This is a genomic window from Paenibacillus sp. FSL H8-0282 (genome assembly GCF_037963825.1).
Taxonomy (GTDB): Bacteria; Bacillota; Bacilli; order Paenibacillales; family Paenibacillaceae; genus Paenibacillus_AQ; species Paenibacillus_AQ odorifer.
The window spans coordinates 2595213-2710555 of sequence record NZ_CP150146.1 but is presented as its reverse complement, the minus strand read 5'-3'; the positions used below and the strand labels follow the sequence as shown (position 1 = coordinate 2710555).

Annotated in this window: 113 protein-coding genes, 1 tRNA gene and 1 pseudogene (2 of these 115 cut by a window edge); 35 read left to right on the top strand and 80 right to left on the bottom strand. The window is 43.2% G+C overall.

The window, feature by feature from the left end:
• A protein-coding gene (locus tag NST94_RS11730) for a transglycosylase domain-containing protein (RefSeq protein WP_339173536.1) crosses the window boundary here: on the top strand, positions 1-1895 show its 3' portion. The gene continues 1021 nt to the left of window position 1, outside the view; only the last 1895 of its 2916 coding nucleotides appear in the window; its start codon lies off the left edge, out of view; its stop codon occupies positions 1893-1895.
• A gap of 83 nt (positions 1896-1978) precedes the next feature.
• Here the strand turns inward: NST94_RS11730 and acsA are convergent, their stop codons facing one another.
• The gene (gene acsA, locus NST94_RS11725; protein WP_076129125.1) at positions 1979-3703 is read right to left on the bottom strand and encodes an acetate--CoA ligase; all 1725 of its coding nucleotides are present in this window, start codon (positions 3701-3703) and stop codon (positions 1979-1981) included.
• 159 nt (positions 3704-3862) lie between these two features.
• On the opposite strand from acsA, the gene NST94_RS11720 reads away from it, so the two are divergent.
• Positions 3863-4495: a GNAT family N-acetyltransferase gene (locus NST94_RS11720; RefSeq protein WP_248548071.1), complete on the top strand. Its 633-nt coding sequence runs from the start codon at positions 3863-3865 to the stop codon at positions 4493-4495.
• 3 nt (positions 4496-4498) lie between these two features.
• Here the strand turns inward: NST94_RS11720 and NST94_RS11715 are convergent, their stop codons facing one another.
• The 3 genes from NST94_RS11715 to NST94_RS11705 all read right to left on the bottom strand — a co-directional run bounded on the left by NST94_RS11715 (position 4499) and on the right by NST94_RS11705 (position 7014).
• Entirely contained in the window at positions 4499-5194 is a 696-nt protein-coding gene (locus NST94_RS11715) for a 5'-methylthioadenosine/adenosylhomocysteine nucleosidase (protein WP_339282000.1), read from the bottom strand.
• A 92-nt stretch (positions 5195-5286) separates the two neighbouring features.
• Positions 5287-6297: a catabolite control protein A gene (gene ccpA, locus NST94_RS11710; protein WP_036686140.1), complete on the bottom strand. Its 1011-nt coding sequence runs from the start codon at positions 6295-6297 to the stop codon at positions 5287-5289.
• A gap of 252 nt (positions 6298-6549) precedes the next feature.
• A complete protein-coding gene (locus NST94_RS11705) occupies positions 6550-7014 on the bottom strand; it encodes a hypothetical protein (RefSeq protein ID WP_076129122.1) in 465 nt (154 codons plus the stop codon).
• A 209-nt stretch (positions 7015-7223) separates the two neighbouring features.
• Between NST94_RS11705 and NST94_RS11700 the strand changes: the two genes are divergently transcribed.
• Positions 7224-7748, top strand: coding sequence for a type 1 glutamine amidotransferase domain-containing protein (locus NST94_RS11700; protein ID WP_248548068.1), 525 nt, complete (start codon positions 7224-7226; stop codon positions 7746-7748).
• Positions 7749-7839: 91 nt separating this feature from the next.
• On the opposite strand, the gene NST94_RS11695 is transcribed toward NST94_RS11700, so the two are convergent.
• The 7 genes from NST94_RS11695 to aroA all read right to left on the bottom strand — a co-directional run bounded on the left by NST94_RS11695 (position 7840) and on the right by aroA (position 17653).
• Positions 7840-9240, bottom strand: coding sequence for a DUF4179 domain-containing protein (locus NST94_RS11695; protein ID WP_339281999.1), 1401 nt, complete (start codon positions 9238-9240; stop codon positions 7840-7842).
• Positions 9233-9763 carry a sigma-70 family RNA polymerase sigma factor gene (locus NST94_RS11690; protein WP_339281998.1) on the bottom strand — a complete coding sequence of 177 codons (531 nt, stop codon included), beginning with the start codon at positions 9761-9763 and terminating at the stop codon, positions 9233-9235. Before NST94_RS11690 ends, NST94_RS11695 begins: the two co-directional genes overlap by 8 nt.
• 176 nt (positions 9764-9939) lie before the next feature.
• Complete coding sequence (gene ptsP, locus NST94_RS11685) at positions 9940-11709, bottom strand: phosphoenolpyruvate--protein phosphotransferase (RefSeq protein WP_339281997.1); 1770 nt, start codon at positions 11707-11709, stop codon at positions 9940-9942.
• The gene (locus tag NST94_RS11680; RefSeq protein WP_036686132.1) at positions 11706-13592 is read right to left on the bottom strand and encodes a glucose PTS transporter subunit IIA; all 1887 of its coding nucleotides are present in this window, start codon (positions 13590-13592) and stop codon (positions 11706-11708) included. Before NST94_RS11680 ends, ptsP begins: the two co-directional genes overlap by 4 nt.
• Positions 13593-14497: 905 nt before the next feature.
• On the bottom strand, positions 14498-15166 hold the full coding sequence (locus NST94_RS11675) for a hypothetical protein (RefSeq protein WP_339281996.1): 669 nt from the start codon (positions 15164-15166) through the stop codon (positions 14498-14500).
• A 684-nt stretch (positions 15167-15850) separates the two neighbouring features.
• Positions 15851-16285 carry a CoA-binding protein gene (locus NST94_RS11670; protein WP_076129119.1) on the bottom strand — a complete coding sequence of 145 codons (435 nt, stop codon included), beginning with the start codon at positions 16283-16285 and terminating at the stop codon, positions 15851-15853.
• 75 nt (positions 16286-16360) lie between these two features.
• The gene (gene aroA, locus NST94_RS11665) at positions 16361-17653 is read right to left on the bottom strand and encodes a 3-phosphoshikimate 1-carboxyvinyltransferase (protein WP_076129118.1); all 1293 of its coding nucleotides are present in this window, start codon (positions 17651-17653) and stop codon (positions 16361-16363) included.
• A 110-nt stretch (positions 17654-17763) separates the two neighbouring features.
• Between aroA and NST94_RS11660 the strand changes: the two genes are divergently transcribed.
• Entirely contained in the window at positions 17764-18069 is a 306-nt protein-coding gene (locus NST94_RS11660; RefSeq protein WP_076183347.1) for a rhodanese-like domain-containing protein, read from the top strand.
• A gap of 4 nt (positions 18070-18073) precedes the next feature.
• On the opposite strand, the gene NST94_RS11655 is transcribed toward NST94_RS11660, so the two are convergent.
• The 4 genes from NST94_RS11655 to NST94_RS11640 all read right to left on the bottom strand — a co-directional run bounded on the left by NST94_RS11655 (position 18074) and on the right by NST94_RS11640 (position 22705).
• A complete protein-coding gene (locus NST94_RS11655) occupies positions 18074-18622 on the bottom strand; it encodes a shikimate kinase (RefSeq protein ID WP_254847616.1) in 549 nt (182 codons plus the stop codon).
• A 144-nt stretch (positions 18623-18766) separates the two neighbouring features.
• Positions 18767-20182 (bottom strand): NADP-dependent phosphogluconate dehydrogenase, encoded by a 1416-nt coding sequence (gndA, locus tag NST94_RS11650; protein WP_038570246.1) that lies wholly within the window; start codon positions 20180-20182, stop codon positions 18767-18769.
• Between the two features lie 259 nt (positions 20183-20441).
• Positions 20442-21038, bottom strand: coding sequence for a hypothetical protein (locus NST94_RS11645; RefSeq protein WP_036686566.1), 597 nt, complete (start codon positions 21036-21038; stop codon positions 20442-20444).
• 377 nt (positions 21039-21415) lie between these two features.
• Positions 21416-22705, bottom strand: coding sequence for an MFS transporter (locus tag NST94_RS11640; protein WP_076183344.1), 1290 nt, complete (start codon positions 22703-22705; stop codon positions 21416-21418).
• A gap of 97 nt (positions 22706-22802) precedes the next feature.
• Here NST94_RS11640 and NST94_RS11635 point away from each other — a divergent pair, with 97 nt between their 5' ends.
• Positions 22803-24278: an aminotransferase class I/II-fold pyridoxal phosphate-dependent enzyme gene (locus tag NST94_RS11635; protein WP_036686120.1), complete on the top strand. Its 1476-nt coding sequence runs from the start codon at positions 22803-22805 to the stop codon at positions 24276-24278.
• Between the two features lie 130 nt (positions 24279-24408).
• On the opposite strand, the gene NST94_RS11630 is transcribed toward NST94_RS11635, so the two are convergent.
• Together NST94_RS11630 and NST94_RS11625 are read right to left on the bottom strand one after the other, a co-directional pair.
• A complete protein-coding gene (locus NST94_RS11630; protein WP_036686118.1) occupies positions 24409-24720 on the bottom strand; it encodes a DUF1292 domain-containing protein in 312 nt (103 codons plus the stop codon).
• 80 nt (positions 24721-24800) lie between these two features.
• Positions 24801-25355, bottom strand: coding sequence for a copper amine oxidase (locus NST94_RS11625; protein WP_036686116.1), 555 nt, complete (start codon positions 25353-25355; stop codon positions 24801-24803).
• A 164-nt stretch (positions 25356-25519) separates the two neighbouring features.
• Between NST94_RS11625 and NST94_RS11620 the strand changes: the two genes are divergently transcribed.
• A complete protein-coding gene (locus tag NST94_RS11620) occupies positions 25520-26257 on the top strand; it encodes an MBL fold metallo-hydrolase (RefSeq protein ID WP_076129115.1) in 738 nt (245 codons plus the stop codon).
• A 62-nt stretch (positions 26258-26319) separates the two neighbouring features.
• Here NST94_RS11620 and NST94_RS11615 read toward each other — a convergent pair whose 3' ends face one another.
• The 4 genes from NST94_RS11615 to NST94_RS11600 all read right to left on the bottom strand — a co-directional run bounded on the left by NST94_RS11615 (position 26320) and on the right by NST94_RS11600 (position 28582).
• Complete coding sequence (locus NST94_RS11615) at positions 26320-26559, bottom strand: DUF3892 domain-containing protein (RefSeq protein WP_339281995.1); 240 nt, start codon at positions 26557-26559, stop codon at positions 26320-26322.
• An 86-nt stretch (positions 26560-26645) separates the two neighbouring features.
• Positions 26646-27089, bottom strand: coding sequence for a GNAT family N-acetyltransferase (locus NST94_RS11610; RefSeq protein ID WP_076129114.1), 444 nt, complete (start codon positions 27087-27089; stop codon positions 26646-26648).
• Positions 27090-27196: 107 nt separating this feature from the next.
• A complete protein-coding gene (locus tag NST94_RS11605; protein WP_076219148.1) occupies positions 27197-27409 on the bottom strand; it encodes a hypothetical protein in 213 nt (70 codons plus the stop codon).
• Positions 27410-27508: 99 nt separating this feature from the next.
• Positions 27509-28582, bottom strand: a complete 1074-nt coding sequence (locus tag NST94_RS11600; RefSeq protein WP_339191180.1) for a site-2 protease family protein — start codon at positions 28580-28582, stop codon at positions 27509-27511.
• Between the two features lie 160 nt (positions 28583-28742).
• Here NST94_RS11600 and NST94_RS11595 point away from each other — a divergent pair, with 160 nt between their 5' ends.
• The 3 genes from NST94_RS11595 to NST94_RS11585 all read left to right on the top strand — a co-directional run bounded on the left by NST94_RS11595 (position 28743) and on the right by NST94_RS11585 (position 30687).
• Entirely contained in the window at positions 28743-29999 is a 1257-nt protein-coding gene (locus tag NST94_RS11595) for a copper amine oxidase N-terminal domain-containing protein (protein ID WP_339281994.1), read from the top strand.
• Positions 30000-30161: 162 nt separating this feature from the next.
• The gene (locus NST94_RS11590; RefSeq protein WP_036686108.1) at positions 30162-30464 is read left to right on the top strand and encodes a hypothetical protein; all 303 of its coding nucleotides are present in this window, start codon (positions 30162-30164) and stop codon (positions 30462-30464) included.
• Positions 30465-30615: 151 nt separating this feature from the next.
• A tRNA-Val gene (locus NST94_RS11585) sits at positions 30616-30687 on the top strand.
• Positions 30688-30781: 94 nt separating this feature from the next.
• On the opposite strand, the gene NST94_RS11580 is transcribed toward NST94_RS11585, so the two are convergent.
• Positions 30782-31120 (bottom strand): ArpU family phage packaging/lysis transcriptional regulator, encoded by a 339-nt coding sequence (locus NST94_RS11580; RefSeq protein WP_339173504.1) that lies wholly within the window; start codon positions 31118-31120, stop codon positions 30782-30784.
• A 768-nt stretch (positions 31121-31888) separates the two neighbouring features.
• On the opposite strand from NST94_RS11580, the gene NST94_RS11575 reads away from it, so the two are divergent.
• The 7 genes and pseudogenes from NST94_RS11575 to NST94_RS11545 all read left to right on the top strand — a co-directional run bounded on the left by NST94_RS11575 (position 31889) and on the right by NST94_RS11545 (position 38716).
• Positions 31889-32056, top strand: a complete 168-nt coding sequence (locus NST94_RS11575; RefSeq protein WP_248548063.1) for a hypothetical protein — start codon at positions 31889-31891, stop codon at positions 32054-32056.
• Between the two features lie 440 nt (positions 32057-32496).
• Positions 32497-33244: pseudogene (locus NST94_RS11570) on the top strand (dihydrodipicolinate synthase family protein); the annotation flags it as partial.
• Between the two features lie 246 nt (positions 33245-33490).
• The gene (locus tag NST94_RS11565; protein WP_038570197.1) at positions 33491-33676 is read left to right on the top strand and encodes a hypothetical protein; all 186 of its coding nucleotides are present in this window, start codon (positions 33491-33493) and stop codon (positions 33674-33676) included.
• A 638-nt stretch (positions 33677-34314) separates the two neighbouring features.
• Positions 34315-35400: a hypothetical protein gene (locus tag NST94_RS11560; protein ID WP_081383511.1), complete on the top strand. Its 1086-nt coding sequence runs from the start codon at positions 34315-34317 to the stop codon at positions 35398-35400.
• A gap of 618 nt (positions 35401-36018) precedes the next feature.
• Positions 36019-36270: a DUF3951 domain-containing protein gene (locus NST94_RS11555; protein ID WP_036686019.1), complete on the top strand. Its 252-nt coding sequence runs from the start codon at positions 36019-36021 to the stop codon at positions 36268-36270.
• Between the two features lie 572 nt (positions 36271-36842).
• The gene (locus NST94_RS11550; protein ID WP_339173500.1) at positions 36843-37373 is read left to right on the top strand and encodes a GNAT family protein; all 531 of its coding nucleotides are present in this window, start codon (positions 36843-36845) and stop codon (positions 37371-37373) included.
• A gap of 515 nt (positions 37374-37888) precedes the next feature.
• Positions 37889-38716, top strand: coding sequence for a hypothetical protein (locus NST94_RS11545; protein WP_076189826.1), 828 nt, complete (start codon positions 37889-37891; stop codon positions 38714-38716).
• A 162-nt stretch (positions 38717-38878) separates the two neighbouring features.
• Here the strand turns inward: NST94_RS11545 and NST94_RS11540 are convergent, their stop codons facing one another.
• Together NST94_RS11540 and NST94_RS11535 are read right to left on the bottom strand one after the other, a co-directional pair.
• Positions 38879-39205, bottom strand: a complete 327-nt coding sequence (locus NST94_RS11540) for a YolD-like family protein (protein ID WP_076279830.1) — start codon at positions 39203-39205, stop codon at positions 38879-38881.
• A gap of 313 nt (positions 39206-39518) precedes the next feature.
• Positions 39519-39716, bottom strand: a complete 198-nt coding sequence (locus NST94_RS11535) for a hypothetical protein (RefSeq protein WP_305953709.1) — start codon at positions 39714-39716, stop codon at positions 39519-39521.
• A 220-nt stretch (positions 39717-39936) separates the two neighbouring features.
• On the opposite strand from NST94_RS11535, the gene NST94_RS11530 reads away from it, so the two are divergent.
• Positions 39937-40068: a hypothetical protein gene (locus tag NST94_RS11530; RefSeq protein WP_256717407.1), complete on the top strand. Its 132-nt coding sequence runs from the start codon at positions 39937-39939 to the stop codon at positions 40066-40068.
• 66 nt (positions 40069-40134) lie between these two features.
• Here NST94_RS11530 and NST94_RS11525 read toward each other — a convergent pair whose 3' ends face one another.
• Entirely contained in the window at positions 40135-40374 is a 240-nt protein-coding gene (locus tag NST94_RS11525) for a hypothetical protein (RefSeq protein ID WP_339281993.1), read from the bottom strand.
• A gap of 134 nt (positions 40375-40508) precedes the next feature.
• Between NST94_RS11525 and NST94_RS11520 the strand changes: the two genes are divergently transcribed.
• Positions 40509-41468: a hypothetical protein gene (locus NST94_RS11520; RefSeq protein WP_339281992.1), complete on the top strand. Its 960-nt coding sequence runs from the start codon at positions 40509-40511 to the stop codon at positions 41466-41468.
• A 33-nt stretch (positions 41469-41501) separates the two neighbouring features.
• Here the strand turns inward: NST94_RS11520 and NST94_RS11515 are convergent, their stop codons facing one another.
• From NST94_RS11515 to NST94_RS11495, 5 genes are all read right to left on the bottom strand, one after another.
• Positions 41502-41936: a hypothetical protein gene (locus NST94_RS11515; RefSeq protein WP_081386269.1), complete on the bottom strand. Its 435-nt coding sequence runs from the start codon at positions 41934-41936 to the stop codon at positions 41502-41504.
• A gap of 78 nt (positions 41937-42014) precedes the next feature.
• Positions 42015-42479, bottom strand: a complete 465-nt coding sequence (locus tag NST94_RS11510; RefSeq protein ID WP_076280848.1) for an NUDIX domain-containing protein — start codon at positions 42477-42479, stop codon at positions 42015-42017.
• Positions 42480-42527: 48 nt separating this feature from the next.
• Positions 42528-42971 (bottom strand): hypothetical protein, encoded by a 444-nt coding sequence (locus tag NST94_RS11505; RefSeq protein ID WP_076189821.1) that lies wholly within the window; start codon positions 42969-42971, stop codon positions 42528-42530.
• 140 nt (positions 42972-43111) lie between these two features.
• Positions 43112-43387: a hypothetical protein gene (locus NST94_RS11500; RefSeq protein ID WP_254857017.1), complete on the bottom strand. Its 276-nt coding sequence runs from the start codon at positions 43385-43387 to the stop codon at positions 43112-43114.
• Positions 43384-44175, bottom strand: coding sequence for an AraC family transcriptional regulator (locus NST94_RS11495; protein ID WP_076280849.1), 792 nt, complete (start codon positions 44173-44175; stop codon positions 43384-43386). The genes NST94_RS11500 and NST94_RS11495 overlap by 4 nt, the downstream gene beginning before the upstream one ends.
• A 266-nt stretch (positions 44176-44441) precedes the next feature.
• Here NST94_RS11495 and NST94_RS11490 point away from each other — a divergent pair, with 266 nt between their 5' ends.
• A complete protein-coding gene (locus NST94_RS11490) occupies positions 44442-46985 on the top strand; it encodes an Ig-like domain-containing protein (RefSeq protein ID WP_339281991.1) in 2544 nt (847 codons plus the stop codon).
• 118 nt (positions 46986-47103) lie between these two features.
• Here the strand turns inward: NST94_RS11490 and NST94_RS11485 are convergent, their stop codons facing one another.
• On the bottom strand, positions 47104-47529 hold the full coding sequence (locus NST94_RS11485) for a GNAT family N-acetyltransferase (RefSeq protein WP_076306220.1): 426 nt from the start codon (positions 47527-47529) through the stop codon (positions 47104-47106).
• Between the two features lie 12 nt (positions 47530-47541).
• The gene (locus tag NST94_RS11480) at positions 47542-48183 is read right to left on the bottom strand and encodes a phosphoribulokinase (protein ID WP_339281990.1); all 642 of its coding nucleotides are present in this window, start codon (positions 48181-48183) and stop codon (positions 47542-47544) included.
• Between the two features lie 118 nt (positions 48184-48301).
• Here NST94_RS11480 and NST94_RS11475 point away from each other — a divergent pair, with 118 nt between their 5' ends.
• Together NST94_RS11475 and NST94_RS11470 are read left to right on the top strand one after the other, a co-directional pair.
• Positions 48302-48550: a hypothetical protein gene (locus NST94_RS11475; protein WP_076136059.1), complete on the top strand. Its 249-nt coding sequence runs from the start codon at positions 48302-48304 to the stop codon at positions 48548-48550.
• A 132-nt stretch (positions 48551-48682) separates the two neighbouring features.
• Positions 48683-49360: a DUF1796 family putative cysteine peptidase gene (locus tag NST94_RS11470; protein WP_076189817.1), complete on the top strand. Its 678-nt coding sequence runs from the start codon at positions 48683-48685 to the stop codon at positions 49358-49360.
• Here NST94_RS11470 and NST94_RS11465 read toward each other — a convergent pair.
• From NST94_RS11465 to NST94_RS11450, 4 genes are all read right to left on the bottom strand, one after another.
• Positions 49350-49619 carry a hypothetical protein gene (locus NST94_RS11465; protein ID WP_339281989.1) on the bottom strand — a complete coding sequence of 90 codons (270 nt, stop codon included), beginning with the start codon at positions 49617-49619 and terminating at the stop codon, positions 49350-49352. The two genes, NST94_RS11470 and NST94_RS11465, sit on opposite strands and share 11 nt — an antisense overlap.
• 307 nt (positions 49620-49926) lie before the next feature.
• Positions 49927-50823: an SDR family oxidoreductase gene (locus NST94_RS11460; RefSeq protein WP_076141729.1), complete on the bottom strand. Its 897-nt coding sequence runs from the start codon at positions 50821-50823 to the stop codon at positions 49927-49929.
• Between the two features lie 449 nt (positions 50824-51272).
• A complete protein-coding gene (locus tag NST94_RS11455; protein ID WP_339281988.1) occupies positions 51273-52868 on the bottom strand; it encodes a helix-turn-helix domain-containing protein in 1596 nt (531 codons plus the stop codon).
• Between the two features lie 121 nt (positions 52869-52989).
• On the bottom strand, positions 52990-54012 hold the full coding sequence (locus NST94_RS11450; RefSeq protein ID WP_339281987.1) for an ABC transporter substrate-binding protein: 1023 nt from the start codon (positions 54010-54012) through the stop codon (positions 52990-52992).
• Positions 54013-54300: 288 nt separating this feature from the next.
• On the opposite strand from NST94_RS11450, the gene NST94_RS11445 reads away from it, so the two are divergent.
• The gene (locus tag NST94_RS11445) at positions 54301-55356 is read left to right on the top strand and encodes a LacI family DNA-binding transcriptional regulator (protein ID WP_076220152.1); all 1056 of its coding nucleotides are present in this window, start codon (positions 54301-54303) and stop codon (positions 55354-55356) included.
• A 176-nt stretch (positions 55357-55532) separates the two neighbouring features.
• Positions 55533-57968, top strand: coding sequence for a glycosyl transferase (locus NST94_RS11440; protein ID WP_036685988.1), 2436 nt, complete (start codon positions 55533-55535; stop codon positions 57966-57968).
• A 99-nt stretch (positions 57969-58067) separates the two neighbouring features.
• Here the strand turns inward: NST94_RS11440 and NST94_RS11435 are convergent, their stop codons facing one another.
• From NST94_RS11435 to NST94_RS11420, 4 genes are all read right to left on the bottom strand, one after another.
• Positions 58068-58376 carry a hypothetical protein gene (locus NST94_RS11435; protein ID WP_076130570.1) on the bottom strand — a complete coding sequence of 103 codons (309 nt, stop codon included), beginning with the start codon at positions 58374-58376 and terminating at the stop codon, positions 58068-58070.
• A 104-nt stretch (positions 58377-58480) separates the two neighbouring features.
• A complete protein-coding gene (locus tag NST94_RS11430; protein WP_339281986.1) occupies positions 58481-59116 on the bottom strand; it encodes a pyridoxamine 5'-phosphate oxidase family protein in 636 nt (211 codons plus the stop codon).
• Between the two features lie 18 nt (positions 59117-59134).
• The gene (locus NST94_RS11425) at positions 59135-59575 is read right to left on the bottom strand and encodes an HIT family protein (protein ID WP_339281985.1); all 441 of its coding nucleotides are present in this window, start codon (positions 59573-59575) and stop codon (positions 59135-59137) included.
• A gap of 218 nt (positions 59576-59793) precedes the next feature.
• Positions 59794-61761 (bottom strand): beta-L-arabinofuranosidase domain-containing protein, encoded by a 1968-nt coding sequence (locus NST94_RS11420; RefSeq protein WP_339282143.1) that lies wholly within the window; start codon positions 61759-61761, stop codon positions 59794-59796.
• 162 nt (positions 61762-61923) lie between these two features.
• Here NST94_RS11420 and NST94_RS11415 point away from each other — a divergent pair, with 162 nt between their 5' ends.
• The 5 genes from NST94_RS11415 (at position 61924) to NST94_RS11395 (ending at position 68959) form a co-directional block, all read left to right on the top strand.
• Positions 61924-62790: an AraC family transcriptional regulator gene (locus tag NST94_RS11415; protein ID WP_076280856.1), complete on the top strand. Its 867-nt coding sequence runs from the start codon at positions 61924-61926 to the stop codon at positions 62788-62790.
• 2842 nt (positions 62791-65632) lie between these two features.
• On the top strand, positions 65633-66235 hold the full coding sequence (locus tag NST94_RS11410; RefSeq protein WP_076218939.1) for a YitT family protein: 603 nt from the start codon (positions 65633-65635) through the stop codon (positions 66233-66235).
• Between the two features lie 82 nt (positions 66236-66317).
• Positions 66318-67580, top strand: coding sequence for a DNA polymerase IV (locus NST94_RS11405; protein ID WP_339281984.1), 1263 nt, complete (start codon positions 66318-66320; stop codon positions 67578-67580).
• Positions 67581-67737: 157 nt separating this feature from the next.
• Positions 67738-68502 carry a threonine/serine exporter family protein gene (locus NST94_RS11400; RefSeq protein ID WP_076129956.1) on the top strand — a complete coding sequence of 255 codons (765 nt, stop codon included), beginning with the start codon at positions 67738-67740 and terminating at the stop codon, positions 68500-68502.
• 28 nt (positions 68503-68530) lie between these two features.
• Positions 68531-68959: a threonine/serine exporter family protein gene (locus NST94_RS11395; RefSeq protein WP_036685970.1), complete on the top strand. Its 429-nt coding sequence runs from the start codon at positions 68531-68533 to the stop codon at positions 68957-68959.
• A gap of 109 nt (positions 68960-69068) precedes the next feature.
• Here NST94_RS11395 and NST94_RS11390 read toward each other — a convergent pair whose 3' ends face one another.
• From NST94_RS11390 to NST94_RS11375, 4 genes are all read right to left on the bottom strand, one after another.
• Entirely contained in the window at positions 69069-69953 is an 885-nt protein-coding gene (locus NST94_RS11390) for a DegV family protein (RefSeq protein WP_076129966.1), read from the bottom strand.
• Positions 69954-70481: 528 nt separating this feature from the next.
• On the bottom strand, positions 70482-70943 hold the full coding sequence (locus NST94_RS11385) for a DIP1984 family protein (RefSeq protein ID WP_339281983.1): 462 nt from the start codon (positions 70941-70943) through the stop codon (positions 70482-70484).
• Positions 70944-70945: 2 nt separating this feature from the next.
• On the bottom strand, positions 70946-71470 hold the full coding sequence (locus NST94_RS11380) for a GNAT family N-acetyltransferase (RefSeq protein WP_254847619.1): 525 nt from the start codon (positions 71468-71470) through the stop codon (positions 70946-70948).
• Between the two features lie 2 nt (positions 71471-71472).
• Entirely contained in the window at positions 71473-73491 is a 2019-nt protein-coding gene (locus NST94_RS11375; protein ID WP_076129954.1) for a Na+/H+ antiporter, read from the bottom strand.
• 250 nt (positions 73492-73741) lie between these two features.
• Between NST94_RS11375 and NST94_RS11370 the strand changes: the two genes are divergently transcribed.
• Entirely contained in the window at positions 73742-74503 is a 762-nt protein-coding gene (locus NST94_RS11370; RefSeq protein WP_339281982.1) for an MBL fold metallo-hydrolase, read from the top strand.
• A 77-nt stretch (positions 74504-74580) separates the two neighbouring features.
• Here NST94_RS11370 and NST94_RS11365 read toward each other — a convergent pair whose 3' ends face one another.
• From NST94_RS11365 to NST94_RS11280, 18 genes are all read right to left on the bottom strand, one after another.
• On the bottom strand, positions 74581-75216 hold the full coding sequence (locus NST94_RS11365; RefSeq protein ID WP_076129952.1) for an NAD(P)-dependent oxidoreductase: 636 nt from the start codon (positions 75214-75216) through the stop codon (positions 74581-74583).
• An 18-nt stretch (positions 75217-75234) separates the two neighbouring features.
• A complete protein-coding gene (locus NST94_RS11360) occupies positions 75235-76128 on the bottom strand; it encodes a beta-1,6-N-acetylglucosaminyltransferase (protein WP_139329833.1) in 894 nt (297 codons plus the stop codon).
• Between the two features lie 67 nt (positions 76129-76195).
• Positions 76196-77062 carry a VOC family protein gene (locus tag NST94_RS11355; protein ID WP_076202411.1) on the bottom strand — a complete coding sequence of 289 codons (867 nt, stop codon included), beginning with the start codon at positions 77060-77062 and terminating at the stop codon, positions 76196-76198.
• Positions 77063-77216: 154 nt separating this feature from the next.
• Complete coding sequence (locus NST94_RS11350; protein ID WP_339281980.1) at positions 77217-77525, bottom strand: N-acetyltransferase; 309 nt, start codon at positions 77523-77525, stop codon at positions 77217-77219.
• Positions 77526-77566: 41 nt separating this feature from the next.
• Positions 77567-77911 carry a protein tyrosine phosphatase gene (locus NST94_RS11345; RefSeq protein WP_339191179.1) on the bottom strand — a complete coding sequence of 115 codons (345 nt, stop codon included), beginning with the start codon at positions 77909-77911 and terminating at the stop codon, positions 77567-77569.
• Between the two features lie 36 nt (positions 77912-77947).
• A complete protein-coding gene (locus NST94_RS11340; RefSeq protein WP_339281979.1) occupies positions 77948-78499 on the bottom strand; it encodes a GNAT family N-acetyltransferase in 552 nt (183 codons plus the stop codon).
• The gene (locus NST94_RS11335) at positions 78496-79254 is read right to left on the bottom strand and encodes a peptidase E (RefSeq protein ID WP_081387708.1); all 759 of its coding nucleotides are present in this window, start codon (positions 79252-79254) and stop codon (positions 78496-78498) included. Before NST94_RS11335 ends, NST94_RS11340 begins: the two co-directional genes overlap by 4 nt.
• 5 nt (positions 79255-79259) lie before the next feature.
• A complete protein-coding gene (locus NST94_RS11330; protein WP_076183265.1) occupies positions 79260-79862 on the bottom strand; it encodes a GNAT family protein in 603 nt (200 codons plus the stop codon).
• A gap of 81 nt (positions 79863-79943) precedes the next feature.
• Complete coding sequence (locus NST94_RS11325) at positions 79944-80678, bottom strand: metallophosphoesterase family protein (protein ID WP_339281978.1); 735 nt, start codon at positions 80676-80678, stop codon at positions 79944-79946.
• Between the two features lie 649 nt (positions 80679-81327).
• Positions 81328-81852: a hypothetical protein gene (locus NST94_RS11320; RefSeq protein WP_339248026.1), complete on the bottom strand. Its 525-nt coding sequence runs from the start codon at positions 81850-81852 to the stop codon at positions 81328-81330.
• Between the two features lie 175 nt (positions 81853-82027).
• On the bottom strand, positions 82028-82450 hold the full coding sequence (locus tag NST94_RS11315; RefSeq protein ID WP_076100677.1) for an Rrf2 family transcriptional regulator: 423 nt from the start codon (positions 82448-82450) through the stop codon (positions 82028-82030).
• A gap of 348 nt (positions 82451-82798) precedes the next feature.
• On the bottom strand, positions 82799-83626 hold the full coding sequence (locus NST94_RS11310; protein ID WP_339281977.1) for a hypothetical protein: 828 nt from the start codon (positions 83624-83626) through the stop codon (positions 82799-82801).
• Positions 83627-83727: 101 nt separating this feature from the next.
• Positions 83728-84474 carry a type I methionyl aminopeptidase gene (gene map, locus NST94_RS11305; RefSeq protein ID WP_076218952.1) on the bottom strand — a complete coding sequence of 249 codons (747 nt, stop codon included), beginning with the start codon at positions 84472-84474 and terminating at the stop codon, positions 83728-83730.
• A 32-nt stretch (positions 84475-84506) separates the two neighbouring features.
• The gene (locus tag NST94_RS11300) at positions 84507-85493 is read right to left on the bottom strand and encodes a hypothetical protein (RefSeq protein ID WP_339281976.1); all 987 of its coding nucleotides are present in this window, start codon (positions 85491-85493) and stop codon (positions 84507-84509) included.
• Between the two features lie 168 nt (positions 85494-85661).
• Positions 85662-86288 (bottom strand): SGNH/GDSL hydrolase family protein, encoded by a 627-nt coding sequence (locus NST94_RS11295; protein ID WP_036685894.1) that lies wholly within the window; start codon positions 86286-86288, stop codon positions 85662-85664.
• A gap of 164 nt (positions 86289-86452) precedes the next feature.
• Positions 86453-87631 (bottom strand): NAD(P)/FAD-dependent oxidoreductase, encoded by a 1179-nt coding sequence (locus NST94_RS11290; protein WP_339281975.1) that lies wholly within the window; start codon positions 87629-87631, stop codon positions 86453-86455.
• Positions 87632-87671: 40 nt separating this feature from the next.
• Complete coding sequence (locus NST94_RS11285; protein WP_036685888.1) at positions 87672-88115, bottom strand: DUF1641 domain-containing protein; 444 nt, start codon at positions 88113-88115, stop codon at positions 87672-87674.
• 200 nt (positions 88116-88315) lie between these two features.
• On the bottom strand, positions 88316-89158 hold the full coding sequence (locus tag NST94_RS11280) for a DUF2785 domain-containing protein (RefSeq protein WP_339281974.1): 843 nt from the start codon (positions 89156-89158) through the stop codon (positions 88316-88318).
• A 221-nt stretch (positions 89159-89379) separates the two neighbouring features.
• Here NST94_RS11280 and NST94_RS11275 point away from each other — a divergent pair, with 221 nt between their 5' ends.
• Positions 89380-89997 (top strand): nitroreductase family protein, encoded by a 618-nt coding sequence (locus NST94_RS11275; protein ID WP_280752764.1) that lies wholly within the window; start codon positions 89380-89382, stop codon positions 89995-89997.
• A gap of 110 nt (positions 89998-90107) precedes the next feature.
• On the opposite strand, the gene NST94_RS11270 is transcribed toward NST94_RS11275, so the two are convergent.
• From NST94_RS11270 to NST94_RS11240, 7 genes are all read right to left on the bottom strand, one after another.
• Positions 90108-90728 carry a hypothetical protein gene (locus NST94_RS11270; protein WP_339281973.1) on the bottom strand — a complete coding sequence of 207 codons (621 nt, stop codon included), beginning with the start codon at positions 90726-90728 and terminating at the stop codon, positions 90108-90110.
• Positions 90729-90731: 3 nt separating this feature from the next.
• Entirely contained in the window at positions 90732-91616 is an 885-nt protein-coding gene (locus NST94_RS11265; RefSeq protein WP_339248011.1) for an EFR1 family ferrodoxin, read from the bottom strand.
• A gap of 1185 nt (positions 91617-92801) precedes the next feature.
• Positions 92802-93944, bottom strand: coding sequence for a DNA polymerase III subunit beta (dnaN, locus tag NST94_RS11260; RefSeq protein WP_339281972.1), 1143 nt, complete (start codon positions 93942-93944; stop codon positions 92802-92804).
• Entirely contained in the window at positions 93945-94280 is a 336-nt protein-coding gene (locus NST94_RS11255; protein WP_248548037.1) for a hypothetical protein, read from the bottom strand.
• Between the two features lie 738 nt (positions 94281-95018).
• Entirely contained in the window at positions 95019-95504 is a 486-nt protein-coding gene (locus NST94_RS11250; protein ID WP_076187648.1) for a DUF3888 domain-containing protein, read from the bottom strand.
• A 60-nt stretch (positions 95505-95564) separates the two neighbouring features.
• The gene (locus NST94_RS11245; RefSeq protein WP_339281971.1) at positions 95565-96527 is read right to left on the bottom strand and encodes a phosphotransferase; all 963 of its coding nucleotides are present in this window, start codon (positions 96525-96527) and stop codon (positions 95565-95567) included.
• Positions 96524-96685 (bottom strand): hypothetical protein, encoded by a 162-nt coding sequence (locus NST94_RS11240; RefSeq protein WP_179087399.1) that lies wholly within the window; start codon positions 96683-96685, stop codon positions 96524-96526. The genes NST94_RS11245 and NST94_RS11240 overlap by 4 nt, the downstream gene beginning before the upstream one ends.
• 173 nt (positions 96686-96858) lie before the next feature.
• Here NST94_RS11240 and NST94_RS11235 point away from each other — a divergent pair, with 173 nt between their 5' ends.
• Positions 96859-98073 (top strand): MFS transporter, encoded by a 1215-nt coding sequence (locus NST94_RS11235; protein ID WP_339281970.1) that lies wholly within the window; start codon positions 96859-96861, stop codon positions 98071-98073.
• Positions 98074-98149: 76 nt separating this feature from the next.
• Here the strand turns inward: NST94_RS11235 and NST94_RS11230 are convergent, their stop codons facing one another.
• The 3 genes from NST94_RS11230 to NST94_RS11220 are packed head-to-tail and all read right to left on the bottom strand — an operon-like array spanning position 98150 to position 100142.
• Positions 98150-98860: an SAM-dependent methyltransferase gene (locus tag NST94_RS11230; protein ID WP_339281969.1), complete on the bottom strand. Its 711-nt coding sequence runs from the start codon at positions 98858-98860 to the stop codon at positions 98150-98152.
• Between the two features lie 38 nt (positions 98861-98898).
• Positions 98899-99198, bottom strand: a complete 300-nt coding sequence (locus NST94_RS11225; RefSeq protein ID WP_076100716.1) for a hypothetical protein — start codon at positions 99196-99198, stop codon at positions 98899-98901.
• Positions 99199-99248: 50 nt separating this feature from the next.
• Positions 99249-100142: a LysR family transcriptional regulator gene (locus NST94_RS11220; RefSeq protein ID WP_076278074.1), complete on the bottom strand. Its 894-nt coding sequence runs from the start codon at positions 100140-100142 to the stop codon at positions 99249-99251.
• A 131-nt stretch (positions 100143-100273) separates the two neighbouring features.
• Between NST94_RS11220 and NST94_RS11215 the strand changes: the two genes are divergently transcribed.
• Entirely contained in the window at positions 100274-101014 is a 741-nt protein-coding gene (locus NST94_RS11215; protein WP_339281968.1) for an SDR family NAD(P)-dependent oxidoreductase, read from the top strand.
• 467 nt (positions 101015-101481) lie between these two features.
• Here NST94_RS11215 and NST94_RS11210 read toward each other — a convergent pair whose 3' ends face one another.
• The 3 genes from NST94_RS11210 to NST94_RS11200 all read right to left on the bottom strand — a co-directional run bounded on the left by NST94_RS11210 (position 101482) and on the right by NST94_RS11200 (position 107675).
• Positions 101482-105102 carry a X2-like carbohydrate binding domain-containing protein gene (locus tag NST94_RS11210; RefSeq protein WP_339282142.1) on the bottom strand — a complete coding sequence of 1207 codons (3621 nt, stop codon included), beginning with the start codon at positions 105100-105102 and terminating at the stop codon, positions 101482-101484.
• A 350-nt stretch (positions 105103-105452) separates the two neighbouring features.
• Entirely contained in the window at positions 105453-106211 is a 759-nt protein-coding gene (locus NST94_RS11205; RefSeq protein WP_339281967.1) for a DUF6612 family protein, read from the bottom strand.
• A 222-nt stretch (positions 106212-106433) separates the two neighbouring features.
• Entirely contained in the window at positions 106434-107675 is a 1242-nt protein-coding gene (locus NST94_RS11200) for a metallophosphoesterase family protein (RefSeq protein ID WP_339281966.1), read from the bottom strand.
• 226 nt (positions 107676-107901) lie between these two features.
• On the opposite strand from NST94_RS11200, the gene NST94_RS11195 reads away from it, so the two are divergent.
• Genes NST94_RS11195 through NST94_RS11185 form a run of 3 tightly spaced genes read left to right on the top strand, consistent with a single transcriptional unit; the run spans position 107902 to position 111373 of the window.
• Entirely contained in the window at positions 107902-108615 is a 714-nt protein-coding gene (locus NST94_RS11195) for a polyphosphate polymerase domain-containing protein (RefSeq protein ID WP_036683495.1), read from the top strand.
• A gap of 2 nt (positions 108616-108617) precedes the next feature.
• Positions 108618-109346: a DUF4956 domain-containing protein gene (locus tag NST94_RS11190; protein ID WP_036683492.1), complete on the top strand. Its 729-nt coding sequence runs from the start codon at positions 108618-108620 to the stop codon at positions 109344-109346.
• Between the two features lie 29 nt (positions 109347-109375).
• Positions 109376-111373, top strand: a complete 1998-nt coding sequence (locus tag NST94_RS11185; RefSeq protein WP_339281965.1) for a CotH kinase family protein — start codon at positions 109376-109378, stop codon at positions 111371-111373.
• A gap of 112 nt (positions 111374-111485) precedes the next feature.
• On the opposite strand, the gene NST94_RS11180 is transcribed toward NST94_RS11185, so the two are convergent.
• The 5 genes from NST94_RS11180 to cysK form a co-directional block, all read right to left on the bottom strand.
• Positions 111486-112127 carry a DUF1775 domain-containing protein gene (locus tag NST94_RS11180; protein WP_076130655.1) on the bottom strand — a complete coding sequence of 214 codons (642 nt, stop codon included), beginning with the start codon at positions 112125-112127 and terminating at the stop codon, positions 111486-111488.
• A gap of 63 nt (positions 112128-112190) precedes the next feature.
• A complete protein-coding gene (locus NST94_RS11175; protein WP_038570057.1) occupies positions 112191-112850 on the bottom strand; it encodes a response regulator transcription factor in 660 nt (219 codons plus the stop codon).
• Positions 112847-113665, bottom strand: a complete 819-nt coding sequence (locus tag NST94_RS11170) for a histidine kinase (RefSeq protein ID WP_076130653.1) — start codon at positions 113663-113665, stop codon at positions 112847-112849. The genes NST94_RS11175 and NST94_RS11170 overlap by 4 nt, the downstream gene beginning before the upstream one ends.
• Positions 113666-113907: 242 nt before the next feature.
• On the bottom strand, positions 113908-114801 hold the full coding sequence (locus NST94_RS11165) for a hypothetical protein (protein WP_339281964.1): 894 nt from the start codon (positions 114799-114801) through the stop codon (positions 113908-113910).
• A gap of 20 nt (positions 114802-114821) precedes the next feature.
• Positions 114822-115343 carry the 3' portion of a cysteine synthase A gene (gene cysK, locus NST94_RS11160; protein WP_076193883.1) on the bottom strand. It continues 399 nt past the right edge of the window, so 522 of the gene's 921 nt are visible here — the last part of the coding sequence; the start codon falls outside the window, past its right edge — the gene reads right to left on this strand; it ends in the stop codon at positions 114822-114824.

The window sequence follows — 115343 nt, the reverse complement described above, 5'->3', positions numbered from 1 at the left end:
TGTTACTTGAGGAAGCAAGACAGCAGCTCATGACCGGCGGTTATCGAGTCTACACAACCATTGATAAAAAAGTTTACAATGCAATGCATAGTGTCTCAGAAGACAGCAATAATTTTACTAAAGACAGCAAAACCAAAGGTATGGAACAAACGGCTGGCATGTTAATCGACAACAAAAGCGGAGCCATTCTCGGCATGATTGAGGGTCGCGACTTCAATATTGAGCAGATGAATTATGCTACCCAAATGATCCGTCAGCCCGGATCGACTATGAAGCCAATTTCAGCTTATTTACCAGCCTTAGATGCAGGGCTGATTCAGCCTGCCGGGATTGTGGATGACGCGCCAATTATTCTAAAAGACGGCGGAAAAGGATTCCACATTCCTAAGAATGCCAACAATCGCTATCAAGGTCTGGTCACTGCCCGTTACGCACTTAACAAATCGCTCAACTTGCCTGCGCTTAAGCTGTTTAATGAAAAGGTCGGAATAGAGAAATCTTGGGCCTTTACTAAAAAGCTGGGGATCACCACCCTCACAGATGATGATTACAGCGCGCAGACTGGGGTTATAGGCGGTCTGAAATACGGAGTATCCGTAGAAGAGTTAACCAATGCCTATTCCGCTATCGGTAACCAAGGAGCTTTTAATGATGCCTACATGATTGAGAAAATCGTCAATTCAGAGGGCAAAATTATCTATCAGCACAAGGTTAATCCTGAGCAAGTATTCTCTAAGCAAACAGCTTACCTAATGACAGATATGCTGCGAACTGTAATTACAGAGGGTACAGCCAGCACAGTAAAAAGAGAATATAAACACTCTAAAGAAATTCCGATTGTCGGTAAGACTGGATCTACCCAGAATTATGGAGACGTATGGTTTATGGGCTACACTCCTGATGTCACACTGGGAATGTGGGTCGGCTATAAAGAGCAAATCAACACTCTTACGGGAGATACACAAAAACGTCAAGCCCAAACATTATGGGCAAAAGTGTTGAATGCTGTCATTGATAAGCAGCCGGAACTATTCGTCACAGACAAATTTGCACAACCTGAGGGAATTATCAAAAAGACAGTTTCCGCATATAGCGGCAAATTGCCGACATCCCTGACTGATAAATTCACAACGGATATATTTAATACAAAATATGTGCCAAAAGAGAGCGACGACGGGATTTCCAAAGCCAAGTATATTACTTACAAAGGCGTCAATTATATCCCGTTGGAAGGCACTCCAGAGGAGTTCCTAAAGGAAAAAATCGTCGTTAAACGTGAGAAGCCGATACAGGAATTAGTCAAAGAACTCCTGGCTGCCTTCCCTAAGATGAAGGATCATAAATCACTGGAGTATTATATGCCAGCCGATGCCAAGACGGATTTTCCAACAGAAGTTGATCCACGTGTGGACGATGGGGCTTCCCCTGCTGCTCCCGGAAATGTTAACGTCTCTTATAGCACTGGTAAAGCGGTCATCAGCTTCTCCGCTAGCAGCTCGGCAGATGTTGTGGGATACCGCTTATATCGTTCATTAAACGGAGGTTCTTTCCAGAAGCAATCTATACTCATGGCAGATGAGAACAAGGTATTCACACCGGGTACACCTGCAAGTGCTAATGCAACCTTTTATGTAACCGCCGTGGATGTTGCAGGTAATGAGACGGCTTCTGGCAGCGTTGCTGGAGGGATTACACCAACACCAGAAGCAACTCCTACACCTGATCAACAACCTGGTACAGAGGCGCCTACAGAGCCTGAGACGACACCAGGAGACATTATTGAGGATCCAGGTAACATTCTCCCGCTACTACCGACGGAAACACCAGTCGGCGGAGGTAACAGTACTGGGGGCAGTAATAATACCACAGCAGGTAATAATGCAGGGACACGTTAACCCAAAGATCATTAAATAAATTTACACAGCAAAACACCGTTCCCATGAATTCATCCGGGAACGGTGTTTTTTTACAATTCATTCTAATCCTCAATCGTGGATAGATCTCCTGTCGGTAGATGCAGCTCCCATGCCTTCAGTACACGCCGCATAATTTTACCTGATCGTGTCTTCGGAAGTTTATCCTTAAACTCGATTTCTCGCGGGGCAGCATGTGCAGACAGACCCGCTTTGACAAAAGCGGCGATCTCCTCTTTCAAGGCAGCAGTTGGAGTATAACCTTCTCTAAGCGAGATAAAAGCCTTAATAATCTCCCCCCGCACAAGATCCGGTTTGCCGATTACACCCGCTTCTGCCACTGCCGGATGCTCCACTAATTTGCTTTCCACTTCAAATGGACCAATACGCTCACCAGAAGAGTTGATGACATCATCAATTCGTCCCTGAAACCAGAAGTATCCTTCGTCATCCATATAAGCTGAATCGCCAGAAATGTACCAGCCAGGAATCCGGAAATATTCCTCATACTTCGTCTGATTGTTCCAGATCGTTTTCATCATGGATGGCCACGGAGTTTTTATCGCAAGATTCCCCATAGAAAAAGGCGGGAGAACATTTCCCCGGTCATCCAGAATCGCTGCTTCAATCCCCGGTAACGGACGGCCCATCGAGCCTGGTTTGATATCCATTGACGGATAATTACAAATCAATTGTGCCCCTGTTTCAGTCATCCACCAAGTATCATGAATACGCTGATTGTAAAATTTATCTCCCCAACGTACCACTTCCGGATTTAACGGTTCACCAACCGATAGAACATGGCGCAAACTGCTTAAATCAATCCCCTGTAAAGAGTGCTCCCCTGCACCCATCAACATACGAAAAGCTGTAGGTGCGCTGTACCATACAGATACCTTATTCCGTTCGATTGTCTTATACCAATCCTGAGGACTAAAGCGGCCGCCTCTGACTACATTGGTCACCCCGTTTAACCAAGGGGCAAATATGCCGTATGAAGTTCCGGTCACCCAGCCAGGATCTGCCGTACACCAGTATATATCGTCTTGACGTAGATCTAGCACTACTCTACCTGTATAATAATGTTGAATCATTGCTCTATGCACATGATAAACGCCTTTGGGCTTACCTGTAGAACCAGAAGTATAATGCATAATAAGGCCATCGTCCAAATCAAGCCATTCTAAATTAAGATCAGCAGAAACGTTAGCCATCTCTTCTGCGAATCCTAAGTTTCCTTGCTCAATATCAGTTGCTCCACCTACTAGAAAAATATGACGCAGCTCAGGAAGCTCTTCTCGCTTGACCCGATGCAGCAATTCTGGCGTAGTTACCAGCGCAACAGCCCCACTATCCTCCAAACGATCCTTAACTGCTGTTTCCATAAAGGCTTCAAATAAGGGTCCTGCTATGGCTCCGATTTTGAGAATACCTAGCAGACTGAAATACAGTTCCGGTTGGCGAGGCATAAAAATAAATACCCTATCTCCTTTACCGATGCCATATTTACGCAATACATTTCCGAACCGGTTCGACCGCTCCTGCAGATCGGCAAATGTATAGGATTCTTCCCGTACAGTGTCACTGTAGAGTAGGGCCGTTGCCGCTCCCCGCCCTTCATCCACATGGCGATCAACGGCTTCATAGGCCATATTAACCTTGCCGGTTTCATACCATGAGAAATTACGTTCAACATCCTCCCACTCAAAATTGGCTACTGCCTCCGCATAATCAGACATATTGGAGCTCTGCACACGACCCGGCAAAATTTCGCTATGGACTTGACCCATCACTCTTGCCTCCCTCACTCGTTTGATTTAAGCTTTAAGGGTAAGACTCATGTTTTAAATAATGATGTCAATGCAATGAATGTGAATTTTTTATGTCTGAATTAGTATACCATAGCAAGCGTTTACATACCATTTTTTTGATCTGAAAGGAGCACTGTCATGGAGCATCGCAAAATCCCTATTTCCCATACTCTCTCCTATATGGGTAGAACGATAACTGTGAGCGGACCCCGATCTCCCGAGGACCTTGAAGTCCTGCATATGCATCAGGACCTTGATGCTTTCCGCAGGCCATTAGAGCAGCAAGAGGCGCTCGTAGAGATCGCCAGCTTGCCAGAGGGCCGTGTAATTACCGCAGTAGAGAATGACGTTATAGTAGGCTATGTGACCTTCCATTATCCAGATGAAATGGAGTTATGGTCACAGGGTGGGATGGAGGATCTTATTGAGCTTGGAGCGATAGAGGTGAGTAATGATTATAGAGGGGCCGGACTAGGCCGGCTGCTGATTTCTACTGCTTTTGAGCGGGAGCAATTGGAGAATTGTATTGTTTTTACAACAGAGTATTACTGGCACTGGGATTTAAAAGGCAGTGGGCTGGACGTATGGGCCTATCGCCAAATGATGGAACGGCTGATGAAGACGGTTAATATGGTTTGGTATGCTACGGATGATCCAGAAATTTGTTCACATCCCGCTAACTGCCTAATGGTTCGCATTGGACAAGAGGTGCCCATGTCCTCTCAGGAGACCTTTGACAGAGTACGTTTTAGACAACGCTTCATGTATTGAGCATTAAATATGCTGCAGCATAAATTCTAATATGGAATGCGAGCGTTGTGAAGATTGTACTGTAAATTCCCTGAAATTCACCTCAGCTGATCCATCAGACTTATCTGACATGGAGCGAATGATGACAAAGGGCGTGGCGTTCATATGACAGACTTGGGCAACCGCCGCCCCTTCCATTTCCACACAAGCCCCCTCCATTTGCTCTCTTAATTCAGCTACAATCTCCGCATTAGAAATGAATTGATCACCAGATAACACCTTGCCTATCAAGTACTTTTGACCTAGCTCATTGCATGCCTTCTCAGCAAGCTGTACTAGCTCAGGGTCTGCCTGGAAGACGGAAGTCTCCTGATAAGGAATTTCGCCTCTTGCGAACCCAAGCCTCGTAGCATCCATGTCATGTTGTATACATGTAGATGATATAACAATATCTCCAATATTCAATTCAGGATGTACTGCTCCAGCAACCCCCGTAAACAGCACACGGGATACGCCAAAATTATCAATTAGAATCTGAGTCGTAACTGCTGCATTTACTTTACCCACGCCAGATTTACAGAGCACTACGGATTTTCCTAATATGTTTCCTATGTAATATTGTATACCTGCTTTAACTTTTGTCCGCTTGTCCTCCATACCCTCTAGAAGCAGCTTGATTTCTTCATCCATCGCTCCGATTAATCCGATGATTTCACTCACAGTAAATACCTCCTTTGATGATTTATTTAGCAAATAAAAACATAAAAAGCTCCATAAGGAGCTTTTTACGGAATAACTGTTCAGTTCTTAAATTACTTATTCAGATGATTAACCGACAAGCGGAGAATCGTTTCATGAGGCAGGATAACCCGCGGATTCTCAACGGTTTCTTTCTTCATAAGCTTGGTCAAAAGTCTCATCGCAACTGCACCCAAATCGTACATAGGCTGAGCTACAGTTGTTAGCAAAGGACGAACCATCGAAGCCATACGAATATTATCCACACTAATGATGGAGAAATCATCCGGTACCTTCAGACCTTCATCTTGAATACTGTGAATGGCACCAATAGCCATTTCATCCGTTGCCGCAAAAATAGCGGTTGGTTTCTTCTTGAGTCCAAGGAAATACTTCATTGCTTCTACACCAGATTCATAGCGGTAGTTACCGATGCGTACCAAATCCTCTTGGTACTCGATTCCTGCCTGTTCCAATGCTTTCTTGTAACCATGGAAACGTGCATATCCATTTGCAGGATCCTGCAGTGTGCCACTGATCATAGCGATCTCACGATGACCGTGACGAATCAATGTGTTCACAGCATCAAAAGCAGCGGTTTCATGATCGATGTCAACGGAAGGATAAGTTCCTTTCTCATCCCGTGTAGCACATAGAACAATCGGAACTGCAGAAGTCTGGAAAGCTTGAATATGTTCGTCAGTTACTGTACCACCCATGAAGAGCAGACCATCGACCTGTTTCTCCAAAAGGGTATTAATGACACGAATTTCTTTCTCTTTACGCTTATCCGCGTTACACAATATGATATTGTAATGATACATGTTCGCGATATCTTCAATCCCGCGTGCAATTTCTGCAAAAATCGAGTTTGAAATATCAGGGATGACAACCCCAACGGTTGTCGTTTTCTTACTGGCAAGACCTCTTGCCACGGCATTGGGACGATATCCCAAACGTTCAATCGCTTCAAAAACTTTCTTCCGGGTCTGCGGTTTCACGTTAGGGTTATTATTCACAACCCGTGATACCGTAGCCATAGATACGCCTGCTTCTCGAGCTACATCGTAAATGGTTACCGTCAAATTACTCTCTCCATTGCGATAAATTTTATCGTTCGACTAATTAAAAATATGATACGACACTTTGTACATTTGTGCAATGATAACGCTTCATTTTCCTTTCAAAATTTCTTTCAAGGCTGAAAACGTCACCCTGGATTAAAATTGTGACCAGTGCTGGTTAACCTGTCCAAGAGCATCAATAATGTAACTTCTATCTATCGTAACAAAAAGTGAGTGAAAAATCCAACATTCCGTGAAAAATTTTCATTATTTTCACACAATTTTTTTATAATCTTCATTTTCAGTCATTTGGAAGGTTAATTGAGACAATCTTCGACTAGTTTCTTCCATCCAATGCTGGTCTGACAGCTTCTCAGCTAAACGATAGATATCGAGAAGCATATCGACTCGGGTCTGAATCCTCTCTCGGATTATCGTCTCTAGTTCTGATATTCCCCCTATTATAGTTTCTGACAAGGATTCTTTTAATACACTGGCCAATTCATTTCTCTCCGTAAACAAAAAATCTTTTCCCGGATCATCTCCACTGAGTTCTTTTACTAATTTGCCTAGATCTGCTTTAATAAACTGCAAAGGTTCATAACTAGCGCATTCTGGGCAGGTATAGACAGGAACATGAGTAATCTTCATCTTCGTATTAAAAATCAAAGAATGCATATGTAAGTTCATGAGGCCACCACAACTGCACAACTTCTCCATCAAATTATCTTTATACATCTTCTACACCTCTTGCACAAAATTAATAACGCACAAAGTTTGACTTTTTCAACTTCTATATTCGACTCCACTCGATTAAAACCCTCCTTTATTGCATATAATGATTAAATTGGCAATTTGTCTATAATTTACATCCCTAAAGATGACTTCTTATTTTAAATTTGATAGAATAATGAAAGAATCATGGGAATCGAAAGGAGCTTAACTAAATGAGACTAGCCGGTAAAAAGGTCATAGCACTCGTAGACGATGAATTTGAAGATTTGGAGCTCTGGTATCCCGTGTATCGGGTGAGAGAAGAAGGTGCCGAGGTTCACTTGGCAGGTCTGGAAAAAGATAAGACGTACATCGGTAAATATGGCGTACCTGCTAAAGCAGAATACTCCTGGGACGAGCTTAATGCCGCAGATTATGATGGGATTTTGGTTCCAGGCGGCTGGGCTCCTGATAAAATCCGTAGATACAGTGCCGTTCTAAAGCTCGTACAGGATTTTAATGCGGCTAAAAAACCAATTGGGCAGATCTGCCATGCAGGCTGGGTATTAATTTCCGCTAAAATTCTGAAAGGTGTAACCGTCACCTCCACGCCAGGTATCCGTGATGACATGGAGAATGCCGGAGCCATCTGGAAGGATGAAGCTGTAGTTACGGATGGACATATCATTTCTGCTCGCCGCCCGCCAGATCTTCCGCCATACGGCAAAGCCTTTTGCGATGCACTAGCTGGGGAATAAACAGTAGGAATATAGTTAAAATCAAACAAGCCCTGTTTCTCACAATTTGAGGAACAGGGCTTTTGATTTGAGGCGTTTAAAATCCAGATGGTTATCTAATCCGCATGGAATCCGTCTCCATGATCATATTTGGATAATTTGTAAACCTAAAAGTCAAAGGTTGAGGCAGCTTTTCTTTGCCTACGTTAAGATAATAAGTTATTGTAGTTCCCTTAGCGTCCTCACGGTATTCTCTATATCTAGAATAACCCTCAGAATCATGTACAAGCCAATGTCCGCTTCCAGCACTATCCACAAAATTATCGTCTATCCCAAAACCGGTTGCTTCATGCAACTCCTCAACTTTTTTGGGAATCAATAAATCCAATAATATAATCCCCTTCTCCTCATCCGCGGTCCGTTTAGAAATCGTGAGATAGTTATCCGGTGCCTTTAAAATCTGCTGTGTTTCCGTATTAATCACAAGTTCGACCTCCGATTGATCTAGAGCAGAGATTCCCTCAACTTCAAGTTTGATTGGATCATCGGGTCTCATATTGTCATTGTGGTAAATATTCGAACCACTTGCCCACATTAGTTCCTCTTGATGATCCCCTTTTCCGAGGACAAGCTTAGGTGAAAGCAAACTGAAAATCCTCATTGTATTCTCTCTGCCAAAGGTTTGTCGCATATAAATACCCGTAGGCCCAATATAAACCTGGTCCATTATAATTTTCTGTCCGCCGATAGACAGACTATCCTTCAGATCAACGAGTTCTCCTTCAAAATAATTGTTATCAGCTTCCAGTGGAATTTTGACACCCATTTCTTTTATATCCTTGTTATTAAAAACTTGACCAAGAGCATCTGGAAAAAGCGATAATGTGATATTCAACTCCTCTGGTATCTCATCCTGATATTTATCCCAGACGATTTGCTCATACATACGAGTCGTCCCAGGGGACCCAACCTCTTGTGCATTAGAAGTGCTAAACCCGCTGTATCCACTAAGGTGGTATTTATCCTCTGGAGTCTTTTTCAAAGACAAGCCAAAAAGACGCATCTTCTGATCCGTATTGTTCTGGATTGTATAAAGTACTGCAATGCCTCTCCGGTCTGCAATGATTCCATTAACAGTCCAAGTTATCCCATCCACCTCAGGAGAAGAGATATTTACCTCCTTCATCATCCCCGCATCAAGTGCTGATTTAATCGTCAGATTATTAGCAATAACGGGTCTAAACACTTCAAGCTGACCCCAGCTTTTTGGAGGTAATTGCGCACGTACGGGATTTATCATCTGATTTGCCCAAGGCACAATTATAAGTAAGGCGAATGCCAAGACTACCAATACAACAACAGCGTACTTTTTTCTAAAAGACAAACGTGAACGGTTCCCTTGCTGCATCCCCTTGCGGATCGCGGTGTCCAGTTTTACATCCAGAATTTCTTCTGCCTCCGCATCGATTTTCTGAAAATAATCTTTAAGCAGCTTCTCTTCAGACTCAGCCATAAAATAGCTCCCCCTTCCGCTTCATTTTGTCACGCAGTTGTTTTAATCCTTTATTCAGCCATGTCTTCACTGTGCCCTCGGGTTTATCCAGCACCTCTGCAATCTCGGCAAGGGTCATATCCTTGTAATATTTGAGCACCAGCACTTGGCGATATTTGGGTTTCACTCCATCCAGCGCTTGTTCCATGTCCAGTCTGCGGTCACTTTTCATCTCCATGATCCCCTCATCACTTCGAGCAGCTTCTGCGACTGTATTCCTCTTTCGGCGCTTCAGCTCATCATTACAGCAATTAATCAAAATACGTGTTAACCAAGGAGCGAAACGTTCCGCATCTTTTAAGCTTTTTCGTTTAATCCATGCACGGCAGGTGGCCTCCTGCAAAACCTCCAGCGAATCCACTTCATTTCGCAAATAGCTGTAAGCAATGCTATAAAGTTTTCTTTTCTGTCCAGCCACTTGCTCATAAAACAGCTCTTCGTCCGTAGCGGCCATTTCCATTTCGTCATTTATAATGTGATCCATTTTCGGCCTGCCTCCCCCCTTGCCTTTATATCTAAATCGGTTCTGTGTAACTCTCTATGTATTGACTGCGCCGCAGGGCAAACGGTTTTGTTTTTTTAAAATATGGCATAAATAAAGAAAAAGGCTCGGCAAAAATGCCGAACCTTGTTATGAATTGAATAAAAGTTACAGTAACTTTAGGATGAGGCTTTCTCCTGTAGTTCCCCGCTTGATCCAAGTGTAAGACCACTTTTTTGGGCAAACGCAGTTAACATTTCTTCCGTCTCTGAGCTTGTACGATGGTGGAAACACGCTTTGGCGATTCTTTTGGCATCCTTGGCCAGTGTGTTCAGTGTGCGGTGTTTAACCTTCAGCAGCGCCTGCGGCGACATGCTGAGATCTCTAATTCCCAGTTCCAGCCAAAGAGGCAAAGAACGCTCATCCGCCGCCATTTCACCACATACACTGATATCAATCTTGGCATTACGTGCCGCTTCTACCGTCATACGGATCATACGCAGAACCGCTGGATGGTACGGATGATACATATGAGCAATTTGTTCATTCATACGGTCTACCGCTAACACATATTGAACCAAATCATTAGTGCCGATACTGAAAAAGTCAACTTCCTCAGCCAGTAAATCAGCAATCATAACCGCCGCTGGAACTTCAATCATAATACCCACAGGAAGATTCCGGTTAAAAGGGATATCTCGTTGCTCCAGCTCTGCTTTCACTTCTTCTAAAACAAATTTTGCCGCCTGCACTTCCTCTACGGAAGAAATCATTGGAAACATTAACTTTACATTCCCGTATGCACTTGCCCGCAGAATGGCACTTAGCTGGGTTTTGAACATATCTAATCGATCCAAGCTGATGCGAATCGCCCGATAACCAAGGAAAGGATTCTGTTCTTCAGGCAGCTGAATATAATCCAACTGCTTGTCCCCGCCAATATCCAGCGTACGAATCACTACAGTGTTATTGCCCACCTTCTCGACGACCTGTTTATACACTTCAAATTGTTCATCCTCAGTTGGAAAAGATCTGCGGTCCATATAAAGAAACTCTGTGCGGAACAGACCCACACCTTCAGCTCCATACTTAAGCGCTATGTTGAGTTCTTTAACTGAACTGATATTACCGGCAAGTCGCAGGTTCACACCATCCTTGGTAACAGCCTCCACGGTGGCGAGCAGTTCCAGTTGCTCTTTCTTTTTATGCTGTTTATCCCGAATCGCTACGTATACATTTATCGTAAGTTCATCTGGATGGATTTGTACAGATCCGGTATCACCGTCGATCACAAGCATGTCCCCGGTCTGAATAGGATTAGACAGATTATTCTCCAAGCCTGCTACAAGAGGAATGCCTAGCGCACGAGCCATAATGGAGGAATGTGAGGTTTTACCGCCCATCATGGTGACAATACCTAGAACATAAGTTGGATTCAAGTGAGCTAGCTGGGAAGGAGACAACTCCTTCGCAACAAGAATATATGGCTGTGTATCCGATGGTAACGTAACCTCTGGAGCGCCTAAAAGATGTTTTAAAAGACGGTTTCCGACATCCTTGATATCCACCGCCCGCTCCTTCATGTACTCATCGTCTAGCAGATCAAACATCGCTACAAAATGATCAATCGCTTCTTTCACAGCTACTTCTGCCGCCTTGTACTGGCGCTCAATGATCCCGCGGATTTCACTCATGAACACAGGATCATCTAAGATCGCCAGATGAGCATCAAAAATACTCGATTCCTCCGGACCTACCACTTCTCTGAACTCTTTTTTGATGAATTCAATCTCGTCCTTAGAGGTACGGATACCTTCGTATAAACGCTCAAACTCCTTAGCTAGATCCACTGGGTTCACTTGTGTATCCGGTAAGCTCCATTCCCAGTTCGGCAAGACAAAGGCCTTCCCGATAGCTACACCTGCTGCTGCGCCTATGCCTTGTATCATCCTTCAATCCCTCCAACGTTACTTTCGTGTAAGACTACGGACATTACTGATGATTGCCCCTTTTTAACATTTTTAAATGGAGCATAGCTCCATGATTTGACTCGATCAGGATTCGTGATCACCATCGGTGTAGCCAATGAGGCCGCATGTTCACGCAAATAAGCGAGGTCGAATTTAACTAGCAATTGACCTGGCTCCACGCTGTCGCCTTCTTTTACAACCGCCTCAAAGGGTCCCTTGAGCTGTGAAGTGTCGATCCCTATATGCATGAGTACCTCCAACCCTTCCGGCGTCGAAATACCCACGGCATGCATTGTAGGATAGACGTGCATGACTTTCCCGAATACGGGTGAAGTAAGTTCCCCTTTTTCCGGCAAAAATGCAACACCATCGCCCACTAGCTTAGCCGCAAAAATGTGATCAGGCACTTCCTCAATGGGCATCATTCTACCCTGCATTGGCGAACTGAACAGCACCTGCGGTAAATCACGAAGCATAAGCTTATTAATCTCCTCGCGGATCAGTTCTGAATACGTGCCAAATACTACCTGGACATTTCCGCCGCCCAGCTTGATAATCCCAGCAGAACCTAAACCTTTAAGCGCTCCAGTATCTATATATCGGTCATTATGAACGGTAAGCCGCAGACGGGTGATACAGGACTGCACTTGTACAATATTCTCCTTGCCTCCAAGCGCCTCTAAGATCAGCGGTGCCTGATAAGGGATATTGCCGGCCCAATCCCCAAGCTCTGAACCTTCTTCACGCCCCGGTGTCGGGATCTGAAAACGGCGAATCGCCCAGCGAAATAAATTATAGTATACAATCCCGTAGCCGATACCAATCGGAATCAGCAGCCAAGCCCTCTGTGACAAATGCATGTTCAAGAAGAAATCGATGGCTCCAGCCGAATAGGAGAACCCGTGATGGATTCCCAGCATGTAGGTCAGCACCATAGCGAGACCGGACATTACAGTATGTACCGCGAATAAATACGGAGAAGCAAATAAAAATGCAAATTCGATCTGCTCCGAAACCCCGGTCAGAAAACAAACCAACGCCGCCCGCACAAAAGTCTTTTTAATCTTGGGCTTCAAATCCTCGCGCGCTTCCTGAATAATTGCAAAAGCAATGGCAGGCAGCGCAAACATCATAATCGGAAACAACCCCGCCATAAAAATCCCAGCCGTTGGATCGCCTGCAAAAAAACGCGGCAAATCACCCTGAACCACAGCACTGCCATCAGGAGTCGTAAAATTCCCAAATTGAAACCAAAACACATTATTAAGAATATGATGTAGTCCAAAAGCGGTCAGAACCCTATATAGGACCCCATAGATAAAAACGCCAAACCCGCCCGTCTGCAATATTCCCTGAAAAAGATTATCCAGCCCTATCTGCAGCAGCGGAGATATTCCTAACATTACCCATGCGAACCCGGCAGAAAACAAGCCCATGAACAGCAAAACAAAACGCGACCCTCCAAAAAACTGGATCGCCTCTGGAAGCTTAATATTTTTAAACCGGTTTTGCGCGACACCGGCAACGATCCCCAGCAAAATTCCGATTAGTGTTGCAGGTTGTACAAGCCCGTCTCCCATTTGGGTGACAATTCGGTCGTAAGTGAACATCCCAGCCAGCGCTGCAAGCCCCGCTGTTCCGGCTTGATTGGATAACCCCCATGCTACACCTACAGCGAACAAATAAGGCATATAATAAAATATTGCCTGCCCCGCGTAAGTAGCCACTTCAGACACCGAAGAAAGTCCCCATGCAGACCAAGGTAAGCTGCCCAAACTCAGCAAAATGGCTGCCGCCGGCAGTACCATGGTAGGAAGCATTATGGCTCTGCCCAATTGCTGCAATGATCCGAGCCAATTCAAGGCTACCCTCTCCTTTCTTTCTATATTGAATGGTAAGCGCTGCGGGGATTTTTGTCAAAAGAAACTCATGAGATCTTCACGTTACATTTTTAAAACAAATATTCTCACATTCCACTAAACATTTATTCATTAGTATCCATATAACGGCTGGTATTTAGGTGAGGCTATCTATACTACAGAGTCAGAATCGGGTTTAAGTGTACTTTGTGCAACTATTTATATCGGCGTTACTCTGAGCACCTTTTTAACTGCACTTCATACAACTATTTTTAGTGATTTCCCACCTAATCTAATCTTTGATGTATTTTAAGTGTACAAAGTGCAACTATTCATATCGACATTACTCTGAGCACCTTTTTAACTGCACTTCATACAACTATTTTTAGTGATTTCCCACTTCATCTAATCTTTGATGCGTTTTAAGTGTACAAAATGCAACTATTTCGCATTTAGATGGCTATTTTAGCGTTTTAGTTGTATAAAGTGCAATTATTCCCTTGCGCAGCTATCCCATAGATGTCACTAGCATACCTAATTTGATTTGATTGGATTGGATTTAATTTGATTTGATTTGATTTGATCTGGTCTGATCTGAACTGGTCTCAGAGCATTCGCTTCATAACATCGAACTTTTCTCCCCCATTAACTATCTCCAACACCCTAAACTCACAGTTAGGAATTCCACCTGAGTTTAAGTGTACTTTGTGCAACTATTCCTATCGGCGTTACTCTGAGCACCTTTTTAACTGCACTTCATACAACTATTTTTAGTGATTTCCCACTTCATCTAATCTTTGATGCGTTTTAAGTGTACAAAATGCAACTATTTCGCATTTAGATAACTATTTCGGCGATTTAGTTGTATAAAGTGCAATTATTCCCTTGCGCAGCCTCTAAAGATCCTCTTACCACATTTGATCTGGTCTGAGAGCCTTCACCTCATAATACCGAATTCTTTCTCCCTGATTAACCGGCTCTAGCAACCCCTTCTCACTTAATGATTGCAGCAATCGACGCGCCGTACGGAAATTAATGCAGAAATTCGTGGCCACATCCTTTGGACGAACCGGTTTACCGAGACGCCAAGCGAAACGCAGAACCTCTTTCTCCTCAGATAAAATAGCTACGCTAGCAGATTTACGCGCCAAGTAAGGCGCCAGCACCAGTTGCAACAGCATCCGGCAGACCTCGGGACGTTGCTGGATATCATCAAAAGAAAAATGAATCATCCTCCAGCCCATCCCAGTCAAAAAAGTGTCCCGATTTACTGAATAGTTGAATTTCTCGCGGTCCATATCTTTCACATGGCTTTGATATCCATCACACTCGATCCCAAAGCTGCTGCCCGTCTGTGGAAGATAAGCAAAGTCCAGAAATTGTGATTTGCGATTCCAGTCATATACTTCGTATTCTGGATGCAAATCGTCTAGGGACTCAAACATAGGCCACCATACATTCTGCAAAAATAGCTTTTCCGCAAAATTATGTCCTCTAACCAGCCTCCCTCTTCTTTCACCTGTTCTTGATTTCATATGCTGGTCGATAAACAAACCATGCGCTTCTTCAAACTCCATAACCTATAGCCTCCCCTACAAAATAAAAAAACGCCCTTCACCGCAAAAAGCGGTTAAAGGACGTTCTTCGTCTAATCTCATTATAACTAGCTCAACAGGCGATTTGCATTAGAAATCGCACCATGCGTTACACAATACCACTTATTTTGGCTAAACTTAATCATCTAAGTTTGCATTAGCCACAGCATCATAAATTTAAACCTAGTTAGTTTATTTCACCTTTGCTCGTTCTCGCCAGTTAGTTCGTTCTTCGCCAGTTTGCTCATTCTTCAACAGTTAGTTCGTTCATCACCAGCCCGTTCATTCTTCGCCAGCTAGTTCGTTCTTCACCAGTTTGCTCATTCTTCAACAGTTTGTTCGTTCTTCACCAGCTAGTTCGTTTATCACCAGCTAGTTCGTTTATCACCAACTAGTTCGTTTATCACCAGCTAGTTCGTTCTTCACCAGCTAGTTTGTTCTTCGCCAGTTTGTTCGCTCTTCACCAGCTAGTTCGTTTATCACCAGTTAGTTCGTTCTTCACCAGTTTGCTCATTCTTCACCAGCTAGTTCGTTCTTCACCAGTTAGTTCGTTCTTCGCCAGCTAGTTCGTTCTTCGTCATTTCCTTGTTACGTCCGTTGGTCAACGCTAACTATAATCACTACACATTTAACTCGGTGTTTAGTTTAACAGTTATATAACCGAACCTACTGCCGGCTACGACCATGCATTGTGATCGCTTCTTCGACCTTGATGCAGCGGTCCATAATGGCGATCATACCGTGCTCAGCGGCAATTTCAGCGGCTTCCGCGCTAACTATACCCTGCTGGAGCCACAGCACACGTGCGCCAATGTCAGCTGCCTCCTGCGCGACCTTTGCGCAGTGTTCGCTTCGACGGAATACATTGACGATGTCCACTCGATCTGGAATTTCAGCTAAAGTGTGATAACACTTTTCACCCAGGATCTCCCCGTCCACCGTTGGGTTAACGGGGATGATCCGATATCCCCGGCTTTGCATGGCGCCCGCGACCATATAAGAGGTACGATCTGTTTTGTCTGATAAGCCGACAACAGCAATGTTACCTGCGGAAGCAAGAATATCTCCGATCTGCTCCCGACTTGGATTCTCAAAGCTCATAAGTAGTGCCCCTTTCCATAATTACACTTAATGATCCTTGTTTAACTGAAGCTAGATACGCTAGCTCCCTTATTCCTATTGTACCCACTCCACATTCGCACCAAGCGCACGCAAGTGATCAAAATATTGCGGATAAGATTTTGCCACATGATGTGCATCCTTAATCAAAAGAGGTTGACGCGCACGCAAGCCTACTACGGATAGTGCCATAATTACGCGGTGATCATAATGCGCATTAATGGTGACTCCGCCTTCGACACCTTCGGGCATGCCGTGAACAATAATCTCATCGCGGCGTTCTTCTACCTTGGCTCCGGCACGGGTTAACTCTGCCAAGTAATCGGTAATGCGATCACATTCCTTATAGCGCAAATTCTCAACATTGTAGAATCGGGAGGTACCTTCTGCAAATACTGCAGCAGCCACCATGGCCAGTACCGCATCTGTTGCAGCATCTCCATCGAATTCAACAGCTTTTAGGATACCGTTCCCTTGGACATGTACTGTACCCTCTTCATGTGTAAGAGGAACTTCCATCATCCGCAGTACATCAACAATGGCTCTTTCACCTTGTTTACTTTGTTCTGCAAGACGGTGAATTTTCACATCCGACTTTGTAACCGCAGCCGCCGCAAGGATTGCCGCAGAGCCTGGGTAGTCACCTTGAACAGTATATGATTTAGCTGCATAAGCTTGACGACCTGGAACTTTAAAGGACATGTAATCATCCGCGGCGTGCACCACAATACCTGCCTGCTCCAACACTTCCAAGGTCTGGCCCACGACAACCTTCGATTTCAAATCATCGAGGACAATAATTTCACTATCTTCTTCAAGCAATGGTGTCAGAAACAGTAGAGCACTTAAGAACTGGGAGCTTACTGCACCAGAGACAGTAATTCTGCCTCCAACCGGTTTACCCCCACGGATCGTGATCGGCAGTTTCCCTTCATTATGCTCCACCTGAACACCTAGCTGTTCCAACGACACAATCAAGTCGTCATGCGGACGTTTGCCCAATGAGTCTGGATACGTATTTACAAAAGTAACCTCAGGACTTAACGCGGCCACAGCCATAAGAAAACGCAGTACTGCTCCGGCATTTCCTACATTAAGTTCTTTAACGTCTTTTGGGTGACGTCCGAAGCCTTGAATCACAATCTTTTCCTCATCTTCTGTAAGCACAGCACCCAAATCTGCTATGCAGCGGCGGATCGCGTCGCTATCCTCACTATGTGCAGGATGATAAATCGTACTTACTCCTTCAGACAATGCCGCAACCAGCAGATAACGTGTCGTATAGTTTTTGGAAGAGAGGGCTCCAAATTCTCCTTGCAGAGATGGCGTTGGCCTAACAATAACGTCCATAATATAAACTCTCCTTAGTAGATGTAGTTGGTATGTAATGCTCGTTTGACAGGGTATTCTGTTCTTGTGTTATCATTAAACCATTCTTCTGATGAAAAGAGGTCAAACCCATGCATAATGTACCACAAATCACACCGCAAGAATTACGGCAGTGTATAGAGACAGGTGAAGACCTTGTACTCATCGATGTTCGCGAAGACGAAGAGGTGGCCTTTGGGATGATTCCCGGTGCACAACATATCCCTATGGGAGAAATTCCGCACCGTACTGAGGATATTCCAAGCGATGCCAAAGTGATCTTCATTTGCCGTTCCGGTGCCCGCAGCCAACGTGTCTGCGAATATCTACAGCAATTTGGTTATAACGCTGCGAACCTCAGCGGCGGTATGATTGAATGGAATGAGTCACTCTCTTAAAAGCTCAACCGCGGTAATGCATTAAAATATGTTGCGACACTTCTGCCGCAGTCAGTCCCGTTGTATCGACCGTGTAATGCGCGAATAGGTATGCATCCTGGCGATCTTCCATGATTCGTCTGACCCGTTCTTCTGCATTGCCGGCGAGCAGCGGACGATTCTCATCCCCGCTAACACGTGCAATAATCTCTTCCTCAGTTGCCGTTAGCGCAACTACATGCCCTTTACTCAGCATTAAGGCTGTATTCCCCGGCGCCAATACCGCGCCTCCACCAGTGGATATTAATTTATTCTCAGACTCTAGCATTTGCTTTAGAACCGCAGTTTCTACGCCTCGAAAGTATTCCTCACCATCTTCTGCGAAGATTTCTGCAATGCTTCTGCCTTCAGTCTCAATAATGACATGATCCAAATCAACCAGCTCATAGCCCAGCTCCTCGGCCAAAATAGCACCAACAGTTGACTTACCAGTCGCCATCATCCCTACTAAAATAATGTTTTTGTTCTTATCTTCCTGACTCATCGTTTTTAGTTCTTCTGTATCCCCAGCCATGACTATCCTCCAACCGCGATATTTGTCATATCATAACACAGGGTCAAAACATTAGACAATCCGCTTCTTCCAGTAAAAAAAGACCCGAAAGGCTCCCCATTTCTGGTGAAGCCGTCCGGGCCGCTTGTCATACAGTCAATTAGATTATTCCGCTGCCATCCAGTTGTGGTGGAAGACGCCTTCTTTGTCCACACGTTTGAAGGTGTGAGCGCCAAAGTAATCACGTTGAGCCTGAAGCAAGTTAGCAGGCAAACGTTCTGTACGGTAGCTGTCATAGTAAGCCAATGCGCTGGAGAATCCAGGGACTGGAACACCCAAAGTTACCGCAGAAGCAATGACTTTACGCCATGCAGATTGGTAATTGTCCATAACATTCTTGAAGAAAGGATCAAGAAGCAGATTCTTAAGCTCTGCATTGTTCTCATAAGCATCTGTGATATTTTGTAGGAAACGGGAACGGATAATGCAGCCGCCGCGCCAGATTTTAGCCAGCTCGCCATATTTCAGATCCCAACCATATTCGTCGGAAGCTACGCGAAGTTGAGCGAAACCTTGCGCGTAGGATACGATTTTGCTCGCGAACAATGCTTTACGCACGTTCTCGATGAATTCGGCTTTGTCGCCTTCAAATGTTGTTGCTTCTGGTCCGTTAAGCACTTTGCTTGCTTCTACGCGCTCATCCTTCATAGCAGACAGGAAGCGGGAGAATACGGATTCAGTAATCATGGACAGAGGTACACCAAGATCTAGTGAGCTTTGGCTTGTCCATTTACCAGTACCCTTTTGGCCAGCAGAATCAAGGATAACGTCAACCATAGGTTTGCCGGTTTCTTCGTCATATTGAGCAAAGATATCAGTAGTGATCTCAATCAGGTAGCTGTCGAGCTCGCCGCTGTTCCACTCTTTGAAAATATTGTGAAGTTCTTTTGCATCCAGACCTAGAACATCTTTCAACAATTGATAAGCTTCACAGATCAATTGCATATCACCATATTCGATACCGTTGTGCACCATTTTAACATAGTGTCCTGCACCGTCAGGTCCGATATATGTACAGCAAGGCTCTCCGTCCACTTTGGCTGAGATTGCCGTTAGGATAGGCTCTACAAGTTTATACGCACTTTCTTGACCACCTGGCATAATCGAAGGACCTTTAAGAGCACCTTCTTCACCACCGGAAACTCCAGTACCGATAAAGCGGAAACCTTTTTCTTCCAGTTCTTTACTACGACGAACTGTATCAGGGAAGTAAGCATTCCCTCCATCGATAATGATGTCGCCTTGATCAAGATGCGGCAGCAGTTGCTCGATGGTAGCATCAGTAGCTTTACCAGCTTGAACCATGATCAGAATTTTGCGCGGTGTTTCCAGCGAAGCTACAAATTCCTCAACGGAAAATGTGCCTACGAGGTTTTTACCTTCCGCTTCAGCAAGAAGATCATGTGTCTTCTCCGGGGAGCGGTTGAATACGGATACGGAAAAACCTTTGCTTTCGATATTTAGAGCCAAATTCTTGCCCATTACCGCCAAGCCAATAACGCCGATTTGTTGTTTTGCCATCTGGTCCTCCACCCTTTGCACCCTATATTTTTGTGAAATCCATTTCTCGCAGTATAAGAATACCACCCTTTATCAGAGACAGCAAAGCCTGCCCTGCGAATAGAGATCAATTTCATTGACAAATTCAGTCTAAGAAATGATCACAATGACTATTTTAACGTTTTTAACGTCAGAAGTGAACCCCTGTCTGCAAGTTCCAATACAAATATAAGACACCCCGATGAACGGGGTGCCTTGAAAGAACATTTGCGGCACTTGCTTACCATTCTAACATAAACAATTCCTTGGTCAAAAAGGCAAGCTCAGCTCGACATTTGTCCGCGCGAACCGTATCTCCAGCCTTTAGGGCATCATTTAACCGATCCAACTGTTCATCCACTTCAATTCTCCGCTGGCGAACCCGTTCTTCCCCTTCAATAGAATAAAAGAGTCTTGTCAGCTCCTCATCTGTGAGCATAGGTCCCTTCTGATATAACACGCGCTGCTGATAACCAGAAATTTCAACTAGGCGAATCACTTCGCCAAACAAAATATTTTCAATAATAATCTGCCGATCCCGGAAACGTTTAACGATTGCATGCCCGCGCATATCCCCAATTAATTTCTCCATCCACTCTGACAAGCGAGCATCACGGATCATATAATCACCCACAAGCTTATAGCCGTCTTTAATCCTTTGAAACCGCAATTTCACTAACTTACGACCCGTACGGACCGAAATCACAAAGACCTGTTCATTCTCGCTCCAATATAGGGAATAACCTTCTTGAATCAAATCCTTGATCAGGTCCTGGATATGCTGTCTGTCGAACCGCAGTTCCAGGTTACAATACTCCACCTCGTCGTTTTTGTTCACGGCACTCCCCCCTAACAGCTTCACATCTGTAAAGCCAACCTTCATTAGTTCAATTCCAGAGTAATCATGGCTGCCGGACCTCTTCTTGAGTTAACTTCCTTTTTGCGTTCGTCTTAATCTTATTTTATACTTCAGTTTATGTAGCGGTAACTTGGTTTATTGACTATTTTTACCCGCAACAGCCTTTCTCCAAACGCTGATCGAGAATTTTAATGCCTTTTAGTCCTTTTGGAGCATAAACGTTCTAGTCCTTCAGCTGCACAGTGTCATACAGAAGACCTTCGAAACTTACTTCCGTTATATCGTATATCATTCTAATTTTCTAAAAAGCCGCTGATTTACCGGATCATTCTCCGGTTATCAGCGGCTTTTTTTCCTCAGCTAGTCTTAAATTTCTGTTTCGTTCTATGCACGATAAGCAGATGCAGCCCGAAGAGCAGCAACATTACAATAGCACTTGCCAGGAATGGGACACCATGTCCTACATGATCCCATAATCTACCTGACAATACTGGCCCCGCTACCATTCCTGAGCCTTGGAGTGTCAAGAACAGCCCCCAGACCGTCCCTCGTTCCCCCTTAGGAACTTGCTTAGCCAGAAAGGCATTCCATGCCGGGAGGATAAGCGCGTAGCTTATACCGACCAGCGCAACCGCGATAAAGGCAAGTGGCAGCCAGCGAACCTGAGAGAAAAAGGCCAGCGAAAAGGCAGCTAACAAAAAACCTATATTCAGAAACACCGTTGTCCCTATACGGTCCACCAGCTTACCTGCGGGAATAAGTGCAAGAACTGTAATCCCTCCCCCTGCAATGAGGAGCAAACTGAATTGATTGGGACTAACATGCAGCTCTGTACGTGCAAACAAGGTAACTACAGGTGTCATCAAGCCAATGGCGAAGGCCTGTAGGAACAACGCCGGGTACAGCCATCTGCTGACTTTCAGGGTAGTTCTCACCTGATGCAGCGTTCTTTTTATACTTTCTAACGGACTAAGCTTTTTACGCTCCATTGCTCCGCCAAGTCCATGCATGTCCCTCACGACAGCATGAGACCCGCTAGAAGAGATTCGTTTAGGTAAGAAAAGGGCTACTACAACTACAGCGGCAGCACAACCTAACAAGACTAGAAAAGCTACGTGATAGCTTTGTCCACCCTGATCCATTAAAAAATTCACAACAATTGGACCGATTCCTGTTCCTGCGAGAGAAGCCATCTCAACAGCGCCCATGGCCGCACCACTGCTGCCGCTTTTGGTTGATCCGGCCAGCTCGGTAATCCCGGTCATCACACATGGCCAAAGCGGTGAGGTCCCGATCCCAAGAATGAGACAGGCGATGGATAACGCAACGGCCGTTTTGGCATAGATGATCAAACCAATGGCTACTAGAATCAGCAGCAATGCACTTGTCATCGTCCAGCGGAACCCTATGCGCTCCATAACCCAGCCTGAAGGACTGCGGAAGACGTTGTCCCCCAAATACTGTAGGGCAAAAGCGAATCCCACTACTGTCACCGACAGCCCCAGTATATTCTCCATATACACTGGCAATAAGGCAACAAGCAGCGAACCTTTAACAAATTCAACTAAAAAAATAATTACCCACATCTCAACAATAAATGGTGATGCTAAACTAATATTCATCCGTTGTTCAGCTTTCGTGGACATTCTATCACATCCAAATCCTAGTATTCTGAAGATTGTTTTGTTATACTGATGCTTGCCTTAAAAATTAACTATTCGCGAAAGGTTGTGACAGCATTAAATGAATCAACACCGTACTCCCCTCTTCACAGCTCTAAAAAAGCATGCCGCCGGCAATCCAGTTCAATTTCATATTCCCGGGCATAAGAAGGGGCTAGGAACCGATGCCGAATTCCGTGAGTTTATCGGCGATAACGCTCTATCCATAGATCTAATCAACATCGCACCGCTTGATGATCTACATCAGCCAACTGGCGTAATCCAGGAGGCTCAAAAGCTGGCTGCGAAGGCTTTCGGCGCCGACTATACGTATTTTAGCGTACAGGGCACGAGCAATGCCATCATGACGATGATCCTCTCTGTCTGCTCACCGGGTGAAAAAATAATTGTGCCGCGTAACATTCATAAATCCGTAATGTCGGCCATTATCTTCTCCGGAGCCAAGCCTGTGTTCGTCTCGCCTGTACAGGATGAGAATCTCGGGATAGATCACGGCATAACCACCAGTGCGCTGGAACGAGCGTTAAAGCGTCATCCAGACGCTAAAGGAGTTCTAGTTATCAATCCAACGTACTTCGGCGTATGTGCCGACCTGCGTTCGATTGTCGACCTGGCTCACCGTTACGGGGTACCCGTTCTGGTGGACGAGGCACATGGAGTACTGATTCATTTTCATGAGGATCTGCCGGTATCGGCCATGCAGGCCGGTGCGGACATAGCTGCCACTAGTGTGCATAAGCTTGGTGGTTCCATGACGCAAAGCTCGGTACTGAATCTAAATGCGAAGACTGGGCTGATTAACCCACAACGGGTGCAGACCATTATGAGCATGCTGACTACAACATCAACCTCATATATTTTATTAGCGTCTCTCGATACATCTAGACGCAATCTCGCGCTGAACGGACATGAAATGGCGGAAAGAACCATCCAATTGTCCAACTACGCACGCGAGACCATTAACACTATCGAAGGCTTGTACAGCTTTGGTAAAGAAATACTTGGAACAGAAGCAACTTTCGATCTAGATCCAACCAAACTTAACATTCACGTTCGCCATTTAGGGATCACTGGTTACGAAACCGAAAACTGGCTGCGTGAGAAATACAACATCGAAGTTGAACTGAGTGACATGTATAATATTCTTTGCCTTATTACCCCAGGTGATACTCAAGAATCAGTAGATAAATTATTAGCTGCTTTACGGGTGCTATCCGCTATCCATTATAGCAAGGGTGAAATCTATGAACTGAAGGTTCAGGTTCCAGAAATCCCGCAGCTTGCTTTAATTCCAAGAGATGCTTTTTATGCTGACACTCAGTTAGTTCCGTTCCGCGAATCTGCTGGGTACATCATTGCAGAGTTTATCTATGTATATCCACCGGGGATACCGATTCTCCTCCCTGGCGAAGTCATTACTCAGGATAATATCGACTACATTATCGACCACGTCGAAATCGGCCTGCCGGTTAAAGGGCCTGAGGACCGCAGCATCACTAATGTTAAGGTGATTGTTGAAGCCGATCCTATATCCTAAGATCTATTTTTTTCCTTAAAAACTTAAATCATTTATACAAAAACCCGATACCATAATGAGTATCGGGTTTCTGTATATAAGCATCAACTGTTCCATTCACATAGAACAGCTTAAGTTTAGTCGCTAGAATCTATTCTTGCTGAGCAAGCAGATTGTTGTAAGCTTCTTCAACAGCTTTCCATTCTTCTTCATCTTCGATATTATACAATACCATTTCTTCGTCTTCTTCTTCCATACGCAGAATAATGCCGTCTGCTTCTGGATTCTCGCGCTCTAACAACAGAGCATATAATTTCTCGCCTATGTCGAACGTTTCTACAAGCACCATTTCCACATCTTCGCCCTGCTCGTTCGTCAAGGTCAGCACAAACTCCTCGTGCTCATGGTCGTGATCATGCCCGCAACCGCATGCTTCACCATGCTCATGTTTGTGATCGCTCATTGTAATACCTCACTTTGAATTGTATTATCCTACATCTGGTATCGTACCACGTTAGATTAGTTCAGGTCAATTTAGAACACCTAATTTAACGCTGTTATTACCTTCTCCGACACAAGTACGTAATCGGCATTTTTGGAGGGCTTAATATAGAAGCCTACCCGGTATTTGCCCGCTTCTTTAAAATCATAAGTAAACTCCGAGGTTGGAAACCAGAAATTATCCTTCTGCGAGCCTTCAAGCACCTGTGACTGAATATCCTTAACGTTTCCAGACGGATCTGTCATGGCCACTTTCACAGCTGAAATCTCTTCGGTCAGACTATCTACCTGAGTTAATATCTTTATTTTCAGCTTGCCTACATTGACATTGCCAAAAACCGTATCCCCTTTAAAAAGTACAATATGGACATTAGGTTTAAGGATCGTAACTTTCCCAGAACCGTCCCAAGTAACAACCCCGCCTGTTTCTCTAGCAGGAATGTACGTTTTTCCATCAATTAGATAACCGCCGTCTACAATTTCTTTTCCGTTGCTCCATACTCTAATTTTCTGATTAACGGAATCGGCGAATAATAATGAGCCACCCATTAAGGAAAAAGCAAACACGCACAAAGTGATTTTTTTCCATCTATTCATTTGAGACCCTCCAGATAATTCATGCTGTTAATATATACTTACTTTGTTTCAGCAAGTTGCGCTGATTTCAGGTAAATATTTCATTGATCTTGCGAAAAATGATATTATGGTCTTATTCGAAGTAGAAACATTAGCTATAACCGATTTCAGGAGGGTTCTTTCTTATGAGTCTAAGCCTACAAATGCTAGGAACAGGCAATGCTTTTGCGAAAAAATATTTTAACAACAATGGCTTGCTGCTAGATGAAAATTACACCCTGCTGATTGATTGCGGGATAACAGCCCCGCTTGCCATGCATAGACTTGAAAAATCCTTCAGTGACGTAAATGCTACGCTCATTACACATATTCATGCAGATCATGTTGGAGGGCTGGAAGAGCTTGCGCTAACCTTAAAGCATGTGCACGGTAAAAAAATGACCTTACTTCTTCCGGAGACACTTATAGAGCCCTTGTGGAACAATACGTTAAAGGGAGGTTTATACCAAGAAGATGCTGTATCTTCCTTATCTGATATCTTCGATGTTAAGCCCATGCAGCCTGAAAATACCTACAAGCTCTCTCCTACTCTTTCATTAGAGATCATACAAACACCGCATATTCCCGGGAAAAACAGTTATTCCCTTCTAATAAACAACGAGATTTTTTATAGTGCGGACATGACCTTTCAGCCGGATCTACTGATTAGCCTTGTGCGGGAGCGCGGGATCCGGATCATCCTGCATGACTGCCAACTAGGTGGAACAGGCGTTGTTCACACCACGCTGGAAGAGCTGATGTCTCTGCCTAAAGATGTTCGCGAGCGGATCAAGCTCATGCATTATAGCGATGAACAACCAGATTTCGTCGGACTTACAGGAGAGATGGAATTTTTAGAGCAGCATGTGAACTATAAACTCTGATCTTTACAAAAAAAAGCCGTACATAAACGTCTGTAGACGTATGTACGGCTTTTCGTGTTGAACTATGAAAATGTCGGCAAATTATCCAGATTGTTAGTTGGATCTCCATCCGCATCTCCGCGAATATAAGTTTCTCCATCCTTACCTTTAAAAGCGTTCACTCCGGCAATATTTCCGGCCTGTACTTCTTGCAGGGCTTGGTCATACGCCAGCACACGTCCTGTAGAGGTCTGGAAGCTTGTTAAATCGCCATTCCCATTTTTTTGAACAGCTACGAAAGATTCACGTTCGTTATTTGGCACTTTAGCTCGCCCCTTGCACTTGGATTTGCCATCATTCGGCACATCCTAGCTTGCGTAGAGCGTCCAATAATTATGTGCACCAATCTTTAAAGCATTTTTTGCATCCGTACATGTAATATACCTGCATCATAGAATGGCTCTGTAGAAATAACTTCATAGCCGAGTTTCTTATAGAAATTCTCTGCCTGACACTGAGCATCTAGAATTGAAGCTTCCAGTCCAAGCTCCCGAGCAAGCTCTTCCATCGCCAGTAACAAGACACGTCCGTATCCTTTGACCCGATATTCTTTCAATACGGCGATGCGCTGCATTTTAGCCGTACCTGCTTTGTAATAGATCAATCTACCCGTTGCTACAGGTATCCCTTCATCTATAATCAGAATATGGTGCGCATTCGGACTGATGGCATCATATTCGTCAATTTCTTCCTCGGCCGGTACCTTTTGTTCCTCAACAAATACTTTAGTGCGGATATCCAGCCCCATCTGAAGCTGTTCCTCTGTAGTTACCCGTAAGATTTCTGCCGCCATGTTAGTTGCAAACTCCTCTCTCTATATAGCCAACGATAGTTGTCTATTATATAAAATAATGACAAGAAAGAAAAGCCTACACATGGAATCCTTAACCTCTCAGTAGACTAATCCACAGAATATACTTCTTCAGGGATTGAACGGTTATATACGTCTTGCATCACAGGTGACAACGGAGGATACTGACTTTTAGATTTGCCATCCAGATTGGTCATCTCATTGATTTCGATAACTTTTGCGGGTTTCACCGTAGAGCACCCCACTACACCCAGCAGTAACACTAGGCAAACGCCGACTTCCCATTTCACAATTTTAGACATAAAAAAGCTCCTTTCATCGCAGCTGCAGTTATACTCACTACAGCTTTGACGATTCAGGAGCTTTATAAACAATAGGAGCTATTCATTCCAGTTGCCCTCTTAGAGATTGACGTTTCCAACCAAATGGACTAGATACATCATCCCAACCAAAAAGCCTGCTAAAACAAAATAAGCTGTTCCATATTTCCAGCGTGTACTGGCTGGCACATCGTAATACTTATCATTATCGTGCACGGTACAGCTGATGTCACATTGCATCTTTAAATGAAGACCATTCTCTAACGTTACTTGCTCCAGCTGCGAAATTCTTACCTTTTCAATAATACATTGCTGTGGCAGTGTAGCTTTGCCATAATAATTCAGCTGGTCCCATCTGACCACAACATACTGCTGTCTCTCTAGATCACTGTAGGTAGTAAAAGGTAAATCCCGGCGATGCTCAGCTCCTGGAATCATGTAACCCGCCTCTCGCAAGGGCTCCACGGGAATTAAGAACCCCTTAGTCACAGACTGCGGGCGGTTGTTGTTACGTCTTTTCACATATTTATTATACAGATCGTAAGCAAACATTGCCCAGATGATAAAGAACAAAATCGAACGCAAGTAAACGATTATAGCTAAGCCACCCACCAGACCCACAAGCCACAGCCAGCGCGTAACTGCGGTAGCAATACGTCCACCGTCTAGCGGATGGATTGGCAGCAGATTAATCAAATTAAGTAATAAGCCTATATAAGCCAGGGAATAAAGAAGCGGACTATCCATATAGTATCCCGCTCCAAAAACAGCAGTAGCCCCAATAGTACCCAGAATCGGTCCGCCAAAAGCAACATACGCTTCTGTCTTCGCATCCAGCGGATGTTTTTTCATAGTAATTAACGCGCCTAAAAAAGGAATAAATAACGGAGCGCTGACGGGTAACCCGATCCGCTTAGCGGCTATGACATGTCCCAATTCATGAACAAGCAAAAGCAGGACGATACCTATAGCAAACCCCCACGGATAAATCAAAGCATATGCCCCTATCGAAACCATCATGGAAATTAACGGCCCGGCAATTTTACCTATTTTCAGCAGAGACAAAATCGCCTTTCCTTTTAACAGGAGCATGGCGGCTCCGCCCCCCAACCATTTCAGCGGAGTAGAAGTATTCTTTTTCTGCTCATTTTGCATTTGCGGCAAGATCACAAGCTCCTTTATCTTTCAATTTTAAGAAACTACTGTACAGTTCCATCTATCTTATCATAGAAGCATTAAGGATATTTCTACAGTGAGCCCTTTGGAAAGTATACGACGCAACTTTTAGAAACGTTTCAGCGTCAAACCAACTATCTTGGATAAATTTTACTGCCAGATAAAGAAAGGGTTGGTTCATATGCTCTCTTTTCACTCCAAAGCTTGGTTATCCGTCTTAATGCTCTCAACACTTTTACTCCCTGCCACCATGTCAGCAAGCTCTTCATTAACTGTATCGGAGTCCTCTGCGCTCGCCCAAGCTTCCTCTGCTAATACTTCGCAAGTATACTACCAATTTGGCGTTCCTGGTGGAAACATAGGCGGACCTGCGCTGCTCAAAAATGGTGTAATCTACGTAGATGTTCGGGGGATCGCTGGGCAAGCTGGCTTAAAAATGGAATGGGATAAATCCGGCAAACGTGCTCTATTCAAAGGCTGGACTAAAAATTTTGCTGTTCGAATCGGGAGTCAAACAGGCGTGCTTGACGGGAAAGCGGTAGATCTAGGAGGAATACCTTTTAAATCCAAAGAAGATGGGATATATGTGCCGGCCCGTTTTATCGTTAAGGCTTTCGAAGGCAGCCATCTCCGTCTGGACTCCACAACGAACACACTTTTAGCAGATGATCTGAAGACCTACAATGTTTTCACAGAATCCTTTGGAGGGCGTACCTATACGCTGGTCAAAGCTAATGGTGATTTATATGTCTCACAAGGCAAGGATACGGTGATAAAACTCACTTCACTCCAAACAAACTTTGACTGGGCAGGAATGAAGATCGAGAAAACGGCGGGGGGTCTGCTAGTCATTAAGATTATTGATTCCTATGGAGAGCCTCATATTAATACACGCGAAATCACACTCATATTCAAAAATGGTGCATTACTACGCAAGGCCACATTCGCTTACCAGTTCAGAGGAGATGCGGATTTCAAACCTTATGATGGCAACCTCATCTTGCATGATGGTAATACCTTACGTTTCATCCAAGACGGCACAGGCAATGTAATAGATACTCTTGATCTTGTAAAGCTGGGTGGCGAGGAAGATGCTTACTATGTAGAAAGCATTGATAAAGAAATCATACTGCTTCGTGGAAATCAGAATGGATTGCTAACCTTAATCGACCGCCAAACAGGCGAGCGAACCCTTTTGTATAAGGAGCTACTCACAGCAAAGGATCAGGAATATGCGGAAAATAACGATGTTCCTTTTAAAGGAGATACTTTGAAATTCGTAAAACGGAGCGGTGACAAATTGTATTTTATAAATGACTCCCCGCTTACTGGCAAAAAAGAAGTTATCTACTCCATTGAAGCTCATTCCAATAACTCCAAGAATAATACTGATTAGAAAGTACAGCACAAGCATGTGTATAGATTAAAGAACTAATCGAATCCTCCTCAGTGATTATCCCTGAAAATTAACCTTCCTACATATAGGCAAACGCCGTGAACGTTGTAGGCAAAGGACCATAGACTGTTATCAGGATTGAAACATTCGAGGAGGATATCCATGGAATCAAATACAAATTTTCATCAACAGGTCGCTTGGAATTGCATGAATAAATATGTAGGTATAGTAACGACTGATGGTCAATCCTTTGACGGCTTCATCGCTCACGTGGATCAGAACTATATCACCCTAGCGGTTCCCAGCAATGAAATGGTCGATCGTATGAACGGAATGCCTGCCGAGCAGTCGAACTATAGACAATTCGGGTTCCAGCCCGGCTTTTACCCAAGACGCCGCTTCTATCCACGCCGTATCCCTTTTTTCGGAATAAGCAGTCTATTTCTACTCCCGTTTTTTATCTGACTCGGTGCAGGGGGATGAAGGGTCATCCCCTTTCTAGCTATTTAACTACTTAATCGGAGAAAATTAAGATATAATACCACTCTACATCTATATTGATTATAAAAAAGAATTGCCATCCTACTCTATCGTATGGTATTATAAATTTCGTCGCAGGACGGTAGCTCAGCGGGAGAGCACTATCTTGACAGGGTAGGGGTCATGGGTTCGAACCCCATCCGTCCTATACGTGAAAGCCTTGATATTCAAGGCTTTTTTTGTTTTCTATTCACTTATCATTCTATTGAAATCCTTCATGATACGAATTTGATAAGCTTTGCCTATATCTTCTGATCCGTGATGTAATCATATTCGGTTATTATATATCTTTCTTTAATCAAAAATGATTCCATTCGTGGAAGCCTATTTACAATCCTTTCAATTCTCTCACAGTACTCCTTACGTGCTGCTAAACTATCAACATTGTGTATGGCAATATTCGCGGTTTGATCTGAAGTTGTTCCCGTTTCGCTTCTCGGAGTAGTTGACCATGCTGCTGTCGTGGCTGCTTCGCGTTCCTCAAAAGTTAGGAATTTATTCTCTCGATACTTATCAAAAGCCGCTTCAACCGCAGCCTGCGTCCGTTCTCTATCTATCTCTGGCAGGAAGCTTTGTTGCACCTGCTATCACCTCACTGTAAATAATCCCCCGACCGAAGCCGGGGCGTGTACCATCTTAAAACGGCAGATCGTCATCATTTTTCGGGATTACCGGACCATTCTTATCTCCTGAAGCAGCTACCTCCTCCAGAGTGAGTTGGTCCTTGTCTTCCAATTCAATCGTACCGTCTGGATTAACCCTTCCTCATACGTCTTCTCTTGGCTCTTCATGATCCTCTTCTTCGTCATCACCACGGAACTCCTCGATGCTCATTTGAGATTGCTTATTGAAATGTGCTGCTATATGAACTTTCATTTATAATTACTCCTCTCAAATTTGGGTTTTATGAAAAAATAACGTCTGCAGCTAGTGCGATAATTGAAGCAACACATATTGCTGCCATGTGCATGCCACGTTGCTTGTAAAGAATAGATTCTTTGTCAGCTGCTGAAATAAAAGATAGGATAGCGATAAAAGCTAAAATAATCTCAATCCACGTTGACGTCAGTTCCTCCCTAAATCCGTGCTATATTAATTAAGAGGTGAATTTTATGAACGGTAAGAAAGTTATCACTATTCTTTTATCCATCTCTTTACTAGGTGTGATTGCTTACTTCGGAATAGCTTATGGATTACTATGGTATATCTTTAATGGGTAAGAAATGAAGATTATCCATCCCCTTTATAAGTTCAGTACAGCCAAACTATCTCTTATATCCTCCTTGTGGGAGAGAGTCTTTTTTTGAAATTTGTTATACTTAAATAAAAACTTTTAATGAGGTGTTATCTTGCAATATTTTTTTTTAATACCGTTGGTATTTGTTTTGGCAATTCCCTTGGTTTTACTGTTAAAAGGTGATTATGGAACCAAAAACAAGGTTTCAGATAAAACTACTAGCATAGAGAAAAAATTAGACAGAATAATAGAATTACTTGAAAAAGATAAGGATGCATAAGCATTTTTATCTTTTTTCATGTCGCAATATGTATCTACTACGTCATAACCTTTGTGAGAGGAGGGCTATTAACCCTCTCTGTCCATGTATCTTCGTACTGAGAGTATCCCATTTTGAATCTGTTATGAGCCGATTTCAAGCGAGACAAACTGATAAAATAACTCAACTCACTGGGACACTCCCAGCGTATTACGCCTTCTTTGATATCTTGATATACAAAGGTAAGGATACGGAGTTTGTACATCTGGAGTCCCGGACCAAATCTGGCATGCTTCGAAGCCCAGTATTTACAGAGTTTATCGTATAAGCACTAATAGACCCTTCAGGCATAAGCTTGACAGGTTATTTTATGTTTGTTCTGAATCTAAATCGCTACGGGACAAACGTGGCAACTCATATTTTTTAACAACACCTAGCCTCTAAAATTGGTCCCTTTTTTTATTAAAGAATTGGTAAAGGCAGGAGTAGACTCAATTGGTGTACTGGAATCAACTGGTAACTATGCGTATCTCTTAGTAGAGGGGAGCGTTTGCGTGTCCTTGAGCTTGCTGTTAGTTCTGCTGAAGGGATTCCCGTGATGACAAGCATAAGTGCGATTCGAACTTCAGAAGTACTTCGATTAGCGGAAGATGCACAACAAGCTGGGGCAAGTGCAGTACTCTTGGCTCCTATCTCCTTCAGGCGCTAACAGATGAAGAAGTGTTTTTTCTATACGAACAGGTGACAAGTTCACTCTCCATTCCACTTTGTGTTTATGATAATCCCGGCACTTCACATTTCCATTTCAGTGATGAGCTGCACAGCAGAATTGCTGTAGAAAAACTCAGAGCTGTTATTCCACTCCATGTTACGTTTGGAATAAGCGGGAATCCATCCGCATATCCAGGCTTGAGTGCAGGTTGTGACTTATGGTACTAAGTGCTAGGTGGTTTATTTCCGAGGTTATGTCTAGATATCACAAGAATGACTCAAAGTGGCCATTTAGAAGAAGCACAACACCTTTCAACATTACTAAAACCGATCTGGAAGTTATTCAATAGCTACGGTAGCCTTCGAGTGATTTCAGCAGCTGCTGAAATAATCGGCTTAATTAAAAGTCCTAGTCTTCCCTTGCCTTTACAACCATTAAACAAATCCGTTAGGAATCACCTGAATATCATTCTAAAGGAATTAAAGTTTACTGTATAAACTTAATATAATTCATTGGGAAGTATATATGCTGCTCTATAACACTGGTAAGGATCGTTAGTTTTCATCAATATAACAAATACCCCATCAACCTTAAGTGATTGAGGGGGTATTTGTTATAGACATGCTTATGCCAAAATCACGCTTAAAATATTACAACATTGTCAATTGTCAACTATTTTGCGTTCATTAACAATGAAGTGGGTATTTTATGAATATAATCATCTTATGCAAGGGGGCTATAATATGAATCTCACACTGATTTTTCACGCAATTGAAACAGAATTACAACTACAAATACATTTAGTCAGTGGAGAGACATATGTTGGTTTTTGTCAGGAGAGCGACTCTTCAGGTTACTTCACAATAAGAACTAAGAGTGGTTTATTTTCTTTTCCTTCTTGGGCGATCAAACGGATTAAAGAAGTGTGATATCGTAGGTTATTGAATGCATGCTCTAAATTCAAATCACTTCCAAACAAAATGAGATCCAGCAAGTTTAATAGATCCGGTGCATCCCCTCTACAATCCCACCATAATCTATAAGATGACCTATTGGATCTGGTTCCAAACGAAACCAATCCAAGTATGAGTATCCATAGAGTTGCTGGATTCCCCACAATAAAGTATGTCTCTCTGTATTGAAAATCTTTATTGTTCATCAGTACAAAAACTCCTTGTTCTCCGAACTATCTATTTCTTCGCAACCAATCGTTTTTCTGCTTTAAAGTCCATCTTAATAACTTTATTGTTGTTCATGTAATTATCCCACGAATCATACTTCCAATTAGGTGAAAAGTTATGACTAATCACATCGATGTAAATACGACACTAAGTAAACACTTCCCGCTTCTGGCACATCTTTATTGTAAAGACACTTCTTGCATTGTAGCTGTGGCTCTTGAAGAAAAACGTGGACAAAATTGAGATTAACTCCTGACTGTCCTTGGTGAAGGGGAAGTATCCGATCTTTTTACAACTCCATAACAACTATCCTCCTAATTCTATAATAACTTGGTGTTAAGATGTATAAAGATTCATCATCTTAGATCCCAATGGAGGTAATCCGATTGAACAAGAAAAAGCGGTCCGCTACATTAGTTGTTATCCTGTTTTCAGCTGGTGTGCTTGCAGCCAGTGCGCTGCTCGTCCCCAGCCTGATGGATTCCGTAGTTTTCGCCAAGAACAGTTCATCAATTCAGGGCAGTAACCAGCTGGCTTTGAGTGAAAGCACGATACCCGTGCTGAAGGTGGAGGCGCCGGCGCCAGTATCCACCATACAACAAGACCTGTATCAACAGATGACAGCAGCGCAAATCCAGCAAATCTATGACTTTATAGACAAGGCAGAAGATCCCCATACTTCAGGTCGGGAAGAAACCGAATCCGAAATCAACCGCAGACAAGTGTTGGACGATAAGTATGTGTATGACGGCCTCCGCCCCAAGCAGCAGCTGCCGTTAAAGGCTGGACAAGCAGATTTGTATCTAGATTTAGAAACCAATACGTACACCTACCCGGAGAGGAGTATGACTGATGAGGAACTGTTACAGCTGATTGACTGGTACTACCGGCTGAATTACTTCGTGTCCAAACGAAATCCGACTGTACCTCAGCTTCAGCCTCAGAAAATCAGCCAGGTTGAAGCTGAGGCACTGGCCTCTGACAGTGTGCGCAAGCTGTTCGATGCCGACGTGTCCAAGCTAAAAACATCGGGAATGCTGATTGAGCTGGGACTAACCAAACGTCCAACCTGGACAGTTCATTTTGCTCCTTACAAGACGCTTACCCTGCTCGGATCAGGCGAGGTATTCTGGGAATATGATGTGTTGATTAATGCAACAACCGGTGCCGTAGAGGATACGACAGCCATTAATTTGGCACTGAAGAGAACTCCCATCGACGACGACGCAGCCGGCACCATCCAGAAGGATGCCAGTTGGATTCATAAAGCCGTGCAGGTCATCACGGACAAGCAGGGAGAAACAAGAACCATTATCAAAGCTTATCTAACCGATACCGAATTTAACAACAAACGCGGGATGGTGGATGTTAAACTGTTGCTGGAAGATGGAAGTAGCTATACCGCGGAGTTCCGCTATCCCGATCAGACCCTTCGCTGCCTAATCTATGAAGCTTCTGACAAAGCCAATTAAGCGGAAACGTTACAGAAATACAGCAGTCGGGGCACCGCCGCCACACTGACTTTTTCAAGACCAGTTATTAATGTAATTGTGAGTATTACGCGATCACCAGATGGTTCTGATTCAGGTTGATCTGCCTTCTGAGGGGTAGCTGATGCTTTTGTTTGAAACTTAACTTTCCATTATTATTCAATGTAGTAACTACATAAAAATTGGTCTTATCGTTAGAAACAGATATATCTAAAAACCTATCTTATTACCAAGAAGCACAGTAGATGAAATACACAACATTAAAGGTTCTGTCTCTAAGAGCAGTATCTGTCGATATGGTGCAGAGGTTACATTTAAAGATGAGATCGGATATCCATATGAGTATGGTGTCTGTAAAACAACCTTTCTGTGATGCTTTAAAGTAATTAATATTTATAACTGTCAAACCACTTCATGTGTAGGTATGACTATTGTGCTACACTTCATTCGTATGTTCGAAGGTTCCACCATTTGTAAAATCTAGTGGCCCAAGCATTTCCTACTGTGCATCAAATCTCAGTCGAATGAATAGTACTCAGCAGCCTGAATCTTGTAAATATTAACATTTGATTATAAAATCAAACAAAGGCGGTGTTAACAATGAGATTAGTACTGTTCATGTTGGCTGGAGTAGGCGCGATTTTCTATCTCTCATTAGGAATCATCATTGTAAAGGTAATCCTTACAAGAAAATTACCAAATAATAATTACACTCCATTTGACTACATCACGGCCCAATCTCCTGTTGAGTTTCACGATGAGAAAAAAGAGATAGAAGAAAATGCAGACCATGGTGATGATAAGGACAAAAACATCATTTCATTATCAAAACGACGACCTTCTCTTCCCTGATGCGCAATAGGCTGCTACTTCTTCATAGCCTTTGGGAGAGGATTTCTGTAACTTCCTCTATCCCTTAATGTCATGTATCTTCGCACTACGTTTCACTCAATCATTTTTTGTTAAACTAAATTTAGATTTTGGTAATTTGTTTAGAGAGGAATTAATGATTTGAAAATATCTATCCAAACATTCTTAATCACCATGTCTTTGGTATTTGGAATTATCATCGTACAAAAAAGCCTTCAATTAATTTTTTCATCTTCGGTACTTATTAGATCACTAAATGTTGTAATGATTATTATTCTTTCTGGTTGTATTGGCGCTTTTATAAGAACATTACTTCTGCCAAAAGAGAAATAGGCTGCATTACCGCTAGATAGCCTCTATACTTCGCAATATGCGTCTACTTCGTCATGACCTTTGGAGGGACACTCCTACTCCTTGAATGATCTGTATCTTCGTACTGTGACATAAAAAAACTCTTACGTTATAATAGTGTTGAATTAAATATTGAAGGGACTGAACTATGCGCAGATATCGATATCTTAACCCCAAAATAAATAGATAATGGAGGTAATATATTGATTACAGAAATACAAACCGAAAGACTAATATTAAGAAAAATGAAATTATCTGACTCTGCTAGTTTGTTTAACATTTGGTCTGATCCAGAGGTTACAAAGTTTATGAATATCAATAGTTTCACTGAGGAAAGCCAAGCAGTAGAAATGATTAAAATTCTTAATAACCTGTCTTTGGAAAACAAAGCTATTCGTTATTCCGTAATTGAGTTAGAATCAAATCGCATAATTGGTTCCTGCGGTTATAATTCTATAGATTCTTCAAATGCTAAAGCAGAGATTGGATACGATATTAGTAAAGATTATTGGGGTAAGGGATATGCTCCTGAGGCCATTCAATCTCTAATGGATTATGCGTTCAACACTTTAAATTTCAACAGGATAGAAGCAAAAGTCGAACCCGAAAACAATAATTCCATCAGAGTTTTGCAAAAGTTAAACTATACATTCGAAGGAACAATGAGAAAGTGCGAAAAGTCCAAAGGAAAGTTTATTGATTTAAGCATTTTCTCAAAATTAGTAACAGAGTAACTTTTAATGGGTGGGCCTACATTTTTATGGTGTAGGCTTTTTATTTACTTCACGTTGCTCAACTCAACTAAATGAATAGTTTGCGGCTACTTCGTCATAGCCTTTGGGAGAAGAGGGATACTCCTACTCGTCTAATGAACTGTATCTTCGTACTGTGTATTAAGTAGAGCAACTGTTGTCACATCCTCCAAACGATGTACACATTCTTCCAGTTTGTACTCACAAAACATAATACGGTAAATGATTTAATCAATAGCAACCTTTTAGTTTATGTCGTAGCTGCTGCTATTCTTGAGGCATTACATAATCTATATGACTTTTTATGTGGCCATCTAGAGCGGTAATCTACTACTACCAAAGCTTTCCCAGGCACACATCATGGCGCAATAATGGATAGATTTACTCTATTGGTCCCTATTAATCATCTATTTTTTATATGGAGCACTTAATTGACCATCTATTGATTACATTGTATAATACAGGTATATTATGTAAAATAAAGGCAGGTGAGGCCGTTGGATGGAAATATCGATTTAGATTTAGATATAAATCTTCTAGATCTTGATCCAGCCGTAAAAGTTCTTAAAATGATATATTCTTTTGAAAGCTGGCCCAATCTTCTAAAACTAGCAGATACCTTTTTCAACCGAATAACTCAAATTTATAATAATTACACACACAATAATGAACTGGAACTAAAACACCAACGACCTTTAATTTATTATTATGGATACAGCTTGCTTATGTTGGGACTAGCCCACAAAGAAATCGAAAATTATGATAAAGCTCGAACTTACATTAAAGCTTACAGTGATTTGAGTTGGTTCAAGGGATTAGATGCTGAAGGATTAAATGAGGTAGCCTATTATAAGTACATATCAGAGCCAAATCTCTTAGAAGTAGAAGTGCTTTCCGGAAATATTCAATTCATAGATCGTTATGTTTCTTTCCTTTTATCCAACACTAAAGAAGTTCTACCGGGACTGATAACTTTGTTAAAAACAGCTACTAATTTCAATTTAAACATTGAATCTCATTTAGAACTTTTCTCTAATAGTATTTCAAAATTTGAGGATACCGCTGCTGATGAAATTATAATAAATTCCTACCAAGAAACTTTTTTTATTAATATGATCAGATATAAAACAAAAATTCAAGATTATAATACAGCTATCAAATATAGCATGAAATTATTAGATTCTGCAGAGGTCACAAACTCTGATAAAATCTTTAAACAAGCAGTAGTATACTTCGAATCATTACGTTCATGTGCTGATGCTACTCAGATTAAAGATTTTGAAGAGAAAATAATAAATTTCAAAGAAAGGGTTGAGTCTCTGTGAAAAAATTTGCCGTCTCTTTATTGTTGGTCCTCACTATCGTCAGCATTGCGCCAGCACTGCCAAGTACCTCACCAGTGGTCTTATTCCACGGAGCAGAACATTAACATCAGAAGTACAGCGCGGGTTAGGAGATTGCTCCTAACCTGTTTTTTATGAAGTGCATTATGTAGTTATTGCAATAACATCCTCCATCTTGAACCAATCCCACTCCTCCTCCGACCAGCGGAGTTTAATTCCCTGTTGTTTATCCAGCTTCATCACAATACCTCGTTTTAATATATTCTCCATGGGATCAAACAGAGTGAGTGTAATCGGGCTGTGCTCTTCCATCGAACGATATAACAATATTTCAAAGCGCTCTATCTCCTGTAGATCTAGAGTGGGTTTTTCACGACGTTCCTGCTCATTATTGTCATCTATAATCCGGTTTTTATGTTCGGGCAATATCATTCTGCTACACTCCCATACGTTCTCTAATTTTTTCATCATGAAGCTGCCCTCCTAATAATCCGTCCAGTAGTTCGTTTTACTACCATCTATCCCCCATTGGAGTTCTTGTGGCTCTGACTTTCTCTTTTTAAACCTAGGGTCAATCCTTTCCCAGCCTTCAATAATTCGGGCGCTCTCGGGTGGAGTGTGTGGGGTCCATTCTATATATTTTTCGTTAACTAATTCCCTAAGCCCACTAATGATCTTATCTGGTGTCCGTCCACTCTTGATCTCTAACTCCTGTAGAGTTGGCATATGAGCATGATGCACGGCAGAGTGGCGCATGATCATTAGTAGCTTTCGTGCGGTGTCACTAAGCATAGCGCTTTTTTTGCACAGGCTGCCAAGCAAGAATATTAGCCTCCAGAAATACGCGCGGAGCTCCGGTTGATAAGCAAGTTGCGCGAATATATCCCCCACGAATCCCTTTCACATCAATTTTACGTTGAGATATCTTACCTGATTTATCTTGGTACACTATTTCAATGGTTTGACCCATACTTATTTGCATAATTACTCACCTTCCAAGGATAAGAACGTTTGTTTGTATTATAACCAAACGTACGTTCGTTAATCAATGTAAAAATATCCCGCCAGGCATGAATTATTACATACAAAGTCATCGCCCAAGTTTATAATTTGTTCTATAAGCATTTATTGCATTTCCGCAAACAAACTAAGGAGTATGAGTGTTTTTTATATGTTATAGGGGGAAACGAATATTAGGACCGATGACTGAGGTTGAAGCTATGCGTGAATGGTTTACACTCTCCGGTACAGTGAAGGAGATTTATATTATTGAGGTAGATGAGAACGATAAGGTAAGACGCCAGATCGGACCCACAAAGAAGAAAAAGAAATAAGTATAAAGTAGAAAACGTAAAAACACCCCGCCGACCCATTAAGGTTGACGAGGCTGTTTTTAATTTTTAAAAAGGAAACTGAGTAAGCGAGACTATTAACAATACAATCCCAACAATCGAGGATAGCACAGCCATTTTATCTTTCGTTTTCAAATACAATACCGCTCCATTAAATATTAAAGCTCCGCACATCCCCAGCATAGTCCAAGACACTATCACTTGATCCTGGCCGCGGAAAAATGTGATTCCCAGAATGATTGTTGCTGCACTGAATAAAATACCGCACACTCTTAGTACTTTCAGCAAAATGCTCACCTCCGACAAATAAAACACGCTAATCTAATATATTGGTTCCGCCATAAATTATAATTCATAGATTACTATTCCTATATCTGGTAGAATTAATTAGCAATTATTAGCAGATTTAGGGGGATATAAAATTGAACAAAAAAGCTTTTTTATGTATCGTGGCAACTATTGTAATCCTTTCAGGATGTGGCAGCTCCACAACAAATTCAGAGAAAAAGAATACAACGTCTACAGGAATTACACCGTCCGAAGCAACAGCCAGCCCTTCAGAGCCCACTCCTGAGCCAAAAAAGAAACTTACAGCTTCCGAGAAACTGGCTCTCAACTATGTGGAGATTTTCCTCAATGGTTCAGATATCGAAGCGAAAAAGAAATTCGTATCCGAAAATATACTTCCAGATGTACAACCCATTTTCCAAATGGCTGAATCTACTGAGACACCCGAGAATAATAAACTTAAGAATCCTACAGTAATTGAAACAGCTGATTATACGGACAAAGATGGCGGAAAAGATAAACTCGTGCTTATCCAAGGTGAGAAGTCTTCCTCCAATAGCGAACTTATCATTTTTATTAAAAATGACAAAGTTGGTTGGGGGTATTCGTCTAATGACAAAGATAAGGATGCATTTAACGAAGTGAGGAAACTCTTCAAGGAACCTGTAATTAATACTTCAGATTCAGGTAATGCAGGTACAACTGAACAGTCTCCTGAAGCGATGCTTAAAGAAATCAGTAATTTTGTCGTTTCAGATATTTGGAATGATGGATTTGTTGATATCAGCTGGTATGCAGGTTCTGGAACTGGCTCTACGGGTCAAACAATAGATATAGATTTTACAATCGAGCAATTAGGAAAAGCGATGAACCAAAAAATGGAGTACGATAATTATATCAACAACCTTGATGCAAAATATGATTCAATTAAAAGCATCTGGGCTAAGCTCTCAAGTGAGATGGATCGTATGTACAAACAAATCCAAGATACGCCTCCTATTGCAAATGATGCAACCACCAAAATAGATACAGGAATATTCACCCAGTACTTGGAAGCCTTTACTGATGAGGTTAACAAATTACCTAATACTTAGATTAAAAAATAACGTCCCTGCCGGCCGCCACGGTTAGCAGGGATTTTGTTCGGCTTTAATGGCTTGCGACTCAAAATAGTAATCCACCAGCGCATAGATGAAACCAGCAATACCGAAAAAAATAATAGCTGTACTACTATTCAAATGGTATTCCCGTATAAAGCGTTCATCGTACACCTCGTAAAAGAAACCATATCCCGCAATACCACTCAATAAGAATATCATTATGCGGTTTACTAAAGGATTAACTATCTTTCGAATAACCCATGATAAAGGAAGCAGTATAACCGGGTAAAGAAGAACTGAAAAGAGGAACACCAGAAAAATAAAAGCAAACCCAATGTTTTGAAAACCGTAATATTCTGTTGTACTTATTTTAGTTCCTTCCCAAAGCTCCAATCCAAAGGCTGCCAGGGTGAATAAAATCGTCGAAATAAACCATAACATTATAGGCTTAACTGCACGCAAAACAATCCCACCATCTTTATGCTTTTTATACTTACAGCCGATTTTTCAAATCATCATTTCGCACTTGGTTTAAATGGATTACCTTTTTACCTTGCTGAATAATTCTTGCATGTAATCTTCCGTCATGTATTCTCTAAACTCTTTATCTAATAAGTATATTTCATCTTGATTTATCCATTGGTAGTTAAAAATAGTCCCACAGTCTTCACCTTCTCCTTCTCCAGTGAAGCTCCACTTTTCAGGTAATCTCGTTTCTGGAATTAGAAGGTAGTCATGTCTTTCGACATTCGCATCTATAAAATCCTTATAATAATATTGTGTGCCTATTTTCTTTACTAATTTAAATTGTTTAAGTCCACTTTCTTCTTGAATTTCCCTGAATAACGCTTCTTCTTCTGTTTCCCCGGCATCGACATTTCCACCTACTAATCTAAAGGGTACTTCTGGTTCATTAAGATAGACTAATAAAGTCTTTTCTCCAACTTCATTGTCTTGCAAAATAAATCCGTATACCTTCTTTCTAATCGGTTTTCCTATCTTCATCGTGACACCTCATATCTTCAACATCTCTTCTGGGACTAAGTGGCTCTTCTAATATTGTTTTTCGATCTCCACACTATTTTTTTGTGCCCATTTATTTAATAGTGTAAAAATATCTTTTGCTTCATCCTTATTTACCTGTATCGTAATTATTTTTTTCTTTTTTCGAGCCGGAATTATATGAAAAAATATTGAAATAGGATTATGAATCACAATTTTTTTCAAGGAACCACACGTAATATTTGTTTCACCAATTACTACATTATCATCTAGTACTTCAAGTTTATGCTTTTCCTTTTGACTTTTTAACGAAATAAATAGAAAAGGAAAAACTGGCAGGACAAAAAATAAATAATAATAAACACTAAGATCAAAAAACACATTCAAACCTACGTATAAAGCATTGGCTAATAAACAATATGAAGTTAAATAAGGATATTTTTTACTATGAGGAAAAGTTACCAGCATTCTATTGCTATTGTTTGTGTCCAACATACTTACACCTCTATTCATCACCTTAATTATTTCACTTTGGATATTATATCATTAATTCCCATATATTATAGTTATGATTTCCCTTTGGAAGGGTTAATTGTCTTTGTAATATGGGTAATCCATCTTCACTTAGTCTGAATCTATGTTATAAAATCAGTATCGAATCTAAGTTTTCGAGTGGATAACCCTCCAGGGATAAATATCAAATCATAGGCTGACAGATCAGGGGAAACCTGGTTTATTTTCAACGTCAATCCTCGATCATCCGTGACTTCTTCCTTGTTGGAACAAAAATCCCACGATACATTTTCTATCGCCTTTAGAACTCCCATCCGGGTAACCGCATCGTAAAAACCAACAAAATCTAACGTGGTCATCCCATCAAATAGAATATAAGCCATCCTCATCATTTTCATTCTACACACTCCTTCGATACTTTTCGGCGAAATTCATTGGGGGTGATCCCGTATTCATTTTTAAAAACACGATAGAAAGAACGCAAACTGTTGAATCCGGAATCAAACGCGATATCCGTGACCGGATGGGTAGTGGATAACAGCAGCATATGAGCAAAGGCTACCCGTTGGCCATTGATGTAATCACGAAATGAAATGTGAAACTGCTCAGAAAAGATTCGGGAAATGATAAATTTACTAATGCCAAGCTCTCTTGAAAGCGTATTCAGATTTATGTGATCTAAAAAATGCATGTCGATGTAAGCTAGGATTTTGGGGACGAGATCCATTTCTTTTTTGTAGTCTACTTTTTTCATTAGCAGTAACGGCAGCGCGTGCCCTAATACTACAGAGGTATAAGCCTTGAGCAGACGAACATCACATTGTTCTTTATATAGTTTATACAAGGTTTCCAGCAGATCTTGAAGCACCTTTTGTTTCGAAACTATAGGGTTATCCGGAACATGATTAAGCAAATCCCCCGCAAAATCCCCCGGAAAAGTGGCGTCAAAAAAGAACAGCAGGATCTGGCTTTTCTCTAGGGTTTTGTAGCTGTGAGGTTGATTGGAGAAAATAATCGCTATGTCTCCTTCAGACAAATCATACTCTTTTCCATTGATGTTGATATTGATTTTGCCGGACAAAACCATTGTTATCTCTACATTTTTGTGTAGATGAAGAGGATAAGTGTTATTGGTAGAAATAAAGGAGTGAAACGCCTGGTCACGATGCTGATATTTAATATTCATGTTTTTCTCCCTATCGTCATGGAATGCCAAGCACTATAGCTGCTGTAATACTAAGAACATAATATGAATTTGTTCGTTTACGCAAGAACCAAAGAGCAATAGTTGGCACAAAAAAAGATTTTTTTGGCAGGTAAATACGCCCTAAAAGTTTTAAAGTATTACCAGTAAGCTGCTTGTCGCAGACCAGTAACATTTCACTGAGAGGAGGAAGTATAACAGGAACAGCATTCAGCGATAAGACTGTATCCATGTTATACGTCAAAAAGATGAAACGGAAGAGTAAAAAATCAGGTAAGGTTATAGGTGTCTTATTGAGTTTTTCGGTAGCGTTTTCATTTTTAGGAGGTCACACACTTGCAGCTTCAGGGCAGGCAGACGGAGACAAAAGTTTTGCGGGTGCCTCTATTCTTGCTTTTCCTGGCGCGGAAGGTGGCGGCGCCTATACAAGCGGTGGTCGAGGGGGCGATGTATACATCGTAACTACCCTTGAAGATTACGCTGTAAAAGACAAACCGATTGCAGGGTCCCTTCGCTATGGAATTTTATCTACGCCTAAAGAGGGTCGTACCATTGTTTTTCATGTTTCCGGAACGATTGAACTGAAGAGCACGTTAAGTCTCAATAATATTAAAAACCTGACCATCGCTGGGCAAACCGCTCCAGGCAACGGAATTACCATTGCAGGTTGGGATACCAATATCAGCAATTCAGAGAATATCATTATTCGGTACACCGCTTTCCGTCCGGGTGCCACTAATGTGTATAATGGCAGTGATTCAATGGATGCGCTTTGGGGGAGAGACAACAACTACTTCCTCATTGACCATTGTTCCTTCAGTTGGAACACAGATGAAACTCTATCTTTATATAGAGGCGAAAATGGCACGATCCAGTGGTCCATTATTTCCGAAAGTCTGACTCTATCCGGGCATTCCAAAGGAAGACATGGCTACGGCGGTATTTCAGGCGGAGACAAAACAACATTCCATCACAATCTGTATGCGAACCATACCTCGCGAAATCCAAGACTAGGCGGCGGTTACGCAGGTGCTGCAGATGCTGATCATGTGGCGGTTGTTCAGTTCTCGAACAATGTAATTTACAATTGGGGCTTTAACGGCACTTATGGCGGAGGGTTTACTTTTACTAACTTTATGAACAATATCGAAATTGCCGGCCCAGGTACAAGAGATAATGTAACTAACCGAGTGATTGATGCCGGTGAAGCTACCAAGCTGGGCGGTTTCTATATTACTGGAAACAGAATTAACGGTAAGCTCACAGGCTTACTGAATGATTCTTCAGATTATGTGAAATTTTCTGGCGTACAGAGTGGTGAACAAAAGACGACCCTTGCAGCCACACCATATCTTTCCGCGGACAGTACTGGAGTTAACCATGGTATTACCAATAAAGCATTTGATAATTATGTTAAGTCCGGCGTAAAGCTAGCGAATGAATCACTATTAAAAAGCATTCTGCAACAAGCGGGAGCTACCTATCCACGTCGCGATGCTATCGATGCAAGAATTGTGGCAGAAGTCGAGCAGAACTCGGGAAGATATATCAACACTGAACATGAAGTCGGGGGTTACATTTCAGACTTTGGCGTCATTGAGGCACAATATGATAAGCAATTTGACACTAATAAAAACGGAATAGACGACAAGTGGGAAAAGAAAAATAAAATCTGGGGCAGCAAGGATGCATACAAAACGGTTACTAAAAATGGTTACACCTGGATTGAGCTTTATATTAACGGCCTAGTTGATATGAAACACGTCGCCGAAAACCCTGATGCTAAGCTTTTAGCGCCAGAAAACAATGCACAATTTGTTACCGGGAAAGAGGTCGAAGTTAAAATTAATGCTTCCCCTAAATCCGGAAACAAAATAAAAAAAGTTGCTGTATATAATGGTTCTAAATATCTTGGGGAAGCAGTCAAAAAAGGCAACACATACACATATACCCTCAAGAATTTAACGGATGCTTCCTACTATATTTCTGCAAGAGTGACCGATACCCAAGGAAATGAGACGCAGACCACAGCCACTAACATCCATATCAATGCTGCTACCTCTTCCCTGGCTGGAAAGGGTTGGACTACAGCAGATATCGGTGATCCGAACATTAAGGGTTCCGGAAGTATGACAAATGATGTGCTTACCGTTAAAGGCAACGGAAAGCTTGGAAAAAGTGAAGGTGGCACAGAACGATCCGAAGCAAACAATGCAACCAAAGATGACTTCCACTTCGTGTATAAAGAAATGAACGGAGATATGGAATTTACCGCGAAGCTCGAAGATATCGGGGCCGTTGACAACCATGCCTTCACCGGGCTAATGATCCGCGATGACTTGAATAAAGACAGTGCCGCGGCGGCCCTTGGTATCTCCTATGTGAAGTTGTCCAAAGAAACCAGCTGGTCATCTTATCTGACGGGCAGAAATATTAAGGGCGGAGGATTTGATGAATTAACTGAAACTTTAGACAGCGTATCTGCTGCTGAAAAAGCTAGCATTCAACTTGTTTCAGATATTCCATTTAAAATTAATGGTGTGGAGCAAGGGTATTGGCTCAAGCTTGGCCGTAAGGGAGATGTTTTCTATGCTTACGGATCAACGGACGGAAAAGACTGGAAGCTAATTGGCGAGCGAACTATTGTTATGGAGGGTTCGGTATATGTCGGATTCGCCGTTGACAGCAATGATGTCGCCAATAAGATTGAGCAACTGAACTATGCTAAGTTCTCTAACCTTACTGTGGAGAATACATTCACTCCAATAGGTGACTCAGCGATAAATAAATAGCGTCTGTTCATCTCCACAGTTCCAAAAAGACGGAAGCCAGTAAAGCGGCTTCCGTCCTTTTATTGCTATCCAATTGGACCAGCACAATAAATTGCCTGATTCACTGTTCAATATGGCTTTAAAGTTTTTTCTTTAACATTACTTCATCATCCTTAACATACCCGCTCAATTCATACGCTTTAATGGCTACACGATTATCTTCTCCTGTTAAAATCTTAACTGTTTTGACTCCACGAGAATAAAGCTGACTTTCCAGAAAAGAAATTAGTGCAGTAGCGACACCATTTCTACGAGCTGACTCTTTTACATACATTTCAGTAATTTCACCATATGCTTCATTATAACAAAATGATTTCAGACTTTGAGCACAGCCAAAACCAACCACTTCATCCCTTAAAGTAGCCACGGCCACCACTTCATTATTGCTGTTCAAACACTTGATGATCTCCGGCACAGGACGTTTTACTCCACCATTGAACTCATGATTTAATCTAGACAAAGCATCCGCGTCACATATCGTTGCTAGCCTAACATTTGGAAGCATTCTCTTCCCCCTCTACAACGTTTCCTTTTCAAGGACATACTCTTCATTGGAATTTTTTAAAACGATATCAAATTTATGATGATAAGAATGCATAAACAACTCATATTGCATCCTGCGCTGTTCATGGGATTTTCTTAAATAATTAATATCTGTTCCTCTTTCAGAAACATCACGTATACTCCTTCTCATCAACTCGGTTTCTCCATCCGTGTATAAGTAGATTTTCAGATCATACAAATTCGGATCAGTAAAGGCAACGCTCATGCCTTCTACAATATTTACCTTGTTTTGTGAAGATATGAACATACTTTTTGTATAGTCTGTGCCAATTGTGTAAAAATCCAACCCATCCCTCAACATATGAATGTCTCTCTCTAAAGCAAATATATGATGAGCAGCAGGATGACAAGCTGTCACTTTATCGTGATAATGTACATTCTTATATTCATAGTCGATAGAAGTGTATTTTCTAAGACTAGATTCAACAATATAGGGGTCTGTATTAATATAATTCACATCATCCTGCTGCAAAAGCTTTAAAAGATTATTAGCAAACGTTGTTTTTCCAGATGCACCATGACCCGAAATCCCAATGATGATTCTACTAGCCTCACCGCTAATCAAATTAGCTATCTTATGTAACACCTTGTCCATATTATTCGCCCCTCTCCCTACTCGATCCTATGTATTCCTTACTCCGCTATGGTTTAGCACATTAAAATCAATGGTGCATTTTATATAAAGAAACTTAATAGAAAGGGGTAGATCTTCCATGGCTACTCGTCAGCCAGATTTAGTATTGATCAGTTGGAGCAGAAATCCTTTGGTTGCTGGATCAGCACGTAGGATTATTGCCGCCCGTGTTATTGGAAATGCCGTGCCGTGCAGACCTAGCTTGAGACCCAACGGATTGCTTAACACCGCTTTGGCTTGCTTATTAGACAACGATGTTGGTTTTAAAGTGGTCTTTCGTAAAAAAACTTCAAGCATTAGTGGATATATTTTGTTACAACGTAACTAATAGATTTAGGGGGCAGTGACATTGCTGCTCTCTTTTTCCTGTGTATCTCATTGCACTTAAAGTCCAATCAACCCTAGAAAATGGTGTATATAATTTATTAGAAACTGAATCTGATTGAAATTGGGTGAGTCCATGAAATTACAAGCTGTGAAAAAAAGCTATGATTTAATAGTAAGCTTAGGGATGTCTTGTGCTCCTGCTATAAATCTGCAAAGAAATAGCTTGAGGAAATTCTCCATGCCGCTCGACTGGATGGTTTCTTATTCATTGGCTGATGTAAATAGACTTTATAAGAATAGATTTCAAAATTTCATGGAATTAATAAATCTGCAAATTCTTGATGAAACACATTTTTTTCTGGAGGATGGATTACCAGTCTATCCTAATGGGAATAAAAATGCACTAGTGAAATCCTATTTTATTCAGGATACTTTATATAACATTATCTCAGTTCATGATTTTCCAATCCACCAAGGTAAACACTGGTCTATAACCTATCCTTCGTATAAAGCGAAGCTGGAATTACGAATTAATAGATTTTGGGACAAGTTAATCCACAGTAAAAAAACTTTATTCATTAGATGGTTTGCCTCATATGAACAGGCTGTAGAGCTACAGTCAATTTTGTCTGATTTATTAAAACCGAACGAATTTATTATTCTTATTCTTATTCCCGTTCGTGAATCAATCTCGGTACAAGAATTAAATTGGAACATAAGTGATATTTGTGTGTTAGAAGTTCCTGAGGATATGAACGATTATGATAGCTGGGATTATATTTTGAAAGACATACACGTAACTAATAACTAATTTCGCTTTGATCGATCATATGATTAATTATTTCCTCTGTTGCAAAAACATATGGATACAAATACAGCCTACTGATGCTGACCAATAAAGAAATAGGGTTACTAATTCCAAAATCGTATTGACTCCCATGCGCTGCTGGATTTGCGGGTTCAGGCTCTACAAGATCATACTTCTCCATCAGCCTTTCCTTGGTTCCACTATCTACTACTGTTCCGTTTCCTTTATCCGCAAGGACAGATCCCGATTGAAAACACGCCATGAATAAGACACAGCAAATGGTGAGGATCGCTAGTTTCTTTTTTCGCATCATACATCTCCTAATTCTTTCTGGGTCTCCCCTATAACTTAGAGCCGTTCAAATTATTTCTTGGGTAATCGCAGGAAAACTATATATTCGACAATCTTGATCAGTATAGATCATATTCCATGAAAATAATGGGAGAAAAAGTCTCGAATTCTATAATACTCCTTTCTATATATAAAAACAAAAGCACCCAAAGCTAAAATTAGCAGGGTACTTTTGGATGCTTCGCCGTATTTACAATATCAACATTCCGCTGAGCGGTTTATGGAGTTGGAGTTCCGCCGTTCGCATTCAGTGTTTCGCCACTGATATAGCTAGATTCCTGGCTAGCCAGGAATACATATGCCGGAGCCATCTCCGCAGGCTGTCCCGGACGACCTAGTGGTGTGCTCGACCCGAACTCCTTCAGCACTTCCTCCGGTTGCCCACCCACAACTTGAAGAGGTGTCCATACGGGACCAGGTGCTACTACATTGACGCGAATCCCCTTATCAGCTACTTGCTGAGCGAGAGACTTACTGAATGTATTAATAGCAGCCTTGGTGGTCGCGTAGTCCAAAAGGATCGGTGAGGGATTATAAGCTTGAATAGAAGAAGTGTTAATAATGGTGCTGCCCGGTTGCATATGCTTCACCGCAGCTTTGCACAGCCAGAACATAGCATACACGTTCGTCTTAAATGTGTCGTCAAAATGCTTCGTAGTGAGATCAGCGATGTCTGGAACGAATTGCTGTTTGCCCGCGATATTGGCTAAAATATCAATTCCACCTAGCTCTTTAACCGCAGTATCGACGAGTTGTTCGCAGTATGTCTCATCCTTCAGATCGCCTGGAATGGCGATTGCAGTACGACCCGCTTCCTGCACTAGCTTGACCACCTGCTTTGCATCTTCCTCTTCCTCGGGCATATAAGATAGAACAATATCTGCCCCCTCACGAGCAAAAGCAATAGCAACAGCACGGCCTATACCGCTGTCGGCTCCCGTAACTAACGCTTTACGTCCGGTCAGACGCCCAGTTCCTTTATAGGTATCTTCTCCTGTATCAGGTACTGGATTCATTTTCTTCTGCAGACCCGGCTCCTCTTGTTGCTGCTGAAATTCCGGTCCAGCCTTAGTGTACTGAGTGGTAGGATCTTGCATCGTATATTGGTTAGACATCGATCAATTCCTCCTTTATTTTTAGAAATACATTTTTATATTTTCCGAACTCTTTGTTATGTAAACACAACCAGCACGCCTCTAAACATTCACCTTCAATAACATAGCCTTGAATAGTGCCGCAAAAATACCCCAACCACCTGTCAAGGTGGCTAGGGTATCCCCCGCCTAAAAATAAATATATGGAAGCTCACTTGTTAGTTAGGGAACGCTCCGTATAGTCTGGCGTAGACATTAGATAAAGGAGTGATAAATCATGGGCTTTTTTATATTCCTCTTTGTACTGTTAGCATTGCTTAATATCTTCTTTCCTCATTTGGGATGGTACATGCGCTATGGCTGGATGATGAAAGGTGATGTAGAACCCAATCATGCCTATTTATTAATGACTCGCATCAGCAGTATAGTGGCACTTATTATCCTCTTTTTTATCTGGACTAGTTTCTGACTTACCCTAACGCTCTTAACACATCTTCAATCTTGCGCTGATGTGACAATACCCCATAATTCATCCAGGCCATAAAATCCACCTCATATACACAGCGATTACGAACAGCGGGCAGATTGCGCCAAAGTGGTGTATCCAACAGCTCCCGTCCTTCTCCTTCCTGTCGATCAAAGGTAATGAACAAATGATCTGCAGTGAGGCTCGCAAGCTCTTCTCTTGTTAGGCTCACCCGCTTCTGTCCACGGGTCAACTTCGGAACCAATTCATGGGGCTGCAAACCTAAATCCTCATGGAGTACGCTACCTGTATACCCCAATTGCCCGCATCCATAGAGATTGATTCCGTAGGAAGATATTCTTAGGCATGCTACAGTCTGCCCTTGGACAGAACGGTTTAGCACTCGTCTAGCTTGCTGCGCCCGATGCTCATAATTGCCGATCACTTCCTGGACACGATCCGTTCTGCCAAAGACGGCTGCTGCGGAAAATAACGTGGCCCGCCAATCCTCTTGATGAAAAGGCAGCTTGAACAACGGAGCAATTTGGCTGCACTCATCCAGGTGCCAACGCTGAAAGCCATCATCCAGCAGGATCAGTTCGGGCATGTACTGGGAGAGCTCCTGCCAATCGCCAGTCGAAATATCAACCGCAGGCACATCGAGGAGGGACAGGTACTCTTGCTTCCCCCACTGAGCGTGAGAATATTGCGCCACTGGTGTAATATCCAGAGCCAGCAGATAGTCTTCCAGAAAAGGAGCGAACACCCGCAGCCCTTCCTGATGGAAGCTTCTGTATTGGCCGGGCGTAACGCCCACCGATCTTTTGAAACGCCGGTTAAAATAATACTCATTGCTATACCCTACAGATAACGCGATATCATGCATACGGTCATTCGTAAGCAGCAACTGCTGCTGCGCCCTTTCAATACGAAGTCCGTTCAAATGCTCTAAGGGAATCCGCCCTGTCACTTCTTTAAAAATCTGTGTGTAGCGTGCACGTGTAATGCCTGCCACTTCAGCTAATTGATCGACGGTTATGGCGTGATTATAGTGTTCCTGCATATAGCGGATGGAACGCTGTACCGCCTCATGGGCTCCTTTCATCTGGATGACAGAGGAATTTGCCCGCATGATCAGCAGCAGTAACTCTTGAAAGCGGGTATGGCCTGCGAACCATTCAATCTCTTCCGTACTTCTGCGACTATGATAGATAGCCTCCAGCAGTAATGCACATTGCGAAAATGGTCTGCAGCTTAGCGGACCGGACCGGAGAATTCCTTCTTTAGTCCCCTTTTCCATTCCACTCTGCCTGCTTCCCCCCGTTTCGATGACTTCAAAAGTAAGCCTATAAAAGCTAAGTCCTCGCTCCTCGGCATTGATTTTGCTTATTAACCCCGGTTCGAACAAGAACCCGACACCTTTTTCCAGAGGAAAATGCTTCTCCTCGGCTTCTAACCATCCCTGTCCTTCCGATACAATGATCAGGGTATGATTTTGAAACACTAAGGTCTGTCCGTTCACCGATAAGGATTGGGCTTCTATGTTAATCAAGCTATAGAATAGCCTCTTTTTATTGCTGTCTTGTAAATCTTCTGCCATTCTAGCGCCCTCCAATTGAGAACCATTTTCATTCACTTTACTATAGTTTAGAATAAAAAAGAAGGTCTATCAACTATGCTGATAGACCTTCTTTATGCTATTCCTTACGACGGCTGCCGTTTTATTTCACCATAGCTTTCAGCAAGTCATCAAGCTTCATCGAATTGGCTGTGATGGCACCGGACTGCCAGTGGGAACGTTCCATTCTATAAACATTCCCGTTCTTCACCGCAGGAAGACTCTTCCACAATGGACCCTCAAGAATTTGAATCGCTTCCTGATTCCCTTCAGTATCCCAGCCCCCATTGTCAGGGAACACAATAATATGATCCGCGTCGAGCTGAGGAATAAGCTCTTCAGAAATAATAGATTGATATTCGGGCATTTCTGCCGCCATAGGCACGGGTGTCAGCCCAAATTGATCATAAATCACACCGGTATAGCGGTTTTTAACACCGAACAGAGCAAATGTTTTATCCGCTACGTTAAGCCGGATCACTGCTACTTTTTCCTGACCCAGGGCCTGTTGCAGCTTAGCTTTCCCCTCTGCCACCTTCTGATCATATTCTGCAAGGACAGATTCCGCCTTCTCCGGAATACCAAGGGCATCTGCAATAGCTGTAAGCATTTGTCTTGAGTCTTGTAACACCGCCTCAGGTAGACGATAGGTTGGTGCTATCTTGGAATATAGTTCATACCTCGCCGCATCAGCACCTCCATCCACAATAATCAAATCCGGATCTTTTTCCAATAATGCCTCCACGCTACCGGTAATATCAAATTCTGGTACATCAAGATTTAAATAATCCTGTTTGCCCCAGCTTGGATGATACCACTGCACCACCGGGGTAATGCCCAATGCCTTCAAATAATCTTCAACATAGATCCCGGCTACCCGTTGTGGTTTAACTGGAATTTCAACATCCCCGAATTCCCCGGCAATCGTCCGAGTTGCACCCTCTTCTGCGGCATTTCCATTTCCTTCAGTTGGTGCGCTAGTGCTCGCTGAGGTAGATTCCTCTGCATTCTGTGTCTTAGCAACGTTTTCTTTCGCAGTATTGTTATTCGTTCCGCATGCTGCCAGCGCAGTTATTGCCATTATAAGTACCGCTGCCCATAAAAACTTCTGACCCCATCTTGCCATTGATCCCTTCACTCCTATGCTTTATTGTCATTGATTATCATTCTCAATAACCTTTATCACAATAGTAGCATGACTTTCATAGCTTTCAATGCACTTTCTCCGCAAAAAACTTATACAAACTATTTCTAGTTGCTCTGCTCTATCATTATTCGGTAGGATTCTTCTTCTATTAAAAATATGTCATCCTTTATTAACTTGATCGCAAAATTTCTTTTTTTACGATTGATTTATACGATGCTTTCGCTTACAATAAACTCATAAACGCGCGTTTATGAAAAGAGGGGAAACATGCGCAGCGAAGATATTGCTAAGTTGGCCGGGGTTTCCCGTAGTACGGTATCCCGCGTGATCAACAACTATTCCAATGTTCCTGAAGAAACCCGGGCCAAAGTGCTGCGGGTGATTGAGCAACATCAGTACGAACCGAACAGCTTTGCACGGGCTCTGGCCGGTAAGAAAACCGATACCATCGGATTGTTCGCCATCAGTATGAACGAGAAAGAGAACACTACCCGAATTTATCAGAACAATTACTTTGCACCATTCGTCGATGCCGTAGTCGACACGTCGAATGCCCGCGGATGTTACGTTCTGATTCATACGGTATACTCTCCAGACGACTTTCTGAAGGTAAAACAAGCTTTTCTGCAAAAACGGATTGACGGTGGTATAATTGTCGGCACTCAGAAGGATATTAATATCGTCCGCGAAATGGTAGGACTCGATTCTCCGCTAGTACTGATTGATTATGATATCTCAGAGATTATGTCGGAGCATCTTGACCGCAATCATTTGGCCATTGTGAATTCCAAAGATTACGAGGGCACCACAGAAGTGATTGAACATTTAATCTCCTTAGGCCATCAAGAGATCGGCATTATCTGTGGGCAAATGAATACGTACTCTGGTCGAGAACGCTACACGGCCTATGAGGACACGCTGAAAAAACATGGTCTGCCTATGAATGAGAAGTTTATCCTAAAGGGTGATTTTCTGAAAGAGACGGCTTATGAAGAGGTCAAGAAGCTGCTTGCTTCTGATGAACCTTTGCCGACTGCCTTTTTCTCTTCCAACGATGACATGGCTATTTCAGCGATGGAAGCGTTCTCCGAACATGGAATCATTGTCCCTGAGGATATCTCCATTGCGGGTTTCGATGACATTCAGCTGGCATCCCGTATTCAGCCTAAGCTGACCTCTGTACGCTTGCCGATTTATGAAATGTCCAAGGCTGCAGTGGAAAAAGTAATCGAGCTGTGTGATTCGCAGCAGCCGACTTTCAGCACGATCAGCTTTCCAGCTCGTTTAGTGGAGAGAGATTCCTGTCAACCGCCGAAGAAGTAGCACAGATTCATCCTTCACTGAAGAATACATATTTTTCTGTGAAGCTGCTATCATCGGTTCTCGAAATCACTGCCTAATACTATCTTTTAGAAACAACGGAAAGAATCCCTTCCCTCGAGGGAATTTTTCCTGAAACTTATAAACGCGCGTTCACAATCGAAAGGAGACTTTCTCACATGAAATTCGGTACCTTTGACGACACTCGTAAAGAGTATGTAATTAACACACCAAAAACACCTTACCCTTGGATTAACTACCTGGGTAATGAACAATTTTTCGGACTTATTTCTAATACTGCTGGTGGCTATACCTTCTATAGAGACGCTCGTCTCAGAAGATTGACCCGTTACCGTTACAACAATATCCCAATGGATGCTGGCGGCCGTTACTACTATCTTTATGATGATGGTGATTTCTGGACTCCAGGCTGGATGCCAGTAAAACGTGATCTGGACTTCTACGAATGCCGTCACGGTCTTGGCTACACCTCCATTACTGGTGAACGCAACGGTATCTCTGTAAACCAGCTTGCTTTTGTACCTATGGGTCATAACGCTGAAGTACATCGTCTTGTAGTGAAAAACACGGGTTCCGCGAAGAAATCCGTTAAACTGTTCTCTTTTGCAGAGTTCTGTCTTTGGAATGCACAAGATGATATGACTAACTTCCAACGCAATCTCAGCACTGGTGAGGTTGAAGTGAAGGGTTCTGTTATCTATCACAAAACAGAATACCGTGAGCGCAGAAACCACTACGCTTTCTACTCTGTTAACAAAGAAATCGCCGGCTTTGATACTGACCGCGAAGCTTTCGTAGGGATGTACAATGGTCTGGAAAGCCCGCAAGCTGTTGCTGCAGGTGAACCAACTAACTCCGTTGCCAGCGGCTGGTCCCCTATCGGATCGCACGCCCTGAACATTACTCTGGAGCCGGGCGAAGAGCAAAGCTTCATCTTTGTCCTTGGTTACATTGAAAACCCAGAAGAAGACAAATGGGAATCTCTGAACGTAATCAACAAAAAACCAGCAGAGGCTATGATCGAGCAATTTGCTACAGACGCTCAAGTGGACGCCGCTTTGGCTGCACTGGCTGCACACTGGGATAACCTGTTGTCCAAATATCAAATCCAAAGTGGCGACGACAAGTTGAACCGTATGGTTAACATCTGGAATCCATATCAATGTATGGTTACCTTCAACATGTCCCGTTCCGCTTCTTACTTTGAATCCGGTATTGGCCGTGGTATGGGCTTCCGCGATTCTAACCAAGACTTGCTCGGATTTGTACACCAAATTCCAGAACGTGCTAAAGAACGTATTCTCGATATCGCCGCTACACAATTTGAAGACGGCAGTGCCTATCACCAATACCAGCCGCTTACCAAAAAAGGTAACAATGAAGTCGGTACCGGCTTTAATGATGACCCGCTTTGGTTGATCCTCGGCACAGCTGCTTACATCAAAGAAACTGGCGACACATCGATTCTTGATGAGCAGGTTCCTTTTGACAGCAATCCGGATAACACAGCTACTCTGTTTGAGCACTTGAAACGCTCCTTCGAGCATGTAACTAACAATCTCGGACCTCACGGCTTGCCGCTGATCGGCCGTGCAGACTGGAATGACTGCTTGAACCTGAACTGCTTCTCTACAGAGCCGGGCGAATCTTTCCAAACTACTGCCAACATCGAAGGCCGCGTAGCGGAATCCGTATTTATCGCGGGTCTGTTCGTCTTCGTTGGACCGGACTATGCAGAAATCTGCCGGATGCGCGGACTTAATGATGTAGCTACGGATGCAGAAGCTAAGATTGACAACATGCGTGAAATCACACTGACTCACGGTTTCGATGGTGACTGGTTCCTGCGCGCTTATGACCACTATGGCGACAAGATCGGTTCCAAAGAAAACGAAGAAGGTAAAATCTTCATCGAACCACAAGGTATCTGTGTTATGGCCGGTATCGGTGTGGAAGATGGTCAAGCTGAAAAAGCTCTGACTTCCGTGCAAGAGCATTTGGATACTAAATACGGTATCGTATTGCAACAGCCACCATATTCCAAGTACTATCTGAACCTGGGTGAAATTTCTACGTACCCTCCGGGCTACAAAGAAAATGCTGGTATTTTCTGCCATAATAACCCTTGGATCATGATCGCTGAAACTGTACTTGGACATGGCGACAGAGCGTTTGAAATTTACGCTAAAATTGCTCCTGCTTACTTGGAGGACATCAGCGAAATTCACCGTACTGAACCTTATGTATACTCGCAAATGATCGCAGGTAAAGATGCCGTTCGCCACGGGGAAGCTAAAAACTCCTGGTTAACTGGTACTGCGGCTTGGAACTATGTAGCGATTACACAATCTATCCTTGGTATTCAAGCGGACTTCAATGGTCTGAAGATCGATCCTTGTATTCCTACAGAGTGGGACAGCTTTGAAATCACCCGTGTCTTCCGTGGAGATACTTATGTGATTCAAATCAAGAACCCGAACCATGTATCCAAAGGTGTAGCTAGTCTTACCTTGGATGGCGCAGCTGTAGAAGGTAACATCATCACTCCAGTTGGAGACGGTGCTGTACACCAAGTAGTTGTAGAACTGGGTTAATACAAAAAAAATCCGCTCACCGTTCGTTTGAACGATTGAGCGGATCGGATCTAAAATTAACAGTAGATGCCCCCTGAAGGATTCAGGGGCATCTTTTTTTTACCCTTCCACAATATCTGCTCTTAAATCACTCGCAACCTCAAGCATTCTAGGAATCACGGCTTCATTGGCGCCAGAAACATAAATATCGCCCTGATAATGTCTAAATGGGATTGTTGTATCACCATAGCTCCACATAAAGAAATCTCCCTCAATGGACATGGTAGTGGCACCTGTTACTGTAAAAACTGATGTATAGGTGAAATCAGGTTTGGATGCGAAATATTGCTTACACTCTTCTAAAGATAGGGTTGTTGCTGAATCTCCAGCATTCTGCATTGCTCTTGTCATCCGATAACGTTTACTCATTGTGATGCCTCCATTATTATCTGTAAAATGATCAGTTGCCTTATCCAGATCAAATATAGCATACAATGAAGGGCAAATCCCATTCCATTTCTAAGTCGAAAATGTTAATATAGCCGTTTTTCATAGCTTTCTTTTAGTGATTTTGAGATATCCTCTGGAGTAACTCCAAGTTTACGGGCATGCTGCGCCAGTATTTTTGATGGATTAGGCAAGATTTCTTTCGCAAGCCAATGATCGTCATCCCACAAATGTGACCGCTTAAAAGCTTTTGCACAATGCATATAACATTCTTCAACTTCCACGCCAATTCCAATGACCGGGACTTTACCATGCGCTTCCATAGGTTTCAATATATCTTCATCCTTAACTATACTCGCGTGCCCATTTATTCTTAATGTTTCTTCAAGTCCGGGGATGATGAATATCAATCCGACTTTTGGGTTCTCAAGTATATTCCGCAAAGAATCAAACCGTCTATTCCCAGGGCGTTCAGGGATCACTAAATGTTTATCATCCAACACGTGAACAAAACCTTCTGCGTCCCCGCGCGGAGAGACATCGCAAGCACCGGACGAACCGCTTGTAGCCATAAAAAGCATTGGAGATTTTGAGATATAATCACGGCAATGATGATCTATAACAGTTATGGTTTTGTTGTTAACCAATTCGCTTGGGTACCCAAATAAAGACCTTAGCTCTTCTTCTGACTCTATAACTTTTTCGAAAAAGTTTGACTTCATACTTCTCCCTCTCTCAACTTAATAAGCCCCAATGTTCTTATTTTTGCTCAAATATCCGCTTAATAATTGGGCGAAATTTTTTCTTGTTGATTCATCCGATAACTTCCCAAAAGTACCATACAGATTATCCTCATGATATCTTGGAAACACATGTAAATGATAATGCCATACATCTTGGCTGCCATCCGGCTCATTATGTTGTCTAGAAGAAACGCCATCACATTTATAAACTTCTTTAAGACCTTTAGCAATTTCAATTTCCAGCTCATGTATCCGGTTTGAGATCTCAACCTCCAATGTGTAAATATTCTCGATATGCTGATTAGGGATGATTAAAACATGCCCTTCATTATTCGGATACCAATGAGAAGCAATAAAAGCCGTTATGTAATGATCTTTATAAATAATATCCGCTTGCTTAGAATGCACATCTTCATTTTCAATGCCCGAAACCAACAAACAAAAGGGACAAGTATAACCCTCTGGAGCATGATTATAAATATAGCCCGCCTCCACTGTTATAGGATTTAAAATATTTCTATGTTTCTTCTAATTTCGCCATTTTGCGTGTGTTCTCCTTTTTGCAAAAAGAAAAGGACAGACTGTAAATTACAGCTGTCCCCTTAGAAAATACTGATAAAACACAGTCATTCCCGAGATCAATGTCTACCTATAACTTAAACGCTGGCTTCCGGAATCCATACCTTCATTTCACCACTGCCACGATTTCCCCATAAGTAATACGGAACCGCCTTAACCTTTACGGTTTGAACTGGTGCTTTGACTCTGCTGTAAAGCTCACCACTCCAGCCCTCTTTATCTACACGTAGCCCCTCTGCCTCGACAACAACAGCGCCGCCGAGCAACGTCTCATCAAAAGCCGCAGTAAGTTCACTGCCTTCTTTTAAAGAAATCGAGCTTAACGGCTCACCATTATCAATACTTTCAAGACAATACACAAGAGGTCCACGCTGAATCGTTACTTTTTGAGCATCAGCACGCAAACTTGGATGTGCGTAGATACGATGTGCCTCCATAGGGTCATGCACTTCGATTACATCTCCTGCTCTCCACAGTCTCCGGATAACGAGGTATCCCTGCTCGATGTTCTCAGCAGTATTCATTGCTTCACCGTTGACTCTGATCTCCATTCCTTGGCTCCAAGATGGAATCCGTAAGGCAATCCCAAACTCTGCTTCCGCTGCGGGATTAATCTTCAACGAGACTTTACCTTCCCATGGATAGTTACTCTCTTGCTGAATCGCAACATCTGTTCCACCCAGCTTTGTTGTCAGCTCACTGCCAATATACAAATTCGTATAGAGCGTATCACCATGGATCGTATAGATATATTGATTCAGCGAAGTCAGCAGACGCGCCACATTCGGAGGACAGCAAGCGCAGCCAAACCAGCCTTGACGCTCGGACTTCACATGATGTTTATCTGGGTTGCAGCTGCATGCCTTAGGCCATACTTCTAGTGGATTCACATAAAAATAGTGCTTACCATCCTGTGCCATTGAACCCAACACATTGTTATAAAGCGCCCGCTCCATGACGTCGGCATAACGTGCATCCGGCGATATTCTCAGCATCCGCTGTGCAAAAAAGATCAACCCAATAGATGCACAAGTCTCTGCGTACACCGAATCGTTAGGCAGATCATAATCGAAGGTGAAAGCCTCACCCCGATGCGTAGATCCGATCCCGCCAGTAATGTACATTTGCTTAGTAGTGATGTTATTCCACAGTCTCTCGCATGCTTCGCGAAGGGTATCATCTCCCGTAAGTGCGGCTAGATCAGCCATGGCAGTATACATATAAACCGCACGCACAGCATGTCCTACAGCCACTTCCTGTTCTCTTACCGGAAGATGACTTTGGTAATATTTTAAATCTAAATTCTCCTTCTGACCTGTGAAAAAATTGATACTCCCCAGACTATCCCATTGTTGCTTTAAGAAATTCGGCTGTTGACCTCGCTCATTAATAAAAAAGCTGCTGAGCTTCAAATACCGCTCCTCACCTGTGAGCCGATACAGCTTCACGAGCGCAAGCTCAATCTCCTGATGGCCATCATATCCCCGCATTTTGCCTTCTTCCGGTCCAAACACAGAATCGATATGATCAACCATTCGGCACATGATGTCGAGCAGTTTTCTTTTGCCTGTAGCCTCGTAATAAGAAACGGCTGCCTCAATGAAATGCCCAGCACAGTACAGCTCGTGGCAATCGTTCAGATTAGTCCAGCGTTTGCCGGGTTCTTTTATCGTAAAATAAGTATTTAAGTACCCGTCTTCCTGCTGCGCTTCTCCAACGAGGTCAATCACTTCATCCGCTTGACGCTCCAGCTCAGGGTCACGTTTGATGCTTAAGGAATAACCTACGGCCTCCAGCCACTTGGCTACATCACTGTCTTGAAATACCCAGCCGTAAAATTCACCGTTCTTCCGGCCCGCAGCAATCTCAAAGTTAGCAATGGCATGACTGGGCTCAGCTCCCGCTGCTTTATCGTGCAATGCCTCGTATTGATACGGGATTACAACATCCTGAACCAGCTTTATATAACTTCCCCAGAAATCATCTTTAATGCTAACGGATTGATCTTTTACAACTTGCTGATCCTGGATCGTTTTATTCATCATCATCTTCCCCTTAGCCTTATTTTATACTCGCTAATTACAATTATAGAGCGTACAATAGATAAAAAATATAATCAGAAGCAACCCCTTTTTTGTACTATTTCACACTCCTAATTCCAAGGACAATTTGAGCTCGGACTACGATAAAAAGAGAGGTAGAACACAGTGAGTCCTTCCTATGTACATTTCGCAGCGCCGCCTTTTCCATATTTTCTGGAATGCAATCACACTGTTTATCAACCCGGAGAGCAGCATCCAAATAGAAGCCATATCGGCTTATTTGATCTGATTATTGTAGAGCAAGGTTGCCTATTTATCGGTGAAGAGCATAATCAATGGGAGGTTGCGGCTGGGCATACGCTGCTTCTGCTGCCTGACCGCTATCATTATTCCGTTAAGTGTTGCGAGGAGCTGACTTCGTTTATCTGGATTCATTTTCATACCCTCGCAGATTGGTCAAGTTCTGATGGCGAGCCCGTGTATATCAACCGAGAGACACATTTCCGGCAGTTTCTTACTCATCCATATACCATTCGCATCCCGCAGTTTGGTCCCCTTCCTGATCCCTTTAAACGGAGTGGACAAGCTGAGAAGCTTTTACAGCTGTCCACTGGAAGACGTTCCAGTGCAGTTTGGGAGCAGCAAAGGATTTTTGAAGAAATGCTGCGGATGATGGATCTGGCGCAGCATGATACTTCAGAAAGTCATGCAGTAGAGATCGCCGAGAGGACAGAGACTTATATCCGCAATCATTATGCGGAGCCTCTCTCCAATGCCTCTCTGGCGGATGCGCTGCATTTTCATTATAACTACCTTGCCCGCTGCATGAAACGCGTATATGGACTGACTCCGATGGAGTATTTAACGGATTACCGTTTGGAACAGGCCAAGCTGCTTCTGCTTAAAACAGAGATGCCTATAGCTGCGATCGCAGAACGTATCGGTTTCGAGAGCACCGCCTACTTCTCGCGTCGCTTTACTCAGCAGATCGGAATCTCTCCGCTTCGCTTCCGCAAGCGGTATTCCCGATAACGGCAAAAACAGCATGCCTCATAATTGGAGGCGTGCTGTTTTCGTTGTTAATGCGGTGCGCTGTTGTAGCTTTCTTGTGTGCTGCTGGCTTTCTTCTGCGCTGCTGGCTTACGTGATCAGCTATGGATTAATTGGATGCGAGATGCTCCTCTAGATCGGAGAAACTTAAGTAACTATTATGATGGAGCAGTACTCCGCTTGGCACATTTATTGTGTACCCGTGATCCGTCCTAAATCCTTCTGCTGCTCTTACTTCTTACTTCTTGCTTCTTGCTTCTTGCTTCTTGCTTCTTGCTTCTTGCTCCTTGCTCCTTGCTTCTTGATTCTTGCTTCTTGATTCTTGCTCCTTGCTCCTTGCTCCTTGCTCCTTGCTCCTTGCTCCTTGCTCCTTGCTCCTTGCTCCTTGCTCCTTGCTCCTTGCTCCTTGCTCCTTGCTCCTTGCTCCTTGCTCCTTGCTCCTTGCTCCTTGCTCCTTGCTCCTTGCTCCTTGCTCCTTGCTCCTTGCTCCTTGCTCCTTGCTCCTTGCTCCTTGCAATAATTTTACCAGTTTACCTTCCTAGGCGTGGCGCACTCATACTTATCATAGATCAACGGCGATCATGCGGCTCGACCCTCCAAAGCTTATCAGCAAGTAACTCACTGTATAGCCATCACACTACTCTCTGTATCCCCCGGAGACGCGTCTACTTAATCATCCATTCATAGCATTCCCCGTTGCGGACCGGATTGCAGCTATTTGTGATTTTCGATCCATTTTGCAGCAGTTTCGGACTGCATAGCTCTTATTGCTCATAATTTGCTCCAAATCGGGCTACATTTGTGGGAATAACTGCAACTGAGTCCGATAGTGTGACAAAACGAGCGGAATCATGGAAATAAGAGCAACTGAGTCCGAACAATTGCTAAAAAGAACACCGCCTGCCGAATTTGATCCTAATCGTGCTGCCCATTGTTTAAACTAGCTGTCTGGGGCTCAACCTAGCTACTCTGCGAGAAATTAGTTACCTGTTGTTCAAACTAGCCGCCTACGTCTCGAAATCAGCTACCTTTTGCTCGATCTTGATCGTATCGGAACGTATTGCAGCTATTTCAGCATATGGGTTCATTTTGCGAAGGTTTCGGACTGTATAGTTCTTATTGCCCTTGATTTGCGCAGAAAAAGAGCACATTTGAGCGAATAGCTGCAACTGCGTCCGATAGTGTGACAAAACGAGCGGAATCATGGAAATAAGAGCAACTGAGTCCGAACAGTTGCTGAAAAGAACGCCGCCTGCCAAATTTGCTCCTAAACGTGCTAGCCATTGTTTAAACTAGCTGTCTGGGGCTCAACCTAGCTACACTGTGCGGAATTAGTTACCGATGGCTTAACCTAGCTACTCCGTGCGCAGAATTTGTTACCAGTTGCACAACCTAGCTGTCTACGTCTCGAAATCAGCTACCTTTTGCTCGATCTTGATCGTATCGGACCCTATTGCACCTATTTGTGATTTTCGACCCATTTTGCGGCAGTTTCGGACTGTATGACTCTTATTGCCCTTGATTTGCGCAGAAAAAGAGCACATTTGAGCGAATAGCTGCAACTGCGTCCGATAGTGTGACAAAACGAGCGGAATCATGGAAATAAGAGCAACTGAGTCCGAACAGTTGCTGAAAAGATCGCCGCCTGACAAATTTGCTCCTAAACGTGCTAGACATTGTTTAAACTAGCTGTCTGGGGCTCAACCTAGCTACACTGTGCGGAATTAGCTACCTATAGCTCAACCTATCTACACCACCGTGCGGAATTAGTTACCTGTGGCTTAACCTAGCTACTCTGCGAGAAATTAGTTACCTGTTTTTCAAACTAGCCTCCTACGTCTCGAAATCTGCTACCTTTTGCTAGAACTTGATCGTATCGTATCGGACCGTATTGCAGCTATTTCAGCATATGGGTTCATTTTGCGAAGGTTTCGGACTGTATAGTTCTTATTGCCCTTGATTTGCGCAGAAAAAGAGCACATTTGAGCGAATAGCTGCAACTGAGTCCGATAGTGTGACAAAACGAGCGGAATCATGGAAATAAGAGCAACTGAGTCCGAACAGTTGCTGAAAAGAACGCCGCCTGACAAATTTGCTCCTAAACGTGCTGCCCAGTGCTTAAACTAGCTGTCTAGGGCTCAACCTAGCTACACTGTGCAGAATTAGCTACCTATAGCTCAACCTATCTACTCCGTGTGCGTAATTAGCTACCTATGGCTTAACCTATCTACACCGTGCGGAATTAGTTACCTGTTACTCAACCTATCTACACCGTGCGGAATTAGTTACCTGTTACTCAACCTATCTACACCGTGCGGAATTAGTTACCTGTTACTCAACCTATCTACACCGTGCGGAATTAGTTACCTGTTACTCAACCTATCTACACCGTGCGGAATTAGTTACCGATGGCTTAACCTGCTACTACGTGCGGAATTAGTTACCGATGGCTTAACCTAGCTACTCCGTGCGCAGAATTTGTTACCTGTTGCACAACCTAGCTGTCTACGTCTCGAAATCAGCTACCTTTTGCTCGATCTTGATCGTATCGGACCCTATTGCACCTATTTGTGATTTTCGGCCCATTTTTCGGAAATTTCGGACTGCATAGCTCTTATTGCTCATAATTTGCCCGCAATCGGACCACATTTGTGGGAATAGCTGCAACTGGGTCCGTTAGCTCGAAATAATGCCTTGAATCTGCCTAATAGCGGCTCCTGGGTCCGCATGATTAGGCCCGAAATCAGTTTTTTTGCTTCACTGCAATTTTTTGGAATTGACAAGCATATTTATAAGACATGCCTTTAATGTGGAGATGTTAAATATGCAGTCATTATTAAGATACGCGATCATCCTGATCGGAAGCTTGCTCATTGCAGCAGCAACTAATTTTTTTCTAGTCCCATATAAAATCCTAGATGGGGGAATAATAGGAATAGCCCTCATCATCAATTATTTATCCGATGCCAAAATCGGTATAGCTGTCCTTCTCTGCAGCTTTCCGATTTTCCTGTTAGCCTGGCTGAAGGAACGCGATATCTTTTTCAATAGTGTATTAGGTTTATTGACCTCATCGTTTCTGATTGAGCTTCTCGGTCCCTTGCAGTACCACTTTCTGTATTATTTTGAGTTCGGCTCCATTTCCAGCGCCATTATTGGCGGTTTTTTAATGGGAACGGGTCTTGGGCTTATGCTGCGGTTCAAAGCCAGTACAGGCGGAACGGATCTGCTTGCTCAATATATCAAAAGGTATCTCCCGCTTAACCTTGGACTCATCATTTTTTTGACAGATTTTATAATTATCGGCGCGGGGGGACTCCTGATTTCCAAAGAAACCTTCTTCCACTCCATCCTCACGATTATCGCTGGGGGTGTGGCCACAGGTCTCTGTACCTTGGAGACTGAAGAGAAATGGGAAAAAATATGAATATACACGATCATATGTTCGTATTATAATAATAAGAAAAATCATCTACCCTATCTCTACCTCACCTGGAGAGTGTGAATCTATGAATAAAGAGCGTGTTATTTTGTTATCCGATTGTCAGAGCTTTTACGCCTCCGTGGAGAAGGCCTCTAATCCGCAATACAGCAACAAACCGCTTATTGTCGCCGGAGATCCGGCTAGACGAAGCGGGATTGTGCTTGCCGCTTGTCCGTTAGCCAAATCTTTTGGCATTACTACCGCCGAGACCTTGAAGGAAGCACTCGCGAAGTGCCCCGAAGTAATCGTCGTCAAACCACATATGCAGCAATATATCGATGTTTCCTCCCAAATCACGGACATTCTACGCAAATTCAGTGACCTCGTAGAACCTTATTCCATCGATGAGCAGTTTATTGATATCACCGGCAGCCTCAGCTTATTCGGAAGCCCAAGACAGATCGCTACGACCATTCAGGACTTAATCCGCAGAAATACAGGTGTGCGCGCACGTATCGGTATAGGTTATTCCAAGGTTACCGCCAAAATGGCTTGCGACCTGTGGGCCAAGAAGAACCCGGAGGGTCTATTTACCCTCACTCAGGAAGAGCTTCCAGATGTACTTTGGCCGCTGCCCATTAGTGAGTTGTTTATGGTAGGCCGCCGCATGTCCGCGCACTTCCAGAGCATGGGCCTCACAACGATTGGCCATTTGGCACAGATGCCGCTAAGCGAGCTGAAATGGCGCATGCGGGAGAAATTCCATAAAAAATGCGATATCGATGCCGAGCTATATTGGCGAATTGCCAACGGCATCGACGATAGCCCTGTAAGTCCGGCTACCTATGAAGTTGCCCCCAAGAGCGTCGGGCACCAAATGACGCTGCCACGGGATTACTATACACTGCAAGAGATCAAGACCATCATTTTGGAGCTCTCAGAGCTGGTGTGCAGACGCAGCCGCAAACTGAAGGTGCATGGTGCAGTCGTGTCTGTTGGCTGCCAAGGCGCCAGCTTTGATGACCCCAGCGGCTTCTCCAGACAGACTACGATGAGCGATCCTACGAATGCAACCCAGCTGGTATACGAGGCCGCCCTCGCTCTTTTCAAACAGCATTGGGAAGGTCAGCCTGTGCGCCGAATTCATCTAAGCCTGTCCAATCTGTCTGACGAAAGCCAATATCAGCTAACCTTATTTGAGTCGCGCCCCCGCTACCGTGAGCTCGAACGGGCCACTGATGCGCTGAAGAATAAATACGGGGAATCGATCATTGGACGCGCTGCATCGTTCACAGATGCCGGACAACTTAAGGACAGATCCGGAAAGATTGGCGGGCACTATAAATAAACAGTGCATCTTTATACATTTTATTTCTGAAACTATATTAAAATATATCCCATATCGTTTATAATGCTATATTGAGGTTGTTATTTTCACACAATGAAGCGACAATCATAAGTATATACACATAGATATGTAACATTCCAGGGGAGGACCGGAGAAGTTGGAAAGCACGAGCAACACTAACACTACCTATTATGAAATCGTTGATCTCTGTCTTCTTGCTGGCAAGATCATGCTGCAAAACGGTGCAGAAACCTACAGAGTAGAAGATACAATGACACGTATGGCTGCTTCTCTCGGTTTTCCAGGGGCACATAGTTATGTGACACCAACCGTTATTATGTTCACCACCAATAGAACGGAGCCCGTTAAGTTATATCGGATTGCCGAGCGAACCACAGATCTGCAGAAAGTCTCAGAGGTTAATGATATCTCGCGGCGTCTGAACGAGCGTCAGATTACAGCCGAGGAAGCTCGGACACGATTAGGTGAGGTCGATGATGCCGCACATGCGTATCCGGTATGGCTGCAAATCATAGCAGCGGCGCTTACCGGCGCTTGCTTCACCGTTATGTTTAAGGGCAGCTTGTGGGATGCTCTCCCCGCATTGCCGATTTCCGGGTTAGGTTTTGCTGCGGTTATCTACCTGCATCGTCTTGTGCAGACTAGATTTTTTGCAGAGTTCTCTGCTTCCTTCCTGATCGGTCTTCTGGCCTTCTATTCTGTAAAGCTGGGCATAGGTCAAGAAATGGACAAAATCATCATCGGCTCCGTGATGCCTCTAGTACCCGGTCTACTCATTACTAATGCCGTTCGTGATCTGATGGCTGGTCATCTGGTCTCAGGCATATCCAAAGGAGCAGATGCCTTTCTAACTGCTTTTGCGATCGGTACAGGCATTGGGCTTGTACTATCACTATTTTAATTTTCCATGTGAAAGAGGTTAGCCCTTCATGATTTTGCAACTTATAACCAGTTTTATCGCCGCGGCAACCTTCTGTATTTTATTTAATGCGCCTAAGCGCGCTCTACTGCAGTGTGGTTTTGCTGGAATGGTAGGCTGGATGGTGTATGTAATCCTTGATGTAGAGTGTGGGCCTGTTGTTGCTACGTTTGCGGCTACTGTAGTGGTGGGCATCGTCAGCCAGCTGTTTGCCCGATCCTTCAAAATGCCGGTTATTATTTTTAGTGTAGGCGGTATTATCCCACTTGTTCCGGGTGGTCTTGCTTACGATGCTATGCGTAGATTTGTAGAAGAAAACTATAATCTGGCTGTAGAAATCGCTGTTCGGGCATTAATGCTCTCTGGCGCAATTGCGGCTGGACTGGTGCTGAGTGAAGTTATCGGACAAATGTTCCGCCGTCGTGCAAGCAAAGCATAACCTTCTTACAACGTCATCTCATAGATTCAAAAAAAAGAAATCGTCTCTTGGTATAATGAGGATCATCCGTCCCTCTTCCAAGAAGCGATTTCTTTGTTTACTATCCTATCTACACAAGTACTGCTACAGGTTCAACCTCCGAATAAATACTATTGATCCGGTTATTTTTAATCCAAGAAAGTCCCACGGTACCTTCACCCGCATGAACAGCCACGGCAGGAATGTAAGTCATAATCTCCGTACGTAAATCAGGCGCCATCTCTTTGATGTCTTCTTCTAGCTTCAGCGCCATTTCTAAATTATTGGAATGCATGATGCACACATCGCTAACAAGTCCAGCATCCTGTTTAAAGATATCTAACAGCGCCTGTTTCGTCTTCTTCATCGTGCGGATTTTTTCCACAACAATGACCTTGCCCTCGTCAAAACGCAGCAACAAATTTATCCGCAGTAATTGACTAAGAATTACCTGTGTACCAGAAACACGCCCACTACGGTGAAGCTGGGACAAGCTTGCAGGAATTAAGTAGAAGGACATATTTTGAATGATATTCTCTATCTTTTCTTTAATCTCTAGGCCAGTAAAGCCCATCTTGTGCCAATGAATACCTCGCGTAATCATTTCCCGAATCGGATAAGCGCCAACCTTGGAATCAATTCCAATAACATTAGCTTCTGCTATTTCAGCACCTTGCATGGAAGCATTGTATGTTCCGCTAAGCCCTGTCGAAAGATGCACCGCGATAATCTCATCATATTCTTCCTTCAACCGTTCGTATAACTCGATAAACTCACCGATTGGCGGCTGTGAGCTGCCTACTTGATCATGCTGACGCATTTTCTCATAGAACTCATCGATCGTAATATCTATATTTTCTTTATAACACTCGTTGTTAATAATCAGACGTAAAGGAACAATATACACATGGTTGTTCTTGGCGAATTCAGGATCGATTGTACATGTACTGTCGGTTACCCAGGCAATTGATTTCATGGTCACTTGTCACTTCTCTCTTTCATGAAAGGAATAGTAGAATGTTTGAAGAGACAAGGGCCACTAAACCTTCTCGGCCAATGAATCACTCTCTCATCCTGTACAATCAACATACGAATAGATCAGCGGTTTAGGAAGTCCTCGTGCGTATTCGTAAATTATACAAGATAACGAGCGATAAGATAGGCAAAACAGGCCGATAATGCAAATTTTATTCAACTTTTTTCAACTTTATTCGACATTATTTCACATTATGTATGACGAATATACCTATCCTAATAGAGACAGTTCATGTTATGTAAAAGCCTAACCACAGCAAAAATATCCCCGTCCCCACCCTCACCGTTCTTACATAAATCAGCGCTTGGTAGTTACATTAATAGGTACTCTTTACAGTTGTTACAGTACGGGGCTAAGTTATGATTGGTCAGATATGGCCCGGCATCTGTCAATTTGTCCAACTTTCCCTGTTGGCGGGTTGCGCTCGCTTTTATGAAGATCAGTTACCTTCTGCTGTGATAAAGCTTTTTACGGTGTGATTAAGGCTACCGTCCAGTTTTTCTCCTGAATTTTAAAATCCAACTCGCGATAAGACTTAGACAGTTCATCAATCCGTTTCTGAATCTCAGCGACATCCACCGTTCTCTGGAAACGAACCTCAGAGCGGCTATACCGATCCTGAGTGATCGAAGCTTGCTCAAGCAAATCGCTAAACAGCTTCCGCAGCTGAAGCATTTTATCCCGTTCGGCTAGGGCATCGGCAATACTCCAATTCTCATTGAAGGCAACAGATGAATTCGTTCGATTAATCGCTCGAATCAAAATCGTCTGCTCGTTAACAGCTATTTCTAGCTCATGCAAAAGAGCCTCCGGGTGCTCTGCCGGATCTTCCCCCTCCTGCACCTTAACGACCCGATCGAGCCGCTGCTTTAGCTGCGCGATTTTACGGGTAAGATCACTTCGGTTCACTAATGCTTCCGCAAGTTTCATCTTTAAGTTCCCCCTAAGATTTTCTGATAGCTGGCGATATCCAGTCTTCGACCAAATTTACAGCCAATCTCCTTGAAGTAGGCACATTGTTCATATCCATTCTTTGAGAAAAGCTGGCGACTGCGTTCATTCTCTGCGCAAACGGTAGCTACTAACACATGGAAATCCAGTTCGGCAGCTCTCTTTTCAATAAAGCGTAAGGCATGCTGTCCTATTCTTTTACCCACACAAGCAGGTTTCAAATACACACTGATCTCCCCAGAGCTATCATAAGCCGGCTTACTCTTATGTCTAGCAATCAGAACATAGCCCTGAATAACATTATCCCAGGATAATATAACGTATGATTTGAACCGCGGATCATCATTCATCACTGATTGCCGCATTTCGTCCAAACTTAAAGGCTCGGTATGAAAAGAAACCGTAGTGTTCAGCACGTAATAGTTATAAATATCGAGTACATCCGACAGATGCTCTTCGCGAATTTCAGTGAATAACAAACTTTCTCCCACTACTTTGTTCAACACAGCTAATCCTCCCAAATGGATGTTTCCAAATGATCGACAAACTTGCGTAATTTACCGGCTAGCTTGCGGTTAATAGTTCCATCCTGGTACATTTGCTGCACCTTATCCCGTTGCTCCTGAATAGCTTTCAGTTTCAATTCAAGCTTTTGATCATCAACGAGACCATCCTTTGTCCAACCTTGACCCTGCTCGAAGCGTGAGATTAGTTGCTCATAACTGCATGCAACCTTCTCTACTGCTTTTCGGTTGTTCTCATTCATACTTGCATTAACAGCAGCTATTGCTGCGCGGGACATAGAAACCTTAGCTTTTCTTGCACATTCAGCCTGTTGCAGCATTTGTTGGCTAGCTTCCCGTTCGTTTTGTCCTGAGAACATCCCCGCAAATAGCCTTCTAATCTCTGTAAGGGATAATCTAATTTGAGAGTTGAGACTTCTGGCTAAGAAAACTTCACTATGATCCAAGAATTCTTCCATTTTCTGAGCCACTGAGGCAGGAATCTCATTGTTAGTAAGCAATCGGGTCAGCTCTTTGCGTTCAGCATGCAAGCCCACTATCCTTGCTTCAACCCCAAGCCGACGGAGTTCCTCAAATGCCGGATCGTTCGCTTGATCCTCGCGGTTCAGACTATAAACCTTTTCTCTGAATTCACTCAAAGCTGGCTGTGCGGAATCCTTGCTCTCCTCCGTCATCATACTTTGAAGCAGCGTTATCCCGGCAGCAACGACCTTAGATTTGGCCGCCTGTTCAACCTCAGTGTCCCCTGGTTCGGCAACCGGCTCTTCTTTACCTGCGAGAATTGGTAAAAAGATACTAGCGATCAGCAGCGACATCAGAATCACACCCGCAGCGATAAAGATAATTAGATCACGTTCAGGAAAAGGTGAGCCATCTCCTAACACAAAAGGAATCGAAAAGGCACCGGCTAAAGTAACCGCGCCTCGCACCCCTGAAATGGTCAGGATTAGCATGGACTTTATAGACGATTTTTCCATTTTTTGCAGGCCGGCGCCAGCCAGGGAAAATACATATACCCATATAAAACGCAGCACAAAAAGCAGTAACGTTATCGCTAATACATAACCAATCACCATAAGATTGTCCACCGCTGTATCCCGGTAGATCACTTCAATAACATCTGGAATCGACAATCCGAGAATAAGGAAGACCAAGCCATTCAAGATGTAGAGCAGCACAGACCATGTGCTGGCGGATACCAGCTGTAGCTTATACTGTGGCGAGACCGCACGGTCCTTCTCGACCGCATGAATTATCCCCGCTGCAACCACAGCTAAAATGCCGGATACCCCTATTTCTTCACTGATCAGATACACAATGAAAGGAGTCAGGATTTGCAGCAGCACATGTACTGTGATGTCCTCCATCCCCAGTCTGCGGATAAATACACTGAACCGAATCAGGAGGAACGCGAGTATTGCTCCGACAATTAGCCCACCTAAAGCGATAATCACAAAGCTAATGGAGGCTTTCGGCAAAGAAAATATGCCTGTAACAGCTGCTGCAATAGCGAAGTTAAACGCAACAAGGCCAGAGGCATCATTCATCAATGATTCGCCCTCTAGAATACGATGAATACTCTTGGGAAGATGTACTCTCCCAGCGATTGCGCTTACCGCCACAGCATCTGTCGGCGATAAGATCGCTGCCAGCGCAAAAGCAGCTGCGAGTGGAATGGTGGGGATCATCCAGTTAATGGAATATCCAGCGATAAGCACTGTAGCAAATACCAAGCCTAGTGCCAGCATTAAGATTGGAGCCCGCAGGTTCCATAACTCATTTCTCGGTGTTCGCTTTCCGTCATTAAACAAAAGCGGCGCAATAAATAACACGAAAAACAACTCTGGCTCCAGTGACATATGTATTCCCAAAGGCAATAGTACGACCACTACACCCAAGCCAATTTGTATTAAGGGTATCGGCACGAAGGGAATGAATCGGTTTATGATGTTGGATATTGCGATAAGCCCAAGTAGGACGAGTACAACTAGAAATGTCTCCAAACCACATCAACTCCCTTTTTTATATTTGATTATTATATCGCAAAGCTTTAGGCAAGGGCAAAATCTAGCAAAAGATTCTTAACATTAAAATCCCCTACAAATTCCACAAAAATTCCATCAGATACATATTGACATAAATATTTATTTGTGTTATAATTAAATATTTACCTATTGTGTTTATTTTCAGTTTTGAGTAATATATGCATTAGCCTCACGGCGTCGCTCTTATTATCAATCACGGAGGGATATAATGTACATTGCTCAAGGAATAGAAATGCTCGAGATTACAACGCAGGTTATGGGTGGAAAAGACACGATTTACCCCACGCTACTCTGGGATGAACATGCCGCCGTACTCGTCGATACCGGATTCCCGGGTCTACTCTCTACTTTCAAAGAGGCTCTAAAAGAAGCGCATGTGCCTTGGGAGAAGCTCCGTATCCTTATTATCACGCATCAGGATTTAGACCATATCGGTTGCCTCCCTGCCCTATTGGCTGATGAAGATCTAGAGCTTACTGTTCTGGCTCATGAAATTGAGCAGCCTTATATTCAAGGAGAGCGAATGCTCCTTAAGCACACTCCTGAAGCTTTAGCGGCGGCAGCGGCTATGATCCCAGCTCATGTACCTGAGGAATGGCGGCGTGCCTTCCTCTCTGTATTAGCCCATCCTCCTAAAGGAAAAGTGGATCAAACGCTTGTGGATGGAGAAAAGTTACCTTTTGCCGGTGGAATTACGGTGATCCATACCCCAGGCCATAGCCCAGGGCATCTCAGTCTTTACCATCATGATAGCCGTACACTTATTGCCGCCGATGCCTTGACCGTTCAGGATGGCGAGCTACAGGGTCCCACTCCTTCCGCCACCCCTGACATGGAGCTGGCTTTGGCCTCTCTGAACAAGTTCTCTGAGTATGAGATCGATACGGTCATTTGTTATCATGGCGGACTCTACCGCGGAGATGCAAACAGACGCATTGCTGAACTAGCAGAAGGAAAAGGAAAGCTGTAATGATACAAAAGAAGACAGAGCCTGGAATCCGGCTCTGTCTTCTCTTGTTATATATAATCGTTATTCTTCATTATCACTTAAGACTCTGAACCCACCGTAAACCGTTCACGAATATGCTGCGGCTGTTCGATTTCATCGACAATAGCAACGGCATAATCTTCGTAGCTGACATAACTCTCGCCTTTGGAGTTCACCAGAAGATTATCCTTACCTTTTACATAAGAACCCGTTCTTGTGCCGATGGCAAAATTAGCAGATGGGCTAACAAAGGTCCAAGAGAGTGCATCTGTCCCTTGCAGAATCTCCAGATTCTTGGCTTGATTCGTCGCTGTTGGCTTAATAAAGTCAGGAAAGTCATTCGTATCCACTACTTTAAGCGTTTTGGCTTCATCTACATAAAGACTTCCTGCACCCCCAACTACAATCAATCTTGTATCGGGCGAAGCCTTCAACGCTTCAATAAGCACATTCCCGGCATCCACATGCAGATGTTCTTGTCCAAACGGCGCACCAAAAGCATTTACAACCACATCGAACCCCTGCAAATCTTCAGCGGTAAGTGCAAATACATCCTTTTCAACGACATTCGCTTTACTATTTGTTACTTTAGATGCATCCCGCACAATCGCTGTAACTTCATGACCTCTATCCAACGCTTCCTGCGTAATTCGGCTTCCAGCTTTTCCACTTGCTCCAACAACTGCGATTTTCATATGATTGTCCTCCTGAGTTTACGATGTTTTCGCTTTAATATTTATATCAAGGAGCTCCTGAACGATGGTTCTATCGATATCGAGATCAAATTTTCTCCCCCAAAAGCATTCCGTGCCCCGTTGAGTGATCCGATCATAGTCTTCAATCGTTAGCGTTCTAGGATAATCCGGTCCTGTTTCCCAATCTGTATACCGCTTAATTTCATTCAGCACATGCATCTTATAAACACTATTCAAAATTATCGTATGGAAAAAGATTTCATCTCCACATAAAGTGTTCCTAAAAAATCTGACGTATTCCGGAGAGCTTTTTGTAAAATCCAAGATATATTCCATACATCCACCTGTAATAGACATCCAGTTTGAGCCTTTATATAAACCGTTCGGCAGAGCGCTTAATCTTCTTTGCAGAAACGGAACGCTCATAATTAGTTTAATGTACCTCATTCGGATCGCTGTCATACGCCGGGTCCTTGAGATGAGGAATCTAGGATAATAAACTGAGACCCGCTCGTAACATCCCCAAGTTTCCGCAGCATTGGGCAGCTGCAAATACTTCACAAATTCCTTACCTTCATTCCCCTTAAAGAAATCTAGAATCACTTCATTTGAAGCCAGAGGCAGATCCTGACCGCTTAGGATGTGGATATAATTGAAATCCCCATGTTCTTTGATCAGCGAAAAGCACTTCAAAATGCATTCAATCTGGCTGTAATGCCCCCACTGCACATCAATAGGCTTTTCCACAAAATGAATATCGTTACGATGAATAATATCAGCTTCAATATTACTTTTCTGATCGACATGAAGGAAAAACTCTACGGACTCGTTAGTTAAACTATCAATTAGCAAATTGATCTGCTCCGGATTCTTATGACAAAGAATGATATACGCCATTTTGAATGCTTCCAACAAACTTCACCCTTCCGCCCATCTATTTCCAATATTATAAAATAAATGGACGAAAATGGATATATAATTATCTCTCTAAAACAAGTCTGATTCCAATGTTCCAAGGATCTTGGAATGTAGGATTTCCATTCACTTCTGTAACTGCGTACCCAGCCTGCCGAACTCGCTCCACCACAGCGTTGCGTTCCTCTTCATTCGTAAGAATTAAGGTAAAATAATCAATCCCCACAGTATCAGCTGGAGCCGCAGGTGCGCCCTGTCCAGCCCAAACATTCAGCCCGATATGGTGATGATAGCCACCAGCAGAGATAAACATAGCAGCACTTCCATAATTAGCTGTTAGTTCAAAACCAAGCAAATCGACGTAGAAGGCTTTCGCCTTATTTAAATTCCCCACATGAAAGTGTACATGCCCAATCACTGTTCCCGCTGGCAGCCCGTTCCATGATAAACCTTCAGAAGCTGCCAATAGTCCATCTACATCCACTGGATCAGTGGACATCATTACATGCCCTTCCGCATCATATTTCCATTCACTCTTAGGACGATCTCGATAGATTTCAATCCCATTATTATCTGGATCCTGAATATACAACGCTTCACTGACCAGATGATCCCCCTGCCCCACTTCAATCCCCGAAGAGATCAAATTGCGCACAACCAATCCAAGGCTAGGACGATCTGGAACAAGGATAGCGAAATGATACAACCCAGCCACAGAATTAGGGCGGATCACCCGCGCATTTTCAATCTCCCGCAAGATTAATAACACATTCTGACCGTCAGCGGTCATTTCCACTTCGCGGCCAGTCTGCCGCAAAACGCTTAATCCCACAACATTCTGATAAAAGGTGAGCGAACGCTCCAAATTGCTTACTCTAATCTGCACCAGACCGATCTGAGTGTCTGGTTGAAGTATTGTTTTAGTCGTCATTATAAATTCCTCCTAATCATGCTGTAACTATTTCAGTTACAAATTAACTATCTTTAGTATAGTTACCTTCTATATGTTTGTCAATTACCTATAAAAAAATCATGTCGACTGGTTCACAGCCAAACATGATTCACAAAATAATATTATAAGTAATTCAAAAAAAGGTTTCCGGGTATTTCAACTCTCCCTTAATCCTCTGCAGTACGCCTTCCTTCAGCTCACAGACCATAAAGACATTCTCCGGTACCGCGAATTGTTTCAACTCCAGCCCATGTAGCCCTGCGGGTTGAAATCCGAATCTTGGGTAATATTCGGGATGCCCGATCAAAAAGACAAGCTCATATCCGAGCGTTCTACATCTTTTTAACCCTTCTTGGATCAGCGCCTTGCCGATTCCTTGCTTCTGAACGAATGTTTTCGACCAACTGCGCTTCATCTTCCCGATCACCAAAAGCCTCAACATTCACTTGAAATACTCCATTATAGTCTGCCACAGTTTCTGTTCTAATCCTCATTTTTGTTGCTCCATTCCAGAAAATATTCGGATACACTGGATTCCAGAAGGCCGATCAAATCTTCATCCATATACTTATAGTCATCAGCTATGTTCAGGCAAATTATTTTTTTGCCCATTACACAGTCTCTAAATTTATCTTGAATTCTTCGAACATGTTTCTTCTCCATCACAAAAATCACATCCGCCCAACCCAAATGCCCTTCAGAAATTTTAATTCTGGCATGATCTTCAGTCCCTGCAGATCTCACTTCATGGCCATCAATTCCTTGAAAAATCTTCTCCGCAGTTAGACTCCGCCAGCGATTCTGGCTGCAGACAAACAGGAGTTTAATAAGTGCACCTTCCTTATCCGATTGTTAAAAAGATATTTATTGTCTCGACTGCTTCGTGTATTCAATCAACCAACAATCTCTTAGTTCTCCTTCATGTTGTTCGTGCTGTTCAAGGTATTTCTTCTTCACAAAGCCAATCTTCTCGTATACTCTAAGGGCTCTTTCATTCCAGGCTTGCGGGTCCATGACAATTTTATCCGCCTGTTTTGCTTCGACTAGATAATTGACTGTTTCTTTAATGAGTCGCGAACCAATTCCTTGACTCCATAAATCAGGCTCGCCAATAAACTGGTCCATCCCAAAGATTTGACCTTCGAATCCCACGTAGCCGTACACCTCTAATTCTTCATCATCTATAAGATAGAACTGGAGATAACCTATATCCCGCTCCTTGTATTGCACAATACACCGCGTAACTTCGGCTTGCTCGTCGTAAAAATGCTCCTTCACCAGCTCCAAATCATGCGGGCGATCACGACCTTCATAGAACTCCAGTACAACGGGGTCTGAGAGCCATTTTACAAGTAATGCGGCATCGTTTAGCTCAAGTTTTCTCAGTCTGATCTCTTGCTTTTCAAAAATAATCATAACGCACCATACAATTCATGAAGTGGTCTGTAGCTCGGATGTTCTTCTATTTCCGTTACGACAACACCTTGCTCGGAGTCAATCACACGGTAGGCCTTAGCTTCTTCTCTGGTCGACATCACTTTATATTCCTTATCTTTATAGATGATTGCACAATTGTTATCCACCGCGATTCCAGGCAAACCTCCACCTTTAACCATGCGTGTAAAATCTTCAACCCGAATATCCTCATTATAATGCGGACAATGAATGCCCGGCAGAATCCCCATGGCTTCAAGCTTGATATACTGCCATTCCCCCTGGTCGTCGAACGCTTCAGAGTCACTATGCCCATATTCAAACCAACAGATGGAACCTGCGCTAAGCCCGGCCAATACGGTTCCAGAGGAATAAGCTTCTTTCAAAAGCGTATCTACCCCTGTATTTTTCCAAATCTCCAGCATCTTTCGGGTATTGCCTCCACCCACATAAATCAAATCAGCAGCTGTAATTAAATCTGTAATCTCATCATGAGTGTAGGTTTGGCTCACAAGCAATAAGTGACTTGTTTCACATCCAAGAATATCACCATATACTTTGCTAAAAGTATCACAATATCCCGGCGCATCACTACTGGCTGTTGGAATAAATAACGCCTTCGGCTTAGCCTTTTGAGTCAGCTGCACAACTTTACGATCAATTTCCAGCGTTTCAAGCTCGATTAACTCTCCCCCGCCAATAACTACGATAGTGCCCATGATTTCCCCTTCTTTCACTAGGATTACATCCTATTGCTTACTCTTAGCTTACCGATGCTTGCAAAATATTCCTCTGCCAAAATGCTGTAGATCTCCAGATCCACCAGCCCTTTACCCGACCATACATGCGCCTGCCTTAACGTGCCTTCTTTCGTAAAGCCATTTTTCAAAAGCACCCGCTTCGATCGTTCATTAAAGGGCATAACCTCAGCTTGAATTCGATTGACTTCTGCAGTCTCAAATAAATATTTCACCACTAACTGAATGGCCTGAGCTGCAATCCCTTTTCCCCAATAAGGTTCCGCCAAAAAGTAACCGATCGTCACCATATCCACCTTTTGATTAAAATCCATAACTTCGATGATACCTAGCAGTATGTAAGGGTTATTTTTGAGGAAAATCCCCCATTTCACTCTTACCCCTTTGGTAAAATCACGTTCGAAATGACCGATCATATTCTTGACTGTATCTTTATTATGTTTCGGAATAATTCCACAGTACTCAAATACTTGATCATTGCTATATATCCCAAATACCTCATTAAGGTTGCTGACTTCAATCTTTTTCAGTAATAATTGCTCGGATTCCAAAGTAGGGAATTGCTCAAATACGTGACTAAGCTTCAATTTGTTCCCTCCATTACTTTTTGATGGCTTGGATTAAGGTTGCAGTTTGATTTTTCGTTTCCTTTATTATCCTTTCCTTTATTATCCCCGGACACTTCCCCTGTACTGCGCGGTTCTAAGCTCACGAATATAAGGCTCTGCAGCTGGCATATCTGCCTCAACGGCCTGTTGAACAGCTAACTCGATGTCATAAGGCACTCTTACAAATTGCATATTCAAAGGAGCTGCTAACACTCCCATGTATTCTCCCTCCATAATCACATAAGATGCCTGGGTTAGATCAAGCGGATTCCCCACACTGCCTACGTTAAATAAGGTCTTACCTTCTAGATGTTGAATAAAAGCATTATGAATATCCCCGTAACCTACGATATCCGCTTGTCGTTTCTCCTGGCAGAGATCAGAATAATCAAACAAAGATAATCGCTTTTCATAATCATCCCAAGGTTGAACGCGTTCATACAGGCTTCGTGGCGAAGCATGAAATAACCGTACAAATTTACCACTCATCATAAACTCAATCGAAAACGGCAACGTGCTTAAATAAGCTAGGCGCTCTTGACCTAACAACCCGCGGCACCACCGAGCCATCTCAAAATCAACATCCTGATTCATTAAATCATCCCAGTTCCCCATAACACTGATTTCACAATTCTTTTTTATGATATCAACGGCTAGGTCTGAGTCCGGTCCTTTTCCAACAATATCGCCTAAACAAAAGACTCTGCTGATTCCCCGCTGCTGGATGTCATCTAAAACGGCCGTAAGGGCCGGTATATTTCCATGAATGTCTGAGATTATTGCAATTTGCTCCACTGTAGAACCTCCGTATATATTGATCTTTAAAAAAGTTACTTATCCTAAAACTAATTGTACTGCATCAGCGGCTGTTGCTCGTTTATAGGGCATTTTTGCTTCTCTTTTAGTTCATCCATCGACTGTTGCTCGTTTATAGGGCATTTTTGCCTTTCTTTTCACACTTTCAGCGGCTGTTGCTCATTTATAAGGCATTTTTGCCTTTCTTTTCGCTCATTCTGCGACTGTTGCTCGTTTATAGGGCATTTTTGCCTTTCTTTTCGCTCATCCATCGACTGTTGCTCGTTTATAGGGCATTTTTGCCTTTCTTTTCGCTCATTTAGCGGCTGTTGCTCGTTTGTAGGGCATTTTTGCCTTTCTTTTCACACTTTCAGCGACTATTGCTCGTTTATAGGGCATTTTTGCTTCTCTTTTTGCTTCTTTGGATGATTTCAGCCAAATCTGAGGCATTTATACCGTACATTTCACCATTCCAGCTACTTCAGCCCATTTCAACGGTATTTATACCGTACATTTCATCATTTCAGCCACTTCAGCACATTTCAACGGCATTTATACCGTACATTTTATCATTCCAGCTACTTCAGCACATTTCAACGGCATTTATACCGTACATTTCACCATTCCAGCTACCTCGTTCTAGTCACACTTAATCTTTTGTAAACTTTATGGATTGTAAAATATCCTCTATCCTCTTCATATCTTCTTTATGTACTTCATCCACACTATAAGGGAACTGCACCATAAATGACATTTCCGGTTCCTCAATAACGTAATAGATAGCTTTCCCTTTACTCCCTTCCTCTTCGAATACTTCAGTTTCGTACTTTATGGACTCTAACCCGCCTAAACTAGCTTTACTTTTTGTCAGCTCCGCCCCGTTGTTGTAATTCGTTTGGGCATCCTCGAGCCATTTGTTGACAAGCTCCATGTCCTTAGGCTTAAATCCAAAAAGCATTACTCCCGGACCTTTAAGTCCCTCAGCAGGTTTATAATCAGTCGTAGAGACTATCAACCATAATGGCGCTCCATACTTCTCAGTTACAACCCAATCATCCGGATAGTTAAAGGTGATTCCAAAATTAGTATCCTCGTATTTAGTGGTATCCTTTGATTCATTACATCCGGTAATCGTTACTATAATTAGTAGTATAGGCAGTAATTTCTTTAACATTCTTTAGCTCTCCCTCAATGTATGTATGTATATTATCTTTAATCCGGCTTCTAAATACAGATTCTATATTCCCTCTTACTTCCCTTCTTTGACCCTAAACCTAATTAAGCAAAAAAAGACCAGAATCACGTTTTCACATGTTCTGGCCTTACTTCTAAGCTGTGATATGGAGGAATCATAGTTCTGGCATTTCATTCACAATCTGTTCCAATGTAACCTCCTGGAGGACATTCTCCATCGCTTTTTGGGCGAGTGAGAACACAGGTACAATTGCACTGGCTATATTTTTGCCAACAGGACAATCGGGATTAGGATGCTCATGGACAGAAAACAACGAGTCCTCTTCCACCGCATTAACTGCCTTATAAATCTGCAGCAGCGTAATCTCGGATGCGCTACGTGTAAGCGAAGCGCCTGCGACTCCGGGGCGGGCATTCACCAGTCCTGCTTTTTGCAGCATACTCGTAAGCCGACGGATAACTACAGGGTTTGTGTTTACGCTACCAGCTATCCACTCCGACGTGCTTTTGCCTTCTTTATTGCTGTCAATCAACGTTAATATATGAATGGCTACCGCAAATCGGGTGCTAATATTCATGGAAATCTCTCCTTCTGCCTTGCTGCAAAACATCCTTCAGATGCAACTATAATAGTTACATTTCATGCATTTGTCAAACTTTTGAGGATATGAACAACTTATAATCTATCAATATTCTCCATATAGATAGGTTGGTGCATTTTAATGAAAAAAGATCGTTGGGACATATTTTTAATAATAATAGCTGTCTTTGAATTTATTAATATAATGTACAGTTTAATATTCGAACAATCCATAGAGTGGTTTTCTTTGATTATATTAATTCTCTTTGTTTCTTTAATTGTTAATTCTAATATAAGTAAAAACAAAAAAAATGATTAAATACAACTGCCAAATGGCACTCGTATCCTAAGTGTCTTTTCCTATGTTATCGAATTCCTTTAGGATCTCAGCCACCTGGGCAGCATATTTTTTACTCAGACGCGATTTACCAAGATTACTCTTCACAATCTTAAGGATTCGGGCATCTCGGCTCTTTGCAAATCTCTCCAGCATAACAAAGCCTTCTTCAGGCTCATTCGCCACAAATACACTCAAGCTGTATTCAAGTCCCTTAGATAATACGCGAAAATGCTCAGCGTCCTCATGTTGCGCTCCCCCACCATCTATACTCTCCATGATTCGGGCAGCCAACTGAAGACAATATAGCGTATTTTCTTTCTTTTTTAAAAGAGGAGGATGCGCTAATGCTGCTACAAAAGCCCGCTGTTCAAGCCTGTTCGCACCTTTCTCCCACATGTCAATCAGCTGCCTGAGCAGGGTGAAATCATCCTCCCCTATAATTTGCAGCGCCATAGCAGACGCTTCACGCACCCTCCATCGCGAATCATTCATAGCTGTCTTAATGCTGTTTTGAATCACTACTTGCTGTTCTTCTCCAGCGTAACTGTAATAAGCACCCAACGCCCTAACTGCACAAAACGGCAGAAACTCACGGGGATCATTCACCCCAGCTTCAGCTTCAGTAATGTCAGTCCAAGAGACGAGCAGCTCCCAGCCTGTATCTGTTAGATTAGGATGAGCGAATTGTTTGGCAAAATGGTCTGAGAGCTCCAAATTCACTCGTGGTCCTGGGAGTTTACTCTCCTGCATCATCAAATCATTAAGCTGTACCCACAGCTCCTTATCGTTTACCCATTGCTGAAACGGCACTTCAATCATCTTTTGCTCAGCCATCTCTGGTCCCTCCGATAGTTATCTTCAGATTCGAACAATTCCTTGCATCGCATATGCGGGGCACAACCTATTAATAATAAGGTCTGTTCGCACGCTACTCTTTATGCCTTAGTCAGAATAACAGGCTCACCTTTAGTCACGATAATCGTATGTTCAAACTGTGCTACCCGACCGTTATCTACAACACTTAGCGTCCAGCCATCCGATTGCTGCTCCACATAGTCCGCTCCAGTCGAGAGGAAGGGCTCTATTGTAATTACTTGTCCTTCCTTTAGCACCGTGGTCACTCTTGGATTATAGAAGGGTAGAATTTCAAAAGGCTTCTCATGCAGTGATTTGCCAATTCCATGGCTGCACAGATTACGCACCACTCTATAACCGCGTTTGCGAGCTTCAAGTTCCATCATTCTGCCGATCTCGTTAACCTTCATTCCTGCCCGCAGATGATTGATCACACTCATCATGGTTTCCTCTGTACTCCGGCATAAACGCAGAATATCATCGTTATAGGGCGGCAGTTGAAAAGAAACGCCAGCATCCCCATAATACCCATTCAGCTCAGCAGAGACATCAATGTTGATCAAATCGCCAGCATTAATCACTCTCGGACCCGGAATACCATGAGCAACCTCTTCGTTCACACTGATGCAGGTGCTGCCCGGGAAATTATAAGTTATCTTCGGGGCTGAGGATGCTCCGAAGCTTTCCAGAATCTCAGCTCCAATAAGATCTAACTCCGCAGTCGTCATCCCAGGGGTTACTTTCTTTTTCATCTCGGCGATGGTGTGGCCCACCACTTTTCCAATAGCTTTTAACCCTTCTAAATCTTGTACCGTATCACTTGTCATCCAACACACATTCCTCTCACTTCATGAATTAATCATTTGTCCAGCCTCTGAAATGCACTCCCTACCCACTGAAAAGTATCTTCCACTTGTTTGCCTGCTGCGTTATCGTAGTAACTTCTCTTGAAGCTATGCTCATCAACTTTATCCAGTTTTATGGAATACCGCTCAGGACTGCTGATAAACAGCTGATTTTCAGGTTTAATAGGCAGTTCTTCTATCACGTTATTTCTTCTGAGTGTAAAAAGCTTGTAGAAATAACCGTCACTCGTTCCATATTGTCCGATCGTAAAATCGGGATCACCATCTCCATTATAATCCTCAAACTGAAGCTGGAAAAAATCATTAAAGGTCTGGGCAAATTGATCATTTAACGGATAGCTACTCAGTGTTTTTCCATGCTCATCAGTCACTACTAGCCTAAATCGGCCACTCCAGTTTCTTCCCGCTAACGGACTCGGTGTAGTCCAATCTTCGCTATATGTCCCCTCTAGCAGTTGCAGATTTAAAAATCCCTCTCTGCCTGTGACCGGAGACAGTTCATTATGTGATAGGGTTACTGGATCTGTTACCTCGACAGAAGTCTCCACAGGGTCTGCCTGTTCAATGTTCTCCGTATCGATTGTTCCATAAATGAGCTTTCTTAACTGGTCAGAGTTTTTTACAGGAATTGTATAGCCCTGACTGCTGTTCTCTGCTGTAGTAAACATCCCTTCATGTCCAAGTTGATCTCCAAGCGCTATGTAATAATCTTCCGAATAGCCGTCCCCATAAACAAGCTTCATTTCAAATTCCGGACCCCAATCCAGATCATCAGAAAATTTCTTACTCTTGTTCATAGCCTCCGCAAGCGTCTTGATCAAAACAGAATCCTTTAGCGTTAAGCTCTCTGAGTGCAAAGGACGATCCGCTTGTTTCTGATCACTCGTTGCCACGGGTGTCAACGACACGCCTTCGATCCATCTGGCATTGATGAAGCCCAAATCACTTTTACATCCGCTTAACACTACGACCAATAACAAAGGTGCTATCCATATTAACCGCCTAATGCGAATCGCCTCCAATACATAAGCATATTCCAATTATAACAGTGTCTATAAATATATAAAAACGACTTTATGAACACGCGATTAAAAAAAGACTACAACCTGCTTATTAAAGCGTGGTTCTAGTCTTAAAATGGCAATTGATTAGATTGCTCCCATCGTTTTGAGCCAAGCATCCGCAATAAGTGCATGACCTGCAGGAGTAGGATGTACTCCATCATATGCCCAGTAAGCCGGTTCTGCTTTTACGGAAGCCGCTGCAAAAAGTCCATCTAGCGGAACCAGCGGCGCCCCATATTCACGTGCCAGCTCGCGGACAATATGAATTTTAGGATCAAGATCCTGACGCCAAGTTCTACGATCTTCCGGTACAGGCAAAACAAAAGGCTCTATAAGCACTAATTTAGCATCCAAAGATTTCCGAGTGCGTTCGATCAGGTCCCGATATGAAGCTTCAAACTGCTCGGGAGTGGTTTCTTCACCAGAATCAAAACGCCGCCAAGTGTCATTAATTCCAATATAAATGGACACCCAAGTCGGCTTCAAATCCAGACAATCCTTATCCCAACGTCCCTGTAAATCAACAATACGGTTGCCACCAATACCACGGTTAATAAAAGTAAGATTCTTCTCTGGATATAAATACCCCAGACGAGCGGCGACCATCATTGCATAACCTACTCCAAGTGATGAAGCGTCTTCATGATTACGCCCCCAGTCTGTTATGCTGTCCCCTTGAAACAGAATGACATCGTTTTGTTGGAATATCATAAATGAAATCCTCCTCTAACTACCTCTGTTAATATAACCCAATCTATTATATCAAATACAATGAATACAGCCTACTGTGAAACATCAATAATGCAAACATTTCACTAAAAAAACAATAACAAAAACCCCGCTCAGATTTGAGCAGGGTTTAGGGTTAAGCTATATTAGTAAGCTAGGCTGAACAATCCTTTAATGTGGGACAAGTAACGGATATTACTTGCTTCCTTCATCAGAGTTGCAGGCAAGCCCTTTAACGGAGTAGAACTTGCACCAACGATGGCAACACCGTCTTTACGGCCTAAGCTAGCAAGTGTACCAGAGTTGATTGGGCTAAAGCTTTCAAACGATTTATTTTTCAAGAAGGCATACAGATTGTATCCGATCAATTCACCCATTTGCCAAGCGATTTGAGCAGTTGGAGGGTAAGGACGTCCGTCTTCTGCAAAGACCACCGCGCTGTCACCAGCAACGAATACATCTTTGTGGGAAGTGGATTGCAAGAATTCATTCACCGTTGCACGACCGCGGTTAACTTCAAGACCGGATTCGCCGATGAGTGGATTTCCTTGTACGCCACCAGTCCATACAAATGTGTTAGCAATAATTTTTCGACCGTCTTTCAAGTCAATCGCATTGCCTTCTACATTCGTAACAGGAAGACCTGTCAGGAATTGAACACCACGTTTTTCCAAGCTTGCTACAGCACGTTCGATTAATGCATCTGGCAATACTGGAAGGATTTTAGGACCTGCTTCAACGAGCATTAGCTTAATTTCTTTAGGATCAACGCCATATTTTTTAGTAAGTGTAGGCAATACATCCGCGATTTCACCAACAAGCTCAACACCTGTTAAGCCGCCGCCACCGATCAGGATGTTTGCATCTGCTTCATTTTTCGATTTCGCATATTCACGAATACGATCTTCAATATGTTGATGAATTTTGTTAGCATCTGCAGCTGATTTCAATACCATACTGTATTGTTCAAGCCCTGGAATGCCAAAATAAGCTGTAGTGCTGCCAAGACCTACAACAAGCGCATCATAAGTAAGTGTCACACCATCAGAAAGAACAATTTGTTTGTTCTCCACAGAAAATGAATTAACCTTCGCGATTTTCAGGTCAATATCTTTCCCTGCGAAAAGCTTAGTTAGAGGCATAGCTACAGCACCCTCTGCAACACTACCTGCTGCAAGACGATGCAATTCTGTAATGATTTGGTGGGTAGGATACTGATTAACTACAGTAATTTTAGCTTCATCTTTTTTGAGATATTTGCGTACGGTTAAGGCGCTTAGTAGACCACCATAACCTGCTCCTAGAATGACAATATGTTTAGACATGATGTTTCCTCCGTCCCTTACGTATAAGATATGAAAATGATTATTTCTGCTTACTGCGTTCTCCAGCAACTTGAAGGTATGCATTTACGAAACGGAAAAGCTTTTGCGCTTGCGGATCTTTCAACAACTTCATAAGACCAAAAAGACCAATAACTTCGTTACTTTCATTCGCACGATCTTTTGCTTCGATCACTGTAGCTGCCATATTCTTCGCGGAATGCACTACAGGTTCAGCAAGTTCTTTAATTGCACTTACCGTATCACTTTTCAAAACATCATCCGCTGCGACAGTTTGCACAAAGTCATAGGACTTTGTAAGCACGCCAACAAGCTCAGTTAATTTTGGCAGCTGTTCCACCAAGACTGTTAATGATTCCTGGACTTCTGGTTTCAAGAGCTGTTCTAGAACATCCATTTGTTCCTTGCTAACAGCTACTTTTGGTGATTCTTGTTCAGGTTGTGTTTGAGTGATTGATTCTGACATATCCAAATCTCCTCTGCAATAAGCTTTGCTGCTTAATAGTAATGAAAAACATAAGAACTTTTAACGCCATATTTCTATTATAGCACTTATCAAGTTATAAATGTCACAAAGTTTTTGAATTTCCATAAAAATTTGTGATTTTTATTACATTATAATAAATTATTTAAATTACTAATGTTAATTAAAACCGTTTGAGTGAATTAATGTACAAATTCATTCAAATTCTTCTCAGTTTTCAATAAAACCTCCACAATGTCCATATTCTTCTCTGTTAGAGGTAACCTGAAATAAAGAGAACGCAGGAAGTTCTTTGTATTTATTCGATTAACGTACTGGCTGTGGCTTCTAGGCCAACTGACACATTGCGCCAAGTTGAGAATCCAATCGGTTATAGACTGCTGTGGAAGTAAATGATGATCGATGATTGTAACTATAATAGTAGCAATCCTTTCATCTTCTTCGTCCCTAAATATGTATTGATCGTTATAAAGCATCTTTTGAATAACTGCCAGAACCTCTTCCCGCACCGCGGCATCACTCTCCGAGCATAAAACCAGCTCATCCAAGGCGTCTGCGCCATGGGCTGCTGCGTGTGCCCAGCCTTCTTTTTCCATATAACCTCTTAAGTCCCGTTCTTCCTCATAATAACGAATCAAACCCTGCTTCACCTTTATAAATTCAGAGCTATCTAATATAACCTTTTCCCTATGCCGCTGGAGAATAAGAGCAACAACCAATACAGAAAATGTTCTTGTATACACCGTGAGATCTTCTTTATTCCCAATGTGATAAAACAGATGCTGCTCGTCAAGAAGTATCCACAGCAGTTCACGAAGCTCCGCATCATTAAACCAACGTTTCTCATTAATCCATTTGTAGAATGTGGAATAAATCAATTCATCACGCAGTACAGGCTCGGGATCTCCTATATGCTCAAGCATCAACTTCACATAATCCTTTATGTCCTCTCCACTTCTAAGCTCGTAGTCATTCTCTTCGATTCTTTGCAAATCTATCATCAATTGTTCTCTACTATTAATCAATTTATCCACCCTTTCATCCACTGTGTTTCTACATATCCTAATATCCTAATTTATGTCCTATTTTTTGACAACAGGGTATTCAAGATTAACTTCAATAAATTTTATCATTGACGAATTTTTTGAGCTGTGTTATTTTGAGTTAGTAACATTTAGTTAGTTCATTTACAAATATCAGGTGTTGATATTTTACAACCGAATACATACACAACGGAGGAATACTTATGAGCGCTTTTACAGACTTGATTCAGTCACGCAGATCCGCTATGAATTTTGTGGAAGGGGTTATCATCCCTCAGAATGAATTAGAGGAAATGTTCTCTTATGCCAGATTGGCACCATCGGCCTATAATCTACAGCATACAAATTACAAAGTGATATCTAACGAGAGCTTAAAAGAAGAAATTCGCGAAGCAGCTTACGGCCAATATAAAATCCATACTGCTTCAGCAGTTATTGTAGTGCTGGGAGATAAGCATGCTTATCAGCAGGCTCCAGAAATCTATGGCGGGCTTAAAGCTTTAGGAGCGATGTCACAAGAGGAATATGATGAGCAATTAGAGATGATTAACAATGCTTACATTGATAAGGATGCTTTTCAAAGAGATGAAGCAATACGTAATGCCTCTCTCTCTGCCATGCACTTTATGCTGATCGCCAAAGATAAAGGCTGGGATACCTGCCCGATGATCGGCTTCGATGCTGATGCTATCCAATCCACCTTGAATCTGCCGGATCATATGGTACCTGTTATGCTGATCACGATCGGCAAAGACAAAAAACATAAAATCAGACCCCGCGGCTACCGTAAGCCAGTTAACGAATTCGTTGAATTCATCTGATTATAGATACAGCAAAACGTTCCATCCGAGGCAAGTAGCGGGTGGAACGTTTTTTAATTGGAACTCATCATGAAGATAATGAACCGTACACCCGATATACAAGAGGGGCTCTACTTCGCATATTGTAAAATGGCTATCGCTGCTCGTTCCCGTCGTTCGGAGTCATCACAAATCAAAGCATCTTTCAAAATATTAAGCGCCTTAGAGAGTGTCTCCTCATCCAATTCCAGCGGACTATTCACTTCTTGTTCATTAGCAGAAACACCTGTAATCCACAGATCCAAGCGAGCACTTGGTTTGGGACCATTATATTGTACAACCGGTGCACTTTGGTTAAATAACTCCCGCACGCCTGTGTTTAGTTCAGAAATCGGCACACTTTTCAACCACGTCACACCACGCCGATGGCATGTACCCTCGTCAACATTATCAGTAAACTCGTTGTAAAAATAATCTCCGAGGTCCCCGAGATGTACCCAATCTCCATCGGCCACCAGCACATAATCTCCATCTTGCATCGTATGTACAAATAGCTGAAGGGCTCGCAGATGTTGCGTAAGCTCCAACTCACTATATTGGTATGTGCCAATCAATCGATCACGAAGTTCCTCTGTGCTTAGATTCTCCAGATCCCCTATTCCGGGGTAGCCGATACTCACATAATTATCCTCCAAAAATGTGGTGATCCGCTCAATCCCCAGTGGCTTCGATCCCATCCGAAACAGATTCATATGTCATTCCTCCAAATACTTAATAAAATGCTTGTAGTAGCCCTTGGATTTGGGAGTAACAAACCGTCCATCATTCGCAGAATCCTTCATTAGTTTATGAAGATTCGGACCTCCAGTATAGGGATCTACTACGCTAGCCTTAAGTCGTGTCGCTTGGATTGCCTTCTGAGGACAAGAATAAACACAACGCATACATAATAAACAATTTTGACTGAAAACAATTCCTTCTACGCCGCTACTAATATTGGATGTTGGACAGTTTCTGACACATTTTAAACATAGTGTGCAAGCGTCGGTTGTACGCAATCCTTTGGCGAAGTATTTTCCCCCTTGGTGTTCCTCACAATAGTATACTGTTCTCAGAACCCGCTCCAACACAGGGTGAATCGGCAGATTTCGTGGTGTCCGGTTTACGATTTCCTCTGCAAACAATTCCACCTTACGCTGTGCGGCTTGATACAATTGCTTATTCAACCTGTCATTGTATTTGATATAAAAATTACATGGCATCGCCAAAATCGAATTGTGAAAGGGATTATATCCCTTCCCACGCAAAGAACGAAGCACCGTATTCGAAGCACCGTTATTGATATAGTGTGGAGAGGATGCCGTTTTGAATACAAATGCCGGGGTTCCATTACAATCAGGTAGCCCTTCTGCAAAACGTTCAACAAAACCGGAAGCGCCAAAGCCTAGAACCGGATGACCAATACCTATAAGATCATAGGCTTCATATTCTACAGAACGAGTGCCTTTAAAAACATCTTCCACTCTAAACAAATCTACATCTTGCCCTTTACTTCTTAGCCTTTCAGCAAATTGCTTAGCAATAATCTCCGTATTGCCCGTACCTGAGAAATAAAATATGGCCGTCTTTGCATTATGCATTCCATCCCCTCCCAGATCAAATATACCTCATTCCCGTCTGGGAAAGCTGTGAAGTTGAGATGGGTTTTGGCTAATTCGGACTCAGTTGCTCTTATTTCCATAATTCCGCTCATTTTGCCACACTATCGGACTCAGTTGCAGCTATTCGCTCAAATGTGCTCCTTTTCTGCGCAAATCAGGGGCAATAAGAGCTATACAGTCCGAAACCTTCGCAATATGAACCAATGTGCTGAAATAGCTGCAATACGGTCCGATACGATCTCAATCGAGCAAAAGGTAGCTGGTTTCGAGATGTAGGCGGCTAAGTTTGGGACGTAGGCGGCAAGGTTGAGTAATAGGTAACTAATTTCGTGCACGGAGTAGATAGGTTGAGCTATAAGGAACTAATTCCGCACGGTGTAGATAGGTTGAGCTATAGATAGCTAATTCCGCACGAAGTAGTTAAGTTGAGCTATAGATAGCTAATTTCGCACGGAGTAGATAAGTTGAGCCCCAGACAGCTAGTTTAAGCAATGGGCAGCACGTTTAGGATCAAATTTGGCAGGCGGTGTTCTTTTCACCAACTATTCGGACTCAGCTGCTCTTATTTCCATAATTTCGCTCGTTTTGTCACACTATCGGACTCAGTTTCAGCTATTCGCTCAAATGCACTCCTTTTCTGCACAAATCAGGGGCAATAAGAGCTATACAGTCCGAAACCTTTGCAAAATGAACCAATGTGCTGAAATAGCTGCAATACGGTCCGCTACGATTTCAATCGAGCAAAAGGTAGTTGGTTTCGAGATGTAGGCGGCTAGGTTGAGCTATAGGGAACTAATTCCACGCACGGAGTAGATAGGTTGAGCTATAGGGAACTAATTCCGCACGGAGTAGATAGGTTGAGCTAAAGGTAGCTAATTCCGCACGGTGTAGATAGGTTGAGCCATAGGTAGCTTATTCCGCACGAAGTAGTTAAGTTGAGCTATAGATAGCTAATTCCGCACGAAGTAGATAAGTTGAGCCCAAGACAGCTAGTTTAAGCAATGGGCAGCACGTTTAGGATCAAATTTGGCAGGCGGTGTTCTTTTCACCAACTATTCGGACTCAGTTGCTCTTATTTCCATAATTCCGCTCATTTTGCCACACTATCGGACTCAGTTGCAGCTATTCACCCAAACCTACTCAAATACTGTACTTAACAAATCCTCAATCATGCGTCCTCACAGGAGTAATTAAAAAAAGTGTGGACGAAGATACGTCCACAGGCAGGATCACCAGTGCCCTTTCTTTTCCCGCGAACCTGATTCTAAGCGTCTCGCTATCGATCGCCCGAAGGATGTCCCTGAAATATTTTCCGTTAAATGCTACTCGAAAATGATCACCTTCCAGATGCTCCAAAGGAATCTCTTCTTTTACATCCCCAATTTCTGCAGTCTTGGACACTAAACTTAGCATGTTAGAAGGAAGTACGCTGAGCATAACACTCTCACTAGCCAATATAGAAATACGTTCAACCACATGTAACAAACGGTCCTTCTTAACAATCACTTCGGAGAGGTACGCTTTTGGGATTAAATTATTGACAGAGGGATAAGTTCCTTCTAGAAGAGCAGACTGAACCCTCAATCCATTAGAAATAAATCTGATCTGCTTGGGGCCTATTTCTAAATCGGTGCTGCTGTCTGCATCATCGTTTAATATTTTTAAAAGATCCTCCAGAGTGCTGCCCGGGATTACAACATCTAAAGGAATTGTCCCGTAATCTTCTACGCTTTCAACAACATGCTGGGCGAAGCGAATGCCATCAGTGGCGACCACACGAATATTTCGCTTATCTATTTGAAACAAAACTCCTGTGAGCACAGGTCTGGCTTCCGATGAAGAGACCGCAAAAACCACTCTTTTAAATATTTGCTTCAGGAGAGTGTTCTTCATGCTTATCCTTTGAATGTTTGGATGATCTATGTATTGGATTCTTGGAAACTCTGCCACATCCGTTCCACATAAACGAAATTGAGTGCTCCCTGATTGAATATTTAATATCAATGACTCTACGATTTCCAGCCTAATTAGTCCAGGATCAAGCTTACGAATGATCTCATAAAAATAACGCGCGGGAACTACGATCTCACCTGTGTTGTGCACAACCATCGAATCCATCTTCACAGGGAGCTTATATTCAATGGTCATTCTTATATTGCTGGCTGTTAATATCAAACCCTGAGTTTGCGCTTGAATAAGTATTCCTGATAGAACACGTGAGGAACTATTCGCGGATATGGCTTTTAATGCTGCCTGCAAAGCGGTACTAAGAGAATCTTTTGATACATGGATTAGCAAAGACTTCACCTAACTCTCCTTAGATTCCTTTACAAAATGCGCCTCAATGATGTTCCGAAATACTTGGGAGCGAGATGCGTTCTGATCCGCGCAAGCCTGCTCTATCTCCTGCCAAACGTCCTCAGATAACGTCAGTGATACCTTTTTAGTTACACCAGTGCTTTTTCTACCTGCACCTTCCCGAAGCCCCCCTCTTGTAAAAAGAAACCCTAACTGCCCGTCTTTAGTAGCTACACCTACTTTGACTTTATCCTCGTTGTTACTTGCGCTATCGCTAGTGACCTTATCTTTAATTTCGCTAATACTGCTCCCCTTTTGTTCGCCCTCGAATTTATGATCACCCAATCCCTCACACCTCCATATTTGAATTTAGTAACTTAAATCAATATATCCACTAATTTCATAATACCATAATCGCCATTAATCCACCACAATTCTAACCACAAAAAAACACCCCAAAGATCGGAGTGTGTGCGGTGAGCTGGGCATGAGTTGGGTATGAGTTGGGTATGAGTTGGTATGAGTTGGTATGAGTTGGTATGAGTTGGTATGAGTTGGGTATGAGTTGGGTATTGCAATGTTAACCCATGGACTTTTTTATTTTGCTTAAAATCGTTTGGGAATGTATGAGTTAATTGCACTTTATACAACTATAAACAATACATTGTGCTGGCCGAGCGAAATAAGTGTATTCTCTGCAACTAAATTCAACGATATTAACAAATTAGTGTGAAAAGACTTCTTTTAACTGCACTAAATGCAACTAAAAGTGACTAAGCTTCTTATCTCCTGCAAATAAGTGTACAAACTGCAACTATCCCGTTTGCCCGCTCGCGGACACACGCACGCACACCCTCATCATCCCACTAACCCAATCTTTATCCCCTCACGCACACCCTCATCATGCACTAACCCAACCTTCCTCCCCTCTCATACACCCTCTCCCAAAGACTCCTTTCCCTACAACTCCCATCACCATTACCTCAGAACTCCCTACTTATGTAAAAATAGCTCGCCTCATAACTCAACGTGTGGCACATATTAATATCTACTCTTCCACCCACGCGCCTTACCGAAACTACACTATCTAAGGATGTTCTGATAATTTGGTGGGAAGTCTGACTTTTTGGGGTCTTTTAGATGCTTGAACGATTCAAGCTTCACCTTAGGACCAGGAGAGATCCTAAAAGTCATGGTATCTTCTCCAACTGAAATATGTGGACCAACTGTAGGATATACGTTAAGTGTAATCAAGAAATCAAACCCACGGAAACCATTGGTCCGCTTCACCTCTGTCACATCCACAAAGTAAGGATAAACCATTGGCGATTCTCGCAAAAGCGGCGAATAAATATCTGCAATCTTTTTCTCAATATGGGGTAAAAGAAATAACATCAGCATGTCTTGAAACTTAAGTTCGCGAGAATCTTGATCTGGCAGTTGAAGTCCCGAATCAGACCTGGAAGGTGTTACAGACTGAGGTTGAATTAACCTATTTGCGGAGCAAGGTTGTGGCGCCAGAAATAGCATCACTGCGACAAGAAGGGGAGCAATCCAGCTTTTTTTCATCACAATAGCCTCCTTAGGGAACTTTATATAAATTCCCCAAAGAGACCCTATTTCTATACGTTAAATCTCAATCCTGTTAAAAAGAAAGGGTTCTCCCTTAAGATAATTTCTCAAGATCGCTAACGCATACAGCTGTTCTGCTTTTAGACCCTCGGTTTCCGTCGGATCGGATGCGTGATGGCAATAATTTTCGATCATCACCATGACCGTAAAATTCTCTAAAGTCTGAACCCACTCCCCATCAAGCTTGGCGATACTTTCGTACCCCTTAATGACCCCTTCTCTTTGCAATGGATACAGTCCAAGAAGGGTATGTGCTACGTCATAAAGATAATACCCCCAACCACATCTCCCAAAATCAATCGGCCGAGGCTCACCCTCTTTAAATATGATGTTGCCTTGATGTAAATCTCCATGAATAACGCCATAAGACCTTCTGTTCTTATTTTTATGCTGCTTGCTTAACCAGTTGAATAATTTCTCAGCTGCCGACTGATACAGCACAAACTCATCATCCGTAAGAAAACAATGATAATGCAGCTTTAAACGAAGCATTGCTTTTCGAAAGCTATGTTCATCCCAAACAGGACGATTAAAGCCAGGGGGTAACTCCAGCTCCTGTGCCGCCTTATGTAGCTTGGCTAATAGAACGCCTTCTTTGTAAATTTGTTCTTCGGTAAGATTTTCATTCGCATGTTCCCCTTCAACCCAGCGCATTAAAGAGGCATAAACACCTTCTCCATTTCCCTGTTCCACTCTGAACGTTACAGCACCCGTGCGATCATGAACACCTTTTGGCAGGGGGACATCAATTTTGCTCTTCAAAAGCTCCAGCCACGCGATTTCGGAGTTAATTTCCTCTTTAGATCTCCCCGAATGAAGGCGCAGTAAAAAAGTTCCCTCTTTATTAGTTTCTATTACAAAGGTACAGGTATCCGATAGCTGGTTAAAACGAATCTGCGTCCAATCCAGGTCAAAGTTCTGAAGCGCTATTAAAGCTGCCTGCTTATAATTTTTTCTCATCGCAAAGGAAGGAACAATTCAGTCTCATCGGGCCAGGAAGAGTTCGCAAATTGATAGATTTCTATAACCAATCCACGATCATTACTCTGCAAACTGCTATTAAATTCTCGCTTCATTTCCGGCAATTCAAGCACTTGGACTTGGCTTTCATCATTCATAAATAACCATCCCTTCAATGATCTATAAAATGAAAACTATCTGAAAAAATATTTATCTTGAAAATATTTTCAGAAAACTAAATAATAGAAAAGCAATACTTACATGTCGGATCTATCATCTTAACCAAGGTGGAGCTTCATTACAGGCAGAAGAAAGGTTGAACATCGGCATCATGAACGCAATTCCAAACCTCAATAAGGCACAATCACGCAAAGAACGAGCAGGGAAAGAGCCCTTTCCCATCTCTATACTTTCTCTTACGGTAGGCGCTTTTGCGATTGGTATGACTGAGTTTGTTATTATGGGTATTTTACCAAATGTCGCCAACGATTTACAGGTTAGTATTTCGACTGCTGGCCAACTCATTACAATGTACGCACTTGGAGTGGCCGTTGGCGCACCCATCCTGACCATTCTCACGCAACGCATTCCGCAAAAGAAACTGTTATGTCTTCTCATGATTCTTTTTATACTGGGCAACGGAATCTCTGTGTTTGCACCAAACTATACCGTTCTCATGGTAGCTCGTATAATTACAGCTTTAACTCATGGTACTTTTTTTGGGGTTGGCGCAGTCATTGCATCCAATCTTGTACAACCCAATAAGCGGGCCGGAGCCGTATCTATTATGATGGCAGGTTTAACGATAGCCAATATTGTCGGAGTTCCTCTAGGAACATTTATTGGACAAAGTATGGGCTGGCGGGCCTCATTTGCAGCGATTGCTGTCATGGGAGTCGCCGCGCTGATCGGCATCCTCATTTTTATTCCAAAGCTTAAACAAGAGAAACCAGCGAGTGTTATCCAGCAGATTGCTGCTCTGGCTAATCCAAAGCTGCTGCTATTCTTATTGATCGGGGCGTTAGGGAACGCCAGCTTGTTCACCGTGTTCACATATATTACTCCACTGCTTGAAGAAGTGACCGGTTTTGCTGAACATAGTGTGACTTGGATTCTAGTCTTATTCGGCTGTGGGGTGACCATCGGGAACATCGTTGGCGGAAAGCTTGCGGATTGGAAGCTGATGCCTTCTATCGTGGGACTTTATTTTGCAGTCAGTATGATTCTAGCGATCTTTTCCTTCACGATGCATAGCCCAATAGCTGCGGTAATCACAATATTTTTCTGGGGTATGGTGTCCTTTGCCGTCATGCCAGGTCTGCAAATACGGATTATGAGTCTGGCTCAGGCAGCCCCTGCACTTGCTTCAACGACCAGCCACTCCGCCGGGAATCTCGGTAACGCAGCGGGTGCCTTTATTGGCGGTTGGGTTATTTCTCATCTAGCGATCACTTCGCTTCCTTGGGTCGGTGCGGTTCTAGTGGGCCTTGGTCTGGTATTAGGCATAGCTTGTTTTGTAGCAGAACGGAAAGAAACTGTAGCGTAAGCTTTATAGATATGTATACAAAAACGAGGGTGCTCCCAAAGTCATCATGGCTTGAGGCACCCTCGTTTTTTATATTTCAGAGGAACAATTCTGCTCTTCTAATCTTCAACATCTGCTTTGCACCTTTTTGAAATTCATAAGGAACCTCTAGTTCCTCTGCAGTAAACCCTTGCCTCACCAAATCATCAATAAGGCGGTCTAAATGCTCATACCTTTTACAAGAGAGGTCGACTAGTGGAAAGATTCGGAGCTCGCCTCTCGTCACTCGCATGAGTTCCTTAACAGTCTCTAGATGAAATTCATAGTCCAGCCGATCGCTGTACATAAATAGAAAGTGAGCAGATAATGTCAGATCAAATGCTTCATCCGCAAAAGGCAGATCCGGAAGTATCACAGGAACATAACGCTCCGGGGTTTGTCTTCGATCCTTAGTGCTGGCGGTTAAAGCTGCGTTCCTCGCTTCGGTCAGTGCCTCGATTGATTTAAAGTAGTTCCAAACGAAATTATCCTGTACTTTTTCCATTCCGGACATCGCATGCGCAATATCTTGAACCCCTTTGTCTGCCAGCTCATCTTCAGAGTAATAGTAAGCAATATCAGCAGCCGTTACTTCACCACGCAACTGATTCGCTATTGCTGTAAAAGAGCAAGCACCCGCAGGACAATCCAGAATGCTCTGGCCGATAAGATCTGATTCCAGCAAATCAAACATACGTATATATTCCTCATAGGTTCTGCCAATAAAAACAATTATCTCCAAATCAAGTTTTCCCTTTGCTCCGCTCATCTCAGCTCACCTTTCCTCTTCTAGGCTCATCTACACTTCTACTTCTGTTTTAATATACGAATAAGGTAATCAATTAGAATACCCAAAATCAAAAACGTTCCAAAATGAATAATATAAGTTGGGAATCTGACGCTGATTAACGCACTATTGGTTCCCCATCTCGGATTATTTACATCAACCATGAAGCTTTCAAAAGGTTCTGTAAAGATCAGTGTATCTATAATAGGGTTCAAACGTACAAGAATAATATTCGCGATCCCCACCCCCAGATAGTCACTCAGACAGATGATGATACTTATAATCGAAAGCCAGAAACTGAATTTCCTCCTAAAAAACATCAAACACCGCCCTTTCTATTTTTTCTATTTCTTAACAATTCGTTTAAAATTCAAAATATCCTTGTCACGGTTAGTTCCTGTTTTAAAAAATGATACAATCTGGAGCTCGCTTGCTTAAGCGGATAATCTGAAAGTTTACATAGGATCCCACAGGTCATATCAATAACCTTCCCCTCCAGCTTCCGTACTATAGTTCCTGCTGGGGCTGGATTCAGCACAATCTCAGGAACAAGTGCCACACCTAAACCACTTCCCACAAAATATTTCAGCGCTGTCATGCTCCCAATCTCCATTGTATCTAGTGGCGGCCCGCCTGATTCCTGCAGCACACTTTCTAATTTTTTACGATAAGGACAATTCGCTGCCGTAATCAGTAAGCGATGACTCTGTAGATCCTCTGGGGTGATACGTTCCTTGGATGCTAGCGGATGCTCTTCTGGCAAAAGTAACAAGAATTCCTCCGCAAATAAGGGTTCAAAATACAGCTCCTTACCGAGCTCTGGTGCCGAACACACTGCCAAATCAATTTCACCACGCAGGAGTAGTTCACTAAGTGCGGCGGTTCCCGCAATATCCACGGAGATCTTCACTTTAGGGAATTGCACCATAAACCTACTTAAAAGCTGCGGCAAACGATAGCTCGCCGTAGGGTCCGTTACCCCTAATCGCACGTTGCCAGCTTCCCCTATTTTTAAATCAGCCAAACGGCTCTCTAGTCGTTCCATATCTTTAACAATATGTAGGCTCTCTTCATAAAACAATCTGCCTGCTTCTGTTAAGCTGATTTGCTTCCCCCGCTCAAGCAATTGACATCCCAGATCAGATTCAAGCCTTTGCATCTGCATCGTAACTGTAGATTGGGCATAGTTCAATTCTTCTGCTGCGCGATTAAAGCTTCCGGAAGTTACGATCGTTTGAAAGGTTTTTATTGTTTTCAGATCCATCCTAGTGCCCTCCCCTATTCAATTCAAATAAATTGAATCAAACCTTCATTATATTCAATTATACGAAATTCACTTTTCTCTATAGAATACTTTATAACAACAACATACGCCAACTTAAGGAGTGCATGAGGATGGATCTCAACAATAAAGTCGCATTAGTAACGGGTGGAGGGACTGGAATTGGCAAAGCTGTAAGCTTGGAGCTATCTAAACGCGGGGCTCACGTCGTAGTGAACTATTCTAGATCTGAGGATGAAGCCAATGAAACCGTAAAGACGATTCTGAATCAAGGAGGGCAGGCTATAGCAATACAAGCGAATGTGTCTAAAGATCAGGATGTGCGAAGTATGGTCGATTCGATTATTCAGCACTTCGGGACAATTGATCTGCTAGTGAATAACGCCAGTATAACTAAACATATTGCTCTCGGAGATCTGGAATTGGCAACAGAGGAAGTATGGGATGAGTTATATGATGTAAATGTGAAAGGAATGTTTTTCTGCGCCAGAGCGGTTGCACCGTATATGAATCAAAAAAAATCAGGAGCCATCCTCAATCTCGGCAGCATCGCTGGACAGACAGGTTTAGGCTCATCCCTTCCTTATGCCGTTTCCAAAGCGGCTGTCCACGGTCTTACGAAATCGCTGGCACATGCGCTGGCTCCCCATATTAGAGTTAACTGTGTAGCGCCGGGAGCCGTTGCTACTAGATGGTGGTCTGGACGAGAAGAACAAATGCATAAACTAGCCCCTAATCTGCTGCTTCAGCATATTTCAACCGCCGAGAATATCGCCCAGTTCGTCTGCGCTGCGCTAGAACAGGAAGCAATGACTGGACAGATCATTACCATAGATAGCGGACAAACATTGTAACAGCCAAAACAGCAAATGGTATGTCAGAACTACTTTTAAATATCATTAGCTGGTTTTTGCGTACCGTACAGGAGGAAGTGAAGCGTTGATAGCATAATTGGGGAATTTCTCCCTAAAATTCTAAGTTTTTTGGTCATCCAGCCAATAATTAGGGAAAACCTCCCTAATTATTGGATAATTTGCTGGAAACTAACGAATTCGCCTGATTTTCAGGGAATAATTCCCTGATTTCGTTGATTTAAAGCAAATATCGGCTATTTTCAGGGAGGTTTTCCCTAATTACTATATAGCCAACACTATAGGAACCATAAATGCATCCGACATACCACATATCACATGACTCATAGAACGTAGCACATAGCGTACATACCACCTATAGCCTGAGGGTTAAAGTAAGAAGCTGCCCCAAAAGTAGAATTTTCTACTTTTTAGGACAGCCTCTTCAGCATAACTATTGGTGAAGATTCTTAGTTAGGTTCATTACCCCAGATCAGGTTACCTGAGATGTAGGCGGGCGCTTTTGTCCAGTCTACAAAATTGGTATCAACCGCATTAAAGGAGTAATCTCCGGTTTGAGTGTAATTTGACCAATCCTCTTTAGCTACTCGCACTTGGATATCGATGCTCGCACCCGCAGCTAGTGAACCTGCTGCACTCGAGAATCCAAGCTCCAGATAATAATCCGCATCCGCTTTAGCCGTTGGCAGCTTCACAAACGTGCCCGTTACATTCGCGCTTCCAGCCTGTGACCAATCGCAGAAGAAGCTTTGTGCCTTCTCTCCGTCAATTGTGTAATAATATCTTAATTTCACATCAGAAAGTGCAACGGCACTTGTACTTGTGTTCACCAGCTTAAACTTTGGATTTAGCGTATTTCCGGAAGCAGTCACTGTACCGTTATACATCTGCACTTTCAGTGCTGCTGTAGGAGCTACTGACGTATCTGAGAGAGTGACAACCAAGGATTGTGCCGCTCCGGCACTAAACTCAAAGGTCAGCGTTGTCGTTCCTACCGCTTGAGTTGCCAAATACTCCTTCTTGAGAGTGACTGTTGATCCACTTACCGTATAATCCGTTCCGGCTACGAGGGTTGCCGTTCCGTTCTTGATCGCACTCAGCGTATTTCCGTTCAACGTCATAGTTACTGCAACGTCTGCCTGATTTGCTGTTTTCTTATCAAATCCCGCGCTTGTTGGCGTTATCGTGGAGTTGGATACCGGTGTTGTAGTATCCGTTACCGCTACCGCCAAGGATTGTGTAGCTCCAGCGCTAAAGCTGAACGTCAGCGTTGTCGTTCCTACCGCTTGCGTCGCTAAATACGCTTTTTTAATCGTCACTGTTGATCCACTTACCGTATAATCCGTTCCGGCTACGAGGGTTGCCGTTCCGTTCTTGATCGTGCTCAGCGTATTTCCGTTCAACGTCATAGTTACTGCGACGTCTGTCTGATTCGCTGTCTTCTTATCAAATCCCGCGCTTGTTGGCGTTATCGTGGAGTTGGATACTGGTGTTGTAGTATCCGTTACCGCTACCGCCAAGGATTGTGTAGCTCCAGCGCTAAAGCTGAACGTCAGCGTTGTCGTTCCTACCGCTTGCGTCGCTAAATACGCTTTTTTAATCGTCACTGTTGATCCACTTACCGTATAATCCGTTCCGGCTACGAGGGTTGCCGTTCCGTTCTTGATCGCACTCAGCGTGTTTCCGTTCAACGTCATAGTTACTGCAACGTCTGCCTGATTCGCTGTTTTCTTATCAAAGCTTGCAGTTATTGGCGTAATGGTCGAGCCTGTAGCTGGTGGATTTACAGGATCAGCATACAAGGTGCCTCGGCCATTCGTACCGAGATATACACGTCCATAGATTCTTGGATCCCCAGTAATCGCCATATTGATCTTAGCGTATTGGTGAGCATCGTCATTAATACGAACCCAAGTTGCGCCAACATCATCGGAACGGAATACGCCCCGTACACCATCAATCTTAGCTACGGTGTACAATGCCATATAAGTTTGGCCCGGAGCAGCCTTCCCATATCCAATAAGATCAGCTTCTTCTACATTCGTTAACTTCGTGAAGCTCGCACCTGAATTAGTGGAGTGCCATAGACCATATTTATTCTCAACCGTATTCCCTCCGGCGAACCAGATGTCACCTTCAATACCTGGAACTGCCTTCATACTGATTTGGGCTTCATTCGGCTGTAATCCAGCCACATTATTGGTCGGGAAGCCCGAAGCTGCGGTGGCAGTAAATGTAGCTCCACCATCCACACTTACATAGAAGGTTCCTGCATAAAATCCATAGTATTTGTTAGGATTCACGCGATCAGATGCTATCTTCGCTCCAGCCGGTAATCCTGCACTTGCTGTCCAAGAATTGCCTGAGGTTTTGGAATAATACACCCCGATATCTGAGGTGCTCCACAGAATGGAATTACCACTTGCAGAGACAGCTACTTGTCCATGGCCAACCGTTGTTTTGGTTCCATTGGAAGGCTCGGAGTTTGGCATGTACCAGTTCACTCCACCATCGTTAGAGATACCAATGGACTTCATACTTGGCGTTTTTTCTTTATCTGCACTGCCTACCCGCACCATATAGGACGGACTCAGTTCAGCATAGTCAATACTCATCGTCGTTGCCCATGAAGGACTGGTCTGGAATTTAGTCGGCGCTACCGACAAATCCTCATGACGGAAACCGGAAACGTCACCAAGTGCAGTGATCAAATGGGAGGTTCCCGTTGGCGGGCTAATTAGCCCCAGCACTGCAGTTTCCTCCACACCTTTTGCCATGACAGAGATATTTACCTTGCCTCCGGTATCCCATGAGGTCAAATTGTTCGACCCATAAATTGTTGCTCCAGTGCCGTACATCATTCGATTCGAGTTAAATGGATCAATTTCCAAATCACCCATCATCCAGCCTAGCTTCGGTGAAGGATCCAGGGATGTTGAAGTGGTTCCATGATCGAGCCATGGAGCAGCGGTGATGTCCATGCTGAACTTATAAGTCCGTTCTGGATAATTGCCCCAATCCCAAATGCGACTCCAAGTAGCCCCACCATTGGTACTGCGGAAAATAACTTCATCAGGCCACCAAGCGTTTAAGCTGGATACCATCAATGTGTTAGGGTGCTGAGCATCCAGCGCCAATCCACCAAAGCCATACCAGTTATCTTCACCGGTCGTAGGACTGATATTGGTCCAAGCCCCACTAGTTTTGTTGTATTTCCAAACTTCACCCTTACTGCCATCATAGGGACCTACACCATTACTATAAGTAATATAGAGATCACCTGTGGATGACAGCTCGCCGTGATGTGGCAAGAACCCCGTAGGTTGTCCAGCCAGAGCTGTCCAGGTTACTCCACCATCTGTACTCCGATATACGCTGCTAGCCGTATCGGCCACACCGACATATATCGTTTGAGTAGCGTTGCCAAGTGTACCTGTGCTCTTATCGAAAGTGATCCAAGACAATCCGACAAGATCATTCCCATAATCAAGTGTCGGATTCTGAATATACGTTCCTACGTTTGGAAAAGAGGTTACCTTTGACCAAGTTACACCCGAATCAATACTCTTCCAGAGACCATTACCACTTCTAGCTCCAAAATAGAGAATGTTGTTCTTATTGGGGTCGATGACTAGACGTTCACCAGCGGAACGGCCAGGCATATTGCCACCTACTTTAAAAGGCAGTGGAGTAGTTTGCCAGGTGTTCCCCCGGTCATTAGAGCGCATAATCTGGCCATTATTATCCCAATGATTAGTATACGTACCCGTTGCCATGTAGACTTTATTAGGATCAATTGGGTCTGTAGCCAGAGCATCAACACCATTCTTGTTCCAATCCACCCAGCCTACCGAGTCACTAATTGATGTCCAGCTAGATGTAGCTTGATTCCAGCGATAGGCCCCGCCAATATCTGTTCTGGCATAAATCAGATTCGGTTCAGTTTGATTAAAAATAATTCCGGGTACAAAGCCCCCGCCAGCTCCCGTTACAACGCTTTTCCAGGTGTAAGGTTCACTTGAGGCTGCATGGGTAGTAGCTGGGAATGCAGAGAATAAAGAGCCTACCATCGCGCCAAGCAGGACCAAAAGTCCTGTTTTCCGGATACGGTTACGAATCACGTTTTACGCCTCCTACGATATAATTGGTTTGTTTATGCCTTCTTCTTACTCTATATCCCTGCTCCTCCCTCCCCCTTAATCCATACCTTCAGAACTTAGACTCCATTTTCTGATAACGCTTTCATTATAATGGTAAGGTTTTTCATTATCGAGAGAAAATGGTTATATTTTGCAGAAGATTGTCTCTAAAAATCGTACCATTTTCACACTTCAGGATACAATTTCACTAAATTTTGATTGAAAATAATTCTGCTGATAAAGAAAACCTCCGGAATAAATCCCAGAGGCTTCTGATATAACTATTCTTCACTAGTATCTACAGGCATAACAATCTCTTTTATACCATTAAAATTGCTGATAGTTGTTTGCAACGTGAGCACTGATTCTGAATTTAAGTTTTCTGATTTCAATGAAGTGAATATTTCTGCCTCCACTTTATGCGGCAAAAGTGTAGTTTTATCCAGCGTATATCTTAGTTTAATCTTGTCTGTCAAATTCTGCTTCATCAATTTCATCGTTTCCTTACTCGCATCGTGAGACGATATCTCTATCGAAAGTATGTATTCTTGTTCCTCCTCAGAAACAACGATCCCCTGAGAATCTACCCGGTACGTGTCTATATAATCATACGGGTCAATAAATCTTTGTGCGATTTGTTTTTCTTTCGCTGGAATATAATCGTCCTGCTTAATAAATAAATCATCCATTACCTTTGTATGATATTCAGTATCCGATATGTATTCTTCTCGTTCCTTTCCTTCCGCAGTCTCCGATTTTAGATATACGGTATAAGGATTTCTAACATAGTCGACATGAAATGAGGCTGCGCTCGACCAATGTTTATCTTCACTTTTTTCCGATTTGCTGGATGTTTCTTCTTGTTTCTCCATTTCTATAGTATAGCTCTCCTGCTTAGCCAGTTCACTCCGAGACATGCTGAGCAGCTCCTCTGCACGCTTATCTCCCTCTCCTTCAGCACCTGATTTAGTGTTCGTTGCACAACCTGTCAAACCTAACATACAAATGATACCGATAAAAACCATTTTTCTGATAAACATATTACTTCCCCTTCACTTCAAATGAAATCCAAATATAACTAAATCTATTTTATCATTATAAAGTTAACAGCTTATATGACGGAAAAGGTAGACATGTGAAAAAACGGCTTAAGATGCACAGTTGTTGCGCTGAATTTAGTGTTTTAATGCAAATCAAAAAAATACCTCCCCCGCCTTTACAGCAGAGAAGGTATTTAAATAATATTATCCAATTCCCTTAGCTCAATGTGTCAACACAAACTCATCCAGCAGCTTTCCATCCACATCATAGGCCTGATAGGTTAATGTCTCCCCGGTAACGTTAATGCCCGCAAACATTTGCTTATTGTTCTGAAAATGCACCGCATGATAGAACTGATCTTCTTTTTTCTCGTTAAATTTCCCTCCAGAAGCGTTGGTCACCACATAGACTGTCCCTCGTTTAGCACCTTTGGAAATCTCACCTTCTGGAACTATTTTTCCGCCACGTAACGGGTAGGATCTGGAGTATTCATGATTATGACCCTGCAGCACTAAATCAACCTCATACGTATCAAAAATATCCGTCCAATTTTCAACTTTCTTATAGGAGTTCCCCCCGTAAGCCGGTCGGTGCATCGCAACGATTTTCCACTTCTTGTCTGTGTTCTTCAGATCTTCCTTTAGCCACTCCGTTTGCTTTTTTAGATTGCTCTCTGTATTCAGTACCGTTACATGCACAGGTCCATAATCGAAGGAATACGAGGTGCCTGCAATTGAACCCTTTGCCCCATTATCCGGCAGGTTGAAGTGTGAAGTATAATACGTTGCATCCTCATCCACCTCATCATGATTGCCTGTTACCGGCATTAACGGAATCCCCGAAATCCAGCCCTGCACATTGCCAAAAAAATCATCCCAGCCTGCCGAATCCTCCGGATTCTCCGTCAAATCGCCGTTATGCACAATAAATTCAGCTTCAGGAAATGTCTGAAAAGCCTTGTTCAGCGTATTTCCCCACAGCTTAAAATCCTCTGCCGTTTCCCCTTGAGAATCCGTTACGTTGATAAAAGACACACTTGCCAGTCCATCTTCTTCCGTTGTAAATTCCGCTGCCGGACTCCATTCTCCTTCAACGCCACTACCCACTCTATAAGTATATAACGTCCCGGGTTCAAGACCCGTAGCTTCCACTTTATGAACACCTTTGGTGCCATTGTCTGTTTTGATGGAACTACTTTTCGCATCTACCCTTTGTACATCCGTATTTGCAAAAGAGGACACTTGTCCCTTTACAATCTCCAGAATGCCTGCTGCACTCGAATCACTTGTATACCAAGTAAACGCGCGGCTTGTGCTCGCATCTCCCTTAAAGGTAGTCACGAGATCATACGGTGCTGGTGAATTTGCATTACTTCCGCTTTTCGATCGTTCCAACCCATAAGCCACTAAAATAACCACAATCACAAGCACTCCTAGGATTATGGCAAATTTATAGTCTCTCATCACGGTACCTCCTTATGAAAATTTCTCTCTAGCCTTCTAAATAAGATAGCCCCCTACAAAGTCAGAAGTCAAATCTGCACACGAATCTTTATACAGACTTTTGTTAACGCAGTGTAAAACATTCAGCAAACATTCAGTCTATTTTAAGTTAAGCATAAGGTCTGTCTCCTAGAATTAGTCAAGCAGGAAGGTTAGCCAGAGATAGAGAGAGAAACGAGGTGTGAAAATGAATAAGAAGCTTCAATTCCGGCATGAACTTAAATTTTTCATTAACTATCATCAATACCTTATATTGCGCCAGCGATTGCAAAGCTTGATTGATAAAGATCAACACGCTAATGAGAGTGGAGAATACCACATTCGGAGTTTGTATTTTGACGATATCAACAACACGGCACTTGCAGACAAGCTCGGCGGTCTCAGAGAGCGGGCCAAATACCGGATTCGCATTTACAACATTCAAGACAACATCATTCACTTTGAGAAAAAAATTAAAATGGACGATTATATCGCCAAAATCAAAGAACCACTAACCCGGCAAATGTACGACGAGATTATGGCGGGCAACTACGAAGTGCTGAACGTCCCGGACAGTCCGCTGTTCATGGAGTTATACGATCAGATGCGCCATAACCTGCTGCGACCCAAGGTCATCGTGGATTATGTTCGCGAGCCTTATGTTTGCCACAACGGAAATGTGCGAATAACGTTCGATAAAGAACTACGTACGGGCCTGCACTCTACGGATATTTTCGATAAGGATTTGCATCCGATTCGGGCGATTGATGAGAACTTCATAATTTTCGAAGTGAAATTCGATGAGTATATTCCGGAGTACATTAAAATCGCGTTGCAGCTGGAGGGACTGAATAGGCAGTCCGCTTCAAAATACGTGATCTGCCGCAAATTCTTAAAAACTAACACTTGGGAGGATTATTGATTATGAATGCATCACTAGCACCGCTAGCAGCTACAACAACGACTACAGATACTACAAATAATTTTTCAGACATTATTAAAAACTCGGTGATCGACAATTTTGTATCTGATATTAGTATCTCCAAGATGCTGATTACCTTGGGCGTAGCTTTTCTGATCGGATACTTCATTTACCTGCTCTACAAACGTGTCTTTAGCGGCGTTTTATATTCCAAAAGCTTTAACGTCTCACTTATGGGCATGACCATGATTACAGCTACTGTCATTATCGCGATTAACTCTAACCTTGTGCTGTCCCTCGGTATGGTCGGCGCATTGTCCATCGTTCGTTTCAGAACACCAATCAAAGATCCAACTGATCTGATCTTCTTGTTCTGGGCAGCTGTAGCAGGGATTGTAACTGGAGCAGGATTTTTCACCTTGGCTATTATCGGTTCGATCATTATCGGCCTTATTTTGTTCCTGTTCATTAAACACTCTTCTATCGAAACGCCATACTTACTGGTCATTAACTGCGACAGTGATGAAAGCGAACGTGAAGTACACAGCCATATCACCAAATCCGTAAAACGCTACAATGTGAAGCAAAAAACAGTCTCCGCAAACAATATTGAATTGACGCTGGAGCTTCGTCTGGATGATAAAGTAGGCGGCTTTGTCAACACAGTCTCTGACCTAAAAGGTGTCAAAAATGCACTCTTGATCAGCTATAGCGGTGACTATGTATCTTAATTACAACGAGATGAAAGGCGGTGCCCCAGATGAAAACCAGAGGTAAGTCAATCCTGCTGAGTTTTTGCTGCCTGCTGCTGGTCATCGCCGTAGCCGGGTGTCAGAATGCAAGTCCGTCTGCAATAAATAATCCAACGTCTGATGCTCAGGACAAGGTCATTTCGAGCGATGAGAAAAAGCTAGACGAGCAGGTCTTTCCAAAAGATAAGGTCGTGGATGTCAAAATCACCTTGGACCCGGACGATTTTCAGGATATGCTGGATAATGCCAGTGCTGAAGAATATAAAATGGCTTCCGTCGAGTACAACGGTATGAAATACGATAATGTAGCTGTACGGACCAAAGGAAATCTCAGTCTCAGAAGCGTAGTACAGATGACAGACTCTGACCGCTACAGCTTCAAAATTTCTTTTGATGAGTATGTTAACCAGAATTTATTCGGCATTACTAAGATCAACCTGAATAATAATTACAGCGATGCTTCTTATATGCGTGAATTTCTGACTTATGAGCTCGCTGAAAGTGTCGGTCTCCCGACGCCGAAATATTCCTTCGTCAATGTGTATGTAAACGATGAACTGAAGGGTTTCTATCTTGCAGTAGAACAGATCAGTGATGCTTATCTGGAACGCAATTTCGGCAACACTTATGGTGCACTTTATAAAGGTGTAATGACCGGTCAGGGCAGTGATTTGACTTGGCTGGGCGATGATCCATCCCTCTATACTGGACTAGAAATGAAATCCGATAAGTCTAACGATGATATTCTTGTCGACATGCTGAATGAGCTAAACAACGGCACCGATTATGAAAAATACATCGACGTAGAGGAATCGCTGAAGTATATCGCTCTAAATGCGGTCACGGGTAATATGGACAGTTATTTAGGTGGAAATAAGCAGAATTATTACTTATATGAAGACGATGGGGTCTTCTCGATTCTGCCGTGGGATTACAATATGGCTTTTGGCGGCATGGGAAGCGCAGATGTGTTAATTGACGAGCCTACCCAAGGTGCGTTGGCAGAACGACCACTGATTGCGAAACTGCTCGCTAATGATGAATACAAAACGAAATATCATGAGATTGTTAGTGAGATGATTACTGGCTATCTAGCGGACGATACGTTCCAGGCTCGGATGGATGAGCTGAACACGATGATTTCCAGCTATGTCAAAGCGGATCCATCCGCCTTCTACACTTTCGAACAGTATGAAAATGGGATAAAGGCTGTTGAGACCTTCATGTCGAACATGGCCACAAGTATCCAGCAGCAGCTCGACGGTACCATTCCTTCCTCCGGTGACGGATCAGGAAGTGGTGGTGGCATGGGCGGCGGTGGCTTTGGTGGCGGCGCTAAAAATGGCGCAGCTCAAGGCGCTGCGGGTGCTGGGCAGGCCACAGGTGCGGATGGCGCTGGGCAGGCCACAGGTGCGGTTGGCGCTACTGGTAATGCTGGCGCAAATGCAGCTGCACCAAATACCGAAGGGCAAGCGGCTACGGGTGGACAGACTGCCCAAGGCGGTGCAGGGGGTGAACCTGGTGCCATGGGCGGACCGGCTATCCCTAATGGCGGCGAGGGGCCTGGCAGTAACTCACAAGCAGCTGCGGGTGGGCAGACTACACAAACAGGGCAAACTGCTCAGGGTGGACAGGCCAACACCAACGGCCAAGCTGCTCAAGAGGGACAGGCCAACACTAACGGGCAAGCTGCTCAAGGTGGACAGGCCAACACTAATGGCCAAGCTGCTCAAGGTGGATTTGACGGCGGCGCGGGTGGTGAGCCTGGTGCTATGGGCGGACCCGCTTTCCCTGAAGGCGGCGGAAATGGCCCTGGCGGTGGCGGCATGGGCGGCGGTGGCTTTGGTGGCGGTATGCCTGGTGGTATGGGCGGTGGCGACTTTGGTGGTGCTGGTACTATGCAGCAAAAAGGCAGCACGAGTGAAGCCATCACAACTGGCGTCGCCATCCTTCTCCTAATACTAACCGCTGCTTTCGTAACCTTTTACAAACGCAAACGGCTGTAGATAAGTAAAAAGTATCCTCATAAACAAATAATTCATGCAAGAAGCCTCCGCCAATAAACGACGGAGGCTTCTTGCATGAACACTATATTCTTGTATCACAACTAGTTCCCGCTTACTCTTTTCGCCCGCGCAATATACTTATGGTTGCTATTAAAAAGGCTAGTAAAGAGATCCCTAATGCGATATAGACCATTGGGTTGACACTGGTGGAGTTGTTCTCGCTTTCCATGATGGCATTATGTTCTTCCATGCTCATGCCATTGTCACTGGAACCATGAGAATGTTCATCCCCACCGGAGGCTTGCACAATCGAAGTAATAGAATGCGGACTTTCTGTTCCTGCCTCACCAGACCACTGCACCAAGCTGCCATCGGCATAATGCTGATAAGCATCCCAAGCAATGTCGCCTGCAGTATCAGGATTCTTTGCTGTGAAATAGAAACGTTGGAATTGCCCTGCTTTAATTCCTTCTCCATTAGCTATCCAGCTAACTTTGTTCCCCTCAATGGTAACATCCCAGCCCGGTGTAGCCTCATATTGCTTGAACTCGGCACCTGCCGGGATTCGTAGATCCACTTGTACAGTCGCCACATCTTTTTCTGAAGGAACTTTAAGTGTGTAAGTCTCCCATGCTCCGGTACTGGATTGTGCTGGTGCTACGGTTACATGCGCGCTAGCCACGGCTGCGAACAACAGAAGTGTTGCAGCGGCTGGTGCGAAGAGTGTCATTATTTTGCGAGATAATCTGTTCATAGTTAGAGTGCCTCTTTCTTTAAGTAATTTTATCATTATTCACTTTCATCTCTATCCTCATATTTACCGCGGAAAATCACGTTTACGTGAAGCAAGCCCCTGCTCCAGAGCATAACGCGTCAGCTGCGTACGATTTTGGAGTTGAAGCTTCTGAAGGATGTTTTTCAGATGGTTTTTTACGGTATGCTCCGAAATCGACAGGCTTATGGCAATCTCTTTATTCGTCGATCCGGAAGACACACAGCTTAAAATCTCCTTCTCCCTTGCCGTCAATGACTCTCCTTCGTCCGTTACTGAAGGAACGGTAAATTCTTTCAAGATTTGAAAAGCCAACTCCCGGCTTAGCGGTGCTTCTTCATTCACAATGGCTTGCAAATATTCAATCCAGGTGGAAGGTGCCAGATTCTTGAGTAAGTACCCTTGTGCGCCTTGCTTCAATGCTTCGAGGAGGTGGGAAATTTCGTCCGATACCGTAACGATAACGATTTTGACATAGGGATATTCCTGCTTGATCCGGCGAGTAGTCTCCAGCCCGTCCATCTCCGGCATCTGAATGTCGATAAGAATGAGATCAGGCATCCACTGGGCCGTGAACGCGATCGCCTCAGGACCACTCTCCACTACACCAATGACCTCAAAACTATCATCCATGGACAAAATCTCACACATCGCCTCACGCGCATGCGCATGATCATCCACAACCAAAACCCGGTACCGGCTCATAAACTTCCCCCTCCTTTCGTAATTTCCACATTTGTCCCCGTATTGCCGGAGCTCACCTGAAGCTTCCATCCCATTCCTTCGACACGTTCCTTCATGATCTGAAGGCCGTAACTTCCGTTCACCTCAAAGGGATCATGCTGAAATCCTTCGCCATTGTCGACAATCGCCACGCTCCAGTTTTTCTCAGTGCCTGCACCTGTGATAGAAACCTTCGCCGCTCTTGTATGCTTACGCACATTAATAATAGCCTCTCGGATACAAGATAGCAGCTCTGCTTTTTCCGAAGGAGAGAGGGCTTCATCCTGTAGACTCCAATCCAAGGAAACCTCAATCATAATCTCGTTAGCCATTTGAGCAAGCTGATCTTTAACCGACTGTTCCAATGAAAAAGAGTGCTGCTCAGACACTGGTACCTTCAGATTGGCGATCGCCTGTCGAACATAACGGTTCACCTCGTGGACGGTCTTTTTGATCTGATCCACATTTTCTTCGCTGACTTCCCCATTCCTGCGGCTTGCTTCCAGACGATCTATTTTGACAGATAAAAGAAATAAAGATTGCGCCATCCCATCATGCAGTTCCTTAGCTAGCCCTTCCCGGGCTTTCATTGCCTCTTTGAGCGCACGTTCCTGCTCCAGCTCCCGCTGATTCCGCTCCATCAGCGAAAACAAAGGGACGAGCAATACAAGAGTGAACAAAAATACGAGGACAGGTGTCAAATAATTCCCCAGATCCATCGAGATATAAGGCATTAGAAACTGATGGCGCACGACCTCCCAGATCCCTACCATTAGCGTTGGCAGTAACAGGATCATATACTTGATTCGGTTATACGTTGCTGTCCCCTCCCGTACATCTTATGATTAACAATATCACCGTCACAATTCTGCTACATGACTCGATCGGGCTATTTAAAGTTCTTATTGTTACAAATTTAAGTATTTTAAAAAAATAATGCTATCCCTCATAATATTATAAGCAATATATAGTGAAAATTTATACTTTCTTATATTGTAGCAAAAAAAAAGATACATCCTTCGATGTATCTGCATCCCAGTTATAGTGGTGATGTGTAGCGTCCGTATTGAATGTCCATTTCTTTAAAAACATTTCCCTCTTTTTTCAGGAAAAATGTGTTTACGCCTTCCGCTCCCCACCACTCCATAGCGAGTAATGGACCTTCAGCAGTTTCCGCCGCAAAAAGAATAGAGAACATCTCAGGTATCACTTCCCCTCCATCATCCACTCTCCAGACGGAAAATTCATCGCCTTGAATGACAGCCGGATAATCCATAAAGGTAAGCCCGGCCTTATCTTCCAGCACGAGACTAAATAACATATCCTGATCCTGTCTAATGAATTGAACGAGATACAGCTGCCGATCACCAGACAGGTCAGCAAGTTTCCAAATGTGCTCTACTTCACGATTTTTCGCAGAAACAATATTCTGCCGCACACTTTCTGCAACATTTAGCGAGGCTTGCTTAACCTCCGTAGGCTTAACAGAGATTAGCGCATTCGCATTAAACTCTGCCTGATCCGTCAGGTAATAGGTCTCATCAGGGGTCGCATTCCCCGCTTCAACCGTATAAAGATACCCTGGCAGATTCACAAAATTGTGAGCCATCTCCCGGCCATTACTGTTCTCCGTACCCTCCTGCCATTTATTCAATTTCACTTTTAGCACTTGCCCATGATCGCCGATCGCCTCATTCAATTGTTGCATTTGCGCATCCAGCCCTTTTTCCTGCCCGGTGACTAAGATGCTCTTGCCAGACTCATCTGCAAAACCAAAATTCGCCTTCAGCTTTTCAGCTTCCAGATAAGCTGCTGGCTGCTGCATGCTTGCCGTTGGTGTCGGCTCTGCACTTGGAGAAGGGGTTGGCTTGTTAGAGCCTGAGCAGCCCGCCAGCAGTAGAACAATAAGGAAACTCACACTGAGCTTATTCATTCCCATTCCTCCAGACGAAACTAAAATATTCCCATACTAAGATACCGTTCCCCTGTGTCAGGTGCAATGCAAAGCACGCGTTTGCCAGCCCCAAGACGACGCGCTTCCTGCAACGCCGCCCATACAGTGGCACCACCGGATGGACCCAGCAGAATTCCTTCTTTTGCAGCCAGCGTTCTTACCGTCTCCAAGGCAGCCTCATCCGCGACTTGAACGATGTCATCGTAGACCTGTGTATTCAAAATGGCGGGTACGAAGCCCGGACTCGTTCCTACCAGCTTATGTGGTCCTGGCTTTCCTCCAGATAATACGGGCGAGCCTTGCGGCTCAACCACAAGAACCCGGATATCAGGTAGATGCTCACGCAAAACCTCACCGGTTCCAGTTATCGTGCCCCCAGTTCCTGATGAAGCAACAAACATGTCCAGCTTACCTTCCATTTGCTCCAGGATTTCCAGAGCGGTCGTTGTCCGGTGAATATCCGGGTTGGCTTTGTTCTCGAATTGCTGTGGAATAAAACTGTTCTCCACTTCTTTTCCCAG

Bases quoted from the DNA above. Each gene is read 5' to 3' on its own strand.
- acsA (WP_076129125.1), bottom strand. From the start codon at position 3,703: ATGGGTCAAGTCCATAGCGAAATTTTGCCGGGTCGTGTGCAGAGCTCC.
- NST94_RS11720 (WP_248548071.1), top strand. From the start codon at position 3,863: ATGGAGCATCGCAAAATCCCTATTTCCCATACTCTCTCCTATATGGGT.
- NST94_RS11705 (WP_076129122.1), bottom strand. From the start codon at position 7,014: ATGTATAAAGATAATTTGATGGAGAAGTTGTGCAGTTGTGGTGGCCTC.
- NST94_RS11700 (WP_248548068.1), top strand. From the start codon at position 7,224: ATGAGACTAGCCGGTAAAAAGGTCATAGCACTCGTAGACGATGAATTT.
- NST94_RS11695 (WP_339281999.1), bottom strand. From the start codon at position 9,240: ATGGCTGAGTCTGAAGAGAAGCTGCTTAAAGATTATTTTCAGAAAATC.
- NST94_RS11690 (WP_339281998.1), bottom strand. From the start codon at position 9,763: ATGGATCACATTATAAATGACGAAATGGAAATGGCCGCTACGGACGAA.
- ptsP (WP_339281997.1), bottom strand. From the start codon at position 11,709: ATGATACAAGGCATAGGCGCAGCAGCAGGTGTAGCTATCGGGAAGGCC.
- NST94_RS11675 (WP_339281996.1), bottom strand. From the start codon at position 15,166: ATGGAGTTTGAAGAAGCGCATGGTTTGTTTATCGACCAGCATATGAAA.
- NST94_RS11670 (WP_076129119.1), bottom strand. From the start codon at position 16,285: ATGAGCTTTGAGAATCCAAGTCGGGAGCAGATCGGAGATATTCTTGCT.
- aroA (WP_076129118.1), bottom strand. From the start codon at position 17,653: ATGGACGTTATTGTTAGGCCAACGCCATCTCTGCAAGGAGAATTTGGA.
- NST94_RS11660 (WP_076183347.1), top strand. From the start codon at position 17,764: ATGCATAATGTACCACAAATCACACCGCAAGAATTACGGCAGTGTATA.
- NST94_RS11655 (WP_254847616.1), bottom strand. From the start codon at position 18,622: ATGGCTGGGGATACAGAAGAACTAAAAACGATGAGTCAGGAAGATAAG.
- gndA (WP_038570246.1), bottom strand. From the start codon at position 20,182: ATGGCAAAACAACAAATCGGCGTTATTGGCTTGGCGGTAATGGGCAAG.
- NST94_RS11640 (WP_076183344.1), bottom strand. From the start codon at position 22,705: ATGTCCACGAAAGCTGAACAACGGATGAATATTAGTTTAGCATCACCA.
- NST94_RS11635 (WP_036686120.1), top strand. From the start codon at position 22,803: ATGAATCAACACCGTACTCCCCTCTTCACAGCTCTAAAAAAGCATGCC.
- NST94_RS11630 (WP_036686118.1), bottom strand. From the start codon at position 24,720: ATGAGCGATCACAAACATGAGCATGGTGAAGCATGCGGTTGCGGGCAT.
- NST94_RS11625 (WP_036686116.1), bottom strand. From the start codon at position 25,355: ATGAATAGATGGAAAAAAATCACTTTGTGCGTGTTTGCTTTTTCCTTA.
- NST94_RS11620 (WP_076129115.1), top strand. From the start codon at position 25,520: ATGAGTCTAAGCCTACAAATGCTAGGAACAGGCAATGCTTTTGCGAAA.
- NST94_RS11610 (WP_076129114.1), bottom strand. From the start codon at position 27,089: ATGGCGGCAGAAATCTTACGGGTAACTACAGAGGAACAGCTTCAGATG.
- NST94_RS11605 (WP_076219148.1), bottom strand. From the start codon at position 27,409: ATGTCTAAAATTGTGAAATGGGAAGTCGGCGTTTGCCTAGTGTTACTG.
- NST94_RS11600 (WP_339191180.1), bottom strand. From the start codon at position 28,582: ATGCAAAATGAGCAGAAAAAGAATACTTCTACTCCGCTGAAATGGTTG.
- NST94_RS11590 (WP_036686108.1), top strand. From the start codon at position 30,162: ATGGAATCAAATACAAATTTTCATCAACAGGTCGCTTGGAATTGCATG.
- NST94_RS11565 (WP_038570197.1), top strand. From the start codon at position 33,491: ATGAATCTCACACTGATTTTTCACGCAATTGAAACAGAATTACAACTA.
- NST94_RS11555 (WP_036686019.1), top strand. From the start codon at position 36,019: ATGAGATTAGTACTGTTCATGTTGGCTGGAGTAGGCGCGATTTTCTAT.
- NST94_RS11540 (WP_076279830.1), bottom strand. From the start codon at position 39,205: ATGATGAAAAAATTAGAGAACGTATGGGAGTGTAGCAGAATGATATTG.
- NST94_RS11535 (WP_305953709.1), bottom strand. From the start codon at position 39,716: ATGCAAATAAGTATGGGTCAAACCATTGAAATAGTGTACCAAGATAAA.
- NST94_RS11530 (WP_256717407.1), top strand. From the start codon at position 39,937: ATGACTGAGGTTGAAGCTATGCGTGAATGGTTTACACTCTCCGGTACA.
- NST94_RS11510 (WP_076280848.1), bottom strand. From the start codon at position 42,479: ATGAAGATAGGAAAACCGATTAGAAAGAAGGTATACGGATTTATTTTG.
- NST94_RS11505 (WP_076189821.1), bottom strand. From the start codon at position 42,971: ATGTTGGACACAAACAATAGCAATAGAATGCTGGTAACTTTTCCTCAT.
- NST94_RS11500 (WP_254857017.1), bottom strand. From the start codon at position 43,387: ATGAAAATGATGAGGATGGCTTATATTCTATTTGATGGGATGACCACG.
- NST94_RS11495 (WP_076280849.1), bottom strand. From the start codon at position 44,175: ATGAATATTAAATATCAGCATCGTGACCAGGCGTTTCACTCCTTTATT.
- NST94_RS11490 (WP_339281991.1), top strand. From the start codon at position 44,442: ATGAAACGGAAGAGTAAAAAATCAGGTAAGGTTATAGGTGTCTTATTG.
- NST94_RS11485 (WP_076306220.1), bottom strand. From the start codon at position 47,529: ATGCTTCCAAATGTTAGGCTAGCAACGATATGTGACGCGGATGCTTTG.
- NST94_RS11480 (WP_339281990.1), bottom strand. From the start codon at position 48,183: ATGGACAAGGTGTTACATAAGATAGCTAATTTGATTAGCGGTGAGGCT.
- NST94_RS11475 (WP_076136059.1), top strand. From the start codon at position 48,302: ATGGCTACTCGTCAGCCAGATTTAGTATTGATCAGTTGGAGCAGAAAT.
- NST94_RS11470 (WP_076189817.1), top strand. From the start codon at position 48,683: ATGAAATTACAAGCTGTGAAAAAAAGCTATGATTTAATAGTAAGCTTA.
- NST94_RS11465 (WP_339281989.1), bottom strand. From the start codon at position 49,619: ATGGCGTGTTTTCAATCGGGATCTGTCCTTGCGGATAAAGGAAACGGA.
- NST94_RS11460 (WP_076141729.1), bottom strand. From the start codon at position 50,823: ATGTCTAACCAATATACGATGCAAGATCCTACCACTCAGTACACTAAG.
- NST94_RS11455 (WP_339281988.1), bottom strand. From the start codon at position 52,868: ATGGCAGAAGATTTACAAGACAGCAATAAAAAGAGGCTATTCTATAGC.
- NST94_RS11450 (WP_339281987.1), bottom strand. From the start codon at position 54,012: ATGGCAAGATGGGGTCAGAAGTTTTTATGGGCAGCGGTACTTATAATG.
- NST94_RS11445 (WP_076220152.1), top strand. From the start codon at position 54,301: ATGCGCAGCGAAGATATTGCTAAGTTGGCCGGGGTTTCCCGTAGTACG.
- NST94_RS11440 (WP_036685988.1), top strand. From the start codon at position 55,533: ATGAAATTCGGTACCTTTGACGACACTCGTAAAGAGTATGTAATTAAC.
- NST94_RS11435 (WP_076130570.1), bottom strand. From the start codon at position 58,376: ATGAGTAAACGTTATCGGATGACAAGAGCAATGCAGAATGCTGGAGAT.
- NST94_RS11430 (WP_339281986.1), bottom strand. From the start codon at position 59,116: ATGAAGTCAAACTTTTTCGAAAAAGTTATAGAGTCAGAAGAAGAGCTA.
- NST94_RS11420 (WP_339282143.1), bottom strand. From the start codon at position 61,761: ATGATGAATAAAACGATCCAGGATCAGCAAGTTGTAAAAGATCAATCC.
- NST94_RS11410 (WP_076218939.1), top strand. From the start codon at position 65,633: ATGCAGTCATTATTAAGATACGCGATCATCCTGATCGGAAGCTTGCTC.
- NST94_RS11405 (WP_339281984.1), top strand. From the start codon at position 66,318: ATGAATAAAGAGCGTGTTATTTTGTTATCCGATTGTCAGAGCTTTTAC.
- NST94_RS11395 (WP_036685970.1), top strand. From the start codon at position 68,531: ATGATTTTGCAACTTATAACCAGTTTTATCGCCGCGGCAACCTTCTGT.
- NST94_RS11390 (WP_076129966.1), bottom strand. From the start codon at position 69,953: ATGAAATCAATTGCCTGGGTAACCGACAGTACATGTACAATCGATCCT.
- NST94_RS11385 (WP_339281983.1), bottom strand. From the start codon at position 70,943: ATGAAACTTGCGGAAGCATTAGTGAACCGAAGTGATCTTACCCGTAAA.
- NST94_RS11370 (WP_339281982.1), top strand. From the start codon at position 73,742: ATGTACATTGCTCAAGGAATAGAAATGCTCGAGATTACAACGCAGGTT.
- NST94_RS11365 (WP_076129952.1), bottom strand. From the start codon at position 75,216: ATGAAAATCGCAGTTGTTGGAGCAAGTGGAAAAGCTGGAAGCCGAATT.
- NST94_RS11355 (WP_076202411.1), bottom strand. From the start codon at position 77,062: ATGACGACTAAAACAATACTTCAACCAGACACTCAGATCGGTCTGGTG.
- NST94_RS11350 (WP_339281980.1), bottom strand. From the start codon at position 77,525: ATGTTGAGGCTTTTGGTGATCGGGAAGATGAAGCGCAGTTGGTCGAAA.
- NST94_RS11340 (WP_339281979.1), bottom strand. From the start codon at position 78,499: ATGATTATTTTTGAAAAGCAAGAGATCAGACTGAGAAAACTTGAGCTA.
- NST94_RS11320 (WP_339248026.1), bottom strand. From the start codon at position 81,852: ATGTTAAAGAAATTACTGCCTATACTACTAATTATAGTAACGATTACC.
- NST94_RS11315 (WP_076100677.1), bottom strand. From the start codon at position 82,450: ATGAATATTAGCACCCGATTTGCGGTAGCCATTCATATATTAACGTTG.
- NST94_RS11310 (WP_339281977.1), bottom strand. From the start codon at position 83,626: ATGGCTGAGCAAAAGATGATTGAAGTGCCGTTTCAGCAATGGGTAAAC.
- map (WP_076218952.1), bottom strand. From the start codon at position 84,474: ATGACAAGTGATACGGTACAAGATTTAGAAGGGTTAAAAGCTATTGGA.
- NST94_RS11295 (WP_036685894.1), bottom strand. From the start codon at position 86,288: ATGATATTCCAACAAAACGATGTCATTCTGTTTCAAGGGGACAGCATA.
- NST94_RS11290 (WP_339281975.1), bottom strand. From the start codon at position 87,631: ATGTCTAAACATATTGTCATTCTAGGAGCAGGTTATGGTGGTCTACTA.
- NST94_RS11285 (WP_036685888.1), bottom strand. From the start codon at position 88,115: ATGTCAGAATCAATCACTCAAACACAACCTGAACAAGAATCACCAAAA.
- NST94_RS11275 (WP_280752764.1), top strand. From the start codon at position 89,380: ATGAGCGCTTTTACAGACTTGATTCAGTCACGCAGATCCGCTATGAAT.
- NST94_RS11270 (WP_339281973.1), bottom strand. From the start codon at position 90,728: ATGAATCTGTTTCGGATGGGATCGAAGCCACTGGGGATTGAGCGGATC.
- NST94_RS11265 (WP_339248011.1), bottom strand. From the start codon at position 91,616: ATGCATAATGCAAAGACGGCCATATTTTATTTCTCAGGTACGGGCAAT.
- NST94_RS11250 (WP_076187648.1), bottom strand. From the start codon at position 95,504: ATGAAAAAAAGCTGGATTGCTCCCCTTCTTGTCGCAGTGATGCTATTT.
- NST94_RS11245 (WP_339281971.1), bottom strand. From the start codon at position 96,527: ATGAGAAAAAATTATAAGCAGGCAGCTTTAATAGCGCTTCAGAACTTT.
- NST94_RS11240 (WP_179087399.1), bottom strand. From the start codon at position 96,685: ATGAATGATGAAAGCCAAGTCCAAGTGCTTGAATTGCCGGAAATGAAG.
- NST94_RS11235 (WP_339281970.1), top strand. From the start codon at position 96,859: ATGAACGCAATTCCAAACCTCAATAAGGCACAATCACGCAAAGAACGA.
- NST94_RS11230 (WP_339281969.1), bottom strand. From the start codon at position 98,860: ATGAGCGGAGCAAAGGGAAAACTTGATTTGGAGATAATTGTTTTTATT.
- NST94_RS11225 (WP_076100716.1), bottom strand. From the start codon at position 99,198: ATGTTTTTTAGGAGGAAATTCAGTTTCTGGCTTTCGATTATAAGTATC.
- NST94_RS11220 (WP_076278074.1), bottom strand. From the start codon at position 100,142: ATGGATCTGAAAACAATAAAAACCTTTCAAACGATCGTAACTTCCGGA.
- NST94_RS11215 (WP_339281968.1), top strand. From the start codon at position 100,274: ATGGATCTCAACAATAAAGTCGCATTAGTAACGGGTGGAGGGACTGGA.
- NST94_RS11210 (WP_339282142.1), bottom strand. From the start codon at position 105,102: ATGGTAGGCTCTTTATTCTCTGCATTCCCAGCTACTACCCATGCAGCC.
- NST94_RS11205 (WP_339281967.1), bottom strand. From the start codon at position 106,211: ATGTTTATCAGAAAAATGGTTTTTATCGGTATCATTTGTATGTTAGGT.
- NST94_RS11200 (WP_339281966.1), bottom strand. From the start codon at position 107,675: ATGAGAGACTATAAATTTGCCATAATCCTAGGAGTGCTTGTGATTGTG.
- NST94_RS11195 (WP_036683495.1), top strand. From the start codon at position 107,902: ATGAATAAGAAGCTTCAATTCCGGCATGAACTTAAATTTTTCATTAAC.
- NST94_RS11190 (WP_036683492.1), top strand. From the start codon at position 108,618: ATGAATGCATCACTAGCACCGCTAGCAGCTACAACAACGACTACAGAT.
- NST94_RS11185 (WP_339281965.1), top strand. From the start codon at position 109,376: ATGAAAACCAGAGGTAAGTCAATCCTGCTGAGTTTTTGCTGCCTGCTG.
- NST94_RS11180 (WP_076130655.1), bottom strand. From the start codon at position 112,127: ATGAACAGATTATCTCGCAAAATAATGACACTCTTCGCACCAGCCGCT.
- NST94_RS11175 (WP_038570057.1), bottom strand. From the start codon at position 112,850: ATGAGCCGGTACCGGGTTTTGGTTGTGGATGATCATGCGCATGCGCGT.
- NST94_RS11170 (WP_076130653.1), bottom strand. From the start codon at position 113,665: ATGATCCTGTTACTGCCAACGCTAATGGTAGGGATCTGGGAGGTCGTG.
- NST94_RS11165 (WP_339281964.1), bottom strand. From the start codon at position 114,801: ATGAATAAGCTCAGTGTGAGTTTCCTTATTGTTCTACTGCTGGCGGGC.